This is a genomic window from Herbiconiux sp. FW305-C-125 (assembly GCF_058783455.1).
Genome location: NZ_JBYSYO010000004.1, coordinates 112,670 through 225,740 on the forward strand (window position 1 = coordinate 112,670; position 113,071 = coordinate 225,740).

General features: G+C 70.7%; 104 protein-coding genes (2 of these 104 cut by a window edge). 45 read left to right on the forward strand and 59 right to left on the reverse strand.

What is annotated here, in order from left to right:
• A protein-coding gene (locus AC3WLB_RS12450; protein WP_492506386.1) for a GNAT family N-acetyltransferase crosses the window boundary here: on the forward strand, positions 1-321 show its 3' portion. Its footprint begins 216 nt before the window's first position; only the last 321 of its 537 coding nucleotides appear in the window; its start codon lies off the left edge, out of view; its stop codon occupies positions 319-321.
• A gap of 21 nt (positions 322-342) precedes the next feature.
• On the opposite strand, the gene AC3WLB_RS12455 is transcribed toward AC3WLB_RS12450, so the two are convergent.
• Positions 343-1,104 (reverse strand): MerR family transcriptional regulator, encoded by a 762-nt coding sequence (locus AC3WLB_RS12455; protein ID WP_492506388.1) that lies wholly within the window; start codon positions 1,102-1,104, stop codon positions 343-345.
• A 110-nt stretch (positions 1,105-1,214) separates the two neighbouring features.
• Here AC3WLB_RS12455 and AC3WLB_RS12460 point away from each other — a divergent pair, with 110 nt between their 5' ends.
• Positions 1,215-2,174, forward strand: coding sequence for an aldo/keto reductase (locus tag AC3WLB_RS12460; RefSeq protein WP_492506390.1), 960 nt, complete (start codon positions 1,215-1,217; stop codon positions 2,172-2,174).
• Complete coding sequence (locus AC3WLB_RS12465) at positions 2,171-3,979, forward strand: alkaline phosphatase family protein (RefSeq protein ID WP_492506392.1); 1,809 nt, start codon at positions 2,171-2,173, stop codon at positions 3,977-3,979. Before AC3WLB_RS12460 ends, AC3WLB_RS12465 begins: the two co-directional genes overlap by 4 nt.
• A 36-nt stretch (positions 3,980-4,015) precedes the next feature.
• On the opposite strand, the gene AC3WLB_RS12470 is transcribed toward AC3WLB_RS12465, so the two are convergent.
• From AC3WLB_RS12470 to AC3WLB_RS12510, 9 genes are all read right to left on the reverse strand, one after another.
• Positions 4,016-5,275: a multidrug effflux MFS transporter gene (locus AC3WLB_RS12470; protein WP_492506394.1), complete on the reverse strand. Its 1,260-nt coding sequence runs from the start codon at positions 5,273-5,275 to the stop codon at positions 4,016-4,018.
• Positions 5,265-6,239 (reverse strand): aldo/keto reductase, encoded by a 975-nt coding sequence (locus AC3WLB_RS12475; RefSeq protein WP_492506396.1) that lies wholly within the window; start codon positions 6,237-6,239, stop codon positions 5,265-5,267. The genes AC3WLB_RS12470 and AC3WLB_RS12475 overlap by 11 nt, the downstream gene beginning before the upstream one ends.
• Positions 6,236-8,236: a beta-galactosidase gene (locus AC3WLB_RS12480; RefSeq protein ID WP_492506398.1), complete on the reverse strand. Its 2,001-nt coding sequence runs from the start codon at positions 8,234-8,236 to the stop codon at positions 6,236-6,238. The genes AC3WLB_RS12475 and AC3WLB_RS12480 overlap by 4 nt, the downstream gene beginning before the upstream one ends.
• Positions 8,233-9,255 (reverse strand): LacI family DNA-binding transcriptional regulator, encoded by a 1,023-nt coding sequence (locus tag AC3WLB_RS12485; protein ID WP_492506400.1) that lies wholly within the window; start codon positions 9,253-9,255, stop codon positions 8,233-8,235. Before AC3WLB_RS12485 ends, AC3WLB_RS12480 begins: the two co-directional genes overlap by 4 nt.
• On the reverse strand, positions 9,248-10,207 hold the full coding sequence (locus AC3WLB_RS12490; protein ID WP_492506402.1) for an aldo/keto reductase: 960 nt from the start codon (positions 10,205-10,207) through the stop codon (positions 9,248-9,250). The genes AC3WLB_RS12485 and AC3WLB_RS12490 overlap by 8 nt, the downstream gene beginning before the upstream one ends.
• Positions 10,204-11,217, reverse strand: a complete 1,014-nt coding sequence (locus AC3WLB_RS12495; protein ID WP_492506404.1) for an ABC transporter permease — start codon at positions 11,215-11,217, stop codon at positions 10,204-10,206. The genes AC3WLB_RS12490 and AC3WLB_RS12495 overlap by 4 nt, the downstream gene beginning before the upstream one ends.
• Complete coding sequence (locus AC3WLB_RS12500; protein ID WP_492506406.1) at positions 11,214-12,230, reverse strand: ABC transporter permease; 1,017 nt, start codon at positions 12,228-12,230, stop codon at positions 11,214-11,216. Before AC3WLB_RS12500 ends, AC3WLB_RS12495 begins: the two co-directional genes overlap by 4 nt.
• A 48-nt stretch (positions 12,231-12,278) precedes the next feature.
• Entirely contained in the window at positions 12,279-13,376 is a 1,098-nt protein-coding gene (locus AC3WLB_RS12505; RefSeq protein WP_022897543.1) for a substrate-binding domain-containing protein, read from the reverse strand.
• A gap of 73 nt (positions 13,377-13,449) precedes the next feature.
• Positions 13,450-14,265 (reverse strand): ATP-binding cassette domain-containing protein, encoded by an 816-nt coding sequence (locus tag AC3WLB_RS12510; protein WP_492506408.1) that lies wholly within the window; start codon positions 14,263-14,265, stop codon positions 13,450-13,452.
• Between the two features lie 120 nt (positions 14,266-14,385).
• Here AC3WLB_RS12510 and AC3WLB_RS12515 point away from each other — a divergent pair, with 120 nt between their 5' ends.
• A complete protein-coding gene (locus AC3WLB_RS12515) occupies positions 14,386-15,360 on the forward strand; it encodes an NAD-dependent epimerase/dehydratase family protein (protein WP_492506410.1) in 975 nt (324 codons plus the stop codon).
• 31 nt (positions 15,361-15,391) lie between these two features.
• On the opposite strand, the gene AC3WLB_RS12520 is transcribed toward AC3WLB_RS12515, so the two are convergent.
• Positions 15,392-16,774, reverse strand: coding sequence for a glycine--tRNA ligase (locus tag AC3WLB_RS12520; protein ID WP_492506412.1), 1,383 nt, complete (start codon positions 16,772-16,774; stop codon positions 15,392-15,394).
• 70 nt (positions 16,775-16,844) lie between these two features.
• On the opposite strand from AC3WLB_RS12520, the gene AC3WLB_RS12525 reads away from it, so the two are divergent.
• The 6 genes from AC3WLB_RS12525 (at position 16,845) to AC3WLB_RS12550 (ending at position 23,778) form a co-directional block, all read left to right on the forward strand.
• Positions 16,845-18,200 carry a hypothetical protein gene (locus AC3WLB_RS12525; protein WP_492506414.1) on the forward strand — a complete coding sequence of 452 codons (1,356 nt, stop codon included), beginning with the start codon at positions 16,845-16,847 and terminating at the stop codon, positions 18,198-18,200.
• Positions 18,197-19,516: an alpha/beta hydrolase-fold protein gene (locus tag AC3WLB_RS12530; RefSeq protein ID WP_492506416.1), complete on the forward strand. Its 1,320-nt coding sequence runs from the start codon at positions 18,197-18,199 to the stop codon at positions 19,514-19,516. The genes AC3WLB_RS12525 and AC3WLB_RS12530 overlap by 4 nt, the downstream gene beginning before the upstream one ends.
• Positions 19,517-19,565: 49 nt before the next feature.
• A complete protein-coding gene (locus tag AC3WLB_RS12535; protein WP_492506418.1) occupies positions 19,566-20,966 on the forward strand; it encodes a putative Ig domain-containing protein in 1,401 nt (466 codons plus the stop codon).
• A 93-nt stretch (positions 20,967-21,059) separates the two neighbouring features.
• On the forward strand, positions 21,060-22,838 hold the full coding sequence (locus AC3WLB_RS12540; protein WP_492506420.1) for a TIGR03767 family metallophosphoesterase: 1,779 nt from the start codon (positions 21,060-21,062) through the stop codon (positions 22,836-22,838).
• Positions 22,835-23,197, forward strand: a complete 363-nt coding sequence (locus AC3WLB_RS12545) for a hypothetical protein (protein WP_492506422.1) — start codon at positions 22,835-22,837, stop codon at positions 23,195-23,197. The genes AC3WLB_RS12540 and AC3WLB_RS12545 overlap by 4 nt, the downstream gene beginning before the upstream one ends.
• Positions 23,194-23,778 (forward strand): hypothetical protein, encoded by a 585-nt coding sequence (locus AC3WLB_RS12550; RefSeq protein ID WP_492506424.1) that lies wholly within the window; start codon positions 23,194-23,196, stop codon positions 23,776-23,778. Before AC3WLB_RS12545 ends, AC3WLB_RS12550 begins: the two co-directional genes overlap by 4 nt.
• Positions 23,779-23,785: 7 nt before the next feature.
• Here the strand turns inward: AC3WLB_RS12550 and ku are convergent, their stop codons facing one another.
• Positions 23,786-24,691: a non-homologous end joining protein Ku gene (gene ku, locus AC3WLB_RS12555; RefSeq protein WP_492506426.1), complete on the reverse strand. Its 906-nt coding sequence runs from the start codon at positions 24,689-24,691 to the stop codon at positions 23,786-23,788.
• 46 nt (positions 24,692-24,737) lie between these two features.
• On the opposite strand from ku, the gene AC3WLB_RS12560 reads away from it, so the two are divergent.
• The 4 genes from AC3WLB_RS12560 (at position 24,738) to AC3WLB_RS12575 (ending at position 29,999) form a co-directional block, all read left to right on the forward strand.
• A complete protein-coding gene (locus AC3WLB_RS12560; RefSeq protein ID WP_492506428.1) occupies positions 24,738-27,317 on the forward strand; it encodes an ATP-dependent DNA ligase in 2,580 nt (859 codons plus the stop codon).
• A gap of 111 nt (positions 27,318-27,428) precedes the next feature.
• A complete protein-coding gene (locus AC3WLB_RS12565) occupies positions 27,429-27,557 on the forward strand; it encodes a hypothetical protein (RefSeq protein ID WP_492506430.1) in 129 nt (42 codons plus the stop codon).
• A 109-nt stretch (positions 27,558-27,666) separates the two neighbouring features.
• Positions 27,667-29,700 carry an APC family permease gene (locus AC3WLB_RS12570; protein ID WP_492506432.1) on the forward strand — a complete coding sequence of 678 codons (2,034 nt, stop codon included), beginning with the start codon at positions 27,667-27,669 and terminating at the stop codon, positions 29,698-29,700.
• Positions 29,701-29,801: 101 nt separating this feature from the next.
• On the forward strand, positions 29,802-29,999 hold the full coding sequence (locus AC3WLB_RS12575) for a DUF3073 domain-containing protein (protein ID WP_022895278.1): 198 nt from the start codon (positions 29,802-29,804) through the stop codon (positions 29,997-29,999).
• 36 nt (positions 30,000-30,035) lie between these two features.
• On the opposite strand, the gene AC3WLB_RS12580 is transcribed toward AC3WLB_RS12575, so the two are convergent.
• Positions 30,036-30,542, reverse strand: a complete 507-nt coding sequence (locus AC3WLB_RS12580; protein ID WP_492506435.1) for a hypothetical protein — start codon at positions 30,540-30,542, stop codon at positions 30,036-30,038.
• A 90-nt stretch (positions 30,543-30,632) separates the two neighbouring features.
• Here AC3WLB_RS12580 and AC3WLB_RS12585 point away from each other — a divergent pair, with 90 nt between their 5' ends.
• Entirely contained in the window at positions 30,633-30,911 is a 279-nt protein-coding gene (locus tag AC3WLB_RS12585) for a type II toxin-antitoxin system Phd/YefM family antitoxin (RefSeq protein ID WP_492506437.1), read from the forward strand.
• Positions 30,908-31,171, forward strand: coding sequence for a type II toxin-antitoxin system RelE family toxin (locus AC3WLB_RS12590; RefSeq protein ID WP_492506440.1), 264 nt, complete (start codon positions 30,908-30,910; stop codon positions 31,169-31,171). Before AC3WLB_RS12585 ends, AC3WLB_RS12590 begins: the two co-directional genes overlap by 4 nt.
• Before the next feature lie 22 nt (positions 31,172-31,193).
• Here AC3WLB_RS12590 and AC3WLB_RS12595 read toward each other — a convergent pair whose 3' ends face one another.
• Together AC3WLB_RS12595 and AC3WLB_RS12600 are read right to left on the reverse strand one after the other, a co-directional pair.
• On the reverse strand, positions 31,194-31,568 hold the full coding sequence (locus AC3WLB_RS12595) for a sterol carrier family protein (protein ID WP_492506442.1): 375 nt from the start codon (positions 31,566-31,568) through the stop codon (positions 31,194-31,196).
• 167 nt (positions 31,569-31,735) lie between these two features.
• Positions 31,736-32,164 (reverse strand): GNAT family N-acetyltransferase, encoded by a 429-nt coding sequence (locus tag AC3WLB_RS12600; protein WP_492506444.1) that lies wholly within the window; start codon positions 32,162-32,164, stop codon positions 31,736-31,738.
• 41 nt (positions 32,165-32,205) lie between these two features.
• Here AC3WLB_RS12600 and purD point away from each other — a divergent pair, with 41 nt between their 5' ends.
• The 4 genes from purD (at position 32,206) to AC3WLB_RS12620 (ending at position 35,620) form a co-directional block, all read left to right on the forward strand.
• Positions 32,206-33,486 carry a phosphoribosylamine--glycine ligase gene (gene purD, locus AC3WLB_RS12605; RefSeq protein WP_492506447.1) on the forward strand — a complete coding sequence of 427 codons (1,281 nt, stop codon included), beginning with the start codon at positions 32,206-32,208 and terminating at the stop codon, positions 33,484-33,486.
• On the forward strand, positions 33,483-34,421 hold the full coding sequence (locus tag AC3WLB_RS12610; RefSeq protein ID WP_492506449.1) for a phosphoribosylaminoimidazolesuccinocarboxamide synthase: 939 nt from the start codon (positions 33,483-33,485) through the stop codon (positions 34,419-34,421). The genes purD and AC3WLB_RS12610 overlap by 4 nt, the downstream gene beginning before the upstream one ends.
• An 81-nt stretch (positions 34,422-34,502) precedes the next feature.
• Positions 34,503-35,228, forward strand: coding sequence for an alpha/beta fold hydrolase (locus tag AC3WLB_RS12615; protein WP_492506451.1), 726 nt, complete (start codon positions 34,503-34,505; stop codon positions 35,226-35,228).
• 92 nt (positions 35,229-35,320) lie between these two features.
• Complete coding sequence (locus tag AC3WLB_RS12620) at positions 35,321-35,620, forward strand: hypothetical protein (RefSeq protein WP_022895287.1); 300 nt, start codon at positions 35,321-35,323, stop codon at positions 35,618-35,620.
• 33 nt (positions 35,621-35,653) lie between these two features.
• On the opposite strand, the gene AC3WLB_RS12625 is transcribed toward AC3WLB_RS12620, so the two are convergent.
• From AC3WLB_RS12625 to AC3WLB_RS12635, 3 genes are read right to left on the reverse strand one after another with little or no spacing between them, the layout of a single operon-like run.
• Entirely contained in the window at positions 35,654-36,472 is an 819-nt protein-coding gene (locus AC3WLB_RS12625) for an alpha/beta fold hydrolase (protein ID WP_492506454.1), read from the reverse strand.
• Positions 36,473-36,494: 22 nt separating this feature from the next.
• Positions 36,495-36,719, reverse strand: a complete 225-nt coding sequence (locus AC3WLB_RS12630; RefSeq protein ID WP_492506456.1) for a response regulator — start codon at positions 36,717-36,719, stop codon at positions 36,495-36,497.
• A gap of 60 nt (positions 36,720-36,779) precedes the next feature.
• Positions 36,780-37,805: an aldo/keto reductase gene (locus AC3WLB_RS12635; protein ID WP_492506458.1), complete on the reverse strand. Its 1,026-nt coding sequence runs from the start codon at positions 37,803-37,805 to the stop codon at positions 36,780-36,782.
• Between the two features lie 134 nt (positions 37,806-37,939).
• On the opposite strand from AC3WLB_RS12635, the gene AC3WLB_RS12640 reads away from it, so the two are divergent.
• A complete protein-coding gene (locus tag AC3WLB_RS12640) occupies positions 37,940-38,509 on the forward strand; it encodes a TetR/AcrR family transcriptional regulator (protein ID WP_492506460.1) in 570 nt (189 codons plus the stop codon).
• Here AC3WLB_RS12640 and AC3WLB_RS12645 read toward each other — a convergent pair.
• The 4 genes from AC3WLB_RS12645 to AC3WLB_RS12660 all read right to left on the reverse strand — a co-directional run bounded on the left by AC3WLB_RS12645 (position 38,506) and on the right by AC3WLB_RS12660 (position 43,350).
• A complete protein-coding gene (locus AC3WLB_RS12645) occupies positions 38,506-38,856 on the reverse strand; it encodes a hypothetical protein (protein ID WP_022895725.1) in 351 nt (116 codons plus the stop codon). The genes AC3WLB_RS12640 and AC3WLB_RS12645 overlap by 4 nt on opposite strands.
• Before the next feature lie 27 nt (positions 38,857-38,883).
• Positions 38,884-39,987, reverse strand: coding sequence for a phosphoribosylformylglycinamidine cyclo-ligase (gene purM, locus AC3WLB_RS12650; protein ID WP_492506463.1), 1,104 nt, complete (start codon positions 39,985-39,987; stop codon positions 38,884-38,886).
• Between the two features lie 84 nt (positions 39,988-40,071).
• Positions 40,072-42,429: a cell wall-binding repeat-containing protein gene (locus AC3WLB_RS12655; protein WP_492506465.1), complete on the reverse strand. Its 2,358-nt coding sequence runs from the start codon at positions 42,427-42,429 to the stop codon at positions 40,072-40,074.
• Positions 42,430-42,555: 126 nt separating this feature from the next.
• On the reverse strand, positions 42,556-43,350 hold the full coding sequence (locus AC3WLB_RS12660; RefSeq protein WP_492506467.1) for an SDR family NAD(P)-dependent oxidoreductase: 795 nt from the start codon (positions 43,348-43,350) through the stop codon (positions 42,556-42,558).
• A 104-nt stretch (positions 43,351-43,454) separates the two neighbouring features.
• Here AC3WLB_RS12660 and AC3WLB_RS12665 point away from each other — a divergent pair, with 104 nt between their 5' ends.
• Both AC3WLB_RS12665 and AC3WLB_RS12670 read left to right on the forward strand, forming a co-directional pair.
• Positions 43,455-44,213, forward strand: coding sequence for a DUF3800 domain-containing protein (locus tag AC3WLB_RS12665; protein WP_492506469.1), 759 nt, complete (start codon positions 43,455-43,457; stop codon positions 44,211-44,213).
• Positions 44,214-44,395: 182 nt separating this feature from the next.
• Complete coding sequence (locus AC3WLB_RS12670; RefSeq protein WP_492506471.1) at positions 44,396-47,914, forward strand: ATP-binding protein; 3,519 nt, start codon at positions 44,396-44,398, stop codon at positions 47,912-47,914.
• Positions 47,915-47,994: 80 nt separating this feature from the next.
• Here AC3WLB_RS12670 and AC3WLB_RS12675 read toward each other — a convergent pair whose 3' ends face one another.
• Together AC3WLB_RS12675 and AC3WLB_RS12680 are read right to left on the reverse strand one after the other, a co-directional pair.
• Complete coding sequence (locus AC3WLB_RS12675; protein WP_492506473.1) at positions 47,995-49,380, reverse strand: FAD-binding oxidoreductase; 1,386 nt, start codon at positions 49,378-49,380, stop codon at positions 47,995-47,997.
• A 54-nt stretch (positions 49,381-49,434) separates the two neighbouring features.
• Positions 49,435-50,958: a S1C family serine protease gene (locus AC3WLB_RS12680; protein WP_492506475.1), complete on the reverse strand. Its 1,524-nt coding sequence runs from the start codon at positions 50,956-50,958 to the stop codon at positions 49,435-49,437.
• A gap of 133 nt (positions 50,959-51,091) precedes the next feature.
• Between AC3WLB_RS12680 and purF the strand changes: the two genes are divergently transcribed.
• The 5 genes from purF (at position 51,092) to AC3WLB_RS12705 (ending at position 56,750) form a co-directional block, all read left to right on the forward strand.
• Positions 51,092-52,549 carry an amidophosphoribosyltransferase gene (gene purF, locus AC3WLB_RS12685; RefSeq protein WP_492506477.1) on the forward strand — a complete coding sequence of 486 codons (1,458 nt, stop codon included), beginning with the start codon at positions 51,092-51,094 and terminating at the stop codon, positions 52,547-52,549.
• Between the two features lie 234 nt (positions 52,550-52,783).
• Positions 52,784-54,133 (forward strand): HNH endonuclease signature motif containing protein, encoded by a 1,350-nt coding sequence (locus AC3WLB_RS12690; protein WP_492506479.1) that lies wholly within the window; start codon positions 52,784-52,786, stop codon positions 54,131-54,133.
• Between the two features lie 371 nt (positions 54,134-54,504).
• Positions 54,505-54,972 (forward strand): NUDIX hydrolase, encoded by a 468-nt coding sequence (locus AC3WLB_RS12695; protein WP_492506481.1) that lies wholly within the window; start codon positions 54,505-54,507, stop codon positions 54,970-54,972.
• Between the two features lie 94 nt (positions 54,973-55,066).
• Positions 55,067-55,489, forward strand: a complete 423-nt coding sequence (locus AC3WLB_RS12700) for a YciI family protein (RefSeq protein WP_492506483.1) — start codon at positions 55,067-55,069, stop codon at positions 55,487-55,489.
• A gap of 34 nt (positions 55,490-55,523) precedes the next feature.
• Positions 55,524-56,750, forward strand: coding sequence for an RNA polymerase sigma factor (locus AC3WLB_RS12705; RefSeq protein ID WP_492506780.1), 1,227 nt, complete (start codon positions 55,524-55,526; stop codon positions 56,748-56,750).
• Positions 56,751-56,783: 33 nt separating this feature from the next.
• Here the strand turns inward: AC3WLB_RS12705 and AC3WLB_RS12710 are convergent, their stop codons facing one another.
• Positions 56,784-57,293 (reverse strand): mycothiol transferase, encoded by a 510-nt coding sequence (locus AC3WLB_RS12710; protein WP_492506485.1) that lies wholly within the window; start codon positions 57,291-57,293, stop codon positions 56,784-56,786.
• A gap of 107 nt (positions 57,294-57,400) precedes the next feature.
• Here AC3WLB_RS12710 and AC3WLB_RS12715 point away from each other — a divergent pair, with 107 nt between their 5' ends.
• Complete coding sequence (locus tag AC3WLB_RS12715) at positions 57,401-59,725, forward strand: transglycosylase domain-containing protein (RefSeq protein WP_492506488.1); 2,325 nt, start codon at positions 57,401-57,403, stop codon at positions 59,723-59,725.
• A gap of 38 nt (positions 59,726-59,763) precedes the next feature.
• Here the strand turns inward: AC3WLB_RS12715 and AC3WLB_RS12720 are convergent, their stop codons facing one another.
• The 15 genes from AC3WLB_RS12720 to AC3WLB_RS12790 form a co-directional block, all read right to left on the reverse strand.
• Positions 59,764-60,756 carry a LacI family DNA-binding transcriptional regulator gene (locus AC3WLB_RS12720; RefSeq protein ID WP_492506782.1) on the reverse strand — a complete coding sequence of 331 codons (993 nt, stop codon included), beginning with the start codon at positions 60,754-60,756 and terminating at the stop codon, positions 59,764-59,766.
• Positions 60,757-60,907: 151 nt separating this feature from the next.
• Positions 60,908-61,621, reverse strand: a complete 714-nt coding sequence (locus tag AC3WLB_RS12725) for a gluconate 2-dehydrogenase subunit 3 family protein (RefSeq protein ID WP_022895710.1) — start codon at positions 61,619-61,621, stop codon at positions 60,908-60,910.
• Between the two features lie 28 nt (positions 61,622-61,649).
• Positions 61,650-63,302 carry a GMC family oxidoreductase gene (locus AC3WLB_RS12730; RefSeq protein WP_492506490.1) on the reverse strand — a complete coding sequence of 551 codons (1,653 nt, stop codon included), beginning with the start codon at positions 63,300-63,302 and terminating at the stop codon, positions 61,650-61,652.
• 28 nt (positions 63,303-63,330) lie between these two features.
• A complete protein-coding gene (locus AC3WLB_RS12735; protein WP_492506492.1) occupies positions 63,331-64,281 on the reverse strand; it encodes an aldo/keto reductase in 951 nt (316 codons plus the stop codon).
• The gene (locus AC3WLB_RS12740) at positions 64,278-65,306 is read right to left on the reverse strand and encodes a LacI family DNA-binding transcriptional regulator (protein ID WP_035882756.1); all 1,029 of its coding nucleotides are present in this window, start codon (positions 65,304-65,306) and stop codon (positions 64,278-64,280) included. Before AC3WLB_RS12740 ends, AC3WLB_RS12735 begins: the two co-directional genes overlap by 4 nt.
• A gap of 52 nt (positions 65,307-65,358) precedes the next feature.
• A complete protein-coding gene (locus tag AC3WLB_RS12745; RefSeq protein WP_022896588.1) occupies positions 65,359-66,441 on the reverse strand; it encodes an ABC transporter permease in 1,083 nt (360 codons plus the stop codon).
• Between the two features lie 33 nt (positions 66,442-66,474).
• Positions 66,475-68,040 (reverse strand): sugar ABC transporter ATP-binding protein, encoded by a 1,566-nt coding sequence (locus AC3WLB_RS12750; protein WP_022896587.1) that lies wholly within the window; start codon positions 68,038-68,040, stop codon positions 66,475-66,477.
• Positions 68,037-69,134, reverse strand: a complete 1,098-nt coding sequence (locus AC3WLB_RS12755; protein WP_492506496.1) for a sugar ABC transporter substrate-binding protein — start codon at positions 69,132-69,134, stop codon at positions 68,037-68,039. Before AC3WLB_RS12755 ends, AC3WLB_RS12750 begins: the two co-directional genes overlap by 4 nt.
• A gap of 124 nt (positions 69,135-69,258) precedes the next feature.
• On the reverse strand, positions 69,259-70,344 hold the full coding sequence (locus tag AC3WLB_RS12760) for a nitrilase-related carbon-nitrogen hydrolase (protein ID WP_492506498.1): 1,086 nt from the start codon (positions 70,342-70,344) through the stop codon (positions 69,259-69,261).
• A gap of 359 nt (positions 70,345-70,703) precedes the next feature.
• Positions 70,704-72,050: an aminotransferase class III-fold pyridoxal phosphate-dependent enzyme gene (locus tag AC3WLB_RS12765; protein WP_022896279.1), complete on the reverse strand. Its 1,347-nt coding sequence runs from the start codon at positions 72,048-72,050 to the stop codon at positions 70,704-70,706.
• Between the two features lie 47 nt (positions 72,051-72,097).
• The gene (locus tag AC3WLB_RS12770) at positions 72,098-72,700 is read right to left on the reverse strand and encodes a DNA-3-methyladenine glycosylase I (RefSeq protein WP_492506500.1); all 603 of its coding nucleotides are present in this window, start codon (positions 72,698-72,700) and stop codon (positions 72,098-72,100) included.
• Between the two features lie 36 nt (positions 72,701-72,736).
• Positions 72,737-74,629, reverse strand: coding sequence for a cell wall-binding repeat-containing protein (locus AC3WLB_RS12775; protein WP_492506501.1), 1,893 nt, complete (start codon positions 74,627-74,629; stop codon positions 72,737-72,739).
• 108 nt (positions 74,630-74,737) lie between these two features.
• A complete protein-coding gene (locus AC3WLB_RS12780) occupies positions 74,738-75,319 on the reverse strand; it encodes a hypothetical protein (RefSeq protein ID WP_492506502.1) in 582 nt (193 codons plus the stop codon).
• Positions 75,316-76,542 (reverse strand): glutathionylspermidine synthase family protein, encoded by a 1,227-nt coding sequence (locus AC3WLB_RS12785; protein WP_492506504.1) that lies wholly within the window; start codon positions 76,540-76,542, stop codon positions 75,316-75,318. The genes AC3WLB_RS12780 and AC3WLB_RS12785 overlap by 4 nt, the downstream gene beginning before the upstream one ends.
• Before the next feature lie 210 nt (positions 76,543-76,752).
• Complete coding sequence (locus AC3WLB_RS12790; protein ID WP_492506506.1) at positions 76,753-77,616, reverse strand: aldo/keto reductase; 864 nt, start codon at positions 77,614-77,616, stop codon at positions 76,753-76,755.
• Positions 77,617-77,722: 106 nt separating this feature from the next.
• On the opposite strand from AC3WLB_RS12790, the gene AC3WLB_RS12795 reads away from it, so the two are divergent.
• On the forward strand, positions 77,723-78,109 hold the full coding sequence (locus AC3WLB_RS12795) for a DUF1622 domain-containing protein (RefSeq protein ID WP_492506508.1): 387 nt from the start codon (positions 77,723-77,725) through the stop codon (positions 78,107-78,109).
• 2 nt (positions 78,110-78,111) lie between these two features.
• On the opposite strand, the gene AC3WLB_RS12800 is transcribed toward AC3WLB_RS12795, so the two are convergent.
• The 3 genes from AC3WLB_RS12800 to lipB are packed head-to-tail and all read right to left on the reverse strand — an operon-like array spanning position 78,112 to position 80,298.
• Positions 78,112-78,573, reverse strand: coding sequence for a VOC family protein (locus AC3WLB_RS12800; protein WP_492506510.1), 462 nt, complete (start codon positions 78,571-78,573; stop codon positions 78,112-78,114).
• Positions 78,574-78,622: 49 nt separating this feature from the next.
• Positions 78,623-79,621: a lipoyl synthase gene (gene lipA, locus AC3WLB_RS12805; protein WP_492506513.1), complete on the reverse strand. Its 999-nt coding sequence runs from the start codon at positions 79,619-79,621 to the stop codon at positions 78,623-78,625.
• Positions 79,618-80,298 (reverse strand): lipoyl(octanoyl) transferase LipB, encoded by a 681-nt coding sequence (gene lipB / locus AC3WLB_RS12810; RefSeq protein ID WP_492506515.1) that lies wholly within the window; start codon positions 80,296-80,298, stop codon positions 79,618-79,620. The genes lipA and lipB overlap by 4 nt, the downstream gene beginning before the upstream one ends.
• A gap of 110 nt (positions 80,299-80,408) precedes the next feature.
• On the opposite strand from lipB, the gene AC3WLB_RS12815 reads away from it, so the two are divergent.
• From AC3WLB_RS12815 to AC3WLB_RS12825, 3 genes are all read left to right on the forward strand, one after another.
• On the forward strand, positions 80,409-80,666 hold the full coding sequence (locus AC3WLB_RS12815; RefSeq protein ID WP_492506517.1) for a type II toxin-antitoxin system Phd/YefM family antitoxin: 258 nt from the start codon (positions 80,409-80,411) through the stop codon (positions 80,664-80,666).
• An 8-nt stretch (positions 80,667-80,674) separates the two neighbouring features.
• The gene (locus AC3WLB_RS12820; protein ID WP_492506519.1) at positions 80,675-81,091 is read left to right on the forward strand and encodes a type II toxin-antitoxin system VapC family toxin; all 417 of its coding nucleotides are present in this window, start codon (positions 80,675-80,677) and stop codon (positions 81,089-81,091) included.
• Between the two features lie 99 nt (positions 81,092-81,190).
• Positions 81,191-82,153, forward strand: coding sequence for an acyl-CoA thioesterase (locus AC3WLB_RS12825; protein ID WP_492506521.1), 963 nt, complete (start codon positions 81,191-81,193; stop codon positions 82,151-82,153).
• A 4-nt stretch (positions 82,154-82,157) separates the two neighbouring features.
• On the opposite strand, the gene AC3WLB_RS12830 is transcribed toward AC3WLB_RS12825, so the two are convergent.
• The gene (locus AC3WLB_RS12830; protein ID WP_492506523.1) at positions 82,158-82,625 is read right to left on the reverse strand and encodes an NUDIX hydrolase; all 468 of its coding nucleotides are present in this window, start codon (positions 82,623-82,625) and stop codon (positions 82,158-82,160) included.
• 92 nt (positions 82,626-82,717) lie between these two features.
• Between AC3WLB_RS12830 and AC3WLB_RS12835 the strand changes: the two genes are divergently transcribed.
• Positions 82,718-83,698 (forward strand): DsbA family protein, encoded by a 981-nt coding sequence (locus tag AC3WLB_RS12835; protein WP_492506525.1) that lies wholly within the window; start codon positions 82,718-82,720, stop codon positions 83,696-83,698.
• A 33-nt stretch (positions 83,699-83,731) separates the two neighbouring features.
• Here AC3WLB_RS12835 and AC3WLB_RS12840 read toward each other — a convergent pair whose 3' ends face one another.
• Positions 83,732-85,330, reverse strand: coding sequence for a helix-turn-helix transcriptional regulator (locus AC3WLB_RS12840; RefSeq protein ID WP_492506527.1), 1,599 nt, complete (start codon positions 85,328-85,330; stop codon positions 83,732-83,734).
• Between the two features lie 117 nt (positions 85,331-85,447).
• Between AC3WLB_RS12840 and AC3WLB_RS12845 the strand changes: the two genes are divergently transcribed.
• The 6 genes from AC3WLB_RS12845 to AC3WLB_RS12870 all read left to right on the forward strand — a co-directional run bounded on the left by AC3WLB_RS12845 (position 85,448) and on the right by AC3WLB_RS12870 (position 95,111).
• Complete coding sequence (locus tag AC3WLB_RS12845; protein ID WP_492506529.1) at positions 85,448-86,575, forward strand: heme/hemin ABC transporter substrate-binding protein; 1,128 nt, start codon at positions 85,448-85,450, stop codon at positions 86,573-86,575.
• The gene (locus tag AC3WLB_RS12850) at positions 86,572-87,678 is read left to right on the forward strand and encodes a FecCD family ABC transporter permease (protein WP_492506531.1); all 1,107 of its coding nucleotides are present in this window, start codon (positions 86,572-86,574) and stop codon (positions 87,676-87,678) included. Before AC3WLB_RS12845 ends, AC3WLB_RS12850 begins: the two co-directional genes overlap by 4 nt.
• Positions 87,675-88,733: a heme ABC transporter ATP-binding protein gene (locus AC3WLB_RS12855; RefSeq protein ID WP_492506533.1), complete on the forward strand. Its 1,059-nt coding sequence runs from the start codon at positions 87,675-87,677 to the stop codon at positions 88,731-88,733. Before AC3WLB_RS12850 ends, AC3WLB_RS12855 begins: the two co-directional genes overlap by 4 nt.
• The gene (locus AC3WLB_RS12860; RefSeq protein ID WP_492506535.1) at positions 88,730-89,662 is read left to right on the forward strand and encodes a hypothetical protein; all 933 of its coding nucleotides are present in this window, start codon (positions 88,730-88,732) and stop codon (positions 89,660-89,662) included. Before AC3WLB_RS12855 ends, AC3WLB_RS12860 begins: the two co-directional genes overlap by 4 nt.
• Positions 89,663-89,679: 17 nt before the next feature.
• Positions 89,680-92,724: a fibronectin type III domain-containing protein gene (locus tag AC3WLB_RS12865; RefSeq protein WP_492506537.1), complete on the forward strand. Its 3,045-nt coding sequence runs from the start codon at positions 89,680-89,682 to the stop codon at positions 92,722-92,724.
• A 140-nt stretch (positions 92,725-92,864) separates the two neighbouring features.
• Complete coding sequence (locus tag AC3WLB_RS12870) at positions 92,865-95,111, forward strand: cell wall-binding repeat-containing protein (protein ID WP_492506539.1); 2,247 nt, start codon at positions 92,865-92,867, stop codon at positions 95,109-95,111.
• 73 nt (positions 95,112-95,184) lie between these two features.
• Here the strand turns inward: AC3WLB_RS12870 and nadE are convergent, their stop codons facing one another.
• A complete protein-coding gene (gene nadE, locus AC3WLB_RS12875; protein ID WP_492506541.1) occupies positions 95,185-96,003 on the reverse strand; it encodes an NAD(+) synthase in 819 nt (272 codons plus the stop codon).
• Positions 96,004-96,048: 45 nt separating this feature from the next.
• Entirely contained in the window at positions 96,049-96,564 is a 516-nt protein-coding gene (locus AC3WLB_RS12880; protein ID WP_492506543.1) for a TetR/AcrR family transcriptional regulator, read from the reverse strand.
• 145 nt (positions 96,565-96,709) lie between these two features.
• Here AC3WLB_RS12880 and AC3WLB_RS12885 point away from each other — a divergent pair, with 145 nt between their 5' ends.
• Positions 96,710-97,603 (forward strand): aldo/keto reductase, encoded by an 894-nt coding sequence (locus tag AC3WLB_RS12885; protein WP_492506545.1) that lies wholly within the window; start codon positions 96,710-96,712, stop codon positions 97,601-97,603.
• A gap of 118 nt (positions 97,604-97,721) precedes the next feature.
• On the opposite strand, the gene AC3WLB_RS12890 is transcribed toward AC3WLB_RS12885, so the two are convergent.
• The 3 genes from AC3WLB_RS12890 to AC3WLB_RS12900 all read right to left on the reverse strand — a co-directional run bounded on the left by AC3WLB_RS12890 (position 97,722) and on the right by AC3WLB_RS12900 (position 99,689).
• A complete protein-coding gene (locus AC3WLB_RS12890) occupies positions 97,722-98,375 on the reverse strand; it encodes a nucleotidyl transferase AbiEii/AbiGii toxin family protein (RefSeq protein WP_492506547.1) in 654 nt (217 codons plus the stop codon).
• A complete protein-coding gene (locus AC3WLB_RS12895) occupies positions 98,372-98,704 on the reverse strand; it encodes a transcriptional regulator (protein ID WP_492506549.1) in 333 nt (110 codons plus the stop codon). Before AC3WLB_RS12895 ends, AC3WLB_RS12890 begins: the two co-directional genes overlap by 4 nt.
• Positions 98,705-98,765: 61 nt before the next feature.
• Positions 98,766-99,689, reverse strand: a complete 924-nt coding sequence (locus AC3WLB_RS12900) for a LysR family transcriptional regulator (protein WP_492506551.1) — start codon at positions 99,687-99,689, stop codon at positions 98,766-98,768.
• A 77-nt stretch (positions 99,690-99,766) separates the two neighbouring features.
• Between AC3WLB_RS12900 and AC3WLB_RS12905 the strand changes: the two genes are divergently transcribed.
• Positions 99,767-101,500 (forward strand): FAD-dependent oxidoreductase, encoded by a 1,734-nt coding sequence (locus tag AC3WLB_RS12905; RefSeq protein ID WP_492506553.1) that lies wholly within the window; start codon positions 99,767-99,769, stop codon positions 101,498-101,500.
• Positions 101,501-101,514: 14 nt separating this feature from the next.
• Here the strand turns inward: AC3WLB_RS12905 and AC3WLB_RS12910 are convergent, their stop codons facing one another.
• A complete protein-coding gene (locus AC3WLB_RS12910) occupies positions 101,515-102,171 on the reverse strand; it encodes a TMEM175 family protein (RefSeq protein ID WP_492506555.1) in 657 nt (218 codons plus the stop codon).
• A gap of 82 nt (positions 102,172-102,253) precedes the next feature.
• On the reverse strand, positions 102,254-103,936 hold the full coding sequence (locus AC3WLB_RS12915; protein WP_492506557.1) for a thiamine pyrophosphate-dependent enzyme: 1,683 nt from the start codon (positions 103,934-103,936) through the stop codon (positions 102,254-102,256).
• A 150-nt stretch (positions 103,937-104,086) separates the two neighbouring features.
• On the opposite strand from AC3WLB_RS12915, the gene AC3WLB_RS12920 reads away from it, so the two are divergent.
• The gene (locus AC3WLB_RS12920) at positions 104,087-105,427 is read left to right on the forward strand and encodes an NAD(P)/FAD-dependent oxidoreductase (RefSeq protein WP_492506559.1); all 1,341 of its coding nucleotides are present in this window, start codon (positions 104,087-104,089) and stop codon (positions 105,425-105,427) included.
• Between the two features lie 18 nt (positions 105,428-105,445).
• On the opposite strand, the gene AC3WLB_RS12925 is transcribed toward AC3WLB_RS12920, so the two are convergent.
• The 7 genes from AC3WLB_RS12925 to AC3WLB_RS12955 all read right to left on the reverse strand — a co-directional run bounded on the left by AC3WLB_RS12925 (position 105,446) and on the right by AC3WLB_RS12955 (position 111,084).
• Positions 105,446-106,009, reverse strand: a complete 564-nt coding sequence (locus AC3WLB_RS12925) for a TetR/AcrR family transcriptional regulator (RefSeq protein WP_492506560.1) — start codon at positions 106,007-106,009, stop codon at positions 105,446-105,448.
• Positions 106,002-106,922, reverse strand: coding sequence for an alpha/beta fold hydrolase (locus tag AC3WLB_RS12930; RefSeq protein WP_492506562.1), 921 nt, complete (start codon positions 106,920-106,922; stop codon positions 106,002-106,004). The genes AC3WLB_RS12925 and AC3WLB_RS12930 overlap by 8 nt, the downstream gene beginning before the upstream one ends.
• A 46-nt stretch (positions 106,923-106,968) precedes the next feature.
• The gene (locus tag AC3WLB_RS12935; RefSeq protein ID WP_492506564.1) at positions 106,969-107,736 is read right to left on the reverse strand and encodes an SDR family NAD(P)-dependent oxidoreductase; all 768 of its coding nucleotides are present in this window, start codon (positions 107,734-107,736) and stop codon (positions 106,969-106,971) included.
• 26 nt (positions 107,737-107,762) lie between these two features.
• Positions 107,763-108,677, reverse strand: coding sequence for a LysR family transcriptional regulator (locus AC3WLB_RS12940; protein ID WP_492506566.1), 915 nt, complete (start codon positions 108,675-108,677; stop codon positions 107,763-107,765).
• Positions 108,678-108,741: 64 nt separating this feature from the next.
• Positions 108,742-109,524, reverse strand: coding sequence for an SDR family oxidoreductase (locus tag AC3WLB_RS12945; RefSeq protein ID WP_022896447.1), 783 nt, complete (start codon positions 109,522-109,524; stop codon positions 108,742-108,744).
• A gap of 44 nt (positions 109,525-109,568) precedes the next feature.
• Complete coding sequence (locus tag AC3WLB_RS12950; RefSeq protein WP_492506568.1) at positions 109,569-110,018, reverse strand: cupin domain-containing protein; 450 nt, start codon at positions 110,016-110,018, stop codon at positions 109,569-109,571.
• Between the two features lies 1 nt (position 110,019).
• On the reverse strand, positions 110,020-111,084 hold the full coding sequence (locus AC3WLB_RS12955; protein ID WP_492506570.1) for a zinc-dependent alcohol dehydrogenase: 1,065 nt from the start codon (positions 111,082-111,084) through the stop codon (positions 110,020-110,022).
• Positions 111,085-111,337: 253 nt separating this feature from the next.
• Between AC3WLB_RS12955 and AC3WLB_RS12960 the strand changes: the two genes are divergently transcribed.
• Together AC3WLB_RS12960 and AC3WLB_RS12965 are read left to right on the forward strand one after the other, a co-directional pair.
• On the forward strand, positions 111,338-112,507 hold the full coding sequence (locus AC3WLB_RS12960) for a sugar ABC transporter substrate-binding protein (RefSeq protein ID WP_492506572.1): 1,170 nt from the start codon (positions 111,338-111,340) through the stop codon (positions 112,505-112,507).
• Positions 112,500-113,071: the start of a sugar ABC transporter ATP-binding protein gene (locus AC3WLB_RS12965; protein ID WP_022898793.1), read on the forward strand. 985 nt of this gene lie beyond the right edge of the window; only the first 572 of its 1,557 coding nucleotides appear in the window; the start codon lies at positions 112,500-112,502; its stop codon lies beyond the right edge, outside the window. The genes AC3WLB_RS12960 and AC3WLB_RS12965 overlap by 8 nt, the downstream gene beginning before the upstream one ends.

Genomic DNA, 113,071 nt, shown 5'->3' on the forward strand with positions numbered 1-113,071 from the left:
GCCGCCATCACGGCGAGCGGCCGCTGGGTGGGCACCATGATGTCGAAGGTGCCGCACGGGGCGCCGGCGGCGTTCCTCTACGGCGTCTACGTCGCCCCCGATCACCGCGGGGCGGCGGCGGGGGTGACGGATGCGCTCCTCTCCCGCATCGAGGACTGGGCCAGCGACCGCGGCGACACGCTGAGCCTCGAGGTGAACGAGGCCAACCCACGTGCCGTCGCGGCCTACCGCAAGCGCGGCTTCGTCGAGACCGGCGTCACCCGCCCGTACCCCCTCGACCGCACCCTGCGCGAGCTGGAGATGCGCAAACCCCTCCGCTGACCCGCCTCGCGAGGGGCGGGGTCATTCGAGGTGGGCGGCCGCGTAGGCCGCCAGGGCGTCGCGCACAAAGGTGGCCCCGGATGCGCCGCCGTAGTTCGCGGCGAAGCGCTCGTCGGCCACGTACAGCTCGCCGAGTCCCGCGAAGTACTCCGCGGTCGGGCCGCCGGCGCCGTGACCGGGTGTGCCGGGCACCCCGGCCAGCCAGTCGAACTGGCGCTGTGCCAGCGCCTGCGCCTCCTCGCCGGCCGGGTCGAGGCCGCGCTCGGCCGCCTGGCGCCAGTCGGCGGCGAGCTGCGCCACGCGGGCCTGCCACGCCGCCTTCTCCTCCGCCGACATCGACCGCCACCAGCGGTCACCCGCCGCGTAGGCCGACGCGCCCCAGCGCTGCTCGACCTCCGCCTGGTACTGCGTGTGGTCGAATCCGTCGAACATGTTCTCTGCCATCAGTTGATCACCTCCCTCCATCGTCTCGATCGTCGCCCGCACGGATGCGATCTGCCGCTCCAGCCGCGACTGCTCGCTCTGCAGCCACGCGAGGTGACGGCGGAGCGCTGCCGGCGCATCCGTCTCGGCCCGCAGCACCTCCGCGATGGCGGGGAGCCCGAGCCCGAGCGCGCGCAGCAGGAGCACACGCTGCAGGGTCACCAGAGCGGCTTCGTCGTAGTAGCGGTAGCCGTTCGCGCCGACGCGACTCGGCTCGACCAGACCGAGCTGCGCGTAGTGCCGCAGCGTGCGGCTCGTCGTGCCGGCCAGCCGGGCGACCTCCTGGATGGGCCACTCCATCGCGATCCTCCTCCTCTCCGTGCGAACAGAACCGAGCGTACGAGTTGACGCTGCGTCAATGTCAAGCGCGGGGCCCGGCTGGTGTCACAGCCCCGTAGTAACGTCGGATCATGGCACGCATCGGCGACAGCGACCTCGACGTCTTCCCCCTCTCCCTCGGCGGCAACGTGTTCGGCTGGACGGCCGACCGCGAGACCTCGCTCGCCATCCTCGACGCCCATGCGGCCGGCGGCGGCGACTTCATCGACACCTCCGACTCCTACATGGCGAGCGTGCCGGGTAACGTCGGCGGCGAATCGGAGACCATCATCGGCGAGTGGTTCGCCAGCCGCGGGTCGCGTGACGCGACGGTGATCGCCACGAAAGTGTCGCGGCATCCAGAGTTCCGGGGCCTCGGCGGCGACACCATCCGCGCGGCGATCGACGCCTCCCTCGGCCGCCTGCAGACCGACCGGGTCGACCTCTACTACGCCCACTTCGAAGACCCCGACACCCCGCTGGAGGAGACGGCCGCCGCGTTCGACGAGGTCGTGCGTGGCGGAAAGGCACGATACATCGGGCTCTCGAACTTCGCGCCGGCCACCATCGAGGCGTACCTCGCCCTGTGCGACGAGAACGGATTCGCGCGCCCCGTCGCGCTGCAGCCGCACTACAACCTCGTGCACCGCAACGAGTTCGAAGAGACGCTCGCGCCCATCGCCGAGCGCGAGCACCTCGGTGTGATGCCCTACTACTCGCTGGCCAGCGGGTTCCTCACCGGCAAGTACCGGTCGACCGACGACAACGCGGGCACGGCGCGCGCGAAGGGGGCGGCGAAGTACGCGACCGAGCAGGGCCTCGCCGTGGTCGACGCGCTCGCGGAGATCGGGCGTGCCCATGACGCCTCCATCGCCACCACCGCTCTGGCCTGGTTGGTCGCCAAGCCCACCGTGGTCGCGCCGATCGCGAGCGCGTCGCGGGTGGAGCAGGTGGCCGACCTGCTCGATGTCGCCCGAGTGCGGCTCACCACCGAGGAGGTGGCCCGGCTGGACGCCGTGTCGGAGTGGAGTCCCGCGGGGGGTTCGGCGTGACTCCCGCGTTCCGCCGCAAGAGGCGTGCGCCCGGCGCACCGGAGTCGGCCGCGGCACCCGGCACCGCCGACGCCGTCGCGTCCCGCCGCGCCTTCCTCAAGGCGGCCGCCGTCGGCGCGGCGGGCGCCGCGGCCGGCGGCCTCGCGGGCGCCTCGATCGGCGTCGGCGTCTACGCCAACGAGACCGACATGGACTTCGCACCCGAGCAGAAGGTGGCCGAGCCCGGCTTCAAGCACCTCGTGGTGATGATGTACGAGAACCGCTCCTTCGACAACGTGCTCGGCTGGCTCTACCGCGACGACGAGCTCGACCCGGGGCAGAGTTTCGAGGGCCTGCACCAGGGCGACCACTCCAATCCGGTGCCGGGCACCGACGAGGTCGTCAAGGCGCACGGCTACACGGGCTCGACCGACGAGATCATGTCGAGCCCCAACCCCGACCCGGGCGAGGAGTATTCGCACGTCAACACGCAGCTGTTCGGCAAGGTCGACCCCGAGAGCAACCGCGACCTGTATGCCAACGGGCTGCAGTACCCGTACAACGCGCCCGGCCCGAACGAATCCCCCACGATGAAGGGCTTCATCGAGGACTACATCATCAACTACCGGCGCCTCACGAAGAACAAGAAGGAGCCCACCCGCAAGGAGTACGAGCTGGCGATGGGCGGATTCACGCCCGACATGCTGCCCGTGTTCTCCACGCTCGCGAAGAACTTCGCCGTCTTCGACCACTGGTTCGCCGCGGTGCCCTCGCAGACCTTCTGCAACCGTTCGTTCTTCCACGCCTCCACCTCGCACGGCTTCGTCACCAACAAGGGCGACGGCGGGTACGCCAAGTGGCTCGCCCCCGACGCCGACGCGCCGACCATCTTCAACCGCCTCGAAGACGCCGGGCTCTCCTGGCGGGTCTACTACGACTCCGCGCAGCTCATCTCGATGACCGGGGTGCTGCACGCACCCGTGCTCGAGAAGTACTGGAAGTCGAACTTCCGGGTGATGGAGCAGTTCTACGACGACGTGGCCACCGGCGACCTGCCCGATTACGCCTTCATCGAGCCGCGCATGATCTACAACCACAACGACATGCATCCGCCGTACGGCACCCTCCGCGAGTCCGACGATCCGGCGGTGGGCGACGTGGTGAACTCGGCGGTGTCGGATGCCCGGGCCGCCGACGCCCTGCTGCACGCCGTCTACTCGGCCATCCGTAAGAGCGATTCGGCGACCGGGTCGAACGCCATGAACACCATGCTCTTTGTCACCTTCGACGAGCACGGCGGCACCTACGACCACGTGCCGCCGCCCTCGGCGGTGCCCCCAGTGAACGGCGACGCCGGCGAGTTCGACTTCACCTTCGACCGGCTGGGCTGCCGGGTGCCGGCCATCGCGATCTCGGCCTACACGGCGAAGAACACGATCGTGACGGAGCAGCACGATCACGGTTCGGTCATCTCGACGCTCACCAAGCTGCACGGGCTGAGCCCGCTGACTCACCGGGACGTCGCATCCCGCCCGCTCTTCGACGCCATCAACCTGAAGAAGCCGCGCCCGGTCAGCGAGTGGCCGCAGACCCTGCCGCAGTACACTCCACCGAACCCCGAGGTCGACTTCGACGAGTCGGATGCCGAGCAGCGCGCCAAGCCCATCAGCAACCCGGCGCGCGGTCTGCTCGGCTTGATCCTCGCGAAGTACGGTGTGCCCGGTGCCCCTGAGCCCGACACCTACGCCGAGGCGTACGCCGTGCTGCAGGAGACCCAGAAGCTCAACGGGCAGCTCTTCGGCACCCTCGACGCCATCGACTCCTGACCCCCGCCTCCTCCTCGCGACCCGTCGATTCTGGCCCTAAAACCGCGCGGGAAGGGCCAAAAGTGACGGGTCGCGAGGAGGGGTGCGGAAGCCCACGAGCAGGACGAGGGCCGAGAGCGTGGCGCACGCGGTCATCAGCGCCGCGGCCGGGATGGGTGTCGCCACGCCGAACAGGCCGACGAGCGGTGCCGCCACCGCGCCCGACACCATGTTCGTGGCGCCGAGGAGCGACGCGGCGGCGCCCGCCCGCGTGCCGTGCCCACTGAGCGCCGTGCTCTGCAGGGTCGGCGACACGACGCCGAAGGTCGTCGTGAACGCGAACAGCGGCACCAGGAAGCCGAGGAGGCCGAGCTGCGGGGCGGCGACGAGCCCCAGGAGGAGCACGGCGGCGCAGCCGGTGAGCACGACGGTGCCGATGCGGGCGACGCGTGTCACGCGCATCCGCCCCGCCAGGCGAGCACTCAGCTGAGCGCCCCCGATCATGAGCAGGCCATGCCCGCCGAACACCAGCGCGTACTGCGTCGGGCTCAGCCCGTAGACCCCTTGGAACAGGAACGCCGACGACGCCATGTACGCCATCATCGCCGCCCACTGCAGCCCACCGGCGACGATCGCGGCGCGGTACCGGCCGTCGCGGGCGAGCGCCCGGTAGTCGTCGAGCAGCCGCGTGCCCGTGCGGAGCGCCCGCCGCTCGGGCGGGTTCGTCTCGTGCCGGGCGAGCACCGAGATCGCGGCGATGAGGATGACCGCACCGTACGCCACGAGCAGCGCGAACAGCCCGCGCCAATCCGTGACGAGCAGCAGCTGCGCCCCGAGGGCGGGTGACACCACCACGAACACGCCATTGATCAGCTGCAGCCGCGCAAGCAGCTTCACCATGAGCGGCCCCTCGGCGCGATCGCGCACGATGGCGAGGATGATCACCGCGGTGGCCGCCGCCCCCACCCCCTGCACCAGGCGTGACCCGACCAGCACCGCGATGGAGGGCGCGAGGGCGCAGCCGGCACTCGCGACGACGTACACGACGAGCGCGACGAGGAGCGGGCGGATGCGCCCCACCCGATCCGAGAGCGGCCCGGCCACGAGCTGGCCGGCCGCCATGCCCACGAACGCCCCGGTGAGGGTGAACTGCACGAGCGCGGGGCTGGCGGCGAGGTCGCGCTCGATCTGCGGGAAGGAGGGGAGGTAGAGGTCCATCGTGAGCGGCCACAGCGCCTGGATGAACCCGAGCGTCACGAAGAACAGTGCCGGCAGGCGACCGGCCGAGCCCGGTCGCCCAGGCCGCTCACCAGGCATAGGCCTCCGGAGCCTGCCCGCCGGGGCCCGGCCAGATGCGGTCGAGTTCGGCCAGCTGCTCGTCGTCGAGCACGATCTCGAGCGCCGCCAGCGCCCCGTTCAGCTGCTGCTCGGTGCGGGGGCCCACCACGGGCGCCGTCACCGCCGGCTGGTGCAACAGCCAGGCGATGCCGAGCTCGGCCGGGTCGAGCCCCTGCGCCGCGGCGAACGCCTCGTAGCGCTCGATCTGCGCCCGCCGCTCGCCGAGCGCCGACAGGTCGCTCGACCGGCTGCGGTCGCCCGCCGCCTTCCGCAGCACCCCGCCGAGCTGCCCGCTCGCGAGCGGCGACCAGGGCAGGATGCCCATGCCGTAGTGCTGAGCGGCGGGCACCACCTCGAGCTCCACCGTGCGCTGGGCGAGGTTGTAGACCGACTGCTCCGTCACGAGCGGCAGCTGCCGACGGGCCTCGGCGTGCTCGCGGTACTGCGCGATGTTCCAGCCCGCGAAGTTCGACGAGCCGAGGTAGAGGATCTTGCCCTGGTCGCGGAGCGTGGTGAACGCGTCGAGCACCTCGTCGACCGGCACCGCGCGCTCGATGTGGTGCATCTGATAGAGGTCGATGCGGTCGGTGCCGAGCCGGCGCAGCGACGCGTCGACGGCGGCCCGGATGTGAATGGCCGAGAGCCCCCGATCGTTGACGCCGGGCCCCATCGGCCCCTGTCCCTTGGTGGCCAGCACCAGATCGTCACGGTGTCCTCGAGCGCGCAGCCACTCGCCGAGGAGCTCCTCGGTCTGACCGGGATGGTCGCCCCAGCGGCCCCCGCCGTAGACGTCGGCGGTGTCGATGAACGTGATGCCGGCCGCCACCCCGAGGTCGAGGATGCGGAACGACTCCTCGGCTCCGATCACCGGCCCGAAGTTCATGGTGCCGAGGGCGATGCGGCTGACCTCGGCACCGGCGTGCCCGAGCCGGGTGTACTTCATGCCGTCACCCGCAGCATCGCCCAGCCGAACGGCTCGAGTTCGACGGCGTCGACGGATGCCCCGCTCAGCAGATCGGTGCCGCTCACGTCGACCCGTACCGACTCCGGCCCGTGGTTGATGACCGTGAGCACGTCGCCGCGCCGAGCGGCCTCCACCCACTCGCTGGGTGCCGCGAGCACCGGGCGCACCCCGGCGCGCTCGGCGGCGAACCGCGTGACGGCGAGCATGCCGGCGTCGTCGGGCACGGTGGCGAGGTAGTACGCCAGGCCGTCGCCCGACGCCCGGGCGGTGAGGGCGGGCCGGCCGGCCGAGCGCCCGTCGGTGAAGCGGCCGAGCACCTCGACGGCCGGCTCACCGGCCACGACCTGCAGCTCCTCGGCGAGGTACTCGCCGCGCACCGCCCCGAACGGCCCCGAGAAGGCGGCGTGCCGCTGACCGGGCCCGTCGGCGGTGGGCGGCACCAGCGCCCCGAAGTTCTCGACGGCGACGCCGAGCACCTCGCGGAGCCCGACCTGGTAGCCGCCCGCACGGAACGCATCCGACTCGTCGACCACGTCGCTGAACGCCGTCACCAGCAGGTGACCGCCGCCGCGCACGTAGGTGTCGAGGTTCGTGGCGCCCGCGTCGGCGAGGAGGTAGGCGTGCGGCAGCAGCACGAGGTCGTAGCCACCGAGGTCGCTCGTGGGCTGCACGAAGTCGAGCTGGATGTTCTGCCGGTGGAACGCCGAGTACCAGCGCTGCACGAGCTGCAGGTAGTCGAGCTCCACGGGGTGGTCGGGGTTCGACAGCGCCCACCAGTTCTCCCAGTCGAACACGACGGCGACGGATGCGCGGCCCGCCTCGGCCCCGGCCGGCAGCTCCGGCAGCCGGTCGAGCGAGGCCCCGAGCGCCGTGACCTCCCGCCAGGTGCGCGTGTCGAGCCCGGCCTGCGGCACCATCGCGGAGTGGAACTTCTCGCTGCCCCGCCGCGACTGCCGCCACTGGAAGAACAGGATGCCGTCGGCGCCGCGCCCCACCGCCTGCATCGACAGCGCCGCCATCTGGCCCGGCGCTTTCGGGGCGTTGCTCGGGCGCCAGTTCACCGCATCCGTCGCCTGCTCCATCAGCAGCCAGGGCGTGCCGGGCTTCAGCGACCGCATCAGGTCGCGCGTGAACGCGGCGGTGCGGAACGACTGCGGATCGTTCGGGTCGGCGTAGTTGTCGTCGCTCACGACATCGACCTCGGCGGCCCAGCGCCAGTAGTCCACCGACGGGAAGGCGCCCATGAAGTTCGTGGTGATCGGCTGCGTCGCCCCGGCGGCGCGGATGATGTCGCGTTCCATCGTGAACAGCTCGAGCAGGGCATCCGAGGTGTAGCGCTTGAAGTCGAGGGCGCCCGCGGGGTTGTGGCTGTACGGCGCCTTGCGGGGCGGCACGATCTGGTCGAACGAGCCGTAGCGCTGCGACCAGAAGGCGGTGCCCCAGGCGGCGTTCAGCGCGTCGATCGTGCCGTACTTGCGCTCGAGCCACGCCCGGAAGGCCACGGCCGCGTTGTCGGAGTAGTCGTACTGCACGTGGCAGCCGTACTCGTTGTTGACGTGCCAGAGCACGACGGCCGGATGCGCGGCGTACCGCTCGGCGATGGCCGTCACGAGGCGTGCCGCCAGCCGCCGGTAGTCGGGCGAGCTCGGCGCGTAGTGCTGACGGCTGCCCGGCCAGTAGGTGGCGCCGTTCTCGTCCTGCGGCAGGATGCCCGGGTAGTTCTGCACCGCCCAGGCCGGCGGCGAGGCGGTGGCCGTGGCGAGGTCGACCGCGATGCCATTGGCGTGCAGGAGGTCGATCACGGTGTCGAGCCAGGCGAAGTCGAAGGTGTTCTCGTCGGGCTGGATGCGCGACCACGCGAAGATGCCGAGGCTCACCATCGTGACCTTCGCCTCCCGCATCAGGCGCACGTCCTCCTGCCAGGTGGCTTCGTCCCACTGCTCGGGGTTGTAGTCGCCGCCGTAGTGCACGCTCATGGTCTCGTTTCGTGAAGGGAGTGGATGGTGGAGCCGCGCGGCACCAGCACGGGCTCGAAGCGGGTGCGGAGTGCCGCATCCACTTCTCCGCCGAGCTGCTCGAGCAGCAGACGGGCCGCGTGCGCGCCCATCTCGTGACTCGGTTGCCGCACCGAGGTGAGCGGCACCACGGCGGTGCCGGCGAAGTCGATGTCGTCGTAGCCCACGATCGAGACGTCCTGCGGCACCGAGATGCCGTTGGCGATCAGGCTCTGCAGGAGCCCGAGTGCGACGTGGTCGTTGGCGGCGAAGATGCCGTCGGGTCGCTCGCCGGCGGGCATGCCCGAGAGCCGCTCGCCGATCTCCCGGCCGATCTGAGGGTTGAGGGTGGGCGTCTCGAAGAACGAGAACCGGGCGCCGGATGCCCCGACCGTCGCCTGCGCCCCCTCGAAGCGTTCGCGCATCTGCGACACGCGCAGCGGACCGCCGACGAAGGCGATGTGCCGGCACCCGCCGGCCAGCAGATGGGCGGCGGCCATGGTGCCGCCCAGCACGTCGTCGAGCGAGATCGACGGGTACTCGCCCGCAGGGTCGACGCGGTCGACCAGCACCACGGGAACGTCGCGACGCCGGAAGCGGTCGAGCATGTCGAGCGAGTCGCCGACGGGCGCGATCAGCAGGCCGTCGAGGCGCTGCCGTTCGAACAAGTCGAGGTAACGGGTCTCGCGTGCGGTCGAGTCGTAGCTGTTGCCCACGATGACGGAGTAGCCGGCGACCTCCGCCACCTCCTCGGCGCCGAGCACGACGTCGGCGAAGAACGGGTTGGTGATGTTGAGCACGGCCATGCCGATGGCGTTGCTGCGCCCCGCGCGCAACTGCCGCGCGGCGACGTTCGGCACGTAGCCGAGGTGCTCGATCGCCTCCGCCACGGCGGCAGCGGCCTTGCGCGACACCAGTTCGGGGCGGTTCAGCGCGTTCGAGACGGTGCTCACCGAGACGCCGGCGCGCGCCGCCACGTCGCGGATGCCGACCTCAATCACGGAGCCAGGCCGATTCGTCGGGGCGGAGCGACTCGAGCTCCTGCCAGAGCGACTCGGGGATGTCGAGCTGCGCGTTCGCGACGGCCGCATCCAGCTGGGCCGGCGAGAGCACGCCGCAGAGCGTCGAGGCGATACGCGGGTCGCGCGTCGAGAACTGCAGGGCGGCCGCGGCGAGCGGCACGTCGTGACGCTCGCAAGCCGCACCCATGGCGTCGACCGCGGCCAGGAGGGCGCCCGGGGCCGCGGCGTAGTGGTAACGGTCACTGACGCGGGGCCATCGGCTGAGCACGCCACCACCGTAGACCGCGGCGTTCATCACGCCCACGCCGGCCGCGTGTGCCGCCGAGATGAGTTCGTCGGCCGTGCGGTCGACGAGCGTGAAGCGGTTGTGGGTGATCAGCGCATCGAAGAGGCCCGTCGCCACGAATCGCAGCAGCATCGAAGCCGGGCCGCCGGCGATGCCGACGTGGCCGGCGAAGCCCTCGTCGCGGAGGGCCAGCAGGGTCTCGACCGGGCCGCCGGCGGCCATCGCCGCCTCGAAGCCGATGTTCTCGGGATCGTGCAGGTAGAGCACGGGCAGCCGCGGCAGCCCGAGGCGCTGCAGGCTCTGCTCGAGCGAGCGGCGCATCCGGTCGGCGTCGAAGGAGCCCGTCTCCGGGTCGCGGTCGAGCTTGCTCTGCACCAGGAACCCCTCGGGCACACCGCCGGCCTGACGGATGGCGAGGCCGATGCGGCGCTCGCTCTCGCCGTCGCCGTAGTTGTTCGAGGTGTCGATCACCCGCACCGGGCCGCTGAAGGCCCGCAGCACGGTGTCGACGGCGTCGGCCTCGCTCACGGTCACCCCGTGCACGGGCGAGTGCGCACCCCACGCGCCGGTGCCCACACCGAGCGCCGAGACCCGCAGGCCCGTGCGGCCGAGCACCGCGCCGGCCAGGCTGGCAGTGCTCGTCATTCGAACGAGTCACCCCCGCGCAACCGGTCGACGAGCACGGCCGCCACCAGGATGATCGCGGTGATGAGGTCGAGGTAGTTCGGGTCGGTGAAGGTGACGTTGAGGATGTTCGTGATGCCCGCGATCACGAGGAGGCCGAGGAGGCCGCCGATCGGGTTGCCCACGCCGCCGCGGGTGATGGAGTAGCCGCCGATCATGAGCGCCGCGTAGATCTGGAACTCGAGGCCGGTGCCGAGCACGTTCGAGGCCGAGCCGAGCTGGCCGACGTAGAGGATGCCGCCCACGGCTGCACCCACGGCGCTCGCCACCAGGGCGATGACGCGCACCTTGGTCACCGAGATGCCGGCGCGTGCCGCCGCGCGGTCGTCGCCGCCGACCGCCTGCACCTTGCGGCCGATGCGGGTCTTCGACACGATGCCGGCCGCGATCAGGGTGACGCCGATGCCGATCAGCAGCAGCGTCGGGAAGCCCAGGATGGCGCCCTGCGTGACGTTGTAGAGCGGTTCGATGAGCGTCGACGGCGGCGCGTTGACGACGATGACCTGGCACAGCCCGCGGAGGAGGGTGAGCATGCCGAGGGTCACGGCGAGCGGCTCGGCACCGAAGCGCACGATCACGAAGGCGTTGGTGAGGCCGACGACGGCGCCCACCAGCACGGTGATCAGGGCGACGAGCCACGGGTTCAACCCCGCGGCCACGAGCTGGTTGAAGATGACGGCGCCGAAGCCCACCATCGAGCCGATCGAGAGGTCGACCACGCCGGCCAGCAGCGCGAACGAGGCCATCACACCGACGATCAGCGGAACGGCCACCGAGACGCCGACGATCTGGATGTTCGAGGGCGAGAAGAAGGCGGGCCCGACCCAGATCAGGCCGACGAGCAGGGTGGCCACCAGCATGAAGCCGATGCTGCCGACCGGGCCGCGGAGCGAGCCGGCGAAGCGGCGCAGCGGCGACTGTGCCGGGTCGTCGAAGATGCGGGGGGCGGGTGCGGGGTTCGCGGCGGTCATCGCGCCGTCCTTTTCAGTCGGTAGCCGTCGATGCCGACGGCGATGATGAGCAACGCGCCCTGGAACACGAGCGCCCAGGCAGGAGCGAGCCCGAAGAAGGCGATGGAGGTGGGGATGGTGGCGAGGAAGCCGACGCTCAGGAGGAGCACGAGCAGGTTGCCCTTGCCGCCGCCGAGGCTGATGCCGGCGAGGATGACGGCACCGATCACGATGAGCTGGAAGCTCGCGCCGGCGTTGGGGGTGAAGCTCGGGGTGACCGACGAGAACAGCACGCCGGCAAGGCCCGCGACCGCGCCGGCCCCGATGAAGGTGGCCAGGCGCATCCGTCGCAGGTTGATGCCGCGCGCCTTGGCGGCCTGGGCGTTGCCGCCCACCGCCACGAGGTGCCGGCCCCAGCGGGTGAAGGCGAGGGCGAGTCCGGCGAGCACGATCACGATCACCATCGGCCAGAACACGTTCGGGAGGCCCAGGAACCGGCCGAGGCCGTAGGCGCGGAGACCGGAGCCGGAGGGGATCTGCGCCGACTTGAAGAAGATGAGCATGATCGCCAGGCCGCCGAAACCCGTGGCGAGGGTGACGATGATGGGGTTGAGCTTGCCGAAGACCACGATCAAGCCGTTCAGGCCGCCCCACGCGGCACCGGTGACGATGCCCAGCAGGATGGCCAGGGCATCCGGAACCCCGTTGTTCAACGCGGTGACGGTGGCCCACGCGCTGATGATGAGTGCGACCGGGAGGCTCAGGTCGAGCAGGCCGCCCGAGATGACGATGAGCGCCTGCGCGACCGCCAGGATGCCCGAGATCGACATCGTGAAGGTGACGGCGAGCAGCGTCTGGGTGGAGAGGAAGTCGGGCCGCACGATGGTGGTCGCGATGATGAGCAGGGCCCAGACCCCCGCGATGCTCAGTGCATCGCGGAGGCCGGTGGTGCTCCGGGCGTCCGGGCGGCGTTGCTTGCCGCCCGGACGCTGGGGCGCGGCCGGATCGGCCGGGGTGATGAGAGTGGTTGTCATTGCCTACTACCGTGTCGGGCTGATCCGGATGCGGGATTCAACGGGTGATCAGGACTTGCAGAACAGGTCGTAGGCGGTGGTGCCCTCGGGAGCCGAGGCCAGCTCCTTGACGCGCTCCTCGATGTTCGGGATGGCGGCTGCCTGCTCGGCGGTGACCGGGCACGGCTTCACGCTGACCGCGGCGTCGTCACCGGTGTCCTTCACCGCCGGCGGGTTGCCCGCAGCGATCTGGTCGGCGATCTCGAACGCGAACGACGGGTAGCCCTCGAGGAAGTACATGACGCTGCCGACGAGGTTCGGGTCGACGTTCGGGCCCGTGATCAGGCCGCCGTCCTGGCCCCAGCCCATGATCGAGCCGTCGCGGCCGAGCTGCGTGGCGGCCTGGAGGGCGCCGACCACGGCCTGGTCGTTGAGGCCGACCACCAGGATGTTCTTCGCATCCGGGTGGGCCGCGAACACGCCGGGCGCGTTCGCGAGCGAGGTGGTGAGGTTGCCGTCGGCTTCGTACTTCACGTAGTTCTCGGCCGGGATGTCCGGGCAGACCTTGCCGATGGCGTCAGCGGCGTTGCCGGTGCGCCAGGTGTTGATCTGGCCGGCGGCGGTGCCTTCGGCCTCGATCACCAGGTCGACCTTGCAGTCCCACTTCTCCTTGGCCATGTTGCCGAGGGCGGTGCCGCCGTCGGTGCCCGCGGCGGCGTTGTCGACGCCCACGAAGTACCAACCGGGCTGGGCGATGTCGAAGGTGACGACCGGGATGCCGGCGTCGGCGTACTTCTTCGCGATCACCGGGTTCGCCGAGGGCTGGCCGTTGAACATCATGACCATGTCGACACCCTTCTGAATGAAGATGTCGGCGTTCTTCGTGGCGGTGGCCTCGCTGTTGTCGTTCGAGAGCTCGACGAAGTCCCAGCCGCGCTGCTCGGCGAGGCCCTTGGCCACATCGCCCTGCAGGTCCTGCCAGTCGGCGTCGGGCTGCCCGCCCACGGCGAAGCCGAGGGTGAAGGTGCCGTCACCCGCGGCGTCGGTGCTGTCGCCGCCGCCGGTCGACGAGCCGACCGTGCTACATCCGGCGAGCATCAGGCTGGCGGCGGCGATGCCGACCAGGCCCAGGCGGGCGAGGCGCCCGCGCATGGTGAGTTGCGTCATTGCAGTGTTCTCCTCAGGTTAGGGAAGGGGGTGGAACTGTGAGGGGGTGGTGGTGGGTGGTGGTGCCGCGCCGTCAGTGGACGACGGCCGCGGTGTCCTCGGGCGTCTCGACGTCCGCAGGAATGGCGCCGGTGATGAGACCGACGATGGCTTCGGGGGTGACGTCTTTCACGTCACGGGTGGCGATGGAGCGGCCGAGCCGCATCACGGTCACCCGGTCGGCGACGGTCACCAGCTGCTGCATGTTGTGGCTGACCAGGATGACGCTCACGCCGTGGTCGCGGAGCCGGCCGATGAGCTCGAGCACCTGGGCCGACTCCCGCACGCCGAGCGCAGCGGTCGGCTCGTCGAGGATGACGATCTGGCGGCCCCAGAGCAGGGCCCGGGCGATGGCGAGGCACTGTCGCTGGCCGCCCGACATGCCCTTCACCGACACGTTCACCGACTGGATGCCGACGCCCAGCTCGGCGAGCACCTCGCGTGAGCGCTTGCGCATGCCGCCGTCGTTCACGACGTTGAGCAGTCGCAGGAACGGGTTCTTCGACAGCTCCTCGCGGCCGAGGTAGACGTTCTGCACGGCCGACATCGTGTCGACCAGGGCGAGATCCTGGTAGACCGTTTCAATCCCGGCCTCCAGCGCATCCGACGGGCGGCGGAAGCTGACCGGCTCGCCCGCCACGCGGATGTCGCCCGAGTCGGGCACGACCGCGCCCGAGAGCACCTTGAGGAAGGTGGACTTGCCGGCGCCGTTGTCGCCGACCAGGCCCATCACTTCGCCCTTGCGCAGCGTCATCGACGCGTCGGCGAGTGCGACGACCGCACCGTACCGGCGGGTGATGTTGCGAGCGCTCAGCGCGATCTCGGGCGTGGCGGGTGCGGTGTCGGGCATCGGATCAACCTCGTTGTCGGAACGAATCTAAAACGTTCTAGGTAAAACGTTTCATTACGATAACTCCGATTCCCCCGTCGTGCAAGCGGAAAGATTTGGGGAGGGACTAGGGTGCTCGATATGTCTTCAGCAAAGGTGTTGTTCATCGGTGGCACAGGGATCATCTCCTCCGCAGCGAGCGCGCTCGCGGTCTCGCGCGGGATGGCGGTGACCCTGCTCAACCGTGGCGCGTCGCGCCGCCCGCAACCCGAGGGCGCGGAGGTGCTGACCGCCGATATCGAGGATGCCGCGGCCGTCGACGCCGCCCTCGGCGCACGCGAGTTCGACGTGGTCGTCGACATGATCGCGTTCACCCCGGATCAGGTGCAGCGCGACCTCGACCGCTTCGAGGGGCGCACCGGGCAGTACGTGTTCATCAGCTCCGCCTCCGCCTACCAGAAGCCGGTGAGCCGGCTGCCGATCACCGAGTCGACCCCGCTGCGCAACCCCTCCTGGCAGTACTCACGCGACAAGATCGCCTGCGAGAACCTGCTCGTCGAGGCGTATCGGCAGCGCGGCTTCCCCGCCACGATCGTGCGCCCCTCGCACACCTACGACAAGTGGACCCTGCCGTTCTTCGGCGGCTGGACCGTGGTCGACCGGATGCGCCGGGGCGACGAGGTGGTGGTGCACGGCGACGGCACCTCGCTCTGGACGCTGACGCACACCGACGATTTCGCTCGGGGCTTCGTCGGGTTGTTCGCGAATCCGCTGGCCTACGGCGACACCTTCCAGATCACCTCGGACTTCGTGTACACCTGGAACGAGATCTTCGGGATCATGGGGGCTGCCGCGGGGGCTGAGCCGCGCATCCGCTACGTCACGAGCCACGACATCGAGGCGGCCGCGCCCGAGACCGCGGGGCAGCACCTCGGCGACCGGGCCCACTCGGTGGTCTTCGACAACACGAAGATCCGCTCGCTCGTGCCCGACTTCGCGCCCGTCATCCCGTTCCACGAGGGAGCCCGCGAGATGCTCGCCTGGCACGACGCGCACCCCGACCTCCAGGTCGTCGACCCCTACTACGAGTCCCTCTTCACCCGCCTCCTGGCCTGACCCGATCCTCCTCGCGACCCGTCAGATGAGGTCAGGCGCCGATGAGGCGCTCGGCGAGGTAGGCGGGGAGGCGGTCGAGGGCGACGCGCTCCTGCGCCATCGAGTCGCGCTCGCGCACGGTGACGGCCTTGTCGTCCAGGCTGTCGAAGTCGACCGTGATGCAGAAGGGCGTGCCGATCTCGTCCTGCCGGCGGTAGCGGCGGCCGATCGCTCCGGCGTCGTCGAAGTCGACGTTCCAGCTCTTGCGCAAGTCGGCGGCGAGTTCACGGGCGAGCGGCGAGAGCGCCTCGTTCCGCGACAGCGGCAGCACGGCGGCCTTCACCGGCGCGAGCCGCGGGTCGAGCTTCAGCACGGTGCGCTTGTCGACGCCGCCCTTGGTGTTGGGCGCCTCGTCTTCGTGGAAGGCATCCACAAGGAACGCCATCAGCGAGCGGGTGAGACCGGCCGCCGGTTCGATGACGTAGGGCGTCCACCGCTCGCCGGTGGTCTGGTCGAAGTACGACAGATCGGTGCCCGAGGCCTTCGAGTGGGTGGAGAGGTCGAAGTCGGTGCGGTTCGCCACACCCTCGAGCTCACCGAACGCGCTGCCGGTGAAGCCGAACTTGTACTCGATGTCGACCGTGCGCTTGGAGTAGTGCGACAGCTTCTCCTGAGGGTGCTCGAACAGGCGCAGGTTCTCCGGGTCGATGCCGAGGTCGGTGTACCAGCGGAAGCGCTCGTCGATCCAGTACTGGTGCCACTCCTCGTCCTCCCCGGGCTTCACGAAGAACTCCATCTCCATCTGCTCGAACTCGCGGGTGCGGAAGATGAAGTTGCCGGGCGTGATCTCGTTACGGAAGCTCTTGCCGATCTGGCCGATGCCGAACGGCGGCTTCTGCCGGCTCGAGTTCAGCACGGCGTTGAAGTCGACGAAGATGCCCTGCGCGGTCTCGGGCCGCAGGTACGCCATCCCGCTCTCGTCGTCGACCGCGCCGAGGTACGTCTTCATGAGGCCCGAGAAGTTCTTCGGCTCGGTCCAGGCGCCGGGCTGGCCGGTGTCGGGGTCGCGGATGTCGGCGAGCCCGTTGACCGGCGGATGCCCGTGCTTCTCCTCGTACTGCTCGAGCAGGTGGTCGGCGCGGTAGCGCTTGTGAGTGTGCAGCGACTCCACCAGCGGGTCGGTGAACACCTCGACGTGCCCCGAGGCCTCCCACACCTGGCGGGGCAGGATGACGGCCGAGTCGAGGCCCACGACGTTGTCGCGGCCCTGCACCATGAACTTCCACCACTGGCGCTTGATGTTCTCTTTCAGCTCCACGCCGAGGGGCCCGTAGTCCCACGCCGAGCGGGTTCCGCCGTAGATCTCTCCCGTCGGGAAGACGAACCCTCGGCGCTTGGCCAAGGCGATGACAGAATCGAGACGGGATGCAGGCATGAAGTTGACTCCGGTATCTCCGCGCGGCCGGCTGCTCGCACTGGATCGACCACAATTCTAAGGGGGCGCGATGACCGCCGAGAGCGACCAGGATGCCCGTCGCGAAGCCGATCGCGCCGCCGAGCGCTGGCTGCGGCGCCGCGGGCTCCCCTATTTCGTGCCACCCGGCGCCTGGGCCGACCGGCTGTTCGCCCGGGTCGCTCCGTTCCTGGTATTCCTCGCGCTGGCCGACGTCCCGCTCTCGGGCCTCCTGCGCATCCGCTTCTCGGCCGACACCGATTCGCCGGCGCTGGCCCTTCTCATCGTGCTCCTCGTGCTCGTCGTCGGGGCCGCCGTCGTGGCGCTGCCCGTCGCGGCGGCGGTCGTCTCGGCGGCGCTCCTCCGGCGCTTTCCGGCCGCGAGCATCCCGGCCACCGTGGCGCTGCTCGCCCTCTGCCTGGCGGGCTCACCGGTCGCGGCCCGGCTGACCGGCTCGGGGCTCGACCCCGTCGCCGTGCTCCTCGTCAATGCGGGCGCGATCGCGCTCGCCTACCTCTTCACGTGGCTCGGGATCGGTGCGCTGCTCGCGTCGGCGGCGCGCATCGCACTGCGCCAGCTCGCGGCCATCGGCACCCTCACGACCCGGGCGCTGCCCATCCTGATGCTGGTGGTCGTGTTCGCCTTCTTCTCCCGGCCGCTGTGGGAGGTGACCAGCACCATGCAGCCCGCCCGACTGCTGGCGGTGGGAGTGTTCTTCGTGGTGCTGGGCCTGCTGTTCGCGGTGCCCCTCACCCGCGGCGAGATGCGGGCGCTCGACGAGAGCGTGTCGGCGAGCGATCGCGGCCGGCTGGTGCACGAAGCCGGGTTGCCGCAGCTCGAACCGCGCGCGAACCTCGCGGCGCCGCCCCTCAAGCCGATCGAGCACGGCAACCTCGAGTCGGTGTTCGTGCTGGCGCTCGGCTTCCAGGTGCTCGTGTTCGCGCTGCTCACCTGCCTCTTCCTGCTGGTGCTCGGCGCCCTCGCCTTCTCGGCCGAGGTGCTCGAGGAGTGGGTGGGCGGGCGCGCCACCACCGTCACGCTGTTCGGCGTCGACCTGCCGTTCACCTGGGCGCTGCTGAAGACCGCCATCTTCTTGAGCTGCGTGTCATCGCTCAACTTCCTGGTGTCGGTGACCACCAACAAGGGCTACCGGGCCACCTTCTACGACCCCCTGTTCCACCACGCCCGCGTCGCCCTCGCCGTGCGCGCCGCCTACCGCGGAGTTCTCCAGCCCAGCGGCGCACCGAGCCCCCAGGGCGGCGCCGAGGGCACGACGTTTGGCGAAGTCCACGCGCCGCGGGCGGGAGCGCGGCACGCGGCGCTGGAAGACGAGGACGAGGACGAGGTGCCCGGGCTCTTCGGGGTGCCGGAGCCCGGGATGGTCGAGCCGGGACGCGGGTCGGAGTGAACGGGGGCGCCTGGTTCCTGTCGATCCGCATCGTCGACGGGCCGTTCCTCTGGGGCACGTACCTCCTCGCAGCCGCGGTGTTCGTCTACCTGCTGCTGCGTCGGCCCACCCGCGTCTGGGTGCTGACGGCCGGGATCGCGCTGGCCGCGGGCATCCTGCTCGCCGTGCTCGCCACGGTCGTGGTGCAGGACGTGCTGAACCTGTTCAACTCACCAATGACCCTCGAGGCGCGGGCGTGGATCGCGTCGGCCGGCGGCGGCATCGCCCTCGCGGTGGTGAACCTCTGGCGCTCGCGCTGGTGGCGCAAGGCCGTCGCGGTGTGGGCAGTGCTGTTGTTCGCCTGGACGGCGACGCTCGGCATCTCGGCCGACTTCGGGGTGCTGAAGAACCTCGGCGACCTGCTCGACATCTCGATCGAGCGGCCGCTCGATGTGGCCGCGCTGGCTCCGCACTCGACGAATCCGCCCGGCCCGCTGTACGCATCCTGGTCGCCGCCGGCGTCGATGCCGGCGCACAGCAGCCACGGGGCGATCGCCATCCCCGCGTCCGACCCCGGGTTCACGCCCCGCGACGCGATCGTCTACCTCCCCCCGGCCGCACAACTGCCGCACGCCCCGGCGCTGCCGGTCGTCGTCTTCCTGAGCGGGCAGCCGGGCGCGCCCGACGTGGCCGACATCGGGGCGAGCCTCGACCGTTTCGCGGCCGAGCACGACGGCCTCGCGCCGATCGTGGTGTCGGTCGACCACCTGGGCGGGAGCTCCGGCAACAACCCGCTCTGCGTGGACGGCTACCAGGGCGATGCACTGACCTACGTCAACCGCGATGTACCGGCTTTCATCCGGTCGACCTTCAATGTGCTGCCCGGCCGGGAGTTCTGGACGATCGCGGGTTTCTCGAACGGGGGCGAGTGCGCCATCGCGTCGGCGGCGCGCTTCCCGCAGACCTGGGGCAACGTCATCGACATCTCCGGCGAGCTCGAGCCCGACCTCGGCGGCGAGCGCGAGACGCTCGAGGAGGGCTTCGCGGGAGACCAGGCGGCCTATGACGAAGCGAAGCCCCTGAACATCCTGGCCGCCGGTGCGGCCGACCCGGCGACCGCGGCGCTCTACGCCGACACGGTCGCGGTCTTCGACGACGGCACGGAGGACGAACCGTACCTCACCGCGTCGCGCACCCTCTCGGCGGCGGCCGCCGACGCGGGCATGGCCGCCCACCTCTTCATCTCTCCCGGCACCGGGCACGACTCGGCCACCATCGAGTACGGCTTCGACCACGCCTTCGCGGTGCTCTACCCGCGCTGGGGCCTCGCGCCCTGACGAGGGTTCTGAGCATTGCTCCTCGTGGCCCCGCATGCTATCGTGCCTCATGCATTCGAGCCATCCTCATGTTCTTGCCCGACGTTCTGCACTCATCGCCGCTGCAGGCGCCTCGCTCACGGCAGTCGCCCTCGCCATCGCGCCGCTCTCCGCGAGCGCGACCGTGTCACCTCGCGTCATCCCGCACGACTCCGCCCATGGCATCGGCCTCGCGCCGGCGGGAATCGCGATCGACTCGGTGCTGCACCGCGCCTTCGTCACCAACTCGGGCGACGACAGCGTCTCCGTGATCGACACGACGACGGATGCTGTGGTCGCGGTCATCCCGCCCGGCCCGATCGGCATCGGCGACGAGCCGACCGGCATCGCGCTCGACGAGGCGGCACATCATGCTTACGTGGCGAACCGGGCGAGCGGCACGGTCTCGGTGATCGACACGACGAGCCTCACGGTGACCTCGGTGATCGCGCACGACCCGCGCAGCGGAATCGGCAATCAGCCGCTCGGCGTAGCGGTCGACCCTGGGCGGCACCGGGCCTACGTGACCGAGTACGGTGACGGCCAGGTGGCGGTGCTCGACACCACCGTCGGTCACGAGAAGGTGCTGGACATCCTCGCCTTCGGCCTGATGCGCGGAATCGGTCACGGGCCGGCCGGCGCCGCCGTCGACACCGTGCTGAACCGCGCATTCGTGGCCAACTCCGGCGACGACACGGTCTCGGTCATCGACACTCGGACCTCGACAGTGACGTCGGTGCTGAATGATCTCAGCTCAGCGATCGGGCATGCGCCGCGCGGTGTCGCGATCGACGAGGTGACGCACCACGCCTTCATCACGAACTCCGGCGACGGCACCGTGAGCGTCGTGAACACCCGCACCTTCGCGGCCGACCGGCTGCTCACCGCGGCGTCGTCGATCGGCCGGGCGCCGTCGGCCGTGGCGGTCGACGAGGGCCTGCGCCGCGTGTACGTGGCCAACTCCGCCGACGGCACGGTCACCGTGCTCGACGCCGACAGCTTCGCGAGCCTCGCCGTCATCGGCACGAGGGACGACATCGGCGCAGCTCCCAGCGCCGTGGCGGTCGAGGAGGGCGGTGAGGCGGGCACCGTCTTCGTGGCGAACGCACCCGAGGGCACCGTCACGGTGGTGACCGGTCTGCCCGGCGTCGCGCCTGCCATCCTCACGCGCTCCCTGCCCGACGCCAATCAAGGGTCGCCCTACTCGGCTCGCATCGACACCGTCGGCATCCCGGCTCCGGAATTCGCGCTGACGGCGCCGACGGGCGAGTCCTTGCCGGCCGGACTCGTTCTCGATCCCGCGACCGGCATCCTGAGCGGCCCGATCACGGCGTCACCGGGTACCTATCACCTCGTCGTCACCGCTTCGCAAGCGGGCCGCGCTCTCGCGACGGCCACGTTCACGCTGCGCGTCCTCGACCCGGAGTTCTAGGGCGCGTTTCCTGGCGCCGTCACCCTCGCATTGGAGGTACTGGGGCCGTCGAGCCGAGCGCTACGCTCGGGGTACCCGACCCCGGAGGAGCCCGTGCCCGGACTTTCTCGCCGCCAATTCCTGCTGGCGGTCAGCGCCTTGAGCGCGGCCAGCGCCATCCCCCGCGAACTGCTGGGGCCGGCTCTGGCAGCACGTGCCGCACCCGCCGAGGCGCCGAGCACGTTGGGTCAGACCATCCTGCAGGGCGCGGTGCGATCGGGCTCCTACCGCACCCTCGTCTCCGGCCCGGGTGAACCGTACCTGCCGCGGCTCGACATCCTCGGCCGCGCCGCCTCCGCGTCGCGCGCGGCGAGCCGGCGCTCGCTGCTCTACCTCGGGCACCTCTCCGACCTGCACGTCATCGACGCGCAGTCCCCGGGCCGCATCGAGCCGATGATCGTGCAAGACCACAGCGCCTGGGGCTCGGCGTTCCACCCCCAGGACCCGCTCAGCCCGCACGTGACCGCGTCGATGGTGAAGGCCATGTCCGACCTCCGCTACAGCCCGCTCACCGGCGCGCCGATGAGCGCCGCGATCGTCACCGGAGACAGCGCCGACATGCACTCCCACCGCGAGCTGCGCTGGTACATCGACCTGCTCGACGGACTGAGCGTCGACCCCAGGACCAGCGACACCTTCGAGGGCGTTCAGGCGTGGGCGGATGCCGTCTGGGCCTACCGTCCCGGCGACCCCGCCGGCGGAGCCTTCGGCGCCTACGGCTTCCCGAAGCTGCCCGACCTGCTCGACCAGGCGATCGCCCAGCCGGTGCCCTCGGTCGGTCTGCCCGCACCGTGGTACACGGTGTACGGCAACCACGAGACCCTGCTGCTCGGCACCTTCGACCTCGACTCGCAGTTGCGCTCGCTCGCCATCGGCGGCCAGAAATCGTACACGCTCGAGGCCACGGCCACGATGGCCCTCGGCGGGTACGCCGCTCGCACCAGCGTCATCCAGCAGGCCCTGGATGCGTTCGGCATCGCATCCGGTCTCCGCCCCGGCTTCCGGGCCGTGCCGCCGAACCTCACCCGGGCCCTGTTCACGCACCAGGAGTTCATGGAGCAGCACTTCGAGACCGAGAAGGCGCCGGGCCCGGTCGGCCACGGCTTCACCAAGCACAACCTCGACACCGGGGAGACGTGGTGGAAGGCCGACCTCACCCCGCGCATCCGGGCGTTCGGTCTCGACACCTGCAACGCCGTCGCCGGGCCGGACGGCGCGGTGCCGGAGGTGCAGTTCCAGTGGTTGAAGAAGGAGCTCGAGCTCGCCCAGCAGCAGCAGAAGCTCGCCCTGGTGTTCAGTCACCACAACAGCGACACCCTCGAGAACCGTGCGCAGCGGCCCGGGCAGAACGAGGTGCTCATCGGCGCCGACGAATTCATCGCGATGCTGCTGCAGTACCCGGTGGTGGTCGGGTGGCTCAACGGGCACACCCACCTCAACCAGATCCTCGCGCATCGGGCCCCCTCGGGCGGCGGGTTCTGGGAGATCACGACGGCGTCGTGCATCGACTTCCCGCAACAGCAGCAGGTGGTCGAGCTCGTCGACAACCGCGACGGCACGCTCTCGCTCTTCACCACCGTGGTCGATCACGCCGCCGACGCCACCCCGGGCAGCGGCGGCGACTACCTCTCGCTCGCCTCGCGCAGTCGCGAACTCGCCTCGAACGACTGGGCAGAGACCCCTATGATGCGTCGCGGCTCGGCCCTCGATCGCAACACCGAGCTCCTCCTGCCCGCCCCGTTCGATCTCTCGGTGATCACCGACGCCGAGCTCGAAGCGCAGCACCTGACCGAGCGCACGCGCATCCTCACGCACGAGGCGGCCCTCTCGTGACGCGCGCCAGGGTCACGCGGATGGCCCTCGTCGGCACCGCCCTGGCCGGCGCGCTCGCGCTTGCCGGGTGCTCGCAGATCAGCGCACTCGCCCCCGTGGGTGGTGACGCCATCGCCGAGGTGCGCTTCGGCGCCATCGATGTGCTGCTGGCACACGACGTCGACGTGCTCGAGGCGCCGACCTGCAGCACGCCGGATGCCTCGACCACCGTCACCTGCTCCGGCAGCACCACGACGGGCGAGCCGATCACCGTGACATCCAGCACCGATGCGGATGCGCAGCTCGAGGTGATCGTCGGCGGCCGCTCGCTCTACGACGGGCCACTGCAGGAGGTCATCGATCAGGCGGCCCGCTCGTGAGCGCGCGCCGGATGCTGCGCCGCGGTCTCCTCCCCTTCACCGTCGTGGTCGTCAGCCACGCGGCCGTGCAGACCCTCCTCGTGGCGATCGGCCCGCGGGAGCCGTTCACGACCTGGTCGCTCCTCCTCTCAGCGCTCTCGGGCGCGGCGCTCCTCGCCGCGGTGTGTGCGCTCTGGCGCATCGCAGAACGCTCCGCCCGCCTCGGCCGCCGTCTGGGCCCGCTCGTCGTCCGCACCGTCGTGGTCGGAGTGGCGACCGCACTGGCCGCCGTGCTCCTCCCGCCCCTCGTCCCGGTGCTGGTGGCCGCCGGATGCGCAGTGCTGGCCGCCGGGGGCGTGGCGGCGGCGGGAGCGATGGCGGCGCGACATCCGCTTCGCTTCACGCTGCTCGCACTCGCGACGATCGTCGCGGTGCTGCTCGGCTGGGTGGCCGACCTGCTGCTGGGCCTGTTCGTGACCGGGGCACCGGCCGCGGCGGCGTCGTGGCTCGTAGTGGGAGCGGCAGCCGTGCCGCTGATCTGTCTGTGGCTCGCCACCGCGCTCCGGCCGGCGCGCATCCGGAGCGGCGCCCGAACGCCCTAGCGTCGGTTCAGGAGGCTTTCGTGGCCTTCTTGGCGGCGGGCTTCTTCGCCGGCGCCTTCTCGGCCGGCGCCTTCTTCCCGGGGGTCTTCTTCGCGGGAGCCTTGGTGCCGGTGCCCGACCCCGACCCCGAGCGGCTCTTGTCGACCGAGCGCCGCAGGGCCTCCATCAGGTCGAGCACCTCACCGCCCTCGTCCGCCCCCGGCTCGCGCCCGAAGGTCTCGTCGGTGTCGACCGAATCGCCCTGGGCGAGCTTCGCCTCGATCAGCGTGCGCAGTTGCTCCTGGTAGTCGTCGGTGAACTTCTCGGGCGCGAAGTCGGTGGCGAACTGGTCGACGAGTGACATCGCCATCTCGAGCTCCTGCGACGACACCCGGGTGGGCTCGTCGAGCGACGGGAACGCCGCCTCGCGCACCTCGTCGTCCCAGAGCAGCGACTGCAGCACCAGCACGTCGCCGCGCACCCTGAGCGCACCCAGCCGGGTCTTCTGGCGCAGCGCGAAGTGCACGATGGCGGTGCGGTCGGTGGTCTCGAGGGTCTTACGAAGCAGCGCGTAGGCCTTCGGCGACTTCGAGTCGGGCTCGAGGTAGTAGCTCTTGTCGAGCATGATCGGGTCGATCTGCTCGCTCGGCACGAACTCCACCACCTCGATCTCGCGGCTCTTCTCCTCCGGCAGCGAGGCCAAGTCGTCCTTCGTGAGGATGACGGTGCGCTCCCCGTCGTCGTAGGCCCGCGCGATGTCCTGGTAGTCGATGATCTTGCCGTCGATCTCGCACCGGCGCTGGTAGCGGATGCGCCCGCCGTCCTTCTCGTGCACCTGGTGCAGCGAGATGTCGTGGTCTTCGGTCGCGCTGTAGACCTTCACCGGCACGTTGACGAGCCCGAAGGTGATGGCGCCTTTCCAGATCGATCGCATACCCAATTAGACCCCGCACCGGCCCTTATTGGGTAGAGGATGGAGCATGGCCGCCGCAGCGAAGAACCGCGCCACCGAGCAGACCGTCAGCGTCGGAGGGCACCGGCTGCGCATCACGAACCTCGACAAGGTGCTGTACCCCGAGACCGGCACCACGAAGGCGGATGTCTTCCGCTACTACGCCGAGATTGCCCCATTCCTCATTCCGCATGCACGCAACAGGCCCGCCACCCGCAAACGTTGGGTGCACGGGGTCGGCGACGCCGAGCATCCGGGGCAGGTGTTCTTCCAGAAGAACCTCGACGAGGGGACGCCCGACTGGGTACGACGCGTGAGCATCCAGCACTCCGACCACGTGAACGTGTATCCCCTGGTCAACAACGCCGCCACGCTGGCCTGGTTCGCCCAGATCGCGGCCCTCGAGATCCACGTACCGCAGTGGCGGGTGGATGCGCACGGCCGGCAGAAGAACCCCGACCGCTTCGTGATCGACCTCGACCCCGGCGAGGGCACGGGCCTCCCGGAGTGCGTCGAGGTGGCGAAGCTGGCCCGGCGCATCCTGGTCGACATGGGGCTCGAGCCGGTGCCGGTGACGAGCGGGAGCAAGGGCATCCACCTGTACGCCGCGCTCGACGGAAAGCAGACCTCCGACGAGGTCTCGGCGGTGGCCCATGAACTGGCGCGGGCGCTGGAGGCCGACCACCCCGACCTCGTGGTCAGCGACATGAAGAAGGCGCTGCGGGTGGGCAAGGTGCTCGTGGACTGGAGCCAGAACAACGGCAACAAGACCACCGTGTGCCCCTATTCGCTGCGTGGCCGCTCGCGCCCGACGGTCGCCGTGCCCCGCACCTGGCGTGAGCTCGCGGGCTCCGGCCTCCGCCACCTCGAACTCGACGAGGTGCTCGACCGCATGAAGCGCCGCGCCGATCCGCTCGGCGAGAGCGCCGAGGCCCCGGGTTCGCTCGAGGCGCCGGGCGGCGAGTGGCACTCGAACCGCTCGGCCGATGACCAGCCGGATGCGCATCCGGAGCCCGGCGGCGCGCGGGACCGCCTCACGGTCTACCGGTCGAAGCGCGACCAGGCCAAGACACCCGAGCCCGTGCCGGCCGCGACCCCGGAATCGACGGATGGCCGTTCCTTCGTCATCCAGGAGCACCACGCCCGCCGCCTGCACTGGGACTTCCGCCTCGAGCACGACGGCGTGCTCGTGTCGTGGGCGCTGCCGAAAGGCGTTCCCGACGATCCGAAGGTCAACCACCTCGCGGTGCAGACCGAGGACCACCCGATGGAGTACGGCACCTTCGAGGGAAGTATTCCGTCCGGGGAATACGGCGCCGGAAACGTACTCATCTGGGACTTCGGCGAGTACGAGCTCGAGAAGTGGCGGGACGGCAAAGAGGTGATCGTGACGCTGCATGGCCAGCCGTCCGGCGGGTTGGGCGACGTGTGCAAAGTCGCCCTCATCCACACGGCCACCGGCAAGGACGGCAAGAACTGGCTCATCCATCGCATGGTGACGGATGAGGCGGCACCCGCGAAGAAATCCCCCCGCGCAGCTGCCGGCACCGCCGCCGCCCGGACTTCACGCACGAAGTCGGCCGCCGCGCCGGCCACGGATTCCGGACTCACGACCGCCGCCCGCACGGGCAAGCTCGGGGCGATGCTCGCCACGCTCGGCACCGAAGCCGACATCGGCGACGAGACCGAGTGGGCCTTCGAGATGAAGTGGGACGGCATCCGCGCCCTCATCACCATCGACGACGGCCTTGTGTCGCTCCGCACCCGCAACGGCAACGACGTGACGGCCGCATACCCGGAGCTGACGGATGCGCTGGCCCGCGTCTTCGCCGGCCGCTCCCTCGTGCTCGACGGCGAAGTGGTCGCCCTCGATTCGCGTGGCCGACCGAGCTTTGGCCGCCTGCAGCAGCGGATGGGCCTCAGCAAGCCGCGCGACGTCGAGGCGGCCCGGGCGACCGTGAAGGTCGACCTGATGCTCTTCGACCTCCTCGAGCTCGACGGCCGGTCGCTCGTGAAAGAGGAGTACACGGCTCGCGGAGCGGCTCTGAGCGAGCTGCTGCCCGAGAGCGACGGGCCGCTGCACGTTCCACCGGCCTTCGACGGCGACCTCGCGCACGCCCTGGACTCGAGTCGCACCCTCGGCCTCGAGGGCGTGATGGCGAAGCGCCGCGACAGCACCTATTCGCTCGGCCGCCGTTCGCGCGCATGGATCAAGCTGAAGCACCACCTGGCACAGGAGGTGGTGATCGGCGGCTGGCGCCCCGGCAAGGGCCGGCGTGCGTCGCAGGTCGGGTCGCTGCTGATGGGGGTTCCGGATGCCGACGGCACCCTCCACTACGTCGGTCGCGTCGGCACGGGGTTCAGCGAGCGCGACCTCGACGCCATCACCGCGCGCCTGGCGAAGCTCGCCCGCAAGACCTCCCCGTTCGCCGACGTGCCCGCGCTCGACGCCCGCGACGCGAACTGGGTGACTCCGAAGCTGGTGGGCGAGGTCGAGTTCGCCGAGTGGACGGGCTCCGGCGAGCCCGGTGCCGAGCGCCTGCGCCAGCCCTCCTGGCGCGGCTGGCGCCCCGACAAGTCCCCCACCGAGGTCCGCCGCGAGGGCTGACCGGCGGGTGCGCTGCCGAGCCGTGCACGGATGTGCGGGGAGGTAGTGCCGCGGGCGGGCGAGTGGTACCGTCGCGAACACGAGCGACGGCCCGACATCAAGGAGGATCTCATGACCGAGAAGAACGAGCGACGCGGCGAACGCGACGGCGAGTACACCGACACCGAGGCGGAGGACGTGAACGTTCCCGAGCCCGAAGCCGGCGAGTACACCGACAGCGAGATCCCGGGCGACGAGTAGCGCTCGAGACCCGTCGACCGCGGTCGCGGAAATCAGTGGAGAGGGGCGGGAATAAACCGCCCCTCTTTTCAATTTGACAGTGCCGCGCGCCGGAGTAGTGTTCTCACTCGTGGTTAATGAAACCCGCTCGGCGAAACGCTGGTTGATCGGAGATCCCCTCCCGAGCGACAAGCTCGAAGGTCAGCTCCTCCCCAAGCGTCTCGCCCTCCCGATCTTCGCCAGCGACCCCTTGTCATCGGTGGCGTACGCGCCGCAAGAACTCCTCATGATCCTCCTCATCGGAGGACTTTCTTTTTTGACCTTCGCGCCGTGGGTCGCCGCCGCCGTCGTGCTCCTGCTCGTGGTGGTGGTCGCCTCCTACCGGCAACTGGTGAAGGCCTACCCGTCGGGCGGCGGTGACTACGAGGTCGCCCACAAGAACCTGGGCGAGAAGGCGGGCCTCGTCGTCGCATCCGCTCTGCTCGTCGACTACGTGCTCACCGTCGCCGTGTCGGTGGCCTCGGGCGTCGACAACATCATCTCCGCCATCCCTCAGCTGAACCCGTGGCGGGTCGAGATCGCGGTCGGTTTCGTGGTGCTGCTCATGGCGGTGAACCTCCGCGGGGTGCGGGAGTCGAGCAAGGCGTTCGCCATCCCCACCTACGTCTTCGTGGGCAGCGTGGCCCTCATGATCGTGATCGGTCTCGTGCGCACCGCGTTCGGCGACGCCCCGATCTCCGAGTCGGCCGACTTCGGGGTGAAAGCCGAGCAGCTGACGCAGGCGGCCATGATCCTCCTGCTCCTACGTGCCTTCTCGAGCGGATGCTCGGCCCTCACCGGTGTCGAAGCGATCTCCAACGGGGTGCCCGCGTTCCGCACCCCCAAGATCAAGAACGCCCAGCGCACCCTGGTGCTCATGGGCGGCATCGCCATCTGCCTGTTCGCCGGCCTCACCGCGCTCGCCCTCATCTCCCAGGTGCACTACGCCGAAGACGCCTGCCACCTGATCGGCATGGCCGACTGCGCCACCACACCGCAGCGGAGCCTGATGGCGCAGGTCGCGGCATCCGTCTTCGGCAACAACAGCATCATGTTCTTCGTCATCCAGGCCGCCACCGCCGCGGTGCTGCTGCTGGCCGCGAACACCGCGTTCAACGGCTTCCCGCTGCTCGGCTCGGTGCTCGCGAAGGACTCCTACGCGCCGAAGGCCATGCTCACCCGCGGCGACCGCCTGGTGTTCTCGAACGGGATGATCGTGCTCGCGCTCGCGGCGACCGCCATCCTCGTGGTCTACCAGGCCAACCTGACGCAGCTCATCCAGCTGTACATCATCGGCGTCTTCGTCTCGTTCACACTCGGCCAGACCGGCATGGTGAAGCACTGGCTGCACGTGTTACGCGAGGGCACGCCGGAGCGCGGGGCGGTCATCCGTTCGCTCGCCATCAACGCCACCGGCGCGGTGTTCACCGCCGTGGTGCTGATCGTCGTGACCATCACCAAGTTCACCCACGGCGCCTGGCTCGTGTTCGCCATCATGCCGGTGCTGTTCCTGCTCATGATGGGCGTCAACCGCTACTACCGAGACGTGAACAAGGAGGTGGAGGTCGACCCCACCACCACCTTCGGCGCCAGCGGCGACCACGCGATCGTGCTGGTGGGGCGGATGCAGAAGCCCGTGCTCAAGGCACTCGACTACGCCATCGCGGCACGACACGACTCGATCGAGGCGGTTCACCTCTCGATCGACGACGAGCAGACCGCGCAGCTCGAAGCGGACTGGCAGGCGATGAACATCGAGGTGCCGCTCAACATCATCGAGTCGCCGTACCGTGATGTCGCCGAGCCGCTGTGCCAGTACATCGTGAAGCACCGCGCCGAGCACGGCTCCGAGGTGGTGACGGTGTACACGCCCATCTACATCGTGGGGCACTGGTGGGAGACGATCCTGCACAACCACAAGGCGCGGCGCATCCGCAAGAAGCTCATGCTGGTGCACGGCGTGACGCTCGCGCTCGTGCCGTGGCTGCTCGACTCGTCGGAGTTGCTCTACGGAAAACGGTCCCGTCCGCTGCCCGGGCAGGAGCGTCGCGGCGAACCGATGCGCCCCGTCGTACGGCGCCCGCACGCCGAAGCGGCGGCCGCACGCAAACGCGCCCGGGGCTGAGAGCCGTGTGACGGCTGCGTGCTAAACTGACCCAAGTTTTCGTAGTTATTCGTCTCATCCGGGTGGTCCGACCCCCGGCCCGAATCGTGAGGGGGTCTCGCATGGGGCGTGGCCGTCAAAAAGCTAAGCACACGAAGGTGGCTCGGGAGCTGAAGTACTTCAGCCCGGAGACGAACTACTCGGCGCTCGAGCGTGAACTCACGGCGAAGTCCGACGAGCCCGACTACTCGAAGTGGATCGACGAAGACGACGACGCCGACGACAGCTACGAGCCGAAAGACGAGCAGAAGCGCGCCTGAGGCTCCGCACGTCGCCGGGGCGCGGTAGCTCCCGGCTCAGTTCTTCGGTTCGCCGGGCTTCGGGTCGCCCGAGTCGGGCTCAGCAGGCGTCTCGTTCTGCGCATCCGCCGGCTCGGCGATCTGCACGAAGTCGGCGACCTCGATCGGGCCCGGTTCGTCGTGCTCCTGGATGCGCTCGGCCTCGACCGTGCGTGCCCGCTTGCGGCTCGACCGGTCGAGTGCGATCGCGATGAGTGCCCCGGCGGCCACGAAGAGCGCCACCACGAAGATGCCGACGAAGCCGAACACCTGCAGCCGGTTGAAGTCCTCCTGCTCGGGGAACGCGAAGGTCAGCACGATGGTGACGAGGAGCCCCAGCGCCAGGCCCACCGCCATGAACCGGTAGTACCGCGGCGCCCGCCGCACGGTGACCTGGTCGATCGATTCGGTGATGCGGGCGCTCGGCTGCTGTGCGCTCGGCTGGGGCACGGGCGGCTGCGGCGCGGGCGGCTGCTGTTCGCTCGGCTGCGATGCGCGGGAACTCGGCTCGGGATGGTCACTCACCCCTCCATTGTCCCGCATCCGCCTGCACCCCGCCTGCTTCGGCGTCCGGTTGCCCTCAACGATTGTACAAAGTCGCGGTACGATTGGTACATGTCTGTCCCACCCATGACCGTAAGCGTGAGCGAGGCTCGCCAGAGCCTCTCGGCCATGGTCGACCGTGCACGCACCCAACGTGCGCCCGTCTATCTCGAACGCCATGGTCGTCGGGTGGCCGCGATCGTCGATGCCGACGACCTCGAGTCACTCGTCGCGCTCGCTGAAGACATGGCCGACATTCGAGCCGCCGATGAGGCGCGCGCCGAGCTGAGCCGATCGGGCGCCCCCGGCATTCCCTGGGCCGAGGTCAAGCGCGACCTCGGGCTCGAGTGAGTTATCACATCGTCGTCGCCCCTACCGTCGTCAGAGAACTCCGAAAGCTCGATCCGCCGGCGCGCCGCCGCATCCAGGCGGCCATCGAATTACTGGCCGACCAACCGCGTCCGCCCGCAGCCACCCAGCTGGTCGGAGGCCGCGGCGAATGGCGGGTACGAACGGGCGATTACCGGATCATCTACGAGATCGACGATGGTGAGCTTCGCGTGCTGGTGCTGCGGGCGGGGCACCGGCGCGAGGTCTACCGCGACCGCTGATCGGCGCGCGCCGCGGGCGGGGTCAGGGGCGGCGGTAGCCGGCGAGGGGGACGTAGCCGGTGAGGTCGGCGCGCTGACCGGAGGCACGGATGCGCGCGGCCGCGACCCCGTCGGCCCAGGTGAGGGCGCCGGTGGCCAGGTCGAGCCAGGTTCGGGCATCCATCTCGACCACGTTCGGCGGGGTTCCGCGGGTATGACCCGGGCCGTCGATGCACTGCACCGCGCCGAAGGGCGGCACCCGCACCTCCACCGAGTTGCCGTGCGCCCGCTCGGCGAGCACCTGCAACAGGTACCGCACGGCGGTCGCCCGGGTGTCGCGCGACGCCGCGTCGAAGTCGGCGCCCACCGCATCCACGGCCGCATCCCCCTCGGCCGCCGGGATCTTCGCCTTGCCCATCCTCTTACGCTACCTCTCACGGCGCCGACGCCCACCCCCGATCCTGGACGGCCCCGTCAGTCGCAACGACGGAGAATCCGGGCGTTGCGCGCGAACGACGGATGCTCAGCGGCGCGTCGCGCCCGAACTCCGTCGTTGCCGACAGCACGCGGCGGGGGCGTGCCGCGTCAGAGGTCCCAGCTCACCACGACGGCTTGCTCGGGCGGCGCGCCGCCGGCAGCGCGGTAGGTCGCGAGTGCCGCCGCATTGCCGGGCTCGGTGGCCACCCACATCGCCCGGCAGCCGCGCTCCCGCGCCAGGTCGGCGAGCGCCCGCACCAGCGCGGCACCGATCCCCCGCCGCTGCGCGCCCTCCTCGACTCCGAGCTCGTTGAGGTACATCTCCGTACCCTTGTCCGGATGCGTGAGCTCCGCCCCCGAGATCATGCCCACCGGATGCGCCGGGCCGGCCAGCTCGTCGTCGTAGGCGAAGAGCAGGTGGTGCGTGGTGTCCGCGAGGAACGCCGCGGTGGCGGCCGGCCGGACCGGCTCGTCGAAGAGGTGCGCGCCACGGAGCACGGTCGCGGCATCCGTCGCCCGCTCGATCCGCAGCGTCATGACGCCACGGTACGCGCAGCACGACGCCCTAGGCTAGGAGGGTGAAAATCCTGGTCCTCGGCTCGGGCGCGCGTGAGCACGCCATCATCACCGCGCTGCTCCGCGAGGGCGACGCCCATGAGATCATCGCCGCCCCCGGGAACGCCGGCATCGCCGCCGACGTGCCGACCGTGCAGCTCGACGCGAACGACCCGCAGGCCGTGGCGAACTACGCCATCGCCGAGGACGTGCAGTTCGTGGTGATCGGTCCCGAGGCCCCACTGGTGGCGGGCGTCGCCGACGCCCTCCGCACGCGCGGCATCCCGGTGTTCGGGCCCGGCAAGGAGGCGGCAGCCCTGGAGGGGAGCAAAGCCTTCGCGAAGCACATCATGGCCGCCGCCGGGGTGCCGACCGGTCGAGCGGTGAGCGCCTCCACCCTGGCCGAGGCCGAGGCCGCCCTCGCGGAGTATGGGGCACCCTACGTGGTGAAGGCCGACGGTCTGGCGGCGGGCAAGGGCGTGCTCGTCACGGCCGACCTCGCCGAGGCCACGGCGCATGCGGCGCACTGGCTGCAGCACGGCGAGGTGCTGATCGAGGAGTTCCTCGAGGGCGAAGAGGTCTCCCTCTTCCTTCTGAGCGACGGACACTCGGTCGCCCCGCTGTCGCCCGCCCAGGACTACAAGCGCCTGCGCGACGGCGATGAAGGGCCGAACACCGGCGGCATGGGCGCCTACTCGCCGCTGCCCTGGCTCGCCGATCGTTTCGGCAGCGAGAAGGTGTTCGTCGACGAGGTGATCGAGACCATCGCGTTGCCCACCGTGCGCCGGCTCGCCGAGGAGGGCACGCCGTTCATCGGACTGCTCTACTGCGGTCTCATCCTCACGCCGAGGGGCATCCGGGTGATCGAGTTCAACGCCCGTTTCGGCGACCCCGAGACGCAGGTCGTGCTGCCGCGACTGCGCACACCGCTCAGCGGGTTGCTGTTCGCGGCCGCGACCGGCACCCTGGGCGATCACGCCCGACCCGAGTTCAGCGACGACGTGGCCGTCACGGTGGTGCTCGCGAGCGAGAACTATCCCGGCTCGCCGGTGACGGGCCGCGCCATCGCCGGGCTCGACGACTTCGGCCCCACGGGTCCGGGAGTGGAGGGCGTCACCGTGATGCACGCCGCCACCGACCGCGACGGCGACGTGCTGCGCGCCACCGGCGGCCGGGTGCTGAGCGTGGTGGCCACCGCCCCCGACTTCGCGCTCGCCCGCGACCGGGTCTACGGGGTGCTCGAGGGCATCCACCTCGAAGGGTCCCAGCACCGCACCGACATCGCGGCGAGGGTGGCACGATGACCGCGGATGCCGGGCCGCGCCCGGTGCCCGGCTGGCGGCACGTCTACAGCGGCAAGGTGCGCGACCTGTACGTGCCGGAGACGACGGATGCGCAGCAGGAGGTGCCAGCAGCGGGCGACGCCACCCTCGAGACCCGCCCGCCGGCGCTGCTCGTGGTGGCGAGCGACCGCGTGAGCGCATTCGACCACGTGCTGGAGCCTGGCATCCCCGGCAAGGGCGAACTGCTCACGACCCTCAGCCGCTGGTGGTTCGAGCAGCTCGCGGAGGTGCCCGATCACCTCATCGCCGACACCTCGGTCCTGCCGGCCGTTCCGGCTGAGCTCGCCGCACGCTCGATGGTGGTGCGCTCGCTCGACATGTTCCCGATCGAATGCGTGGTGCGCGGCTACCTCTCCGGCAGCGGCTGGAAGGAGTACCAGGCCAGCCAGAGCGTCTGCGGCATCGCGCTCCCGGCGGGCCTCCACGACGGCGACCGCCTGCCCGAGCCCATCTACACGCCGGCCTACAAGGCGCCGCTCGGCGAGCACGACGAGAACATCAGCTTCGAGCGCACGGTCGAGCTCGTGGGCGCCGACGACGCGACCGCGCTCCGCGACCTCTCGCTCAGCATCTACCGGCAGGCATCCGCCATTGCCGAGGCGCGGGGCGTCATCCTCGCCGACACCAAGTTCGAGTTCGGGCGCGACCCCGAGTCGGGTGAGATCACCCTTGCCGACGAAGTGCTGACGAGCGATTCGAGCCGCTACTGGGATGCGTCGGCCTACGACTCGGGCGAGCGCACGGCGAGCTTCGACAAGCAGATCGTTCGCAACTGGCTGGCCGCGCACTGGGATCAGACCGGCGCGCCGCCCGCGCTCCCGCCCGAGATCGTCGAGCAGACCGTGCAGCGCTACCGCGAGCTGCTCGAGCGGCTCACCGGGGCGCATCCGCTCTGAGCCTCCCGCTCCACCCGACACCGACGGCCGCCCTCGGTCGGCGTCGGCGCGATGTCGGTGGTGCCGCGTAGGGTCGGCGGCATGAACGTGGTTCTCATCGCAGGTTTCTGGCTCGGCGGCGACTCGTGGAGCGAGGTGGTGCCCCCGCTCGAAGCGGCGGGCCTCACCGTGCACACCCCCACGCTGGCAGGGCTCGCGTCGGTCGACGACGACCGGTCGGCGGTGACGCTGGCCTCGCAGACCGCCGAGGTGGTGGCGCTGATCGATGCGCTCGCCGCCGGTGCATCACCCGGCGAGGCGCCGGAGAAGGTGGTGCTGGTCGGCCATTCCGGTGGCGGGGCGATCATCCACGGGGTGGTCGACGCCCGGCCCGACCGGGTGGTCCGCGCCATCTACGTCGACAGCGGCCCGACACCGAACGGCGTGGCCATCAACCCGCAGCTCGAGGTGACGGGAACGGATGCACCGCTGCCACCGTGGGAAGACTTCGACGAGGTCGACCTCCGTGACCTGACCGAGGAGCAGCTGGCGCAGTTCCGGGAGCGTGCGGTGCCCGAGCCGGCGCGGGTCGCCCGCGACGAGCAGCAGCTGACGAACCCCGCACGGTACGAGGTGCCCATCACCGTGATCACCTGCACGTTCCAACGCTCCGAGATCGAGGAGGCGATCGCCGCCGGCGTGCCGTACTTCGCCGAATTGCCCTTGATGGCGCGGTCGACCATCGTCGAGCTCCCCACCGGGCATTGGCCTCAGTTCACCCGCCCACGCGAACTGGCCGAGCACATCGTCGCGGCGATCGGGGTGTGAACACGGTGACGAATCCCTGAGAGGTTTCTGGCCATCCCTTCACTCCCGGCGCAGACGCGGAAGGGTGGAAGGACGACAGGAAGGGGGCACCTGTGCCCGAGCTCATCGATCTCTTCCCGATACTGTTCGTCATCGTCGGGGCCGTCATCGCCATCGTCTTCGTGGTGGTCATCGTGCAGGTGGTCGCAAATGCACGTCGAGTGCGGGAGCGCGGTCACAATCCGCTCACCCTGCAGGCCGACCTCGCCACGCAGCTGCTCGAGAGCGACGCGCTGAGCCGCGCGCGCCCGACGGAGGAGCGACTCGCCGAACTCGACCGGCTGCACGACAACCACGTGATCTCAGCCGAGGAGTACCACACGGCCCGCGCGCGAGTGCTCGCCGATCGCTGAGCCGGAGCGTCCGCAGCCGCACGCTGCCGCCGGTCAGCCGATCGCCGTGGCGACCACCCGAGCCATCGGCTTACGGATCATGTGATCGCTGACGTTCACCACATGGGTGGTGACGTTGCGCATCTTCTCGATGATCGCCAGGTTCTCCGGAACCAGGAACTCGTCCAGGCGCCCGTAGACCAGTTCGACCGGCGCGTCGACCCGCGCGAGGTCGCTGATGACGGTCTGCGATTCGATGCAGTGCTCGAGCGACTTCACGAACGGCTCCCAGTTCTGCTCCGTGATCTCCATCACGTGGGCCACCGGCAGCAGCTTCGAGACCACCGCGGCGTGGGCGATGGTGAAGGCCTTGTTCTCGCGGAAGTACTGGTAGGCCTGCAGGTAGCCGCTCATCCGCAGGCGCACCCTGGGGTCGCCGATCTCAGCGGGCGACAGGTACACGGGCGGGCTCACCAGCACGAGCTTGGCGACATGCGATCGGTGCGTCGCCGCGTAACGGGCGGCGATGAGGCAGCCGAGCGAATGACCCACCAAGGTGAACGGTGCGTCGAGACGGAGCGAGCGGATCGTGTGGGCGACCGCTGCGACGTGCTCCTCGAGGGTGTACTCGGCGCCCTCGGGCTGTGGCGACTCGCCGAAGCCGAGCAGGTCGATGGCGATCACCCGGTGCTCGTCGAGGATGAGCGGGGTGACATAGAAGAAGGTGGCCGACGACGACGCGATGCCGTGGATCATCACCACGACGGGTCGCGGATCGTGACCGCCGCGCTTGTTGTCGGCGGCGACATGCAGCAGAGGGGCCCGCGGGTCGCGGAGCCCCTCCACCAGATCCTGGATCGTCGGCACGCCCATCCGCCGGCTCAGTCAGCGGTCGTCAGTGCTCGTCGTACTTGCCCTCGACGAGGATCTCGGAGACCTCGGTGAACCGGTACTGCGCGGTGGCCGGCCCCTCGGAGCCATCCAACTCCGATACGAGGCGGTAGACGAGCTGTCCTTCGCTGTACGGCAGGACGAGTTCTTCGGGAGCGCCGTCGTCGAGCGGGATGGTCTGGTCGTCGAGCGGTCCGCCCGACAGGTGCGCAAGAGCTGGAGTGGTCATTCCCCCAGGCTACCCGCCCGGCTCAACGCCGGAAAGCGCCCGGCGGGGACCTTGGTCCCGTCAGGCGGCGGAACGGTCCGCTGCTGGCCGCCGACGCAGCGCGGGATCGCCCACCTCCGGCCCGCGGTACACCATGTCCATCGACCCGATGCTCTCTCCCGGCGGCACGATGGCGTCGATCCGGTCGAGGATGTCGTCCGAGAGCGAGACCTCGGAACCGGCGAGCGTGTCCTCCAGCTGCGCCATGGTGCGAGGCCCCGCGATCGCCGAGGTCACGCCCGGATGCGCGATCGCGAACGCCATGGCCAGGTGGGACAGCTGCAGCCCGGACTCGTCCGCCAGTTCGATCAGCTGCTCGACCGCCGCGAGCCGACGCTCGTCGCGGAAGTGGTTCATGCCCGTGCGCGTCGCCCGGAACACGTCGTTCTCGCCGCCGGCACGGTACCGACCCGTGAGGGTCCCGCCCGCGAGCGGGCTGTAAACCAGGGTGCCCATGCCGTAACGCTCGGCCACGGGCAGGATCTCCCGCTCGATCTCCCGGTCGAGGATGGAGTAGTTCGGCTGTTCGGTGCGGAACCGTTCGAAGCCGCGCCGCTCCGACATCCACTGCGCCTCGACGATCTCCGAGCCCCGCATGGACGACGACCCGATCGCGCGCACCTTCCCCTGCCGCACCAGGTCGGTCAGCGCCGACAGGGTCTCTTCGATGTCGGTGTCGGGGTCGGGCCGGTGCAGCTGGTAGAGGTCGATGTAGTCGGTCTGCAGGTTGCGCAGCGAGCGTTCGACCGCCGCCATGATCCACCGGCGCGACGCCCCTCGGTGGTTGATGTCGTCGTCGACCGGCCCCCAGAACTTGGTGGCGAGCACGACATCGTCGCGCCGGCCTTTCAGCGCCTCGCCGACGACGTTCTCGGAGTCGCCGTAGCGATCGGCGGTGTCGATGAAGTTGATGCCCCCGTCGAGCGCGCGGTGGATGATGCGGACGGCCTCGGCGCGGTCGGAGTTGCCGAACTGCCCGAGCATCATGGCGCCGAGGGCGAACGGGGTGACCTTGATGCCGGTGCGGCCGAGAGTGCGGTACTGCATGGTGTCTCCTTCGGGAGATCGTCTAGGATGAGATGAACCGGAACACCATTCCGGAAAGTCTGACGGCTAACCGGAACACTGTTCCGCTATCTGTCACCATACACGGAACAGTGTTCCGGTTCAAGGATCGACCCATGAGCACGCCCCCCGACACCCGCGCCCCTCGCACGCGGCGCGCCGACGCCCGGCAGAACCTCGACGCGCTGGTGGAGGCCGCGAAGGCGGTGTTCGCCGAATCGGGCGTCGACGCCCCGATCCGGAGCATCGCCGAACGCGCCGGCGTCGGGGTGGGCACCCTCTACCGGCACTTCCCGCAGCGCTCCGACCTCATCTCGGCCGTCTTCCGGCGCGAGATGGATGCCTGCGTCGACGCCGCCGACGAGCTCGCGGCCGCGCATCCGCCCGGCGAAGCACTCGACCTCTGGGTGCTCCGCTACACCGAGTTCGTCGCCACGAAGCGCGGGCTGTCGGCGGCCCTGCACAGCGGCGATCCGGCCTACGAGCCGCTGGCCGGCTACTTCTCGACGCGCCTCGCGCCGGCGTTCAGCAACCTGCTGGAGGCGGCACGCGCCGCCGGCGAGCGCATCGCGCCGGTCGACCCCGAGGAGTTCCTCGGGGCGGTCGCCGATCTCTGCCACAGCCGCGCGGGCATGGATCGCGCCGAGCGCATGGTGCGCCTTCTGCTCGCGGGTCTCCGCGCCTAGCGCTTCGGCGCCTCCGCCGCGACGTGCATCAGCGCGCACTCCGCGAAGGGGAGCCACTGGTCGGCCTCGGCGAGCGGGATGCTCACCCAATCCTTGAAGGGCCGCCCCTTGCCCGAAGGGTCGAAGAGCTCGGCCCCCGGCACCCTCAGCGCCCCCTCGTGCTCAGCCGAGCCCGCGCCGAGCTTGAATCCGACGCTGTCGCCGTTCAGGCAGGCGAACATGGTTCCGGCGCGGGTGAGGATGGGCCGGCCCATCATGCGCGAACGCTCGATCGCCGGGTCACCGAGTTCGGCGATCAGCAGGTCCCAGCGTTCCAGCGCCTCTTGCGAGTTGCGTGGTGCGGCCATCCTTGCGTCCTCCCGCCTCGCGGCCGGTCAGCGGGCCGCGTACTCCCCCACGAGCCGCACGGCGCCGCCGTCGACTCCCTTGGCGCCCTGCTCGAAGCCCTCGAACGATCGCGCGGCGGTCGAGACCACGCCGACCGGCCAGGCCGGGATGCCCTCCGCCTCGATCGCGGCGGCCACCGCGCCCGCGGCCTCGGCGGCCACGACCGCGAAGAATCCGATCCCGAGGTTCCAGGTCGCCTCGCTGCTCTCCAGCGTCGACCCGGCGAGCGCCGACAGCACCCGGAACACGGGCGACGGCGACCAGGTCGAGCGGTCGACCTCCACCCACGAGCCGCGCGGCAGCACGCGCGCGAGGTTCGCCGCGATGCCGCCGCCCGTCACGTGCGAGAGGGAGTGGATGGCGCCGGCCAACGCGGGCTCGCCGAGCACGCGCACCAGCGGGCCGGTGTAGAGCCGGGTGGGCTCGAGCAGCACCTCGCCCACCACGCCGCCGAAGTCGGCCGCGTAGGACGAGTAGCCGAGTCCGGCATCGGCGAGGATCTTACGCACCAGCGAGAATCCGTTCGAATGGAGCCCGGAGGAGCCGAGCGCCAGCACCACGTCGCCCTCGCGCACCCGCTCGGCGCCGAGCACGGCGTCGGCCTCCACGGCCCCGACTGCGGCCCCCGCCACGTCGTAGTCGTCCGCGCCCATGAGTCCCGGGTGCTCCGCGGTCTCCCCGCCGACGAGCGCCGTGCCGGTCTCGGCGCAGGCCCGGGCGATGCCCGCGACGATCGTCGCGATGCGCTCGGGAACAACCCGTCCGCAGGCGATGTAGTCGGTCATGAACAGCGGCTTCGCGCCCACCACCACGATGTCGTCGACCACCATGCCCACGAGGTCCTGCCCGATGGTGTCGTGCTTGTCGAGCGCCTGCGCGATGGCGATCTTGGTGCCGACGCCGTCGGTCGACGTTGCGAGCAGCGGATGCCGGTACGCGGCCAGCGCCGACGCGTCGAACAGCCCCGCGAAGCCGCCCACCCCGCCCAGCACCTCGGGCCCGTGGGTGCGCTGCACCGCCGCCTTCATCAGCTCGACCGCGCGGTCGCCCGCCTCGGTGTCGACTCCGGCGGCGGCGTAACTGTTGCTCATGCGTCTATTGTCGCGGACGCGGGGCGGATGCGCCGACTCGGCCCACGCATCCGCCCCCCGTGCTATACACAGCAGGGCCCAGGGTCACCAGGCGCAGGGCGTCAGGTTCTCGACCGCCGGGTTCAGCGAGTTCGGGCCGCCGAGCAGCACCACGTTCGTGGCACCGAGCGACGTGACCGCCTTGAGCACCCCACGGGGGACGCACTCGGTGGGCACCACGTAGAGCGGAGCATCCGAGTTGCCGGCCAGCACACCGCCCGCGAGGGCGTCGGGGAAGTTGTAGCCCGTGGCCAGGTAGACCGTGTTCGCGCTGCTGAACGCCTGAGCGTTCAGGGCGATCGAGGCCTGGAACCGGTCGGCTCCGGCCACCCGGTCGACCGTGGCCGGGATGCCGGTGCGCAGCGAGTTCTCGACGGCGGCAGAAACCGAGTTCACGCCGCCGACGACGGTGAGCGACGAGGTGTCGAGCGCCTTGAACAGGTCGATCGTGGGCTTGTCGGCCGCGGGAGCGCCACCGTTCACGAGCACCACCGGCTGCAGCTTCGAGCCGGCCGCCCCGCCCGCCGAGAGGGCGTCGGGGAAGGTGCCGCCGGTGGCCACATAGGCGTGCGCGGCGTCACCGAAGGCGTAGTCGACGACGGCGCGGCTGGCCGAGTAGCGATCGGCGCCGGTGAGACGCAGCACCTCGGCGTCGGGCACCAGGCTCTGGAGACCGGCGAGCACCGAGTTGTTGATGGAGTTGGGGCCACCGACCACGACGATGCGCTCGGGCGAGAGCGACTGGATCTTCGCGGCCACCGCATCCGGGATGGCGTCGGTGAGGGTGAGCAGCAGCGGCCCGTCCTGCTTCACGGCGGCGGGGCCGGCGCTCAGGGCATCCGGGTAGTTGTAGCCGGTCGCCACGTAGACCACGGGCGCGGTGCCCGGGTAGAGCTGGTTCGCCACCTGCACAGCCACGTCGAAGCGGGTCGCGCCCGAGATGCGGGAGACGGCGGGAGCATCCGCCACCTGGAAGCTGCCCGAGACGGTGCCGGAGGTCTGGATGCCCGACCCGTAGCTGGCGTACATGCTGAAGCTGTGCGCGCCCTTGCCGAGACCGGCGGTGGCCGGAGCCGACCAGGTGCCGTTCGACGCGACGGGGAGCAGCGACTCCTCGCCGCCGTCGATGCTGAGGTGCACGGTGTAGCGCTTGCCCCCGCCGAGCACGGTGCCGGTCGCCGCGGTCCCGCTGTAGACGGGCACGCCGCCGAGCGAGGCGCTGTCCGGCTTCGCGACGGTCACGAGCGGCTCCCAGTCGGGGTGCACGTCGAGGGCGTCCTCCCAGGCCGAGTCGATCGGGAACAGGCCCGTGATCTGATTCTGCTCGCCGCAGCTGTTCTGGTAGCTGCCGAACGAGACCACGCCGAGGGCGTAGCTGCCCGAGATCACCGATCCGCCGCTGTCGCCGCCGAGGGCGCACATGTTGGAGACGAAGGAGTTGATGTTGTGACCGTCGACGGTGAAGGCCTCGTCGACCGCCTGCACCGAGCCGCAGGTCCAGCCCGTCGTGCGGCCGGACTTGCAGATGCTCTGCCCCACGATGGCGCGGGTGTAGTCACGCACCGCGACCGGGGTGCCGGAGGTCACCGAACCGTTGTTGTTGTTCCAGGTGCCGACGACGGGCTTCGGGGTGTTCGAGAGCTCGTTCCAGAACAGGCTGGTGTCGTAGTAGTTGCCGAAGTAGACCGAGCCGGGCGTCGGATGCCCGAGCGCTTCACCGGGCGCGCTCGGGTCCTGGTTCGGGCGCGACTGGTTGAGGAAGTAGGCCTCGCCGCCATCGAAGGTGCCCGGCTCCACGCAGTGGCCGGCCGTGAGGAACTGCGAGGAGTGCGACGAACGGTCGAGGCCGTTGAAGCCCACCGAGCAGTAGTAGAGCCACTGGCTGTCGTAGGTGTAGAAGCCCTGGCCGCCCACGAGGTCGCGGAGCGGACGCACGTCGTGGCTGTCGTCGGCGAGCCGGCGCTCGGCCGGAGCGAGCGACTCGCCACCCACCTCGGCGGTGGCGCCGACCGCTTCGACGGCCGCGACATCCGCATCCGTCGCCACGTTCACGACGAGCTCGGTGCCGTCGACGCGTGACGAGAGCACATCGACCCCGTCGGCCGTGAGCTCGTCGACGACGTCGACCGCGGTGGCCGCAGCATCCGCTTCGGCGTAGTACTGCTCGGGCGTGATGCCGAGGTCGTTCTGCAACGCGGCGGCGAGCTCGGGTGGCGTGGTGGCGGCCTGCTCGGCGTACAGCTCGACCGAGTAGTCGCCCATCACGACGCGGCCGTCGCCGGAGTCGGGGGTGGGCGTCTCCTCCGCGCCGGCGGAGAGCGGGGCGGCGAGCAGGGCGGCGACGACGAGGGCGACGGATGCGATTCCCGCGACGAGGCGGGAGGGGCGCAGGGGTAGGGACACGGGTGGCCTCTCGATCGGGTGACCGAGAGCGCGGGTGCCTCCCGAGAGTCGACGTCGGCTGCGACGCCGGAGTCCCCCCGGGCTCGGATCGCTACATCATAAGCACAACACCTGTCGAGGGAGCAATCACGGCACGATCGAGTCGACGTACCCGCCGTCGACGCGCAGCGCTCCGCCCGTGGTCGCGCTCGCGAACGGCGACGCGAGGTAGGTGACCAGGTTGGCGATCTCGGCGGGCTCGATCAGGCGCTGGATGAGTGACTGCGGCCGGTGCAGGCGCATGAACTCGCGCTGTGCCTGCTCCCACGGCAGCTCGCGGTCGACCAGCTGGTAGACGAACTCCTCCACCCCCTCGGTATGGGTGGGGCCGGCGATGACCGAGTTGACGGTGACGCCCGATCCGGCCGCGGCCTTGGCGAAGCCGCGGGAGACGCCGAGCAGTGCCGTCTTCGAGACGCCGTAGTGGATCATCTCGGCCGGCGTCACGATGGCCGAGTCGCTCGCGATGTACTGGATGCGCCCCCAGCCGCGCTCCATCATGCCCGGCAGGTAGGCGCGGGTCAGCCGCACCGCGCTCAGCACGTTGACCTCGAAGAAGCGCCGCCACTCCGCGTCATCGATCTCGAGCGCGGGCTGCGCGCCGAAGATGCCGAGGTTGTTCACCAGGATGTCGACGTGGGGCAGCGCTGCCACGAGGTGGGCGGTCTCGGTCTCGTCGGAGAGGTCACCCACCGCCCGCGTGATGCGGGACGTGGGATGCGCCTCAAGGATCGCGATGCGGGCGCGCTCGACGCTCTCGGCCGAACGCCCGTTCACCGCCACCTCCGCACCCGCGGCCGCGAGCTGTTTGGCGATGGCGAGGCCGATGCCCTGGGTCGATCCGGTGACGAGGGCCAGCTTGCCCGTGAGGTCGATCTGCATGCCCTCAGGCTAGGACGAGTGCCGCTCTGTCGCACGCGGGTGACTTGTCCACAGACCAGGCGAGGCCGATTGCGACGAATCATCATCTTCGGCAGTCTGCGGTGATGTATCTGTGTTACGTCGACGATTCGGGCGATCCCGCGAGAGGAGTGACTTTCTCAGCGCTGCTGATTGCTGAAGTTTCCTGGGCCGGAGTGCTCGAGAAATGGCTGGTAGCCCGGCGCGACCTCCAGCGGCAGTTCGGTGTCGACACGAAGCGTGAATTACACGCGAGCGAGTTGTTCAAGGGGCGAGGCAGGTACAGCGACACATCAGACGGAGAACCCGGGTTCGGATCGGCGCAGCGTGCCGCGACCGGGCGTATCGCCTTGACCGCGCTGGCCAGACATCCGGAACTCGTTGTGGTGACCATCGCAATGAGCGAGCGGTCCAAGCCGAAGGCGTACGGCGAGTTCATCACGTGGCTCGATCGCTGGGCGGAGCAGGAAGACACCTACGTGCTCGTCTTCTACGACGGGCAACAGGGCTTGGAACACCCGGGAATCACGCCAACGCCGGAACACCGGCAAGAGCTCTGGGAGTCGGCCGTGCGGGACTCCGCTCCCTACCGCGAAGTGCACCGCGCCCTGCCGATCTCGTCGAGGCGGATCATCGAGGACATCATCATGCAAGACAGTCGCTACAGCCAGCTCATCCAGGCTGCCGACCTGATCGCGTATGGCGCCTACCAACGTCATGTTCAGGATCACCCTGAGATCTGGGGACGCGACAAGAAGCCAGTCGCTGCGGCGATCCTCGCCTACATGAAGCTGAGGCAACACTGGCTCCCCGGGTCGGAGAACGGGATCTTCTGGCTGGGCTAACGCAAGAACCCCCAGCGCTGCCGGGGGTTCGCGTGGTGCAAGGCCCCTCGGATGCTCTCCAAGAGCACATGGGGTCTTGCTGCCACTATCGTACGCCTCCCCCAGGCGGGCCGGGACGGGCATCCGTCTCCCCCAGATTCTGGGGATTGGCGGGAGGGTGCGCGGGCCGCACAATGAGAGGCGTGCGGTACCGCCTGCTGGGCCCGCTCGAGGTGTCGAGCGGCGAGACGATGCTCGACCTCGGCGCGCCCAAGCAGCGCGCGGTGCTGGCCGTTCTGCTGGTGAACCGCGGCACGGTGGTGTCGGTGGATGCGCTGGTCGACGCTGTCTGGGGCGACGATCCGCCCTCGAGCGTGGCAGCCAGCCTGCAGGCCTACGTGTCGAACCTCCGGCGTGTGCTGCGCGACGAGACGACCGCCGCCTCGCCGATCGTGCGGCGGGCGCCGGGCTACGTGCTCGACGTCGACGCGGCGCAGGTCGACCGCGAGGAGTTCGGGCGCCTGCTGGCCACGGCGCGCGAGGCGGCCGCGGCGGGCTCGTGGCAGAAGACCGTGGAAGCCGCGAGGCAGGCGTCGGCCCTCTGGCGCGGGCCGGTGCTGGCCGACTTCACCGACGAGGCGTGGGCGCTGACCGAGCGCAACCGGCTCGAACTGCAGCGGGCGGAGTGCCGCGAACACCTGCTGACCGCACTGCTCGCGATCGGCCGGCCTGAGGCCGCGCTCTCCGTCGCCGATGAGCTGTTCCGCACCGACCCTCTCCGCGAACGCGGAGTCTGGCTGCTCATGCTCGCCCTCACGCGGGCCGGCCGGCCGGTGGATGCGCTGGAGCTGTACCGCAGCACGGCCGCGGCCCTCGACCACGAACTCGGACTGGTGCCCGGGGCCGCACTCCGCGAGCTGCACACCGCGGTGCTTCGCGACGAGGCGTGGGTCGCGACCTGGCCCGCCGCGGCGCCGGTGGCGGCGGGCGATGAGGCACGCGACCGGGCGGGCGGCATGCGTGCCGATCCGGCGCGGCCCGACGCTGAACGCTCCGCGCCGGTCGAGGCACCGCCGGCGGGTGGAGGGGAACCGGCATCCGTCGGCCCAGGTGGCGCTGCCTCGGCCGCAACCGCCGCCTCAGGCGCGACCGCTGCCTCCGGCGCAGCCGCGCAGCCGGCGGGTCGCGGCAGCGATTACGTGGGTCGCGAGACCGAACTGCACGCCATCGACGGCGTGCTCGGCTCGCTCACCTCGACGCGCTGGCTCGTGCTCACCGGCCCGGCCGGGATCGGCAAGACCCGGCTGGCCGAAGAGGCGGTGCGGGTGGGCTGGGGTGACCGCCCGGTGCTGCGCACCGCCTGCCCCGAAGACGCCGGGACCCCGCCGTGGTGGCCGGTGCGCGCCATCGTGCGCGGGCTCGGCGCCGACCCCGACGCCGTGCTCACCCCGCCCGCCGAGGTCGACGCCGACTCGGCGCGCTTCGCGGTCTACGAGCGGCTCGACCGGCTGCTGCGCGACTCCGCCCGCGGGGGGCTCGCGATCGTGCTCGACGACGTGCAGTGGGCCGACACCAGCACCTTCCGCTGGCTGACCCACCTGGCGTCGTCGGTACACGACCTGCCGCTCGTCCTGCTCTGCACGGTGCGCAGCGGAGTCGAGACGCCCGAACTCGACCTGCTCCTCGCCACTCTGGCCCGCCATCAGGGCGCGCGCCAGCTCACCGTGCCGCCGCTCGCCGTGGCCGAGATCGCCGCCCTCGCCGGCCGGGTGAGCGGGGATCGCGTCGACGCCAGCGAGGCGCTCGAGCTGGCCGGGCAGACCGGAGGCAACCCCTTCCTCGTCACCGAGTATGCGCGCGTCCCCCGCTCCGAGCGGTCGGCTGCCGGGGTGCCGGTCGCTGTGAGCTCGGTGCTGGGGCGACGGCTCGCCGCCATCGACGCCGACGTGCTGCAGGTTCTCCGCACCGCGGCCGTGGCGGGCGACGCACTCGACATCGATCTGCTCTGCGCCGTCGCCCGGCTCTCCCGCGACGAACTGGCCGACCTGCTCGACGAGGCCGCCGACGCGGAGCTCATCGTGCTCGCTCCCGGCACCACCACCTATATCTTCGCCCACGGCCTGCTGCGCGACGAGGTGCTCGCGGGCATCAGCGCCACCCGCCGGCAGCGGCTGCACGCCCGCATCGCCGAGGCGCTGCGGCAGCACGGCGGGGACGACTGGATCGCCCGGCGGGCGGTGAACCTGCTGGCCGCGCATCCGTTCGTCGACCCCGCCGACGTCGTGGCCGGCTGCCGCGACGCCGCCCTCGACGCCGAGGAGCGCTGGAACTCGGAGGCAGCGGCGGGCTGGTGGGGCGAAGCGCTCCGCGCCTGGGAGTGGCTGCCGGCGCTCCGGCGGGTGGAGTCGGAGCGGGACGACCTGCTCGTCTCCCGCGTCGCAGCACTCGCCCGCGCCGGACGCCGGCAGACAGTGCTCGACGTCGTCGACGCCGCGCTGCTCGACGCCGTGCGCGAGGGGCGCACGAACTCGGCGGGCCGGCTCGCGTCGACCCTGCTGCGCACCGCGGGGTCGTGGCCGTGGATCTACAGCGATCACCCCGACCGGCTGCTCGCCCGGTTGACCGCGATCGAGTCGCTCGTGGCGGCCGATCCCCGTGCCCACGTCAGTGTGCTCGCCGCGCTCGCGGTCGGCAGCTACTACGAGGCCGACGCCGGCGTGCCCGATCGGCTGAGCCGGCGCGCGATCGAGATCGCGGAGGCGCTCGGCGACGACGACGCGCTCGCCGATGCGCTGCTCGGCCGTGCGCTCGCCTTCACAGCGGTGCCGAGCCACCGCGAGGAGCAACTCGGCCTGATCGCACGCCTGCGCGCCCTGCCGCACTCCTCCGAGCGCATCGACGCCGTCATCTGCACGGCGCTGCTGCACCTCTGCTACGCCATGACGGGCGACCGCGAGCGGGTCGCGGAGCTGATCCGGGAGGGCACCGCGGGCAGCGACGCGTTGCGCCTGCCAGTCACCCGCATGCAGATGCGCTGGTCGGAGGGCGAGCTCGCGCTCTGGCAGGGCGAACTCGACCGGGCGGAGGCGCTGTACGACGTCGCCATCCAGCTGCAGACCGAGACCGAGATGTACACCACCGGCGTCTACGACATCGCCATGCTGCTGCTCCGCTGGGAGCAGGGCCGGCTCGACGAGTTCGACGCCGCGCCCATGGACAACGCCGAAGCGCTGCCCTGGGCCTCGGCCGCGTTGCGCTACCGCCACGACCCCGACGAGGGCGACCGGATGCTCGGAGCCGTGCTCGCCCGGCCCACCGGCGAATTCTGGACCACGCTCGGCGAGCAGGCCTTCCTGGCGCACCAGCTGGCCGACGCCGGGCGGCCCCGGCACGCCGCCGCACTGTTCGAACGAATGGAGCCGTTCGACGGGACAGTCGCCATCTTCGGGCAGATCGGCGGCGCGGGCCCGGTGAGCCTGGCCCTGGCTCGCCTGGATGCTCTGCTCGGCCGCCCGGCTGACGCGCGTCGCCGGGTGGCCGCCGCCCGGGCGTTGGCGGAGCGCCACGGCGGCCGGGGTGCGCTGCTGCGGTGCCGGCTGCTGGAGGCCGAGCTCGACGACGCGCCCGCCGCGGAGTGGACCGCCCTCGAGCGGGACGCCGTCGCCCTCGGCATGCACGGCGTCGCGCGTCGCGCCGCGGCCGGCGCCCGCGCCCGCGCATAACCCGCCCCACGCAGAGCACTGCCCCACCCCCGTCGTGCGGGAGTGGGGCAGTGGGGGCCCGCGGCGCGGCGGCGCGAGCGCTACTCCGCGGCCGCGAGCACCGGGCGACCCGCGGCGATCACGCCGCGCGGATCGAACGCCGCGATGAGCGTCGCGAGCCGGGTCAGGGTCGACTCGCCGTAGACGCGGCGGAGGTGCGCGGCATCGTCGGCCGGAGCGAAGTTCGGCAGCTGCCGCCCCGTCGCCCACGGGTTGAGCGCGGCGTGGATGGCCTGCCCGTCCGCGATCGACTCGGCCACCTCCGGTCCCGCGGCGATCCCGACCGTGAGCAGCGTGTAGGCGGCGTCGATCGGCCCGACGGCGCTCTCGTGCACGGCCGGCTCGGCGAGCGCGCCGCCCAGCAGACGCAGCTCGGTGATGATCTGCCGGCTCGGCGCATCCGCCCCTGCCACCGCGAGAAGGGCGTCGACCGCCTCACCGGGAAGCGCCCGCAGCAGACTGAACTCCTCGTGGCTCGGCATGGGGTCGACCGGGTCGGAGTGGATCATGCCGATCGCGGCATACGGCATGACGCCGACCCCGCCGAAGATGGGGGTGGCCACGCCCGCGATGCCGGCGACGGCCTGCTCCACCTCGGCCGGGTCGCCCGTCCACGCGAAGCGCACCGAGACGGTCTGCTTGCCGGCGATCGGCGCGGGGATGGTCGGCAGCTCGGGCAGCCGGTTGATGGCGAGAGAGGTGGTGGCTCGGCGGTCGAGGCCCGGGCACCACTCGGCCCAGGCGCGCACCACGCGCTCGGTGTCCTCGGCCGCGAAGAACAGGGCCCCGCCGTAGATCGTGGGCTGGCGCACCAGATCGATCTCCACGGCCGTCACGATGCCGAGGCTGCCCTTGCCACCGCGCAGCCCCCAGTAGAGCGACGGATTCTCGTCGGCACTGGCGCGGCGCAGCTCACCGTCGCCGGTCACCACCTCGAAGGCGCGCACGGTGTCCGACGCCAGGCCGTAGCTGCGGGCGACCGGGCCGAGACCCCCACCCGTGAGGTAGCCCACCGCCCCGACGTCGGGCGCGGAGCCCACGAGCGGCGCGAGGCCGAAGGGCGCCGCGGCGTCGAGCACGCGGTCCCATTTCACGCCGGCGCCGATGCGGGCCCAGCCCTCCGCGTGCACGGTGAGCTCATCGAGCCGGCCGGTGTGCACGAGGAGCTGGCCGTCGAGGTCGCCGGATGCGCCGTGCCCGGTGGCCCGCACCGCGACGGCGATGCCGGCCCGGTTGGCGAAGCGGACCGCGGCCACCACGTCGGCGGCGTGCGCCACCTCGGCCACGGCGGCGGCGCGAGCAGGAATCGACACGTTCCACGGGGTGGCGAGACGGGCGTGGTCGGGGGTTCCGGGCAGGTGCAGCGGGCCGGTGAGGCTCGCGGCGAGCTCGTCGAAGGTGCCTTCGGTGAGAACGGGGATGGTCATTGCTTTTCTCCTTGAGAGGGGATGTGTCCGGGTGATGGAGGGGTGCGTTACGGCTCAGAAGGCCGCGATGAAGCTGCCGACGATGCGGTCGATGGCGGCGAGGTCGGCGTCGGTGTTGGCCTGCACGTTGACGGTGATGACGTACGAACCGTCGTCGGCCAGGGCTGCGAGGGTCACGTACTTCGCGCCGACACCGCCGCAGCCGTCGAAGATCTCGTACCGGCCGGTGTGGTAGCCGTCGGCGTAGTCCTCGACGCCCTCGGCCGTGCAGCCCTGCGAGTTGAGGAAGTCGATCGAGGGCTGCATCAGACCCTCGACGGTCGAGGTGGCCACGGCGTCCTGCGACGCGGCGATCACGACGCCCGGGGTGCTCCAGCCGGTGTTGAAGGCGTTGACGTCGGGGCTCGCCACGATGGCGGCCCACTGCGCACCCGAGCCGTCGGTGAACGGCGCGCCGTCGACATCCGACCACGAACTCGGCACCTCCACCTGGATGATGTCGTTGTCGTCGGTGATGGTGGTGTAGTCGCCGTCGGCGGTCGAGCCGCCCTGGGCGATCTGCTGCACGGCCTCGAGCGGCGTGCCGTTCACCTGGCCGTCGTAATACACACCCTCGCTGGGCCGGAACACCTCGATGTCGATCGTGGCGTCGCTGCCCTGGGTGCGCAGCACGTCGCAGTAGTCCGACATGGTGCCATCGGTCGCGAGCGTCACCCCGGCCATCCGCGTGATGAGATCGCCGGGCTGGATGCCTGCCGCATCGGCCGGGGAACCGGCCACCACCGACGACGCCCAGACACCGAGCCCGTTGCCCTCGTCGTCGGTGAGCGCCTCGGCGTTCACCCCGATGCTGTCGTGGTCGACGCCCTGCTCGAGGTCGTCGAGCACGGCCAGCACCTGGTCGCGGTGGATGGCGAGGTTGGTGTCGTAGAGATCGTTGCCGGCGTAGTTCACGCCGAGCACACGCCCGGCGGAATCGACGAGCGGGCCGCCCGAGTTGCCGGGGCGGATGCGCGCGTCGTGTTCGATGACGCTGTCGATCGACGCCCACGGGGTCTCACCGGTGGTGGAGGACTTCGACACGATGCCCTTCGTCTCGGTGAAGGTGGGGTCGCCGAGCGGGAAGCCGGCGGCGTAGACATCCGTCGCCGTCTCGATCTCGCCCTCGCGCCAGTCGAAGTAGGGGTAGTCGCCCTGCTGCAGCTGGATGACCGCGAGGTCCATGCACTCCGACGACCCGAGCACCTTCGCGTTGAGGGTCTTCGCGGTGTCGCCGCCGAGCCACACCTTGAGGGTGCCGGCGCCCGCCACCACGTGGTTGTTGGTGACGACGAGTCCGTCGGGCGAGATGACGAAGCCCGAGCCGCGGCCGGCGGCCTCGTAGCCGCCCTCCTCGGGCGAGACGAAGGTGCCGACCGACTCGATCTGCACGGTGGCCGACTGCACCCCCTCGAAGTCGACGGCGCCCGAGGCGTCGGCGGGCGGCGTGCCCGGGAGGGAGAACGAGCAGCCCGTGAGCGCGAGCGCGCTGCCGAGGGCCAGAAGGGAAGCGGCGGCGGCCGCTGACCGGGTGGACATGGGAAAGACTCCTTGCTGAGACGGATGCGCCGCGATGGCGGCCGAGACCACGATTCCGGGAGACGGTTGGCGGGTTCTTGGCGCCGCTTGGCGACCGGCTTGGGAAGCGCTTGGGCACGGTAGAATCGATGCAATGTGCGGCATCGTGGGCATCGTCTCCTCAGACCCGGTCAACCAACTCGTCTACGACTCGCTTCTGCTGCTGCAGCACCGCGGCCAGGACTCGACCGGCATCGCGACCGCCGAGGGCAGCGTCTTCCACATCGTGAAGGCCAAGGGGCAGGTGCGCGAGGCGTTCCGCACGCGTGACATGCGCTCGCTGCTCGGCACGATGGGCCTCGGGCACGTGCGCTACGCCACCCAGGGTTCGGCGTCGCAGGAGCAGGAGGCGCAGCCGTTCTACGTGAACGCGCCCTACGGCATCATCCTCGTGCACAACGGCAATCTCACGAACACGCGCGAGCTGACGAACGAGCTCTACAACATCGACCGCCGGCACCTCAACACGAACTCCGACACCGAGGTGCTGCTGAACGTCTTCGCCAACGAGCTGCAGTCGCAGATCACCGGTCTCTCGCTCGACCCGGAGCAGATCTTCACCGCCGTCTCGGCGGTGCACGAACGCGTGGAGGGGTCGTATGCGGCGATCGCGATGATCGCCGGGCACGGCTTGCTCGCGTTCCGCGACCCGTTCGGCATCCGGCCGCTCACCATCGGCCAGCGGCTGCTCGAGAACGGGCAGATGGAGTACGTCGTCGCATCCGAGTCGCTCGTCATGGAGAGCCTCGGCTACGACGTGGTGCGCGACGTCGCGCCGGGCGAGGCCGTGTTCATCACGCTCGACGGCGAGCTCATCGCGAAGCAGTGCGCGCCGGAGCACCGGCTCGTGCCGTGCTCGTTCGAGTACGTCTACCTGGCTCGCCCCGACTCGGTGCTCTCGGGCATCTCGGTCTACGAGGCACGGCTGCGGCTCGGCAACTACCTGGCCGACACGGTGGCGCGCTACACGCCGATGGGCGACATCGACGTGGTGATGCCGATTCCGGATTCGTCACGGCCGGCCGCGATGCAGGTCGCGCAGAAGCTCGGGGTCGAGTACCGCGAGGGGTTCTACAAGAACCGCTACGTGGGGCGCACCTTCATCATGCCCGGGCAGGCAGCACGCAAGAAGTCGGTGCGGCAGAAGCTCAACGCGATGTCGACCGAGTTCAAGGGCAAGAACATCCTCATCGTCGACGACTCGATCGTGCGCGGCACGACCTCGAAGGAGATCGTCGACATGGCGCGGGCCGCCGGGGCGAACAAGGTCACGTTCGCGTCGGCCGCGCCGCCCGTCCGGTTCCCGCACGTGTACGGCATCAACATGCCGTCGCGGCACGAGCTGGTGGCGCACGACCGCAAGATCCCCGAGATCGCGGCGGCCATCGGCGCCGACCACCTCATCTACCAGGAGGTCGCCGACATGCAGGCGGCGATCACCCAAGGCTCGGACGTGACCGAGCTCGAGATGAGCTGCTTCACCGGCGAGTACGTGACGGGCACGGTCTCCCCCGAGTACCTCGCCTGGGTGGAGCGCAACCAGCTCTCGTAGCCGGGGCTGCCGCGCGAGCTGCGCTCGCTTGCCGAAGATGGATGCGAGACAGACACAGAAATAGCCGCTTCCGTCCCAGCCATCCGCGGCTGGTCCGCGGTGGTGACGGATGCACGGGACACGACCCGAACCGGACCACCAGTCCGACCCGACCGGAATTCCATCTTTGGCGCGCGCGAAGCGTGCGCCACCCGGGCAGCCTCAATGTCAGTGGCTCCTGATTGAATTATTCTCATGAAGGTTCGGTTCGGAGACCACGACACGACAGTCGAGACACTCGACACGCGTCTGGATGCCGTCATCGACCACGTCCTCGCCATCCGCCGCCATCAGGCAAGTCTGGATGCCGACATGGCCCGGGGTCTCGCTGAAGCCGCCCGCCTCGCCGACGACCGAGCAGCTGCCGACCGGGCCGCACTCGACCCCGAACCCGGCGGGCGCCTGGGCGCGGTGACCACGGCAGAGGCGAGGGCGAGGCACCGGCAACTCGTCGCCACCGAGATCGCCACCGCGACCCGCCAATCCGAACGCACCGTGGCGCGGATGATGAACGACGCCGAGTCCCTCGCTCACCACTACCCGGCCACGCTCACCGCACTCACCGAGGGGCAGGTGACGATGCAGCACGCCCGCCACCTGATCGGCCACGCCGACACGGTGCCCACCGAGGCGCGACCGGCGTTCGAAGCCCAACTGCTCGCGATCGCCCGCACCGAGACGGCATACCGCTTCGACGACAAAGCCCGCCGCCTCCGCGAAACCGCCCACCCCGAATCCATCACCCTCCGCACCGAGCAGGCCCGCGAACTGCGGGGCGTGTTCATGGCACCGGAATGCGACGGCATGGCCACTCTCACCGCCAACCTCCCCGCGGTCGAAGCGATCGCCATCGATGACCTCCTCGACAAGATCGCCCGCGCCGAACGCTCACCAGATGACCCACGCACCCACCAGCAACGCCGCGCCGACGCCCTCACCCGCATGATGCTCACCCCCGACAACCCCGCCAAACCCACGTCGATCACGGCATCCGTCATCATCACCGCTCCAGCAGCCACCATCGCAGGCGTGTCAGAGGAACCAGGCCAACTACACGGCTACGGCCCCATCGACCCCGACACCACCCGGCAGATCGCAGCAACCGCTCCCACATTCCTCCGCACCCTGACCCACCCGGTCACCGGACAACCGACCATGATCACCCGGCACTGGGGCCGCGCGGCCGCCGACAACCTCCACCCCCCAGCTCGCGACCGATACAGCGCCGCACCCGAACTACGGCTCGTCCTCGCCACCATCGACGAAACCTGCCGCTTCCCGAACTGCAACCGCCGCGCCAACAGGTGCGAACTCGACCACACACACGACTGGGCCCACGGCGGCGAAACCACCGCCGCGAACCTCGCCTACCTCTGCTCCCGCCACCACCACCTCAAACACGAAACCGGATGGACCGTCAAAACCCACCCCAACCAACCACGACACCTCAACTGGACCAGCCCCCACGGCCGCAAACACACCACCACACCACCCCACACCCCAACCCAACACCGCCCCCCACTCCCCGACGAACCACCCTTCTGACACTCCCCGGGCGACCTAGCGCGCCTGCGCAACCACAACCCCGCGTGCCAGCACTCGGCCGCGCCTAAGCTGCCAGGCGCGGGTTCGATGCCCATGAAGGAGGGGGGGAGGTGCGATGCCCGCGAAGGGGGCGGGCCACGGGTGCAGTGCCCGCGCAGCGCAGGTGACGAGGCGCGCGTGCGCGCTTCGCGAAGGAGGCGGGCGCGGGCGGCGCTCGCGGAGCTGGCGGGTGCAAGCTGCGCTCACGGAGGCGGTGGGGCGCCACGGCACCACCCGCAGAGGCCATCCGCGGCGCAAACGCACCACGGGAGCGGCCGACGACGACCCCGAGACACCCGCGGGTTCACGAGCGGGGCGGATAGGCTCGGGGCATGCCTACGCCTGAGTTCGTGCTGGAGTTGCGGGAGAAGATCGGGCACGCGCCTCTGTGGCTGACCGGCATCACCGCCGTCGTGACGCGCGGCGACGACCTGCTGCTCGTGCGCCGCAGCGACACCGGGGCGTGGACGCCCGTCACCGGCATCGTCGACCCCGGCGAGGAGCCCGCGGTGGCCGCAGCCCGCGAGGTGCTGGAGGAGGCCGACGTGGTGGCGCATCCGGTGCACCTCGCCTGGGTGCACACCATCCCCATGGTCACGTACCCCAACGGCGACCAGTCGCAGTACCTCGACCTCACCTTCCACCTGCGCTACGAGTCGGGCGAGCCGCACCCGGCCGACGGTGAGAACACCGCTGCGCGCTGGTTCGCACCCCACGAACTGCCGCCGATGTCGGACGACATGAGAGCGCGCATCCGCCACGCCCTCGACGAGGAGCGCGCCGCCCGCTTCGAATTCTGAAAATCTTCGGGGGCGATGTCGATCCAGGGCGCTCCCGTTCGACGCACAAGCAGAAGGGGCCATCGAGGGCCCCGTCGAACCGAGGAGAGACACCATGAAGTACATGCTCATCATGCGCACCACCGCCGAAGCCGTCGAGGCCAGCGCGTCGATGGACTTCGAGGAGATCATCAACGCGATGGGCGCCTACAACGAGTCGATGATCAAGGCCGGCGTGCTGATCGGCGGCGACGGGCTGACGGATGCGAAGGAGGGCTTCGTGGTCGACTTCAGCTCCCAGCCTCCCGTCGTCACCGACGGCCCCTACGGCGAGGTGCACGAGCTGTTCAACGGCTTCTGGATTCTCGAGGTCTCGTCGCGCGAAGAGGCTGCGGAGTGGGCAGGTCGGGCACCGCTCGGCCCCGGCTCGAAGCTCGAGGTGCGGCGCATCACCGACCAGAGCGACTTCGAGGACTTCGCCGACAACGAGTACATCAAGAAGGAGAAGGAGTGGCGGGGTGAGGGCGCCATCGGCTGACGCCGGCGCTGACGCTGACACCGGCGCCGACCGCATCCGCCGCACCGTCGACGCGGTCTGGCGCATCGAGAGCGCACGCATCGTCGCCACCCTCGCGAAGTCGACCGGAGACTTCTCCTGGGCCGAAGACCTCGCCCAGGAGGCCGTCGCCGACGCGCTCGTGCAGTGGGCCCGCGACGGTGTGCCGCAGAACCCGGGCGCGTGGCTCACCGCGGTCGCCAAGCGCAAGGCCATCGACGGCTGGCGACGGCGCGAACGCCTCGACGACCGCTACCGGGCGCTCGCCCATGACCTGACGGAGGCGGCGGCGACGGATGCCCGCAACCCCGACCTCCTCGACGACGACGTGCTTCGGCTCGTCTTCACCGCCTGCCACCCCGTGCTGAGCCGCGAGGCGCAGATCGCATTGACCCTGCGAGTGGTGGGCGGGCTCAGCACCGAGGAGATCGCGCGGTTGTTCCTCGTTCCGGTCGCCACCGTGCAGCAGCGGATCGTGCGGGCCAAGAAGACGCTGGCCGCCGCCAAGGCTCCGTTCGAGACACCCGACCCGAGCGAGTGGGCGGCGCGGCTGGGGTCGGTGTTGGGGGTGGTGTACCTCATCTTCACCGAGGGGTACGCCGCGACATCCGGCGACCGATGGATGCGCCCGGAGCTCGCGCAGGAAGCGCTGCGCCTGGGACGAGTGGTCGCAGGTCTCCTGCCGCGCGAAGCCGAGGCCCAGGCGCTGGTGGCGCTGATGGAGTTGCAGGCCTCGCGGTTCGGCGCTCGCACGGCATCCGACGGCAGCCCGGTGCTGCTCGCCGACCAGGATCGCGCCCGCTGGGATCGCGCCCAGATCGGGCGCGGCGTCGCCGCCCTGGCGCGGGCGGACGAGCTCGGCCGCGGGCGCGGTCCGTTCGCGCTGCAGGCGGCGATCGCCGAGTGTCATGCGGTGGCGCCCTCGGTCGAGGAGACCGATTGGGAACGCATCGTCGTGCTCTACGAGGCACTCGGGCGGCTCGCGCCGAACCCGGTGGTGGAGCTCAACCGGGCGGTGGCGGTGTCGATGGCGGTGGGGCCCGCATCAGGGCTGCGCATCGTCGACGAGCTGAGCGCATCCGGGGCGCTGCGCGGTTCGCACCTGGTGCCGAGCGTGCGCGGCGAGCTGCTCGCGCGCCTCGGCCGGAGCGACGAGGCCCGCGCGGAGCTGCTCACCGCGGCGCAGCTCACCGCCAACGCCCGCGAGCGCGACGTGCTGCTCGCGAAGGCCGCGCGCGCGTAGCCTCAGCCCGCAGCCCGGTGCGCCGAGCGTGCGTCAGAGCCCCAGGAGCCCTCGCACGTAGGAGGCCTGGCCGGCGTGCTGCAGGTCGTCGGAGATCACGCTGACCAGGCGCACCGCGAGGGTGACGGGCGGGTTCCAGTTCGTGTCGACCACTCGGTCGAGATCGGTGTCGTCGAGCGTGCGCAGGTAGGCGACCGTCGCGGCGTACACCGCCTCGTGGTACCCGACGAGCTGCTCGGCCGAGATGCCGGCCACCTGCCCGACCTCCGCCGGCGACTGTGCGTACCCCGTCGCATCCGCATCGAACGGCAGCCCGAATCGGTCGAACCAGCCGTCGCTCGTCCAGACCTGCTCGGTGCCCGCGACCTCGGCGACATGGTCGTCCTGCACCCGGGTGAGGTGCCACACCAGCCACGCGATCGAGTTCGCGTCCGGTCCCGGCCGCGCCGCCAGGTCGTCATCGCTCAGCCCCCGCACGGCTCGCCGCACGGTGTCCCGGATGCGCGTGAAGGCGTCTTCGAGGAGTTCACTCGTGGTGGTCATGCACTCGGTCTTACTCTTCGCTTCCGTGGCACGCAACCGAGGCGGTGCGCCTGGGATGCTCAGTCTCATACAGGCGCTTCCGATGCGAACGTCGTAATCTCAGGCATATGCCCGAACGTCTCACCCGCGTCACCGAGCGCTTCCAGCGCGTGGTCGACGGCACGAAACGCCCGGTCGGAATGATCGCCCTGCTCAGCGTGGTGGCGGCGGTGCTCGTCACCGTCATGGCCGTTCCCGCCATGGCCGTCACCGGCGTGTACGCCTCACGATCGGTCGACGTGCTCGACAGCCTGCCCGACTACATCCGCCCCGGCGAGCTCGCCCAGAAGTCCGAGATCTACTCCACGAACGCCGACGGGTCGAACACTCTGCTGGCCACCGTGTTCGACCAGAACCGCAAAGAGGTCGGCTGGGACGACGTGTCGCAGTACGTCAAGGACGCCGTGGTCTCCACCGAGGATCCGCGCTTCTACGACCACCACGGAGTCGACCTCGCCTCGACCCTGCGCGCCGCGGTGGGCAACGTCACCTCGGGCGGAGTGGAGAGCGGGGCATCCACCATCACCATGCAGTACGTGCGCAACATCCTCGTGCAGCAGGCCGAGATGATCGACGACCCGGCGAAGCGGGAGGCCGCCTACGAGGCCGCCACCACCGAGTCTCTCGACCGCAAGCTGCAGGAGATGCGGCTCGCGATCGCACTGGAGAAGCAGTACTCCAAGGACGAGATCCTGATGGGGTACCTCAACATCGCGAACTTCGGCGGCTCGGTGTACGGCATCGAAGCCGCGGCCGAGTACTACTTCGGGGTGAGCGCGCGCGACCTCTCCATCGCCCAGGCCGCCACTCTCGCGGCCACGGTCAACGAACCGAACGGGCTGCGCATCGACGAGCCCGAGAACATCGCCGACAACCAGGCACGCCGCGACAAAGACGTGCTGGCCTCCATGCTCAAGCAGAAGTCCATCACGCAGCAGCAGTACGACGAAGCGGTGGCGACGCCGGTCACCCCGAACATCACGCAGCCGACCACCGGATGCCAGGCGGCGGCGAACGGCGCGGCCTACTTCTGCGACTACGTGACCTGGATCGTGAAGAACGACCCCAGCTTCGGCGACACCGCCGACCAGCGCTGGTCGAACTTCAAGAAGGGCGGGTACAAGATCTACACCACCCTCAACACCGACCTGCAGGCGAACGCCAACGAGACGATGCAGGAATACATCCCGCCGGCCTACGACGGGGCCGACCTCGGCTCCACGATCGTGACCGTGCAGCCGGGCACCGGGCGCATCCTCGCCATGGCGCAGAACACGACCTTCGACGACGATCCCGACACCGCGGCGCCCGGCGCGACCGCCGTGAACTACAACACCGACATCGACTACGGCGGATCGTCGGGCTTCCAGGTCGGGTCGACCTACAAGGTCTTCGCACTGGCGCAGTGGCTGAAAGAGGGGCACACCCTCGCCGACCGGGTGAGCGGCAACGAGCGGGAGTGGGACATGTCGACCTTCCCGAACTCGTGCGAGGCCCTCGGCGGCCCGTGGGAGCCGGCGAACGACGGCAGCGCCCGGCCCGGCACCATGTCGGTGCAGAGCGCCCTCACCAACTCGGTGAACAACGCCTTCGTGGCGATGGCGCAGCAGATGGACCTCTGCGCCATCAAGGACACGGCAGCGTCGCTCGGCGTGCACCGTGCCGACGGGGCGGAACTCGACACGCAGCCCTCGTCGGTGCTCGGCACGAACGAGATCGCGCCGGTGACGATGGCCGCCTCCTACGCCGCCATCGCGGCGAACGGCCTGTTCTGCGCTCCGGTGGCGATCGACAAGATCGTCGACGGAGACGGCACCGAGATCACGCCGCCGCAGGCGAACTGCACGCAGGCGCTCGACCCGAACATCGCGGCGACGCTCGCCTACGCGATGCTTGGGCCGATCGAGAGCGGCACGGCCACCGCATCCGACCCCGACGACGGCATCACGCACATCGGCAAGACAGGCACCACCGACAACGAGAAGGACACCTGGATGGTGGGGGCCTCGACTGCTGCCGCCACCGCGGTCTGGGTGGGCAACGTGAACGGCAACGTCTCGATGACGGAGGTCGACCCGAACGGCTACGCGGGTTCGACCGTGCGGCACCGCATCTGGCGCTCGGTGATGACCGCCAACGACGACGTGCTCGGCGGCGGCGAGTTCCCCGACCCCGACCGGGCGCTGGTGAACGGATCGTCGTCGCGCTTCGACGACGGTGACTCGGACTCCGGCGACTCCGACTCGACGTCGACGCCCACGCCGACCCCGACGCCGAGCGCCACGGCCCCGACCCAGGCGCCGCCCGCCCCGCCGGCGCCCGTCGACCCGGCTCCGCCGGTCGACCCGATTCCGGGTCCCACCTCGACGGCGCCGGCCCAGCCGGCCGGCTGACGGCGCGGACGGGCCGGAGGGACGGGACGAGCAGCGGGTCAGCCCCGCGCGGGCGGCGGTGCCGTGCTGTCGCGCACCACAAGGGTCGGCTCGATCAGCGGGATGACGGCAGGCTCCTGCCCGCGCATGAGCGACAGGATGCTCGCCACGGCCGCCCGCCCGATCTCCTCGAAATCGAGCACCACCGTCGTGAGCGCGGGCTGGAAGTAGCGGGCCTCGGCCACGTCGTCGAAGCCGACCACGCTCACCTGTTCGGGCACCGCGATCCCGTGCTCGTCGAAGGCCTTCATCACGCCGAGCGCGAAGGGGTCGTTCGCCGCGAACACCGCGGTGACGCCGGGTGTCTCGGCGAGCTGCAGACCGGCGCGGTAGCCCGACTCGGCGCTCCAGTCGGCCGTGGTGACCACGGGCGGCGCCATCCGGCCCGCGGCGGACAGTTCGAGCATCCAGCCCCGCGTGCGGGCGTCACTCGCCATCCATCCCTCGGGGCCCTGCACGTGCCAGACCGTCTCGTGCCCGAGACCGAGCAGGTGCCGCACCACGCGCCGCGCGCCGTCGACCTCGTCGATCGAGACGCTCCGCGTCGACTCCGGCGAGCCCTGTTCGAAGGTGATGACCGGCACATCCGTCTCGATGCCGCGCAGCACCTCGATGGCCGCCCGCAGCGGCGCGAGCACGATGACGCCGTCCACCTCGTCGGAGGTCAGCTCCCGTAGGGCGGCGCGGATGCTGGAGTGGTCGAGCGACCCGATCGTGATGAGTCGCGTCGAGTACCCGTTGGTGCGTGCCTCCTCCGAGATGCCGAAGAGGGCCACCGACGGGCCGTGCACCGACAGCGCGTAGCTGACCACCCCGAGGTTCATGGTGCGGTTGCTCGCCAACGCGGCAGCGGCGGTGTTGCGCCGATAGCTCAGCTGCTCGATGGCCAGCTGCACGCGCGCCCGGATGTCGGGCGCCACGTTGGAGGCGCCGTTCACCACCCGGGAGACGGTCTGCTGCGACACGCCGGCGAGCCGGGCGACGTCGACCATGCGGGCACCCCGCGATTTCGAGGCCGTGCGGCTCATCGCTGCGCCACCGGAGCGCTGACCGGGGACGTTCGCTGAGGCATCCCCTCATTATGCCGCCTGGTCGGGCGCCGTCCGACGCGAGGCCGATGCCCGGCCGACGCCCGGCCGGCCCTCAGGGCCGCCGGTAGCGCAGCACCTCCGGGTGCCGCTCGTACGGCCACTCGGCATCGGGGATCATGTACTTGCGCGTCGTGTAGCTCCCGTCCATCGTCGAGGCGAGGGTAGGCGGCCCGTCGAAACCGATCACCGCCCAGCCCACCCGGTTCTCGTTGCCGCCGTACACCGGGTCGGCATAGAAGCCCTGCCGGGTGTTCAGCACGAGCAGCGGGAAGAAGGTGAGGAAGTCCTCATTCACCGGCTGGTTGCCGGCCGGCGCACCGCCCGCTCCCTCCTCCGCCGAGTCGAATGTGAACCGCTCGGGCTTCGGCTGGCCCGACAACTCCTCCAGCGCGACATCCTGCTGCTCGTCGTCGAGGTCGACGAATCGGGCGCCGAACCGCTCGCTCGCGATGCGGTCGAGTTCGACGATGCCGTCGCGGTAAAGCGTCTGACGCAGCTCGATGCGCTCGCGCCACGCCTCTTCTTCGCGCCCCTCCATGCGCAGCCAGCCGACGCCGTCGGCGGCGGGGAAGACGAATTGCGTGCCGGCGAGCATCCGGTCGATGAACCGCACCACCTTCGCCTCACGCGCTCCCGGGTGATGATCGGTGGGGATGATGCGTGCCGTCGCCGCCTCGACCGTGTTCCACTCCTCCTCGGTGAAGAACAGCGGTCCGTCGCCGTCTCTGGTCGAGATCGGGACGGTGCTCCATTCTGCCTGACCCATGTCGGTGTCCTCTCTGCCTCGGGCGTGCTCAGTCGGTGGTCCACCCGTGGCGGTCGACCTGCAGGATGCGGTCGGCGCAGCGCCAGGCGTTCGCCATGATGGTCAGCGCCGGGTTGATACCCGTCGCGGTGGGGAAGAAGCTCGCGTCGAAGACGTAGAGGTTCGGCACGTCGTGCGTGCGGCACCAGCGGTCGACGACCGAGGTCGCCGGGTCGTCGCCCATGCGGGTGGTGCCGAGTTCGTGCGAGGTGTTGCCCGTGATGCGCTCCATGTTCACCGGCACGACCTTCCGCGCGCCGGCCGCCTCGAGGATCTCGCCGTTCTTCGCCGTCTGCCAGCGCTCTTGTGCGAAGTCGTTCGGATGCGGCGTGTGCGTGATGCGCGCAACCGGCAGCCCCCAGGCGTCCTTGACGGTGGGGTCGAGGTCGACGCGGTTCGCCTCGACCGGAAGGTCGTGCAGCAGGATGCCGATCTTCATCGTGTGGTTGAACAGCTCCCGGTCGGCGTCCTTCGCCGCCTGACCCCAGGTGGGGCGGCCTGGGAAGCTCCAGTTCACCGGGTGCCCGATCATCGAGGGGAAGATCAATGAGCCGAGGATGTGCCCGCGCGAGGTGTCCGTCTCGTAGAAGTCGAAGGAGCACAGGCTCATGTAGTGCCCGGCCCAGCCGTAGAGCGGGTCGCTCACCTCGCGGTCGAACAGGCCCACCGCGAACGAGTACTGGTGGAAGGTGGCGTTGCGCCCCACCTGCCCGCTCGAGTTGGCGAGGCCGTCGGGGAACTGCGCCGACTTCGACATGAGCAGCAGGCGCGGCGTCTCGATACCGCCGCCGCAGACGATGACCGCCTTCGCGTGCTGCACGAACTCGTCACCGTCCTCGTCGGTGTAGCGCACGCCGGTCGCCTTGCCGTCCTTACCCACCAGGATCTCGCTGACGTAGCAATCCGAGCGCAGGTCGTAGAGGCCGGTGTTCACGGCATCCGGGATGAAGCTGATCAGCACCGAGGACTTGCCGGTGCCCGGGTCGGGGTACTGCTGCCAGAACCCGTTCTCGCTGAACGGCTGCCGGCCGCGGTAGGGCTCGGTGACCATGCCCTGGGGCATCGGGAAGGTGCTGTGCCCGAGCTTGTCCATCGCGGTGGCGAAGGTGCGGCCGATCTGGCTGAGCGGCGAGGGCTTCGTGGGGTAGCCGCGGCTGCGGCGGCCCTCCCAGCGGTTCGCTCCGGCGAGGCCCGAGGTGCCGAACTCCCACTCGACCCGGGTGTAGTACGGCTCGAGCTCGTCGTAGCTGATGGGCCAGTCGACAAGGCTCGCGCCCTCGACGTCACCGTGCAGCGAGCGCAGCTTGAAGTCGCTCTCGGTCATCCGCGGCACCATGCCGCCCCAGTGCGTGGTGCCACCGCCGACCACCTGCGGGGTGGCCGAGAAGTTGGTGATCACGGCCTCCTCGTTCTCGTTCTGGCGGTAGGTGCGCGGCTTCAGCTTCGGGTCCTGCCAGATGAAGTTGCGGTTGAGGTACTTCAGCTCGTCGCCGGAGGCGTGCTCGGGCTTCAGCCACGGGCCGCGCTCGAGGCCGACCACCCGGAGGCCGGCCTCGGTGAGCACCTTCGCGGCGGTCGCGCCGCCGGCGCCCGCGCCCACGATGACGACGTCGACGGGCTCAGGGTTCTTGCGTGATTTCATGGGGTCCTCCTCAAGACGGATGCGCGGCTCAGGCCGACTGCAGTTCGATGCCGTGACGGCCCACTCGGGCCAGCGGCTCGAGCTCGTCCCAGAGCTCGGCCGGGATCTCCTGCGCCAGGAGGTCGACGGTCTGCTGGATGCGCGACGGCTCGGACATGCCGACGATGGTCGAGGTCACCCGCGGGTCGCGGGTGGAGAACTGCAGGGCGGCCGCAGCCAGCGGCACGCCGAAGCGGGCGCAGGCGGCCTCCATCTGCCGCACCCGGTCGAGGGTGGCCTCGCCGACGGGGGCGTAGCAGTAGCGGGGCACCGCATCCGGGCCCTTCACGAGCATCCCGCCGCCGAACGGAGCCGCGTTCACGAAGGCGACGCCGCGGAGGGTCGCCTCGTCGAGCAGGGGCTCGGCGGTCTGCTCCACGAGCGTGTAGCGGTTGTGGCTGATCACCGCGTCGAAGGCGTCGGTCGCGAGGTACTGCAGCTCGAGATCGATCGGGCCGCCAGCCACACCGAGGTAGCGGATCACACCCGCGGCCTTCAGCTCGAGCAGCGCCTCGAGCGGGCCGCCGGGCGCAGTGGCCTCCTCGAAGGTGATCTTCTCGGGGTCGTGCAGGTAGACCAGCGGCAGCACGTCGAGGCCGAGGCGCTCGCGGCTCTCCTCCACCGAGCGCCGCACGCGCTCGCCCGAGAAGTCGCTGGTGCCCGGCAGGGGGTCGACCTTCGTGGCGACCACGACGCCCTCGGGCACCCCGCCCGCAGCAGCGATCGCGCGGCCGATGCGGCGTTCGCTGTCTCCGCCGCCGTACTCGTTCGAGGTGTCGATGAAGGTGAACGGGCCCTCGAAGACCCGGGCGATGGTCGCGACGGCGGCCTCGTCGGACACCTCGTAGCCGTATTGAGCGGGGAAGCTGCCGAGCGCGCTCGTGCCGACGCAGATCTCCGAGACCCGGAGGTCGGTGCGGCCGAAGGGTCGGATGGTCATGATGTTCTCCTCTGAACGGAGAGCGCGGAACGGCTCTCAGGGGCGGGCGGGGGTACAGCGGTGCTGCGGCGCACCACGAGTTCGGGGTCGATGCGGGGGATCGGGTCGGCGACGGCGCCGCCCATCAGCTCCAGGATGCGGTCGACGGCCAGCCGCCCCACCTCGGCGAAGTCGATGCGCACGGTGGTGAGGGCGGGGATGTAGTACCGGGACTCGGGCACGTCGTCGAAGCCCACGACGCTGATCACGTCGGGCACCGCGACGCCTTCGTCGCTCAGCGCCTTGAGCACGCCGAGCGCCATCTGGTCGTTGGCCACGAAGACGGCGGTGACGACCGGGTCGGCGGCGATGGCGAGGCCGGCACGGTAGCCCGAGTCGGTGGTCCAGTCACCGCGGAACGGCTCGGGAGCCGGAACCCCGGCAGCCGCGAGTTCAGCTCGCCAGCCAGCCAGCCGAGCCTCGGTGCCGAGCCAGCCGGGCGGCCCCGACACCTGGTGCACGGTCGTGTGACCGAGGGCGAGCAGGTGGCGGGTGGCCAGGCGCGCGCCGGTCACCTCATCCGTCGCCACGTTCGAGGTGCCCTCCTCGCCACCGGGCTCGAAGACCACGAGCGGTACCCCCGCATCCAGGCCGTCGATCGCGTGCACGGCGGCCTCGATCGGCGCGAGCACCACGATGCCGTCGACCGAGTCGGCGAGCAGGTGGTCGAGCGCGGCCCGCATGCTGGCTCGGTCGACACTCGCGAGCGTCACCAGGTTGGTGGCGTAGCCGGCGCGCCGGGCCTCGTCGGCGATGCCGGTGAGCGCGACCGAGGGGCCGTACTGGGCGAGGCCGAAGCTCACGATGCCGATGTTCATGGTGCGGCTGGTGGCCAGCGCGCGAGCGGCCGGGTTGCGGCGGTAGCGGAGACGAGCGATGGCGAGCTCCACGCGCTCCCGCACGTCCGGGGCCACGTTGGTCTGGTTGTTGACCACGCGCGACACCGTCTGCTGCGAGACGCCGGCGAGCCGGGCGACGTCGATCATGCGCGCACCTCTCGTACCGTTCTGCGGTTCGCGGGACATCTCGGGCACCGGATCAGCGGAGCGCGGGCGCGCGCCGCCGGCCGAACTTCTGGAAGAAGGCGGAGATGCGCTGCACTCCCCCGGCGCTGGAGAGGAAGACCGCGATCACGATCACGGCACCCTTGATCACGAGCTGCGGCTCCGAGGAGATGCCCACCAGGTTCATGATGTTGATGATCGTGGCGAGCACGAACACGCCGATCACGGCACTGATCGGGTCGCCCTTGCCGCCCATCAGCGACGCACCGCCGACCACGACGGCCGCGATCGCATCCAGCTCGTAGCCGACGCCGATCAGCGAACTGCCCTGCTGCAGTTGGGCCGCGGCGATGAGCCCCGCAAGGCCGGCGAGCAGACCCGACAGCGTGTAGGTGATGAGGAGGTTGCGGGCCACAGGGAGCCCGGAGAGCCGGGCCGCCTCGGGGTTGCCGCCGATGGCGTAGAGCGAGCGCCCGAAGGTGCTGAACTTCGCCACCAGGGCGGCCACGATCATCACCACGAGGAAGATCAGCACGGGGTTCCGGATGCCGAGGGTCGTGCCGCGCGAGAAGGCGTCGATGAACGAGGTGTTCAGGATCTGGATGAGGCTGGTCGACTGGATGATGTAGCTGAAGCCCTTGATCGCACTCATCATCGCGAGCGTCGCGATGAATGGTGGGATGCGGAGCCAGACGACCAGCATGCCGTTGATGAACCCGGCCACCGCGCAGCTGCCGAGGGTGAGCGCGACCGAGAGGCCCGCATCCATTCCGGTCTGGAGGGTCAGCGCCACGATCACGGTCGACATGGCCATCGTGGAGCCCACCGAGAGGTCGATGCCGCCGGTGAGGATCACGAAGAACTGGCCGACCGCGAGCACGGCCACGATCGAAGCCGCCGCGATGACGTTCTCGGCGTTGCGCACGGTGAGGAAGTCCTCGGAGACGTAGTAGCCCACGATCACGATGGCGATCAGCACCAGGATGAGGTAGCTCTTGGGCAGCAGGCGGCGCACGGCGGCGCCGAGGCGGCTCCCGCCATTCGCGGGCGGCTGCGGGGGGCGGTGCTTGGGCGCCGGCGCGGTGGTGACGGGGTCGGCGAGGGAGTTGTTGGTCATTTCTCAGTCCATCGGTTGCGGATGATGCCTTGATCAGGCGAAGCGGGAGACGAGCGTGGCCCCCGAGGGGTCGATCTCGTCGTGGTCGAACTCGGCGACCACCCGGCCGCGGGCGAGCACGAGTACGCGGTCGCACATCATCGCCTCGGTGATCTCCGAGCTCGAGATGATGACCGTGCCACCGCCGCGGGCGAACTCGCGCAGCAGCTCGTACATGTCTTCCTTGGCGCCCACGTCGACGCCGCGGGTGGGCTCGTCGCAGATCAGGAGTTGCGAGGAACGCGCGAGCCAGCGGGCGAGGATGCCCTTCTGCTGCGTTCCCCCGCTCAGCGTCTTCATCGGCTGGTTGACGCTCGACACCTTCATGCCGAGCCGGGCCACCATCTCGGTGGCGACCCGGCGCTCCTTCGCGCCGTCGATGATGCTCAGCCGGCTGAACATCGGCAGGCTCGCCAGGGTGATGTTGCCGGCCACGCCCATCTCGGGAATGAACCCCTGCGCCTTGCGGTCCTGCGGCAGGAGGCCGATGCCGCGGCGGATGGCGTCGCGCGGCGCGGCCAGCGACACGTCGCGCCCGGCCAGACGGATGCGTCCGGCGGTCTTGCGGCGCGCCCCGGCGAGCAGACCGGCGAGTTCGGACTGCCCGCTGCCGATCAGCCCCGAGATGCCGAGCACCTCGCCGCGGCGGAGCTCGAAGGAGACGTCGTCGACGAAGCCCTCCTCGGAGAGCCCCGAGACCGACATCAGCACCTCGTCGCTCGGCCCGGCACCCAGCCGTGGGCTGCGCTCCCCGCGGAGCGCCGCATCCGCGATCGAGCCCTCGAGACTCTTGCCCACCATCGCGGTCACGACGTCGGAGGGCTTCGTGTCGGCGGTGGCCAGGTCGGCCGTGTTGCGGCCGTCCCGGAGCACCGTGACCGAGTCGCAGAGCGAGTACAGCTCGTCCATGCGGTGCGAGATGTACAGCAGGGTGACGCCCTGCTCGGCGAGGGACCGGAGCACCGTGAAGAGCTTCTCCACGTCGGGCTGCGGCAGCGTGGAGGTGGGTTCGTCCAGCAGCAGCACGCGGGCATCCTTGTGCAGTGCTTTGGCGAGTTCCACCGCCTGCTGCTCGGCCACCGAGAACGAGGCCACCGGGCGGCGCACGTCGAGGTCGAAGCCGACCCGGGCGAGCGCCTCCCGCGCCTCCACCTGCATCTGCCGCCAGTCGACCACCGTGCGGCCCGCCTTCGGCAGTTGCCCGAGGAAGATGTTCTCGGCCACCGAGAGCGAGGGCACGAGGCTGAGCTCCTGGTAGATGGTGTGGATGCCGGCGTGCTGCGCATCCGTCGGTTCCCGGAAGCGGACGCGCTGGCCGCCGAGGTGGATCTCCCCGCCGTCGGGCGTCTCGGCCCCGGAGAGGATCTTCACCAGCGTCGACTTGCCGGCTCCGTTCTGCCCGGCCAGAGCGTGGATACTGCCGCGCTTCACCGTGAAGCTGACGCCCTTCAGCGCCTGCACGCCGAGGTAGGACTTCGTGATGCCGTCGAGGCGGAGCTCGTCGGGCGCATCCGGGATGCGGCGCACCTGCTCGGCCTGGCCGGGAGCGGGCAGAGTCACTGGTCTTCCTTGGCCCGCACGTAGGTGTCGCCCTCGACGTAATAGTCCTTCGCGTTGTCGGGTGTCACCACGCTGGTGTCGATGTAGAGGGTCTTGTCGGGGCAGGCCGTGGTGTCGTCGTTGTAGGCGGCGAGCGCCATCTTGACCGCGGTCGCACCCTGGTCCCAGGGCTGGTTCGAGGCGGTCGCCTGCAGCGGACCGGTCGGGTCGTCGATCATCTCCTTCACCGAGACCATGCCGCCGTCGTAGCTGGAGAGGATGATGCCGTCGCCCCAGAGACCGGCCTGCTGGAGGCCCTGCACCACGCCGCCGTTCATCACGTCGCTCATGCTGTAGACGACCTTGAGGTCGGGGTTCGCGGTGGCGACGTCGCGGATGGGCCCGAGCGCCTTGTCGGGCTTCCACTCGCCGTACTTCGTGTCGAGCTTGTTCACGGTGACGCCGGGGTGATCCTTCGTGACGCTCTCGAAGCCCTCCATGAAGCCGTTGAAGCGGAGGTCGCTCAGCACGTCGCCCGGGAACCCGCCGATTCCCACGATCTTGATCTCGCCCGAGGCGCCGAACTTCTCGATGGCCTTCTTCGCGGCCACCTCCCCGGCCAGCGATCCGGTGTACTCCTGGTCTTCGGCGACGTAGCAGAAGGTGTCGGGCACGAGGCTCGCGTCGAGGTTCGAGTTGACCGTGACGAGGGGGATGCCGGCCGCCTTCAGGGCGGCGACCGAAGGGCCGACGCCGATCGGGTCGTTGGCGTTCATGATGACGACGTCGACGCCCTTGGCGATGAGGGTCTGGACATCGGAGTTCTGGCGCACGGTGTCGCCGTTCGCGTCGAGCAACTCGATGCGGGCGCCCACCTTGTCGGCCTCGGCCTGGCCGCCCTCGACGAGGGTCTTCCACCAGTCGCTGCCGCTGATGCCGCGCTGGCTCCAGCCGATGACGAGTCCGTCGCCGCTGGCCTTGTCTTCGGGGGTGCTGTCGGCGCTGGATGCGCGGCAGCCGCTCAGTACGAGGGCTGCGGTGGCGAGGGTGGCCGCGCCGAGGGCGATGCGGGCGGCGACTGTGCGCCGACCGGACGGGTTTCGGGGAACGATCATGATTCCACTCCTTTGTGACAGTGCTGATCTGGTGGTGCTGGGGTGACGCGAGGGTGATGCGGGGTGGCGCCTGGCCGGGCCGGGACCGCATCGGTGCGATCCCGGCCTGACCCGGCGCGGTGACTCAGTCGAGCGGGGTGAAGACCCCGCGCTCGGTGAGCAGCTCGATGTTCTTCGCGCGGGTGGCGCGCTCGCGCGCGAGCCAGCCTTCGCCGGGAGGAGCATCCAGGTACTGGTTCTTCGGGTAGATCGGCTTCTCGTAGATCGCCGCGTACTGCTCGGTGCGGAGGTCTTTGAAGCCGTTGAACACGCCGTTGGCTTGGCGGTCGCGGCGCAGCGCGTCGATGTCGATCGTGGTCGACACGAAGGTGTCACCGGCGGTGATGCCGGGGGTCTCGGTGATGATCTTGCCCCGCTGGTTCACGATCATCGAGCGGCCGCCGAAGAGATCGTTGATCACGCCGTCGGGACCGAGTTCGGGCCCGAGGTTCGGGGCCACCACGATCGCGTTGTTGAACAGGGCGTGCGCCTTGTTCTGCACCTCCCACATGCCCTGCGAGGTCTGCGGCTCGATGAGGGTGGCACGGATGATGACCTCGGCCCCGTTCATCGCGAGTCCGCGGGCGATCTCGGGGTAGGCGCCCTCGTGGCAGATGACGTAGCCGATGTTGCCGATGTCCGGCGTCTTCGCGACCGGGTAGATCGCATCCATCACGTTGCCGTTGCCCTTCTTCACGATCCACTCGTCCCAGAGGTCGTGCGGGTTCGTGGTGCCGAGGGTGCCGCCCTCGAAGCCGTCGCTGGTCGCCTTGGCGCGGCGGTAGATGACCTCGCCGTTCGGGTCGATCATGAACGCGCAGTTGAAGTAGCGGTCGGGGAAGTCGTCGTCGGCGACGAGGTAGAGCTCGCCGGCGATGTAGGTGTTCAGTTCACGAGCCGCTTTGGCCAGCTCGTCGGTCTCGGGCCCCGGGATCGTGCGGGCGAACTTCTTCTCGGCCTCACGGTTGCCGGCGGTGAACGCCATGTGCATGCCCTGGATCGCCATCTCGGGGATCACCACGAGCTTGACCGGGTAGCCCTCGGTGGCGGCGACGCCGACCGCGGTCTTCATGAAGCGGATGATGCGCTGGGTGTTGGTGAGCGCATCCTCCGGTTCGACGATCGGGATCTGCAGGGGCGAGAGGGCCACGACGGTGTACGGCTCAGTCACGTCAACTCCTTCGTTGTTGGTTCGTGAGAGCTATGTTAGCGCACTATCAAATCGCGTCAACAGTTAAATCGTTGTATTTACAGGCACCAGGACGCCTATGGATATCGGATGAGTGATCGCTAACTCATCAGTTGTACAACAGCGAGGAGGCACACGTGGCCGGTGGGCCCGACGACTGCCCGGGGGGGCACGCGATTGTCGCCGGCGCGCAGAGCTCAGCTCGACGCGGCGCCGGGCACTGACGCGCCCAAGCGCGGGATCGATGACATCACCAGCCGGTGCGCGTGCGGGGCATCACTGTTCTCGACAGTGCAGCGTCGCTCGCTCCCCCGGTCGGATGGCTGACGAGGTGGCGAGCGTCAGGCGGAGAGTTCGGCCAGCTTCTGCTCGATGACCGTGGCGGCGTCGTCGATGAGGGCCTCGCTGATGACGACGCTGGGGAGGAAGCGGAGCACGCTGTCCCAGCTGCCCGAGTCGAGCACGATGACGCCGTTCGCCGCGGCGTGCTTGATGACCGCGGTGAGCGCCTCGGGGTTAGGCTTCTTGGTGCCCGGATGCACGAGCTCGACCCCGAACATGGCGCCCTTGCCGCGCACCTCGCCGACCACCGAGAACTTCTCGGCCCAGTCGCCGATGCGGGCGAAGAACGCACGCTCCACCCGCTGCGCCTCGGCGATGAGGTTCTCGCGCTCGATCAGGTCGAAGACGGCGAGGGCCGCCGCGGTGGAGACCGGGTTGCCGCCGAAGGTGCCGCCGATGCCGCCGGGCTGCACCGCATCCATGATCTCGGCGCGGCCCGTGACCGCGGCGAGCGGGAAGCCGCCCGCGATGCCCTTTGCGCTCGTGACCAGGTCGGGCACCACGCCGTGGTGCTCGATGGAGTACCAGGCGCCCGAGCGGGCGATGCCGGCCTGGATCTCGTCGGCCACGAACACGATGCCGTTCTCGGTGCAGAACTCGCTCAGCCGCTTGAAGAAGCCGGGCGCGGGGATGATGATGCCGCCGTCGCCCTGGATCGGCTCGACGAAGAGGGCGGCCAGCTCGGTGGCACCGATGTGGGTGGTGATGTAGTCGATGGTGCGCTCGGCCGCCTCTTCGCCCGTCATGCCCTCGGGGTCGCGGAAGGGGTAGCTGATCGGCACCGAGTAGATGTCACCGGGCATCGGGCCCATGCCTGCCCGCTCGGGCCACGGGCGGTAGGTCATGGCCATGGTGAGGTTGGTGCGGCCGTGGAAGGCGTGATCGAGCGCAGCGATGACCCGGCGGCCGGTGTACTTGCGCGCGATCTTCACCGCGTTCTCGACGGCCTCGGCGCCCGAGTTCACGAGGATGGAGCGCTTCTCGAAGTCGCCGGGCGTGATCTCGGCGAGCTTCTCGGCGACCTTGAGGTAGTTCTCGTACGGGGTGACCGTGAACAGGGTGTGGGTGAGCTTGCCGGCCTGCGCGGCTGCGGCGGCCGCGACATCCGGATGCGCGTGGCCGATGGTGGTGACGCCGATTCCGCAGCCGAGATCGATGATCTGGTTGCCGTCGACATCGACGAGGATGGCGCCCGCACCGTGGTCCATGTAGATGTCGGCGAGGGTGCCCGCGCCGCGGCTCACCGTCTTGCGCCGCCGCTCGTGCATGGCCCGGGAGTTCGGCCCGGGCAGCTCGGTGACGAGCTTGCGCTGCTGAGGAACGGAGAACGCGGTGTCGGAAGCCATGCTCCGAGCCTAACCGCTCGCGTGTTTCCCGCCCGTTTCGGCGGCGTTCACCGCGGCTTGCGCGGGCAGGAGTCGACGTGGTCGTCGACGACTCCGACCGATTGGAGGTAGGCGTAGACGATGGTTGAGCCCACGAAGGTGAAGCCGCGCTTCTTCAGGTCTTTGCTGAGCCGGTCGGAGAGCTCCGTGGTCGCCGGTAGGTCGCCGAGCCCGCGGGGATGATTGACGACCGGCACCCCGTCGACCCAGCCCCAGAGGTAGTCGGCGAAACTGCCGAACTCCTGCTGCACCCGGATGAACGCCTCGGCGTTCTTGCGGGTGCCATAGATCTTGAGGCGGTTGCGGATGATGCCCTCGTCGCCCATCAGCGCTCCGAGCTCCTCGTCGCTCATCGCCGCGACGGCCTCGACGTCGAAGTCGTGGAACGCCTTCGCGTAGCCGGCCCGGCGGTTGAGGATGGTCGACCACGAGAGCCCCGCCTGAGCACCCTCGAGCGTCAGCATTTCGAACAGGTGCCGGTCGTCGTGACTCGGCACCCCCCACTCGGCGTCGTGGTAGGCGCGCATGGTGGGCGACCCCGTCGCCCAGCCGCAGGTGCCGTCGTGCGGGTCGGGCACGGACTCGGGTGCGGTGACGGATGCTTCGCTCATGCCCCGATCATGCCAGTCACCCCCGACATCCGTACGTCATCCCGCCAGGTGCTCCTTCAGCGCTGCGACCACCGCATCGGAGACCGTGTTGGGCCCGCCGAGCACAACGATCTGCGTCGGCTTCAACCGGTCGAGTTCGGCAGCAACCTGCCCCGGCACCCCGGTCGCGGTGACAAGCAGCACGGGCGCCGTGGAGGCGATGGCTGCCGCGGAGCCGGACAGCGCATCCGGAAACACGGCACCCGACGCGACGTAGGCCACGTGCGCGCCCGCCGGGAAGGTGCTCGCCGACACGTTGGCCGACACCTCGAAGCGGTCGGCGCCGCCGATCCGAGCGGCCGGTGCGATGGCGCCGAGGGTGGCCAGAACCTCGCCCGACACGGTGTTCGGACCGCCCAGCACCACGATCCGATTCGGTTTCAAACGCGTGAGTTCGGCGGACGCATCCGCCGGCACGCTCTCGCGCGTGACGAGCAGCACCGGTCCGCCGAGGCGACCGGCGGCAGCCGAACCGGAGAGCGCGTCGGGGAAGGTCTCACCCGAGGCGACGTACGCCACCGAAGCCGTCGAGAAGGCCTCGCGGGAGACCCGAGCGGCCACCGCGTAGCGATCTGCGCCGTCGTACCGCAGCACGGTCGCGGAGAACACCTTCGCGGCCTCTTGCACCTGCGGACTCACACTCACCGGGCCGCCCAGGATGACGATCTTCGCCGGCCTCAGTCGGCGCAGCTCAGCGGCGACTGCGTCGGGGATGCCGTCCCGGGCGGTGAGCAGGACCGGCCCGTGCTGGGCACCCGCTGCCGCCGACCCCGCAAGCGCGTCGGCGAATCCGGCCCCCGAGGCGAGGTAGGCCACGCCGACGCCTGGCGCGAAGGTGCGGGCCGAGACCGCAGCGGACACCGCGAAGCGGTCGGCACCGCCGACGCGGCGCACCACGGGGTGCACGTCGATCGACACCGTCGCGATTCCCGAGAGGCACGGCGGCGTGTTCGCGGCCGCGGTCACGCAGTACTGGAAGCTGTCGACACCCGCGGCGTCCCCGGCCGGCCGATAGGCGAACGCACCGCCGGGGCCGACACCCGTGAGCACCCCGTGAGCCGGATCGGTGACGATACGGAGGTTGTCGGTCGCCGCCACTCCGGTGTCGTTCGCGAACAGTCCGTCGGTGGCGAGCCGGACGATGGCGGAATCGACGTCGACCTCGTAGTGGTCGTCGGCGACTGTCAGTAGGCCGGGCTGCACGCGGACGGTGACGGTTGCGGTGTTCGACAGGCAGGTGGTCTCGGTCGACCGGGCGGTGATGCAGTAGGTGAAGCTGTCGGTGCCATGGAAGCCGGCCGCCGGCGTGTACACGAACCCACCCCCGTCGCGGGCAGCGACCGTTCCGTGGGCGGGCGCGCCCATCAGCGCCGCCATCGCGGGCAGTGTGCCGTGGTCGTTGCCGAGCACACCGGGCGCGGAGACCGAGAGGGTCGTGTTCGAGGGCGTCGAGTAGCCGTCGTCGACCGCCTGGATGGCCTCGGTGTCGAGGAAGACGGTCGCCGTGCCCGACAGACACGAGGCGGGGGCGGAGACATCGACGATGCAGTAGCCGAACGAATCCGATGCACGTGTCTCGGCGAACGGCTCGTAGCGGAACTGGCCGGCAGTCGTCACAGCGACCGTGCCGAGGGCGGGCATCGTGACGATGCGGATCGTCATGACATCGGTCTGGACATTCTTGTCGTTCGCGAACACGCCTGGTGCCGGTGACTCGAACGCATCGCCCATGGTCACGAAGTGGTCGTCGACCGCGACCGGCCCGGCCGCGTGCGCGGCCAAGGGCAGCGCCAGCACGGAGCCGGCCACCACCGAACCGGCCACGAGGACGCCGGCGAGCGCACCCAGAGTATGGGACATGGAGCGGGGCAGCGCGAGTACTCCGGACATCCGGAGCGCGCCGCCGTGGCGGAGGGACCGAGGGCGCGGAGTGACGTGGTGATGCATGCTGACATCCGATCGACGGGTTCCCGACCCGCGATGAGTTTACCTCATCAATCAGCCGCCTGCCGACGAGCCGAAGCCCGACTTGCCCGACGAGCCGAAGCCGCCCTTGAGTGGGGCGCGGTCGCCCGTCTTCGCGCCGGCGGGCGCCGGCGACACGACGTCGGACTGCACGGGCGCACCCGGCGCCGCGAACCCGCCCGAGCCGACCGGCGCCCATCCGGAGACCCGCGGCGACGCCCACCGCGACCCCGCGAACAGCAGCGGCCCGAGCCACAGCCCGGAGTAGTGCGCGTGCGGGTAGTTCGACGACGGCTCGCAGAGCGATTCCGGGGTGTCGACGATGTCTTCGCCCTGCCGTTCCAGCACGGCGATCTGCTCCGTCACATCCGCGATGCAGTCCTCCTTCGAGGCGTACATCGGGCGCTCCGCGTTCTGCGGCACCACGTACTTCTGGCCGTCGGCACCCTCGAGCACCACGCCCTCCTCGGTGGGCGCGCAGCCCGAGAGTGCGAGCACGGCCCCCGCGATCGACGCCACCGCGACGCCACGCTGCACCGCTGCTCGCGTGACGGCGGGCCGCGCTCGGCCGGCCAGCCCCGAAAGATTCAGCTGGCTGGATCGAGCCGATCTCATAGCGCCCCCTCGATGTAGTGCGGCACGAACTCGGCGAGGTCGCCCGTGATCGGGCCGCTCGTCTCGCGCAGGTCGATACCGGCCGGGGTCTCGCCCACGATCCAGCTGCCGATGACGGCGGTCTTGCCCGGGATCGGCGCGAACCGCGCCCGCTCCTGGTAGACGAACCCCTCCTCGCCGTACGGCCCGTCGGCCTCGGCGAGCACCGTGCCGTCGGCCGCGAGGATGCTCACGTTCGCACCCTCCCGGCCCAGCCGGGGCTTCCGCACGACGTCCCGGTCGCCGGGGCGGAACGCATCCGTTCCGGCGAACGCCGGCAAGAGATTCGGATGCCCGGGGAACAGCTCCCAGAGCACCACGAGCAGCTGCTTGTTGCTGAGCAGCAGCTTCCAGGCGGGTTCCACCCACTGGGTCGCGCCGCGGCTGCCCGGCAGGAAGCCGCCGAACTGCTCGACGATCATCCACTCCCACGGGTAGAGCTTGAAGATGCGCCGGATCGGCTCGTCGTCGCCGTCGAGGAACACGCCCTCGTCGACGCTCCAGCGAACATCCTCCATGAAGACGAGCTTCGGGTCGAAGCCGGCGGCGGCCGCCGTCTCGGCCATGTAGGCCGCGGTGTCGAAGTCCTCGACGATGAGCTCGCCGTCACCCGTGTCGTGCAGCGACGCGAGGTGCAGGCGCGCGCCGGGCGCGAGCCCCCACCGGGCCGTGCGGATGTGCTCCCACTGCTCGATCAGCAGCTCGTGCAGGCCGTTGAACTGGTCGGCTCCGGCCGGAAGGGTCCCGTCGGCGATGTGCTCCTGCAGCCACTGCCATTGCGCCGCGGCCGTCTCGACGAGCGACGTGGGAGTGTCGGCATTGAACTCGAGCAGCTTGACCGAGCCCGGCTCGCCCGTGCCGTCGTAGGCGAGGTCGAAGCGGCCGTACACCGTGGGGTAGTCCTCGTCCCACGACGCCCGCACCAGCTCGTGGAACCGCTCCGGGATGCCGAACTCGTCGAACCGGCCCTGCCGCACCACGAACTCGACCGCGTCCATGCAACGGGCGAAGAGCTCGGCGGTGGCCTGCTCGAGCAGCTCGATCTCGGGCATCCGGAAGACGTAGGCCGCGCCCTCGCGCCAGTAGGGGCGGCCGCCTTCGGACTCGAGGTCGTAGAAGCTGAAGCCGACGGCGTCGCAGCGCGCCCGCCAGTCCGGGCGCGGGGTGATCTCGGTGCGGCGCATGGTGCTCCGAGCCTAGCCCGGCCGCCGCCGCAGCAGCGGCGTGGCGGGTAACTCTGCAAATGAGGAGGACCGACGCCGTATACGGGGTCGGTGGCCTTCATTTGCAGAGTTACCGGCCATCCCGTGACGAGTTACTACCGAAATGAGCGAAACCGACCTCGTATACGGGGCCAGTCCCGCGCAAATCGGTAGTTACTCGGCGCAGACCGGTCAGTCGAGCGCGTCGAGCTCCTCCGGCGAGAGGCGGATGCCCGCCGCGGCCACGTTCTCCTCGAGGTGCGCCACCGACGAGGTGCCCGGGATCGGCAGCATGACGGGCGACTTGTGCAGCAGCCAGGCGAGCGCGAGCTGCGACCGCGTGGAACCGTGCGCCTCGGCGAGCGTCGCAAGCGGCGACCCCTGGCCGGCGAGCGCGCCGGTCGCGAGCGGGAACCACGGGATGAACGCGATGCCCTCGGCGGCCGAGTACTCGAGCAGCGCCGACGCACGCCGGTTGGACAGGTTGTAGAGATTCTGCACCGACACGATCGGAGCGACGGCACGTGCCGCGACCACCTCGTCGACGCTCACCTCGGAGAGCCCGATGTGCCGCACCTTCCCCTCGCTCTGCAACGCGGCGAGCTCGCCGATCTGCTCCTCCAGCGGAACCTTCGGGTCGATGCGGTGCAGCTGCAGCAGATCGATGCGCTCGACGCCGAGGTGGCGGAGGTTCAGCTCGGTCTGCTGCCGGAGGTACTCGGGTCGCCCAACCGGCGTCCATCGATTCGGCCCCTGCCGTGTGAAGCCGACCTTCGTCGCGATCGCGACCCCGTCGGCGTACGGGTGCAGGGCCTCGCGGATGAGGGCGTCGGTCACGAACGGACCGTACGCATCCGCGGTGTCGATGAGGTTCACGCCGAGCCCCACCGCGCGGCGCAGCACCGCGATTGCGGCGGAACGGTCGGCGGGTTCACCCCAGACGCCGGGCCCGGTGAGCTGCATCGTGCCGAAGCCGAGGCGGTTGACGGGGAGGTCACCGCCGATGGCGAAGGTTCCGGATGCTGCGGCAGAAGTGGTGGTGTCGTTCGACGTCATGACGTGCCCAACGGCATGCGACACCCCCGAATTCCGCCGACCCCGCGCGGGTCGCGGATTGCGCGGCGGGCGAACGCGCATACTGGGCCCGACGAGGGAGCGCGGCATGGACTTCTACGGGGTCATCGAAGTGGTGGGCAAGGTGATCGACGCCGCGGGCGTGGCCGCGATCGTCGTGGGCGCGTTGTACGCGGCGGTGAACGCGCTGGTGCGGGGGCTGCGGCGGGAGCATCCGGTGTACACGCAGTTCCGGCGCATCCTCGGGCGGGCGATCCTGCTCGGGCTGGAGCTGCTGGTGGCGGCCGACATCATCCGCACCGTCGCGGTGACGCCGACGCTCGAGAGCGTGGCGGTGCTGGGCGCGATCGTGCTCATCCGCACCTTCCTCAGCTTCTCGCTCGAGCTCGAGATCACGGGCCGGTGGCCCTGGCAGAAGGCGCCGGCGGCCGCCACCCCCGACGACGCGGCGCCGGCGCCCGCGCCCGCCGACTGACGTCATTCCGCGGGTTGGAGCCGCACCGAGCCGTCCGCCCCCACGCTCCAGCCCGGGTTGTGCGCCACCTCCCAGACGACGCCGTTCGGGTCGTCGACATGGGCGTGGTAGCCGCCGAACGCGGCCTGCTGCGGAGACTTGCGGATGCGGCCGCCGGCACCGCGCATCCGCTCGACCACCGCGTCGACCTCGGCGGGTGACCCAACGTTGTGCGAGAGCGTGATGCCAGTCGGCCCCGCCGCCCGGCCCACCGGCACGGGCCCACCGCCCGCAGCGTCGACGAGGTCGCCCGCGAACGCCGCCGCGTCGTACAACCCGAGCACGAGACCGGGCCCCACCTGGAAGAACAGGATCTCGCCGGGCACGTCGAGCAGCGGCACCCAGCCCAGCCCCTCGCGGTAGAAGCGCCGGGCGGCGTCGAGATCGGGCGTGGCGAGCGTGATGAAGTCGAGGCGCTGGTCCATGCCGCACAGGCTACGCCGAGGCTCGAGGCCACGCCGAGCGGATGCCCGCCTACACCGCCTGGGCGAACGCGGCCGGCCCGGCTGCCGCCTCGGCGAGCGGGGCGAGCGCGGGCGGGATCGGCCACCCCTTGCGGCGCATCGACTGCGCCCAGAGCCGGCCGGCGCGGTAGGAGGAACGCACCAGCGGCCCCGCGAGCACCCCGAGGAAGCCGATCTCCTCGGCTTCGGCCTTGATCTCCACGAACTCCTCGGGCCGCACCCACGAGGCCACCGGGAGGTGCCGGGGCGAGGGCCGGAGGTACTGCGTGACCGTGATGATGTCGCAGCCGGCGTCGTGCAGGTCGCGGAGCGCCGCCGACACCTCGGCCCGCGTCTCGCCCATGCCGAGGATGAGGTTCGACTTCGTGATGAGCTGCGCGGCCCTGGCCTGGGTCAGCACGTCGAGCGAGCGCTCGTAACGGAAGGCGGGGCGGATGCGCTTGAAGATGCGCGGTACCGTCTCGACGTTGTGGGCGAACACCTCGGGCCGCGAAGCGAACACGACCTCCAAGAGCGACGGATCGCCCGAGAAGTCGGTGGCGAGGATCTCGACCCCGGTGCCCGGGTTCAGCTCGTGGATGCGCCGCACCGTCTCGGCGTGCAGCCACGCCCCCTCGTCGGGCAGGTCGTCGCGGGCGACGCCGGTCACGGTGGCGTAGCGCAGCGCCATCGACCGCACCGACTCGGCGACCCGGCGCGGCTCATCGGTGTCGTAGTCGGCGGGCTTGCCGGTGTCGATCTGGCAGAAGTCGCAGCGGCGGGTGCACTGCGAGCCGCCGATGAGGAAGGTCGCCTCGCGGTCCTCCCAGCACTCGAAGATGTTCGGGCAGCCGGCCTCCTGGCAGACCGTGTGCAACTCCTGGTCTTTCACGAGCCCCTGCAGCTCCCGGTATTCGGGGCCGAACTTCGCCTTCGTCTTGATCCACTCGGGTTTGCGCTCGATCGGCGTCTCGGCGTTGCGCACCTCGAGGCGCAGGAGCTTCCGGCCTGCGGCCTCGGGCGCGGTCACCGGGCACCCGCCGCGACGGTTTCGTGTCCGACGCGGACGAGGTCGCGCATCCGATCGCCCGGCGATTCGAAGCGCGCCATCACCGCGTCGACGAGGTCGACCGGGTCGACCCGTCGGCCCACCACCTCGCTGATCGTGGTGACACCGGCGTCGCGGATGCCGCACGCCACGATGCGCTCGTAGGGCTCGAGGCTGTTGCTGCAGTTGAGCGCGAAGCCGTGCGTGGTCACCCCGCCCGCCACCCGGATGCCGATGGCGCCGAGCTTGGCGGTGGTGCCGGCGACCGTCGTCCAGATGCCGGAGCGGCCCTCGACGCGGTGGGCGACGACGCCGAAGCCGATCACGACGTCGAGCAGCATGGCTTCGAGCGAGCGCACGTAGGCGACCACGTCGATGGGGTCGGGCAGGCGGAGGATGGGGTAGCCGACGAGCTGGCCGGGACCGTGCCAGGTGATCTTTCCGCCGCGGTCGACGTCAACAACGGGGGTGCCGTCGACCGGACGCTCGTCGGGCTCGGTGCGCTTGCCCGCGGTGTACACGGGCTCGTGCTCGAGCAGGATGACGGTGTCGGGCGCGTCGCCCGTGAGCACGCGGTCGTGCAGGCGCGCCTGCAACTCGAGCCCTTCGGCGTAGGGGACGAACCGCCGCCCCACGCCCTCGACGACGAAGTCGGTCATGACGTCACATTACATTAATTGGACGCAGTACAACAATTCGTTAATTGATCTGAGGAAGTTGTGTGAGGCATGAGATGCTACGGCAGGCTACGGTCGGCTACACTGTCGCCATGACTGCTGTCCCCGTGCGCGAACTCCGCAACCACACCGCCGAGGTGGTGCGCCGGGTGCAGGGCGGCGAAGACATCACCATCACGGCAAACGGAGTCGCAGTGGCTTCTCTCCTTCCCGTGCGCGCCGGAAGGCGCACCTGGATCGGCCCGGTCGATCTCATCGCCGCACTCGACCACCGCGCCGACCCTGCTCTGCGAGATGACCTGGCCGTTCTGGCGGGCGACACGACCGACGACCTCGATCCACTCAGCTGAGTCAGCCGATGGCCTCCGAGTCCGACCGCCCCGCCACGGGCCTGCTCGACACCAGCGTGTTCATCGCGTCCGAATCCGGTCGGCCCCTCGACCACGCCCGCCTTCCCTCGCGGTCGTATGTGTCGGTGGTGACGCTGGCCGAACTCCGCGCCGGCGTTCTCGCGGCGCGCGACACCGACACCCGCTCCCGGCGACTGGCGACCTTGGAGAGCATCGGCGACGTCGAAGCGCTGCCGGTCGACGACCGAGCGGCCACCCACTGGGCGCGCCTGCGGTTCCGGCTGCACGAGGTGGGGCGGCGGGCGAACGTGAACGACCTGTGGATCGCATCCGTCGCCCTGGCACACGATCTGCCCGTGGTGACGCAAGGCGCCGATTACGACGTGCTGGCCGATCTCGGTGGGCCCGAGGTGCTCCGCGTCTGAGCAGTATCTCGGATACGCGACTTGCCGTGATCGAAAGATGGGCGGTTCTTCGCGGGCCGCGACGGTGAAAGCACGCCAGGAGGCTGCCATCCTGTCATCATGGACGACAGGATCACCCTCCGCTTCATGGCCGCACCGCAGGATGCGGCGGCCGGCGGGGTTTCCGTGGCCGCCGGCCGCGTGCTCGAGTGGATCGACAAGGCAGGCTACGCCTGCGCCGTCGGCTGGAGCTCCTCTTACTGCGTCACCGCCTACGTGGGCAACGTGCATTTCACCAGGCCCATCGCCTCGGGCCAGATCATCGAGGCGCACGCCCGCATCATCCACACCGGCCGAACCAGCATGCAGGTTCTGGTCACCGTCGAGTCGGCGGATGTGCGCAGCCGCGATTTCACCCCGGCCACGCACTGCATCCTGGTGTTCGTGGCCGTCGACGACGAGGGGCGGCCGCGCGAGGTGCCGCCCTGGTCGCCGGCATCGGAGAGCGACCGGATGCTCAATGCCCGCGCCGAGGAGCGGCTCGCCCCGCGCCGCACCATCCGCGACGCCATGCAGCAGCAGACGTACTCGGCCGCAGGCACCACACCGCAGACCGTGTTCCGCTTCCTCGCCGCCCCGGCCGACGCGAACTGGGGTGGCAACGCCCACGGCGGAACGGTGATGCGCTGGATCGACGAGGCCGCCTTCGCGTGCGCTGCCGGCTGGACGTCGACCTCGGCGGTCGCCGTGTACTCGGGCGGCATCCACTTCTACCGGCCGATCCGCATCGGGCACATCGTGGAGGTCGCGGCCCGGCTCATCCACACCGGCCCGCAGAGCATGCACATCGCCATCCACGTGCGCTCGGGGTCGCCCGCGACGCCGGGGATGCTGGAACTGACGACACAGTGCATGAGCGTGTTCGTCGACCTCGACGCCGCCACCGGGCGGGCCCGGCCGGTGCCGGCCCTGCCGCTCGTCTCTGACGAGGACCGGCGCCTCGACGCGCACGCGTTCGATCTCATCCGCCTCCGGGCGAGCCTCGAAGCGCTCCCGCTGCCCTCGTCGCGCGTGCCCGCGTAGGGCGCTATTCGTCGGCGCGGGCGAGCCGCTCCAGGGCGTCGAGCGCGGGGCGCTGGCCGGCGAGGAGCTTGTCGTGCGCCTCGGCGAGCGAGAACCAGCGGGCGTCGTCGATCTCCGGGAACGACTGACGGCGCCCCGAGCGCGGCGGCCACTCGAGCTCGAAGGTGTTGCTCACCACCGTCGCCGGCACCGCCGACGACTCCACCGCGAACACCGCGACGACCTTGCGCGACGGCTGCCGGAACTCGCCCAGCAGCAGGTACTCGCCCTCCGGCGCCGGCGCTCCCGTCTCCTCTGCGAACTCGCGTCGGGCGGCGGCGAGCGCATCCTCGTCCGGGCCGTACTCGCCCTTCACCACCGACCACGAGCCTGCGTCCTTGCGCGCCCAGAACGGTCCGCCCATGTGGGCGATCCACACCTCGACGTCGTCGCCCACCCGTCGCCAGGGCAGGATGCCCGCACTCAGCACCATGTGGGCCATTTTCCCACCGAATCCATAGCGACCTCATAGACTGCCTCCCTAGCGTCTATCGGCAGCCAGTACGAGCAAGGAGCATCCGCGGCATGAGCCCAGCGAAGTCCGACAAGAGCATGTACGACGGGCTCTCGAAGAAGGACCGGCAGGCGCTCGCCCGCGAGATCGCACGCATCCAGCGCGAAGAGGAGCGGCGCCGCAAGAAGCGCAACCGCGTCATCCTCATCACGAGCCTGGTCACCGTCGGAGTGCTCGCGCTGGCCGGCACCGGCTGGGCGGTCTACAGCGGCATCCGTGCCACCTTCGTGGGCCCGCTCAACATGCTGAGCGACGGCATCCTGTTCACCGGCGACCCGTCGGCCGCCACGGCGCAGAGCGAGACACCTCCGCCCCCCGTCGCGACGCGCACCGCGGCGCTCCAGCCCGGCGACCAACCGGTCGCCTCCGACCTCGACACCGCTCAGGTGCTCCGCATCACCGAGTACGTCGACTACGCGAGCCCCGACGTCGCGAAGTTCGAGACCGCGAACGGTTCGGCGCTGCAGTCCTACGTCTCGGCCGGGTACGCCTCGATCGAGCTGCACCCGGTGGCCTTGGAGGGCGACGGCAGCTACAGCGCCCGAGCCGCGAACGCCCTCGCCTGCGTGGCGAACACCACGCCCGACGCCGCTCTCGCCGTGCACAACTCGCTCGTTCAGGCGCAGCCCACACTGCCCGACGGCGGCTTGAGCAACGACGACCTGGTGGCGCTCGTGCAGAAGGCGGGCGCGACGGATGCGGCGATCGCCTCGTGCATCACCGGCAACGACTTCAGCGACTGGGTCGCCGACGCCACCGCCCGGGCGCAGCAGAACGTGCCGAACTCCGACGTCACCACGCTCAGCACGGTGCCGCTCGTCGTCATCGACGGCACCGCCTACACCGGCGCGCTCGACGACACCGAGGCCCTCAACACCTTCATCACCGATGTGTTCACGAAGGCCACGTCGGGCGCCGACGGTTCGACGCCCGACGACGGATCGGACGCCCCGGCGACCGACGCCCCCGCGACCGACGCTCCGGCTCAGTAGAACGACCCCCTCGCGGGCACCGGCACCGCCCCGTCAGTCGAGCAACCCCAGCCGCGCCACCGCCTGCTCGGCCTCGGCACGATTCGCGACCCCGAGCTTGCGGTAGGCGCTGCGCAGCTGCGACTTCACCGTGTTCTGGCTCACGAACAGCCGCGTCGCGATCTCGGCGACGGATGCCCCCGACACCAGCTCGGCCAGCACCGACCGCTCCCGGGGTGACAGCGGCACCGTGGCGGCCATATCGGGCAGGAAGTTGCCGCGCGACCGCACCCGTTCGAGCACCCGAACCACACCGGCCCCGAGTTCGGCAGGGGTCACGAGCTCGACCAGTGTGTCGAAGTCGGCGCGCCGGATGACGGTGAGCGCCGAGTACAGTTGCGCCGACTCGATCAGCGCCAGCGCCTGACCGAACGCCTCGGCCGCCTCACGCTCCCACCCGCCGCGCAATCGCGCCACCGCGTTCAGCACGAGCGCCTCGGCGATCACCCGCTGCGCCGAGGTCGCCACCGTGAGCAGTGGTTCGACCGTACGGGCCACGGCTGCGAGGTCGCCGCTCAGCAGGTCGACCTTCGCGCGTTCCAGCTGCAGGTAGTAGATCGAGGGCGGGGTGGCCCGCTGCCCGGCGAGCGCCTGCCGGGCTCGGGCGGGCAGCTCGAGCTCGATGTAGAGCTCCGCGCGTGCGACCGCGACGAAGTGCGCACCGATGCCGTTGCTGCTGAGTTCGGGCGGCCGGCTCTGCACCGCGGAGTCGATCTCGGTGAGCACCCGCCAGGCGTCGTTCGTGTGCCGGGCGAGCCGCGCCCGGAGGTAGAGCATGACCGCCCAGTACTCGGGCGCCTTGGCCACGTCGGCGTACACGTCGAGCACCTCGGCGGCCTCGTCGAACTCGAGCCGGTCGATGTGCCGGAGCGCGCGGCTGAGGTGCGCGGTGACACCGTAGCGCTTCGAGGTCCAGTCCGGCACGGCGTCGGGCGGGTCGCCGCGCGGCACCCGGTCGAGCCATGCGGCGGCTTCGGCATTCTGCCCCGCGATGGTGTGCAGCCACGCCAGGCTGCCGGCCGCACTCTCGGCGATGAGCTCGTTGCCGGTGACCGCGGCGAGGTCATGGGCATCCTGGTATTCCCGGAACGCCTCGGTGCTCTGCCCCGCCGCCTCCCGCACCTTGCCCCACTGGCTGTGCAGGTCGGGCAATGAGTACCGCAGCTCGACGACGGCCTCATCGGTGGCGTCGCCCAGGGCCTCTCGCGCCTCGTCGACCCAGCGCACCGCGCGGTCTATCCGCCCGGAAACCCGCGCCGCCGCCGCCCGGCTGGTCAGCTCCACCAGCACGTCGATCAGCGCACTCGACACCCCGGGCGGCGCCGTGTCGCGAAAGCGCAGGGGGCGCGGGCCGTCACCGACGGGCAGGTAGCTGAGGTAGTTCTGCGCCGAAACCCAGCGCGGGTTGGCGGCCAGCACGTCGTCGGGCAACGCGGCGACGGCGTCGCGGATGACGGCGGGGTCGGCGATGATGAGCGCCGACCAGTTGCGCTCGACGAGGGTCTGCACCGCGTCCCAGTCGCCGCGGGAGACCGCATCCTGCAGCCGGCGCCCGGGGTCGGACGATGCAGGGTCCCCTCCAGGTACGCCCACGCAACGAGTGTAGCGCCCGTCTGCCCTGGGGCGCGTAGATTGACTAGGTTAGCCTAACCTAACTAGCATGGGCAGCGTCGCCCGACGGCTTCCCGCTCCCTCACCGATAACGGACTGATGACCCTCCCCAGCCCCCTGCACCGCCGCGCACTGGCGCTCGTGCTCGCCGTCGCGACCACCCTCGCGCTCGCCGCCTGCTCCTCCTCGGCGACCGGAACCGACGCCGGCTCCGCGTGCCTCTCCTCCGACGTCGCGCTCACCGACCTGCCGCTCGCGCCCGACCCGAAGACCCATCAGGGGGAGTCCACCGCCTGCCTCGACGACACCGGCATCACGCCCGTGACGACGGATGCGCGGCAGAGCCTGCCCGCGACCGTCACCGACAATCAGGGCACCGAGGTCACGGTCACCGACACCAGCCGCATCCTGGCCCTCGACATCTACGGCTCGCTCGCCGCCACCGTGTTCGGCCTCGGGCTCGGCGACAGCGTCGTCGGCCGTGACACGAGCACGAGCTTCGCCGGGGCCGCCGACCTGCCGGTCGTCACGCAGAACGGGCACGAGCTGAACGCCGAGGCCATCCTCGAGCTGAATCCGAGCGTCGTCATCACCGACTCCTCGATCGGGCCGTGGGATGTGGTGCTGCAGGTGCGTGAAGCGGGCATCCCGGTGGTCGTCACCACGCCCGAGCGCAACCTCGACAACGTGGGCGAGCTCGTCGGTCTCGTCGCGGCCGCCCTCGGCGTGCCGGCCGCGGGCGACGCGCTGACCGAGCGCGTGACGAGCGAGATCGCGGCCGAGGTGGCGGCGATCGCCGAGGTGACGCCGGCCGACCCGGCCGATCGGCCGCGCATCCTCTTTCTCTACGTGCGCGGCAACGCCGGGGTGTACTACATCTTCGGCGAGGAGTCGGGGGCGGATGCCCTCATCCGCGCCCTCGGCGGAGTCGACGTGGCGGGCGAGATCGGCTGGCAGGGCATGCGGCCGATGACCGCCGAGGCGCTCGTGAAGGCGCAGCCCGACATCCTGCTCATGATGACCAAGGGGCTGGAGTCGGTGGGCGGGGTCGACGGGCTGCTCGAGCGCATCCCCGCCGTCGCCGAGACGCCGGCCGGCGCGAACCGGCGGATCGTCGACATGAGCGACTACGAGATCCTGAGCTTCGGGCCGCGGTCGGCGGCGGTGCTGGATGCTCTTGCCCGCGCGATCTACGCCCCCGACGCCTCGGGCGCGGTGCCGCGATGACCCGCGTCGCCACCCGCGCGGCCGACGCCGGCCTCGAGGCGAGCGTCGATCCGCTGCCGCGACGGGTGGGGGTCGGGCGCAAAACGGTGCTGTTCGTGGTGCTCGGCGTCGCCCTCATCGTGGTGTCGCTCGTCGCCGCCGGTACGGGGCAACTGCAAGTCGCCCCCGACGAGGTGCTCGGCTCGATCATGCACCGGCTGGGCGTGACGCTGTGGCCGCTGCCCGCGCATCCGAACGGCGACAGCGCGCTCTGGACCATCCGCTTCCCGCGCGTGGCGATGGCGATCCTCGTGGGTGCAGCGCTCGCGGCGGCCGGCATGATCATGCAGGCCATCTTCGGCAACCCGCTCGCCGAGCCGGGCGTCGTGGGCGTGAGTTCGGGTGCCGCGCTCGGGGCGGCCGCCACCATCGTGCTGAACCTCACCTTTTTCGGCGACTGGACCATCGCGTTCGCCGCCTTCGTGGCGGGCCTCGCGGCGACCCTGCTGGTCTACGGCGTCTCTCGCGCGAACGGCAAGACCGAGGTGGTGACGCTGGTGCTCACGGGCATCGCGGTCAACGCGTTCGCGGGCGCAGGGCTCGCCCTGTTCATGTTCCTGGCCGATACGCAGTCGCGTGAGGCGATCGTGTTCTGGCAGCTCGGCAGCCTCAACGGCTCGCGCTGGCAGGACGTGCTCGTCGTGCTGCCGGTCGTCGTGGTGGGGGTGGCCGTGGCGCTCGTGCTGTCGCGGCGGTTCGACCTGCTCTCGCTCGGCGAGAAAGCGGCCCGACACCTCGGCGTGAACGTGGAGGCGCTGCGGATCGTGTCGATCGTGCTGGTGGCGCTGCTCGTGGGCGGGGCGGTGGCGTTCGTGGGCATCATCGCGTTCGTCGGGCTCGTCATCCCGCATCTCATGCGCATGATCATCGGGCCGGCGCACCTGCCGTTGCTCATCGCATCCACCCTCGGCGGATCGGTGCTGCTCGTCACCGCCGACCTCGTGGCGCGCACCGCCATCCCGATGGCCGACCTGCCCATCGGGCTCCTCACCTCGCTCATCGGCGGTCCGTTCTTCTTCTGGCTGCTGCGCCGCACCCGCAAGAAGTCGGGGGGCTGGGGATGAGCCCGTTCGCGCGTCGGCCGACGCCCATGCCCGCTTCCGCCGGCACCCCCACCCCCACCCTCACCCCCACTCCCGCTTCCGGCAGCACCCCCACCCCCGCCGACCCGTCAGTTGTGGTGGGTATGAGGGGGTCCATACCCACCACAACTGACGGGTCGGCGATGGATGCGCGGGGTGCGGCCACCGCGGCCGCCCTCCGCGTGCGGGGGGCGCGCGTCGAGATCGGAGGGACACGCATCCTCGACGACGTCTCGTTCGAGGCGGCCGCGGGCGAGGTCGTGGCGCTGATCGGGCCGAACGGGGCGGGCAAGTCGACGTTGCTCTCGGTGGTGACCGGCGACCAGTCGGTGACGGCCGGGACGGTGGAGATCGCGGGGCGGCCCCTCGGCGCGTGGAGCCTGCGCGAACTCGGGCGGCGACGGGCGGTGCTGCTGCAGCAGAACGGCGTCTTCTTCCCGTTCACGGTGCGCGAGGTCGTCGAGATGGGGCGGGCGCCCTGGCAGGGCACTCCGCGCGACGCCGACGACGACCGCGTGGTCGACGAGTCGATCGCGCTCACCGAGCTCACCCGGTTCAGCGGGCGACCGCTGCCGTCGCTCTCGGGGGGTGAGCGGGCGCGGGCGTCGCTGGCGCGAATCCTGGCGCAGGAGACGGGCATCCTGCTGCTCGACGAACCGACCGCCGCGCTCGACCTGCGCCACCAGGAGGACGTGCTGCGCATCGCGCGCGACCGCGCCCGCGCGGGCGACTGCGTGGTGATCGTGCTGCACGACCTCAGCCTCGCGGCGGCCTACGCCGACCGCATCGTGCTCGTGGCGAACGGCAGCGTGGTCGCCGACGGACCACCGGATGCGGTGCTCACGCCGGCCCTGCTCCGCGCGGTGTACGAGGTGGAGGTCGACGTGCTGCGGCATCCGGTCACCGGCACCGCGATCGTGCTCCCGCGCCGGGCGCCGGCGGAGCCCGCGGAGACCACCGCGACCACCGCACCCCACACGCTTGCCGAGCCTGCCAAGCCCGACACGCTTACCGAGCCCATCGAGGAGAACGCATGAACCGCATCCGCACGACCCTCGCCGCAGCCGGCCTCGCCCTGGCGGCGGTGCTCGGCTCGGCCGTGGCAGGCGCCGCGGCACCCGCGCAGGCGGCCGGATCGGTGAGCGTGGTGGTGGCCGACCGGCCCGAGCTGGTCGCGGTGGCCGACCCGAACTACCTCACCGAGGTGACGGTGTCGGGCAGCGGGTTCCAGTCGATCCCGAACGGGTTCGGCGGCCTCTACGTGTTCTTCGGCTGGGTCGACGGGGGCGCCTGGGCACCGAGCCAGGGGGGCGCCACAGGGTCGACCTACCGCTACGTCTACGACGACGAGTCGAATCCGGTGGGCTACCAGCTCTTCGTGAGCTTTCCCGGTTCGTCGACCGAGTACGCCGCGAACGGCGGCGAGCTCGCGGCCGACGGCACCTGGTCGGGCACGATGAAGATCCCGGGATCGTCGTTCGAGTCCTACGACCGCAACGGCGACGTGACCACCGTCGACTGCCTGCAGGTGCAGTGCGGCATCATCACGATCGGTGCGCACGGTGTGGTGAATCCGAGCAACGAGACGTTCACGCCCATTTCCTTCCAGGACCTCTACTCCGGCGACGCCGCAGCGGCCGCGGCCGCAGAAGCGGAGAAGGCGGCAGCGGATGCGGCAGCCGCGCAGGCGGCAGCAGCCGGATCGGCGACCTCTCTCGAAACCGATGCCCCCGCCCCCGTGTCGACCACGATCATCGCGGCGCCGGTGGCGGCCGACGACAGCGCCCTCGTGCCGATCCTGCTCGGCGCGGTCGGCGGCGTCGGCCTCCTCGCGATCGCCGCCATCGTCTTCCTCGTGTGGGCCGTGCTCTCCTCCCGCAAGCGCGCGGCAACGCCCGCCGCCGCCACGCCCGCCGCCGCTCCGCAGGCCACGACCCAGCCGGCCGACCCCGGAAAGCAGGCCTGACCCCGATGGCCCGACGGATGCGTCCCACCTGGCCGCGAATCCCCGGTGCCGGCGCGGTGACCGTCGCGCTCATCCTCGGCCTGCTCGCGCCGACGGCGGCGGCCTCCGCTGCGACGGCCTCCGCGGGGGCTGTGGGCGCGACGACCATCACGGGGCCGAGCGCACGCGATTCCGCTGCCCGCGCGGGCGTGGCGATCGACGGGCCCGGGGATGCTGCGGACTCGAGTGCCGGCGCCGCAACGACGACCGGCACCGCCCCGCCGGCCGCCGACGGCGACGCGGACACGGCGAGCGCGCCGCCCACCGACGCGCCGACCGGAGAACCCGCCGGCGCCGGACCCTCCGGTGGCGACGGTGACGCATCCACCGCACCCGACACCGGCACCGGCGCATCCACGGCACCCTCGGACCAAGCCCCTTCGGCCGGCGACGCCGAGGCCCCGCCGGCGCCCGCGGACGACCCGATCGCCGACACCGCACCCGCCCAGCCTCCGACTCCCCTCGCGCCGACGCCCGCAGCCGACCCCGCGCTCGGCGTCACTACTGTCGACCCACCGCCGCTGCCGGCGTCGGAGTGGATCGCGTCCGCCGCCCCAGCGACCGGGCAGGTGCTGGTGCAGAGCGACCCGGCGGGTATCGACTACGCGGTCGACGTGTCGTGGGCGGCACCCGCCGATGCGGCGACGGCCGTGCGCGGCTACCGCATCGAACTCTTCGCCGGACGAACGGTCGCGAACACCAGCACGCTCATCGCCCGCACCGAGGTGGCCGCCGACACCACCAGCTACCGCGTGGAGGGCGTCGCGTTCGGCGCCGCCACCGTCACCGCCCGCGTCACCCTGCTCGACGGCGCCGCGGCCCTGCCGAACCCCCTCGTCAGCGACCCGCTGACCCTCCCCGCGTCGAGCGGCGGCATCCTCTCCGACGCCCGGGCCGGCACCCCGACCCTCTCGGCCCCCACCGACGACGGCGTGACCGTCAGCTGGGAGCCCGCCCCGAGCGACCCTGCCCCCTCTCCCACCGGCTACGTCGTGCGCCTGCTCGAGCGCCGCCACGACCTCGCCGCCACCAGCGCCAACTTCTACCTGGTGGCGAACTACGACGCCGGCGCCGCGACCAGCGCCGTGCTCACCGGCCTCCAGGGCTCCAGCCGCTACCTCGCGGGCGTCGTCGCCTACGACCTGGTCGACGGCGTCAAGCGCTTCCGTCCCTCCTCGGGCACGAGCACCGTGCCCGCGTGGTCGAGCGACTACCCAGCCCAAACCCTCGGCGCCCGCACGCCGCTCACCGAGTGGTCGAACCCGCCCGCGGCCCCGGCCGCCGACACAGCGCGCTCCCTCACCTGGACCGGGGCCCCCACGACCGGTCGCCTCACCGGCGGCTCCCCGATCACCGGCTACCACGTCGAGCTCCACCAGTCCGGCGTGGGCCTCGTCGCCGAGACGGATATCGCGGTCGCCGACCCCGCCGCGCCGCCCAGCACCGCCTTCCGCGGCCTCACCGCCGGCGCCGGCTATTCCGTGCGCGTCGCCGCGGCGAACGCGGAGGGCACGGGCGAGCTCTCCGACTTCAGCCCGCTCACCGCGACCCCCGCCGGCTCCGCCCCCGGCAGCCGCCCGCCGGCCTATGCCGACCGCGCCGCGCTCGACGCCGCGATCAGCACCGGGAAGGTCGCCGTGCACGAGCCCACCACCGCGATCACGGCGGTGCAGGGGGCGGACGCGACCGTCGAGGTGCCCTGGACCACCGCACAGTCGGGCGAGGCCTGGTGGTACGGCAGCGCCACCTTCGCCGCCACCGCGACCACCACGGGAAGCGGCACCGGTCCCGCGCATCCGTCGCTCACCGTCTCCACCGCCGGCCTCCCCGTCGGCACCCACTGGCTCCTGTTCGTCACCGATGCCGAACTCGACGGCGAGCCCGCCCCGGCCGGTGGCCGCGCCACCGCCGTGCGGGTGGAGATCACCGCCGCCGCCGACGGGGTACTCACCCTCGACAACGCCGTGCTCCGCTGGGGCTTGAACGACGAGACGAACAACGGCGCCTACTTCGGTGGATGCAACTACCTCTCCGCCGGTCGAACGCCCGATCCGGGCGGCTCGGTCATCTTCACCTCCGCCCAGTACGCGGCGAGCGCCGGCACCGTCTCCATCGAGAAGCCGGATGCGTCGGGCCGCTTCGTGCCCGCCAGCTGGGAGACGAAGTGCCTCGACCGCACCGGCGCCCCGCTCAGCTCGGGCACGACCACGCCGTACGGCGGCAACCAGTTCGTGATGACGAGCGGCACCGGCGAGGTCGACCGCGCAACGGGCAGTGCGAGCATCCGCTGGGCCGGCGACGTCACCGTGGCCTACTACGGCGGCATGGCGTTCTGGTACTTGAGCGACCCCGTGCTCACCGTCGAGAACGGCGCGGGCACACTCACCGCGACCGTCGGCGGCTTCGGCACCGACATGGACGACCTCAGCAAATGGCAGCCGCTCGCCGACCGCACCGTGACGGTGGCGACCTTCAGCGGTGTGCAGGTGGGGCCGGACGGCTTCACCGCGACGCCCGACTACCGCGGAGTGGCCGTGAGCCTGCCCGCCGGCCAGACGGCCCAGACCCGATCGGGAGCGGATTGGGGCTCGTTCCCGCAGAGCTTCATCGACTTCCAGGTCGAGAGCGGATCGGCCGCCTACTGGTACTCCAGCGGCGGACTCGCGGATGCGGCGAAACCGGCCCAGCCCATCGTGATCGGCTACGACGCGGCCACCTTCGCCCCTCCCACTGCGCCCGCGGCGGACACCGGCAAGGCGAGCGCGCGAGCACCGGTCGCGAAGCTCCCTCCCGCCAAGATCCCCGCCGCGTTCCTGCTGCCCGCGGCGCCGGATGCGTCGGCGGCGTCGGCCAGCGCACCGGCGGCTTCGTCGGTGGTGATCGTGGAGACGCCCACCCGCGCGGGCCTGGCCGACGAGGTGCTGATGCTGCTCATCGCGCTCGTGGCCCTGCTCGGCCTCATCATCGTGGTCGCCGCTCTCGGCGGTGGCGTCCTCGTGCTCAGCACGCCCCCGCGCCGCTGAGCACTCGCGCTGTGACGCAGGGGCTCTGAACCGCTCCGAAAGTTAATTAGGTATGCCTTACCTAGTTAAGGATAGGCTTGCCTAAATTGACCGACTCGCGTGCTGCGCAGCGGCGCGCCCGTATTCGACTCGGAGTCTTCGTGAACCAACCCCGCAGCAGCAGGCGCTCCGGCGCCCTGGCGGCCGGCGTCACCGCCGCGCTCGCCCTTTCCGCGCTGGCCGCCGCGCCCGCATCCGCCGCCCCGGCACCGGCCGCAGCGCCCGCCGAGACCTCCACCGGCACGAGCATCTCCGGTGCCGTGTTCGCCTGGGGGCTGAGCGACGAGACCGGCAGCAAGGCCTTCGGCCCCGGCTACAACTTGCTGAGCGCCGGAAAGGTCGCGAAGACGGATGCCGGCGACCTCCTCACCCAGGGCGAGTGGCTCGCCAGCGCGGGCAACACCACGATCCAGAAGAAGCAGGCCGACGGCAGCTACGCCACCGCCACCTGGGCCGGGCTCTCGACCGACACCGCCGGCGCGGCCCTCACCGTCGGCGGCGCTTCGAGCGGCAACCGCGTCGCGATCGGCTCCGGCACCGGCACCGTGGATGCGACCGCCGACGACGCCGACATCACCTGGACCGGCGACTTCACGGTCGCGTTCTACAGCGGGCTGACGCAGTTCTCGGTCAGCAACCCGCACCTGGTGCTCGACGGCGGCGCCGGTTCGGTCACCGCGACCCTGAGCGGCTACGGCACCGACATGGACGATTCGACGAAATTCATCGTGCTGCCAGACACCCAGGACACCCTGGCCACCCTGTCCGGCGTCGACGTGGAGGCTGCCGGCTTCTCGGTCGACCCCGATTACCTGGGCGTCGCGGTCACGGTTCCTGCCGGCGCCACGCCGCAACTGACGACCGGCGACCACTGGGGCTCCTTCCCGCAGAGCTTCGTCGACTTCCAGGGCCTCACGGGCCAGTCGTCCTACTGGTACTCCAGCGGCGGGTCGGCGGATGCGGGCAAGGTCGCACTGCCGGTCGACGTCACGATCCCGGATGCGCCCACGGTCACCGTCTCCACGACCACGGGCCTGAACCCGGAGGGTGACACCGTCACCGTGACCGGAACCGGATTCCTGCCGAACCCCCCGGCCACCACCGGGACCCGCCCGCCACTCGCCGGCAAGTTCACCGGCGTCTACGTCGCGTTCGGCACCTTCCTCGACACCTGGAAGGCCTCCGAAGGCGCGACCAGCGCCGCTCGTAAGACAGCGTCGGTCAAGTGGGTGATGAACGCCGACGACGTCAACTCCGTCGGCGGAGCCGCGGCGGGCGCGGTCGCGATCGGCCCCGACGGCTCGTTCAGCATCGACTTCACCGTGCAGAAGGGCTTCACCGGCGCCCTGGCCGACGGCAACTACGGCATCTACACCTACCCGGCCGGTGGCGCGACCTACACTCCCTTCGAGACCTACACGCCCCTCAGCTTCGAGCTCCCCGACGCCACCCGCATCGAGGGCGCCGACCGCTACGACGTCGCCGTGCAGATCGCGCAGACCTCGCATCCTGAATCCGCCGACACCGTGTACATCGCCAACGGCGCCGTCTTCTCCGACGCCCTGAGCGCCGCGCCCGCCGCTGCGAGCGAGAACGCACCACTGCTGCTCACTCCCGCCGATCGGCTGCTGCCGGCCGTCGCCGACGAGATCGAGCGGCTCGCCCCGAAGAAGATCGTGGTCACCGGCGGACCGAACTCCGTCTCCCCCGCCGTGTTCGACAGCCTCACGGCGCTGGCCTCCGACGACGCCGTGCGCATCGGCGGCGCCGACCGCTTCGAGGTGTCGCGCAACGTGATCGACTACGCGTTCGGCGAGTCGGGAGCCACCGTCGCCTACGTCGCCACCGGCTCGAACTTCCCTGACGCGCTCTCCGCGAGCGCGGCCGGCGGATCGTTCGGCGCCCCGGTGCTGCTGGTGAACGGCGGCGCGGCCGAAGCGGATGCCGCCACCAAAGCCACGCTCACCGACCTCGGCGTGACGAAGCTGAAGATCGCGGGCGGCCCCGCCTCGGTCTCTCCCGGCATCGAGTCGTCGCTCGGGTCGGTCGCTCCGGTGACCCGCCTGTCGGGCGCCGACCGCTTCGAGGCCTCGATCGCCATCAACCACGACGCGTTCACGCACGCCCAGGACGTCTTCATCGCGACTGGGCTGAACTTCCCCGACGCGCTGGCGGGCGCCGCCCTGGCCGCCTCGTCGACCGCTCCGCTGTACGTGGTGCCGAGCACCTGTCTTCCGCAGGCAGCCCTGGCCGACATCGCCGCGCTCAACCCCGACCGGGTCACCCTGCTGGGCGGCCCGGACTCGCTGAGCCCCGCGGTGCAGCAGCTCACCGCCTGCGCGCCGTAGCACCCATCAGCGCGAACGGCCCTTCCTACACGGGAAGGGCCGTTCGTCGTTCAGGGAAGCGAGCGGATGCCCGTCACCACCAGGTGTCGAAGGGCGTCGCCGGGGTGTGCCGCTTGTGCTGGGTGGCGAGGTACCGCTGCTCGATGGCTTCGGCGACCTCGTCGGACACGTCGCGCCCCTCGAGGAAGTCGTCGATGTCGGCGTAGGTCAGGCCGAGGTTCGCCTCGTCGGTCTGGCCCGGATTGTGGTCGAGCAGGTCGGCCGTCGGCGCCTTCTCGTAGAGTCGGGCGGGCGCCCCGAGGTGCTGGAGCAGTGCCTTGCCCTGGCGCTTCGTGAGGCCGGTGAGCGGCGTGATGTCGACACCGCCGTCGCCGTACTTCGTGAAGAACCCGGTCACCGCCTCGGCGGCGTGGTCGGTGCCCACCACCAGCAACCCGCGTTCGCCGGCGATCGCGTACTGGGCGACCATGCGCATCCGGGCTTTCGCATTGCCCTTGACGAAGTCGGAGAGGTCGGTGCCGGTCGCCTCGCGGTAGTCCTGGGTCACGCCGTCGACGCCGTTCTGGATGTTCACCACCAGGCCGGGGTCGGCGTCGATGAAGCGCAGGGCGAGCTGCGCATCCTCTTCGTCGGCCTGCACCCGGTAGGGCATGCGAACCGTCACGAACTCGACCGGGCGGCCCTCCTCGGCCAGGCGCAGCTGCGCGAGGCGGCAGAGGCGCCCGGTGAGCGTGGAGTCCTGCCCGCCGCTGACGGCGAGCACGAAGCCGTTGGCACCGGTCTTGGTGAGGTAGTCGACGAGAAAGCCGACACGTCGCTCGATCTGCGCGGCGGGGTCGATGTCGGGTTCGACATCGAGGTCATCGATGATGCTCTGCTGAAGTGGACGCATGCCTCTATTCTCGTCGCATCGGCGCGCATCCGATCGCACGCGGGCTCAGCGGGCGCGGAGGCCGTCGACGAGGAGGTCGAGCAGCCGCGACACCTGCTCGCGACTCGTCGCCGCGAAGAACACGCCGACCAGGGCGGCGGCGGCGTCATCCCCCGTGATGTCGGCCCGCAGCAGCCCCTGTTCGGCACCGGCGCCGAGGAAGCGCTCGAGCACCTCGCGCACGCGTTCCCGGGTGTGCGGGGCCGCGACCGTGCCCGAGGCCCAGCCCGCGCGGAGGGTGTCGAGCATGCCGCGTTTGGTGGCGAAGAAGCGGGCGTAGTCGTCGAGCCACATCCGCAGGCCGGTGTCGGCCGCGTGCCCGGCAAGGAGCTCGTCGGCCGCCGCAATCGCCTCGTCGAGCTCGGCGGCGTAGACGGCCTCGACGAGGGCCTCGCGGGTCGGGAAGTTCCGGTAGAGCGTGCCGATGCCCACTCCGGCGGCGCGTGCGATGGCCTCGAGCGCGGGCGCCGAGCCGGAGTCCGCACCGGCCTCGGCGTACGCCGCGCGGGCGGCGTCGAGCACGCGCTCACGATTGCGGCGCGCGTCGGCGCGAGTGCTCGCCGCGGTGCGTGGTGGTGTGGACGTCAAAACGGAGGCACCTCCATTTCGTGCTAGTCTGCGAATACGGAGGTTCCTCCGTTTCATCAGTCTAGCGAAAGGAACGATCATGTCGGCGAATGGAGAAGGGCGCGCGGCAGGAGGCCTCGGGGCGCTCGGCGACGTGATGGTCTCGCGCGTCGGCTACGGCGCCATGCAACTCGAGCACCTGCGGCAGGACCCGGCCGCCGCGATCGCGCTGCTCGGCGAGGTGGCCGCATCCGGAGTCACGCACATCGACACGGCTCAGTTCTACGGCGACGGCTTCGCCAACGAGATGCTGCGACGCGCGGCCGATGCTCTCGAGGGGGTCACTGTGGTGACGAAGATCGGCGCCGACTCGAACCCGGGCGGCGACGTGCCGCTGCAGCTCGCCCAACGACCCGAGGAGTTGCGGCGCAGCATCGACGACAACCGGCGCGCGCTCGGCGTCGAACGGCTCGACGTGGTGAATCTGCGCCGAGCGGATGCGGGGCCGGGCATCCAGGCATCCGGTGACCAGATCGTGCCGATCGACGACCAGCTCGCGCTCCTCACCGAACTGCGCGACGAGGGCGTCATCGGCGCCATCGGGCTGAGCGCCGTCGACCTCGAGGGACTCCGCGCGGCACTACCGGCCGGCATCGTCTGCGTGCAGAACTCCTACAGCCTGTTGCAGCGCGACTTCGAGGACGTGCTGCAGCTGTGCGAGGCCGAGTCCGTCGCGTGGGTGCCGTTCTTCCCGCTCGGCAGCGGCTTCCCCGGCTTCCCCAAGGTCGGCGAGCATCCGGTGGTGCGGCAGTGGGCGGATGCGCTCGGCGCGACCCCCGCGCAGGTCGGCCTCGCCTGGCTGCTGCAGCACTCCCCCGCGACACTCCTCATCCCGGGCACGTCGAGCACCGAGCACCTCCGCGAGAACGCGGCCGCCGGCGACCTGGTGCTGCCCCCGGAGGCGATGGCCGCCCTCGACGCGGCGGCCGCCTGACCGCGCGGCGGGGCCGATGCCTGTTGCCGCCTGACCGCCGTTGCCCCGCCCCGCCGCCGACTGATCGTCCGACCGCCACCGCCGAGGCCCGCTGCCAGCCCACGCGTGGTCACGCCGCTCATACGTCGGCGCGCAACTCCGCCGCCCACCGCGCGAACCGCTCCTTGATCCCCGCCACCTGCGCCGCATCCACCCCGTACTCCGCGAAACGCCGCAGTTCGATGCGTTCGATCAGGTCGAGCTGCCGGGCGAACATCGCCTCTTCGAAGCCCGGATCCCGCTCCCGCGCGGCGCGGATCAGGTCCGCGTCAGTGAGCCGTCCGGATGCCCGAATGGCATCCACGTCGATGTAGTCGCGAGCTTCCGTGCGCGAATAGAGCGCGCTCACCTTATTTCCCACGGCGTCTTCGATGCTAAGCACGGGGCCCACGGCGAGGGTCACAGGGTCGTGTTCGCGCCAGTCGACGGCAAGGTCCATTTCGACGGTTCGACCATCGGCGGCCATGGTGTGCAGCTGCGCGAACCGGACGGACCGCCTGACCACGTCGACGGTGAACCCTGCTCGCCGGAGCTCAGCCATCAGATGGTCCACTGCGCCCTCGAATGCCGCAGCATCGAGATTGTTGGTGAAGAGATCGACGTCATGGGTGAGCCGATCGACCATGCCGTGTTCACGAATCGCTCCGGACCCGGCGAGGGCGAAGCCCCGACCGCTGAGAGCGGCGAGCGCACGCGAGGTCAGCTCGCGCTGCAGCTGCTCATCGCTATTCACGCGGCGTCCGACAACTCCGGGAAGCGGCTCTGCCAGAGATCGCGCACCCGGACGGGCAACAGCAGTTCTGGCCAGAGTTCGACCAGCAGTTCGCGGTTCAGGAGCGCCACCTGATCGGCAACGCGACCCTCGCGAAGCGCCGCCTGGTATGCCTTCACCGCGTCGCTGCGAATGTCGAGGTCGACCACCGACCACGGTCCCCAGTAGACATTCGCCGGCAACGTCATGCGCCCTTGCCGCGGACCGCGGAGGTCGTCGAGTCGAACAGGCACGTCATACGGCTTGATGTCGCGATAGAACACACGACCGCTCCGCGCCAGGTCCGCCATGCTGTGATTCTACCGATCAGGCCCGAGAAGCCGTGGGGGCAGATTCGGAAGAGACCACGGGTCAGGCGGGGCGCATGGTGGGGGCGGAGCGGGCGGCGAAGGCGGCTGCGGTCGCCGTGACGGTGCGCTGCATCACGGCGACCGCGGGGGTGGGCGCGACGTCGGCGGGGCGTGCGAGGCTGATGGCGCGGGTGAGGGTCGGCTGCGTCAGCCGCACCGAGCGGAGGCCCGGCCGGTCGATCAGCACCATCGCCGGCACGATCGCCACGCCGAGTCCGCGCTCGACGAACCGCAGCACCGCATCCATCTCCGCCCCCTCGAGCACCACCTCAGGCGCGAGACCAGCTGCGGCGAAGGCGGCGTCGGTGGCGCCGCGCAGGTCGTAGCTGCGGCTGAACACGATCTGCGGCAGCCGGGCGACCTCCACCAGCGCGATACTGCGCCGCCGGGTGACCGCGGGCGCGGCGGCCGCCGAGATGAGCACGAGTTCCTCGACGAGCAGCGGGCTCACCACGAAACGATCGGCGGCGGCCTCGCCCGTCGTGGTGATGAGGGCCAGGTCGAGCTCGCCGCCCGCCAGTTCGTCGAGCAGCCGGCGCGACCCGTGCTCCGACAGGTGCAACTCGATGCCCGGATGCGCGGCATGGAACGCGCTCAGCACCTCCGTCACGAGACTGATGCAGAGCGTCGGCGTCGCACCCAGGCGCACCCGGCCACGCTTCAGACCGGCGAGTTCGGCGAGCTCGCGGCGCACCGAGTCGGCGTCGGCGAGCATCCGCTTCGCCAGGGGCAGAAGTGATTCGCCCGCGGTCGTGAGCGTGCTGCCGCCGCGCGCGCGGTGGAAGAGTTCGGCACCCAGATCGCGCTCGAGCGCCGCGATCTGGCGGCTCAGCGAGGGCTGCGCGAGATGAAGGGTCTCGGCGGCGCTCGTGAAGTTGCCCACGCGAGCGACTTCGACGAAGCTCTGCAGCTGTTCGAGATTCATGTCGATAGCCTATGCGCATCGTGACGAGCAGATAAATGCATTGGAGTAATGGCATCCGCGAATCTAGCGTGGACGACATGACCCCCTCAGAACGACAGATCTCCACCACCGTGCTCGTCATCGGCACGGGGGGCTCGGGCCTCCGCGCCGCCATCGAGCTCGCCGAAGCGGGCGTCGACGTGCTCGCGGTCGGCAAGCGGCCGAAAGCGGATGCTCACACTTCCCTCGCCGCCGGTGGCATCAACGCCGCCCTCGCCACGATGGACCCCGACGACAGCTGGCAGCAGCACGCCGCCGACACCCTCAAGGAGTCGTACCTCCTGGCCAACCCCCACACCGTCCAGATCGTCACCGAGGGTGCCGAGCGGGGCATCCGCGACCTCGAGCGCTACGGCATGCCGTTCGCCCGCGAGGACGACGGGCGCATCTCGCAGCGCTTCTTCGGCGCGCACACCTACCGCCGCACGGCGTTCGCGGGCGACTACACGGGGCTCGAGATCCAGCGCACCCTCATCAACCGGGCCGTGCAGCTCGAGGTGCCGATCCTCGACACGGTGTACGTCACGCGCATCCTGGTGAACGACGACGGCGCGGTATTCGGCGCCTACGGCTTCGACCTCGACGACGGCACGCGCTACCTCATCCACGCGGATGCCGTCATCCTCGCCGCCGGCGGCCACAACCGCATCTGGCGGCGCACCTCGAGCCGGCGCGACGAGAACACCGGCGACTCGTTCCGGCTCGCGGTCGAGGCGGGCGGACGCCTCCGCGACCCGGAGCTCGTGCAGTTCCACCCGAGCGGCATCATCGAGCCCGAGAACGCCGCCGGCACCCTCATCTCGGAGGCGGCACGCGGCGAGGGCGGCATCCTCACCAACTCCCTCGGCGAGCGCTTCATGGCCCGGTACGACCCCGAGCGGATGGAGCTCTCCACCCGCGACCGCGTGGCGCTGGCCTGCTACACCGAGATCAAGGAGGGCCGCGGCACGCCGAACGGCGGCGTGTGGCTGGATGTCTCGCACCTGCCGCGCGAGACCATCTTGACGCGGCTCCCCCGCGTCTACCAGACCATGCTCGAACTGCAGATGCTCGACATCACGAAGCAGCCGATCGAGATCGCACCGACCGCGCACTACTCGATGGGCGGCGTCTGGGTGCGGCCGGAGGACCACGGCACCGACGTGCCCGGCCTCTACGCGATCGGCGAGGCGTCGAGCGGGCTGCACGGCGCGAACCGGCTGGGCGGCAACTCGCTGATCGAGCTCCTCGTGTTCGGGCGCATCGTCGGGCAGGCCGCGGCCGCGTACTCGGCAGCACTGCCGGCGCAGAAGCGTTCGGCGGCCGCGGTCGCGGTGGCGCGCGACGAGATCGCGGCGCTGCTCGCGACCGACGGTTCCGAGAACGTGCGCGCGCTGCAGCGCGCCATCCGCAACACCATGACCGAGCACGCCGGCGTGGTGCGCGACGAGGCGGGCCTCCGCCAGGGCCTCGCCGAGCTCGACGCGATCGAGGCGCGGATCGCGGAGGTGGGCATCCATCCCGACATCGCCGGGTTCCAGGATCTCGCGCACGCCTTCGACCTCAAGTCGGCCGCCCTGGCGGCCCGCGCCACGCTGCTCGCCGCCCTCGAACGGCGCGAGACCCGCGGCTGCCACAACCGCAGCGACTACCCCTCGCTCGACCCGGAGCTGCAGGTGAACCTGGTGTGGAGCCCCGCGACCGGGGTGACCCGCGAGGCGATCCCGCCCGTCCCCGACGAGATCGCCGCCCTCATGCGCGAGGTCTCGACGGTCGGCAAGCTCCAGGAGTAGCTCCGCGCACCCGCTCAGGGGCGGCGCGGGCGGGGGCGGGGGCGACTGATGCCCGGGATGCGGTCCGCGATCGGGTTCAGGATGAAGGCCACGAACGCCCAGGGCCCGAGCCACGGCGAGAGCGCGACCGTGATGACCGACGCGACCACCGCGACGGCCGCCCCGTTGCGCGACGAACGGATGCCCGCCTCCGACAACCCCGCGGTCAGGTGCCGCCCCGGCCGGGTGGCGTAGTGCCACTCGATCAGGCCGATCAGTGTGACGAACAAGAAGTTGAGCGGCAGCAGCAGGCGGCCGGCCAACAACTCGGGGTAGTTGCTCGACAGGCTCGTCGTGAACGGGATGAGCACGATGCCGAGCAGCCGCAGCGTGTTGAGCGTAGTGATGGTGCGCGACACTCGCTCGATGTGCTCGAACTCCCACACGTGCACCGCCCAGAGCATGCCGAGCAGCAGGAAGCTGATGACGAAGCTCACGAACGCGTGCGACTGGCCGAGCAGTGCGTTCCACAGGTCGGCGTCGACCGAGATGGCGGGCCCGAGCTTGTTCACGCTGAGGTCGAGCACGAGCAGCGTGGCCGCGATGGCGAACACCCCGTCGGTGAACGCTTCGAGCCGCCGCGTCGAGACGTATTCGAGCTCGTCGTTCTCGCCGTGGGCATCCGGGCTCATACCCGCATCGTAGAGCGGATGCCCGCGACGGGCGACATCTGTGAGCCTGCTCGCGCGTCGCTCCGCGGATGCGCGGCCGCGCTCAGTAGGCCTGGCGGCGCTGCTCCACCACCACGTGCAGCAGCGCGAGCTGCCCGGCGCGGGTCGCCGCGAGCGCCTCGGCGACGGCGGGCGCGACCTGGTGCTCGCGGTCGACGCGGCGGCCGAAACCGCCGAAGGACTGCGCCATGAGCGCGAAGTCGGGGTTCACCAGCTGGGTGCCCGCGATGCGGCCGGGGTGGTGCCGCTCCTGGTGGGTGCGGATGGTGCCGTACTCCTGGTTGTCCATCACGATCACGAGCGGCGCCAAGCCGTACTGGCGGGCGGTGGCCAGCTCGAAACCGTTCATCATGAACTCGCCGTCACCCGCGATGGTGACGATCTGGCGGCCCGGGAAGTGCAGGCCGGCCGTGACGGCGGCCGGCACCGAGTAGCCCATGGAGCCGTTGCCCGAGCTCAGCATCGACGGGAAGGTGCGAGTGGGGAAGTAGCGGTGCGCCCAGTTGGTGTGCTCGCCGGCGCCGAAGGTGACCAGCGCATCCGGTTCGAGCTGGGGCACCAGGGCGGCCATCACCGAGTCCATGGTGGCGGCACCTCGACCGGCGCCCGGGGTGGGGAGCCGGGCGAAGTCGGTCTGCTGGCCCCGCATCTTGGCGGTCCAGGCGGCCCAGTCAGGGCGGGGGGCGACGTCGAGGCCCACCAGGTCGCGCACGAACCCGCGGGGCTTCGCCACGATCTGGTACGACACGGCGCCCGAGCGGCCGCGCAGTGAGGGGTCGATGGAGACGAGCACGTTGGTGCGGCTCCAGTCCTGCCGGGCGAGGAATCCGTTGGTCAGCACGTCGCCGGGGAGGGTGCCCACGAACACGAGCAGGTCGGTCTCCTCGAGCAGATCATAGGTGGGGCGAGGGCGGCCGTAGCCGATCGGCCCGACGTAGCTCGGGGAGTCGAAGCCCACGACACCCTGTGTGCGCCACTCGGCGGCGGCGGCGATGCCGGTGCGTTCGAGCCAGCGGGTGAGCGCGGCGGCGCTCTCGGTGTCCCAGTCGTTGCCGCCCGTCACGAACAGCGGCTTGCTCGACGCGGCGAGCGCGTCGCGCAGCAGCCCCGCATCCGCTCCCGTCATCCCGCCGAGCGCGCGGGGAATGGGCGGATGCGCGACCACCGGCACCGACTGCCGCAGCACGTCTTCGGGCACCCCGACCACGACGGGCCCCGGGCGGCCCGAGCTCGCGGCGAAGATCGCCTCCGAGACGATCTCGGCGGCACGTTCGGCCGAGTCGAGGATGAGCACGCGCTTCGCGCCCGAGTTGAACCAGGCGCGGATGTCGAACTCCTGGAACGCCTCGCGGTCGCGGTGGTTGAGCGGGATGAGCCCGACGAAGAGCACGAGCGGCGTCGAATCCTGCCATGCGGTGTGCACTCCCACGTGCGCGTTCGCAGCGCCCGGGCCCCGGGTGACCATGGCGATGCCGGGCAGCTCGCCGAGCTTGCCCTCGGCCTCGGCCATGTACGTGGCACCGCCCTCGTGCCGGCACACGATGGTGTCGATCGACGAGTCGTGCAGCCCGTCGAGGATCTCGAGGTAGCTCTCGCCGGGCACCACGTAGGCGCGCGGGATGCCGTGCTCCTCGAGGGCACGCACGATGGCGTGGCCGGCGGTCTCGGTCGCGGACTCGCGGGTGAGCAGGGTGGTTGCGCTGGGGTCAGGTTCGAAGTACGACATCGAAACCCACTTTGCGGCAAGAATGGCAGGCCTGACGACGGCCAATGCCGGAAAGATCGGCGTTTCTTGCCGCGAGCAGAAATTGCCTGCCGTCGCCTCACAGAAGTGCACCCCGCGTCGTCCTGATGAGTGACAAGCAAGGAGGTCATCATGCGCACGATCCTCATCGTCGGCGGCGGATACGCCGGCTTCTACACCGCCTGGCGACTGGAGAAGAAGCTCCGGCGCGGCGAGGCGGAGGTGATCCTCGTCGATCCGCGGTCGTACATGACCTATCAGCCCTTCCTGCCGGAGGTGACGGCGGGCTCCGTCGAGGCACGCCACGTCGCGGTCTCACTACGGCGGCACCTGCGTCGCACGAGGGTGGTCGCGGGGAGCGTGGTGCAGATCCGGCACGCCGAGAAGACCGCGATCATCCGCCCGCTCGAAGGCGACGACTACGCCCAGGGGTACGACGTCGTGGTGGTGACGGCGGGCGCGGTCACCCGCACCTTCCCGATTCCCGGCGTCGCCGAGGAGGCCATCGGCCTGAAGCAGGTGGAGGAGGCGGTCGCGGTACGCGATCAGTTGCTCACGGCCTTCGAGCGGGCCTCCACCCTCCCGCCCGGGCCGGAGCGTCGGCGATTGCTCACCGTGACCGTCGTGGGCGGCGGCTTCACCGGCGTGGAGGTGTTCGGCGAGCTGCTGTCGCTCGCCACCGCCCTGCTGAAGCGCTACCCGATGCTGAGCTTCGGCGAACTCGGCTTCCATCTCGTGGAGGCGACGGATCGCATCCTCCCCGAGGTCACCGACGCACCCGGCCGTTGGGTGGTCGACCACCTGCGAGGGCGCGGCGCCCACGTGCACCTCGGCACACGCCTCACGTCGGCGGCCGGCGGGCACATCGTGCTCTCCTCAGGCGAGGAGTACGACACCGAGGTGCTCATCTGGGCGGCGGGCAACGCCGCGAACCCGGTGGTCGCGAAGCACACCGATCTGCCGGTCGATGACCGGGGGCTGCTGATCGTGCGCCCCGACCTCCGCGTGGGGACGGCGTCGTCACCGGTGGCCGATGCCTGGGCCGCCGGCGACAACGCGGCCGTGCCCGATCTGGCAGCGGGCGGACTGGGAGCGCGCACTGTGCCGAATGCGCAGCACGCCGTGCGCCAGGGCAGACGGCTGGCCGCGAACCTCGTGTCGACCCTCCGCGGTGGCCGCACGCGCGACTACGTGCACCACAGCCTGGGCGTGGTGGCGACACTGGGCCTCGGTCGGGGCATCTTCCAGTACCGCGGGCTCGTCATCACCGGTTTCGTCGGCTGGCTGATGCACCGCGGATATCACGTGCTCGCCGTGCCGACGTGGGAACGCAAGGTGCGGGTGGCGCTGGTATGGCTGAGCGCGCTGTTCTTCGGTCGCGACATCGTGACCCTCGAGTCGGTGCAGACGCCGCGCGAAGCCTTCACCTCGGGCGGCGCGCCACGCCCGTCGATCCCCGTCGGCCGCCGCTGACCCGCCTGCTCGGCACGCTCAGTACGCGGGGAGGGAGCGGATGTAGGCGGCGAGCAGGCGGTCGAAGCTGCGGTCGACGTCGGCGGGCAGGCCGAAGCCGCCGGCGGTTTCGAGGGCCACGAAGCCGTGCAGCACGGCGCGGAGCCCGCGCGTAGCATCGACCGCGTCGTCGCCCGCCAGGCCGAAGCCGGCCAGCACGTCGAAGATCACCGCCACCGCACCCTCCGCGGCCTGGACCTCGCTCGGGGTGGCGGTCACCGACGGCGCCGCGACGGTGGCGGCGTAGCGGCCCGGATGCTCGCGCGCCCAGTCGCGCAGGGCGTGCGCCAGCGCCGAGACCGCGTCGGGGCCGGCCCTGCCGACCGTCGCCCGCACCATCACCTCGGTGAGCTCGCGGGTGGCCCGCCCCCCCACGGTCGCCCGCAGTCCGCCGAGCGAGTCGATGTGCTTGTAGAGACTCGGCAGCTTGATGCCGAGCCGCGCCGCCACCGCCGCGAGGGTGACCGACTCGAGCCCGACCTCGTCGGCGAGCTGCTCGGCCTGCTCGGCCACCCGCTCGGCGGTGACGCCGGCCCTAGGCACGCTCGCCGCCCGCCGCGGGCCCCGCGGCCGGACCGGTCGCCGGGCCGCTCGCCGGCGCGAATGCGCCGTCCGCCCCGAGCGGCAGCCGCGCCACGAAGTCCAGCACAGCCGGGGTCACGAGCTCCGGGCGCTGCGCGTGGGGGTAGTGACCCGCATCCGGAACCAGCAGCACCTCGGCGCCGCCCCGGCCCGACCCGGCGAGTCGAGCGGCGATCCAGCGCGCCTCTGCCGCAGGGTCACGGAAGTCGGGGTCGCCCTCGCCCATCACCACGAGCGCGGGTGCGACGACGTCGGCCAGCCGCTGCTCCGACTCGGCGTGACTCGTGCGCGTGGTGCGCGAGAAGGCGGCCGCGCGGCCGGGCCTGCGGAGGGCGTCGCGCACGGCGGAGCGGTACTCCGCGAAGTCGGCCGGCTTCTGCCCGGCGTAGAGGCTCGGCAGGTACGCGTTCCACATCGCGGCCGCCCACGGCCGGGCCATCAGCACGCGGAACAGCCCGGCCAGCAACGGGTTCATCGGCGGGTTGCGCACGAACGGGCCGGTGAGCACGAGCCCGGCCACGAGATCGGGCCGTCGCGCCGCGACGAGTACGGCGGAACCCGCGCTCATCGAGTTGCCGACGACGACCGCGGGGCCGCCGAGTTCTTCGATGAGGGCGATGAGGTCGTCGGCCGTCTCGGAGTCGCCGTAGCCGGAGAAGGTCGCGTCGCTGTCGCCGTGCCCGCGGAGTTCGGCCTCGGCGACCCGGAACCCGGCCGTCACGAGCTGCGGTGCGAGCGCACGGAAGCTGGAGCGGAGCTCGCCCATGCCGGGCGAGGTGACGACGAGCGGCCCGGTGCCGGCGAGCCCGTAGGCGAGCCGCCCCTCACCGCGGTCGAGGAGGTGCAGTGTGGTGGTGTGGTCGGTGGCGTTCATAAAAGCTACTATAGCTAGCTTTAAAGCTAGTTGCAATAGCCTGGCGTCACTGAGCCGTGTAACCACCATCCACCTGGAGGTTCGCTCCGGTGACGAAGGAGGCGTCGTCGCTCAGCAGGAAGCACATCGCCGCCGCGATCTCGCCGGGCTCGGCCAGCCGCCCGATCGGATGCGCGCCCTCGAGCGTGGCCCGCGCCGATCCCGGGTCGGACTGCCCGGAGAGGTACGCCTCGAGCACGGGCGTCATGACCGATCCGGGCCCGACACTGTTGCAGCGGATGCCCGCATGCGAGAAGTCCACCGCGATCTGCTTCGTCAGGAGCGCCACCGCCCCCTTCGACGCACAGTACGCGGCCTGCTCCGGCAGACCCACCTGCGCCGAGATCGACCCGGTGTTGACGATGCTGCCGCCACCGCCGGCCTCGAGGAAGTGCGCGACGGCGTACTTGCTGCCGAGGAAGACGCCACGCGCGTTCACCGCCATGGTGCGGTCCCACTCCTCGACGCTCGTGTCGACGACCGACTTCGCCACGAGCATCCCGGCGTTGTTGACGATGCCGTGCACGCGGCCCCACTCCGCGACCACCGCGTCGAACACCGCACGGATGTCGGCCTCGGCCGAGACGTCGGCCCGCAGGGCGACGGCAGAGCCGCCGGCCTCACCGATGGCGGCCGCGGTGCGCGTCGCCGCCGCGAGGTCGAGGTCGACGCAGGCCACCCGCGCGCCGCGCTCCGCGGCGAGCTGGGCGGCGGCGGCACCGATACCCGATCCGGCGCCGGTGATGATGATGTTCTTCGACTGCAAGGTCGACATGCTGTTTCCTTCGATGCGGGGCCGCCTCAGAGCCGGAAGGCGTCGCTGAGGTCGGCCGATGAGGTCGGGCGGGGTGCGGCGGGCGACGCCCGGAGCTCCTCGATGAAACTGCGCGCCAGGGTCGACATGCCCGAGCGCGCGTAGACCGTGAGCTCGCGGAGGATGGGGCGCACCGCCGAGCGGATGACGAGATCGCGATCGGTGTCGATGGCGTTCGCCGGGATGAGCGCCGGCCCGAGACCGGCCGCCGCGAGGCGCGCCGCCGTTGTCACCTGACTGGTGCGGGCGGCGACCTTCGGGGTGAAGCCGGCGTGCGCGCACACCCGGTTCACGATCTCGGTGAGGCCGTGGTCGGGCGCGAAGAGCACCCAGGAGCGCTCGGCGAGATCGGCGGGATCGATGCGCTCCCGCCCACCCAGCGGATCGCTCGAGGGCAGCACGAAGACGAACTCCTCGAGGCCGAGGCTCACGAGGCTTCCCGTGTCGTGCTTCGGCGCCGGGCCGATGGCCAGATCGACGTCGCCGGCCGCCAGTGCCTCCTCGAGGGCATCCGCGTGCAGGAACTCGCTGAGGTGCAGCGCGACGTTCGGATGCGTCGCGTGCCAGGCCCCCGCCGCATCCGGGATCAGCCGCACCGCGAGCGAGGTCACCGTGCCGAGCCGCAGCTCGCCCTGGAAGCCCGACGACACGGCGCGCACCGTGGCCTTCGCGCGGCCGACCGCGGCGAGCACCCGCCGGCTCTCGGCGAGGAACGCCCGCCCCTCCGTGGTGAGCTGCAGCCCCCGCGGCATCCGCTCGAACAGCTTGCAGCCGAGCTCCTCCTCGAGGGTGCTGATCTGGTGCGAGAGCGAGGGCTGCGCGATGAAGACCGTCGCGGCGGCCTTCGTGAGCGAGCCCGCTTCGGCCACGGCCACGAAGTACTCCAGCTGTCTCAGTCTCACGGGGCGCTCCTCATCGAGATCGCGGCGGTCACGTCACCCCCAATCTAGGCGGGACGCGGTTCCGTCAGGCGGCGACGTAGCTCCCGCCGTTCACGGTGTACTCGGCGCCCGTGACCTGCCGGCTGATGTCGGAGGCGAGGTAGACGATCGCCGCGGCGACGTCTTCGGGCGCCCCGATGTGCCCCACCGGGAGCTTCCGGACCTCCTTCGCGAAGTGCACGATCGCCGCCTCCTTGTCGAGCCCGTACTCGTTGGCGAGGCTCTCGGCGAAGCCGCCCGGCTTGTCCCACGACGCGGTGCGGGTGGGGCCGGGCGACACCACGTTGCTGCGGATGCCCGCCGCCCCGTACTCGTTGGCCAGCGACTTCGAGAGGTTCAGCACCATCGCCTTCGTCACCGAGTAGTCGATGAAGAACACGTCGGGCTGCCGGCCGCACTCGCTGGCCACCGAGACGATCGACCCGGAACGCTTGTCGAGCATGTGCGGCAGCACGAGCTGGGTCAGCCGCACCATCGAGAGGAAGTTGATGTCGATGGTGCGCTGCCAGTCGTCGATCGTGGTGGAGAGGAAGCCGTCGCGGTAGGGGAAGACGCCCACGTTGTTGACGAGGATGTCGACGGTGCCGTAGGCCTCGATCGCCGCGTCGACGAGCGCCCGCGTGCCCTCGTCGGTGGACAGGTCGGCCTCGACCGCGACGACGCCGTCGAGCTTCGCGAGCGGAGACACGTCGAGGTCTCCGCCGACGACGTAGGCGCCCTCGTTGCGCAGCAGCCGCGCCGTCTGGTAGCCGATGCCGAGCGCCGCGCCGCTGACGACGGCGACTTTGCCGGTGAGATGCAGATCCATGGTTTGTCCTTCGTTGCTGATTCAGATGGGTGACGACGCGGGGGTCAGAGTTCGAGCGGCGCGTTGGCGCTGTCGAGGAACTCGACGGTCGAGAACACGAGTTCACTCTCGCCGATGTTCTGCAGGTCGTGCAGCAGGTATTCACCCGCGGCGAAGGTGTAGTGGCGGGTCTCGCCCGCTTCGTAGCTCACCTCGCGCGTGGTGCCGTCGAAGGTGTGCTGGCGGCTGTGGCCCGCGTTCACGGCGGTCCAGAAGTAGTCGAGCACGTGCCGGTGGGCGTGCACCCGTTCGCCGGGCGCGAGACGGATCTCCCAGACCCGCACGCGGTCGGATTCGCTGAGCAGCCGCGTGCCCACCTCGCCGCTCGTGGCGTTCGCCTCGAAATCGGCCTTGAGCTCGTCGCTCCAGCCCGCGAAGTCGGTGCCGACCAATTCGCCGGCCAGCGGCAGGGCGGTGAGGTACTTGGGCGTGGTCGCCGTTGTCGCCGCGTTCATTTCACTTGTCTCCTTGGATCGATGATGTGGTTGAGGTCGATGATGTGGTTGACGAGAAGAGGATCTTGCAGGTCTCGGGGTCGGTGGACAGGTCGTCCATCGCGGCCGGCGCATCCGCCCAGTCGCGCACCGAGGTGACCAGCGCCCGGGTCGACAGCCGGCCGTCGGCCAGCAGCGACAGACCGGTGGCCATCGCCCAACGGGAGGCGAAGCCGCCCCGCACGTCGAGCTCCTTGCTCGCGACGGCGTTGGTGTCGATCGCCACCGGTTCGCCGCCGCCGAGACCGGCGAGCACGAGACGGGAGCCCGGGGCAGCGAGGTCGACCGCCTGGGCGATCGCCCGCGGCGACCCGGTGACCTCGACGATCACGTCGAAGCCGAGACCGCGGGTGAGTTCGTCGACGACCCCGGGCAGATCTTCGGCGGTCGGGTCGACGGTCACGTCGGCACCGGCGGCCCGGGCCCGGTCGCGACGGGAGTCGAGCGGTTCGGACACGACGATCAGTCCTGCGCCCGCCCCTTTCGCGACGGCGGCGCAGAGCACGCCGATCGGCCCGGCGCCGAGCACCAGAATGCTCTCACCCGCCGAGAGGCCGCCGCGGTGCAGCACGAAGTTGACCGCGCAGGCGAGGGGTTCGGCGAGCGCCGCGTCGAGGCTGCTCACGGCATCCGGCAGCGGCGTCACCCGGCCGGCGGGCACGGCGACGTAATCCGCCCAGCAGCCGTCCCGCGTGATGCCGAGGTGCTCCCAGCGGTAGCAGAGGTTGGGGCGGCCACGCAGGCATTGCCGGCAGCTACCGCACGGGAGCAGCGGTTCCACTGCCACCCGCGCGCCGACCGCGACATCCGTGCCGTTGGCATCGACGACCGTGCCCACGAACTCGTGGCCGAGCACCAGCGGGAGCTCGTCGCCGGCGAGCATCGCGCCCTGCCGGAAGACGTGCACATCCGTTCCGCAGACGCCCGAGTAGTCCGGCGCGAGCACGATCTCGCCGACTCGGGGGGTGGCGTCGGCGACCGTTTCTCGGGCGCCTCGACCGACCTCGGTCATCACGAATGCCTGCACGGATGCCATCTCCTTCGATGTGGTTCGCGCCGGGTGGCGCCTTTCCAACCTCGCCGCAGCGGGCGCCGCGCACAAATATCGAAAAGGGCATCCGGGTATAGTCACCGGCTATGCCTCGACGGATGTAGCCATAGTTTTCTTCGATGGGTGCGTGCGATTTTCGGTAGTCGTGGTGCGCCGGAGCGACGGGTAGACAGGTGGCACCCCACGAAGCAGTGGGCCGGGCAGAGCTGCCCGTAGCGCTGGGAGAATCATGAACGACTCGAACCCCGAATCCACGCCGGCCGCCCCGGCCGGTGGCAGTCCGTCCCACGGCGATCCGTCCCTCATCAACGACGCGGCGCACCAGGCCCGCTACGCGGAGGCCACCGCCGAGGCGCGCGAGATGATCAACGCCCACAAGGGCGTCGACCGCCGCCAGCTGATCAAACGCGTCGGCCTCGGCGCCGTCGCCGTCGCCGTGGGCGGCGGCTTCCTCGCCAACTACAGCCCGGAGAGCCCGGCGGATGTCGCGAACGCCCTCGACGGCGCCGGCAAGGGCCTCAAGATGCTCGGCACCAACGGCGCGCTCACCGTCTCCTGGTACTCGCAGGGGCGCGACACCATGCAGCACTGGTGCGACATCTTCGGTGTCGACCTCACCTGGATCGACGGTCAGGGCGACGGCAACAAGCAGCGCGCGTCGCTCGACTCCGCCGCCAACAAGACCTGGGACATCGCCGGCGTCACCGCCTCGACCGCGGGCACCATCGTCGAGCCGGTGAACAAGATCGCCGCGAGCGGCACCGGGGTGTTCGAGATGACCTCCAACATCGGCGGCCCCGACGACAAGGTCGACGTGCTCACCTCCATCCAGCAGAGCTCCTACGACATGGGCTACCAGGTCGCGAAGATCCTGTTCGACAAGGCGGGCGGCTCCGGAACGGTCATCAACACGCGCGGGGTGCCGGGCGGCTCCGACGAGGCCGGGCGCTACGACGGCTTCCACGCCGCCCTCGCCGAGTACCCGAACATGCAACTGCTCACCGAGGACTTCGCGCGCTGGGACCGCGCCCGCAGCCAGGAGCTCTGGCAGAGCTATCTCAACCGCTACCCCGACATCACGGTCGCGTACTGCCAGAACGACGACATGGCGTTCGGGGCGCTCACCGCCATCGAGGCCGCAGGTCGGTCGGGCATCCTGATCGGCGGAGCCGACGGCATGCCGGATGCGGTCGACGCCGTCATCGCGGGCAAGATCGTGTCGACCGCCCGGCACTCGTCGGCGCAGATCCACTCCCTCCCGGTCATCCTCGGGGTGGCCTGGAAGCTCGGCGCCATCCCGGAGTTCCCGAAGCTCGTGCCCGTCGTCGCGCCGGTGGTCACCACCGACAACGCCGACGCGGTGAAGTTCATGCAGTCGACGGGCGTGCTCTATGCCTGAGTCGACGGCCACGGCGCCGGTGCTCGACGCGCCGGCCACCGCGCCCACCGAGACCACCGGCGCGGCGCCGGTGCTCGAGCTCCGCGGCATCAGCAAGCGCTTCGCCGCCATCTCCGCCCTGTCGGGAGTGAACCTCACGGTCGGCCGCGGCGAGGTGCACGCCCTCTTCGGCCACAACGGCGCCGGCAAGTCCACGCTCATCAAGACCCTCGCGGGTGCGGAGACGCCCGACGACGGACAGGTGCTCGTGAACGGTGTGCGCATCGACGTCTCGAATCCGCGCGGGGCGCTGGATGCGGGCATCCGCGTCGTCTATCAGGAGCTCTCGCTCTTCGGCAGCCTGACCGTGGCCGAGAACCTCGTGGGCAGCCGCAGCGCCTCGACCTTCGTCGACCGCGCCGGCATGATGCGGGTGGCGAAGGAGCACCTGGCCACCATGGGGCTCGAGATCGACCCGGCCACCACGGTCGAGCAGCTGCCGCTCGGCGAGCAGCAGATGATCGAGATCGGCCGGGCCCTGTTCTCGGGCGGGCGCATCATCGTGCTCGACGAGCCCACGAGCGC

Coding starts and splice junctions, on each gene's coding strand:
- AC3WLB_RS12610 (WP_492506449.1), top strand. CDS start 33,483: ATGACCGCGGATGCCGGGCCGCGCCCGGTGCCCGGCTGGCGGCACGTC.
- AC3WLB_RS12500 (WP_492506406.1), bottom strand. CDS start 12,230: ATGACAACCACTCTCATCACCCCGGCCGATCCGGCCGCGCCCCAGCGT.
- AC3WLB_RS12735 (WP_492506492.1), bottom strand. CDS start 64,281: ATGACCATCCGACCCTTCGGCCGCACCGACCTCCGGGTCTCGGAGATC.
- AC3WLB_RS12495 (WP_492506404.1), bottom strand. CDS start 11,217: ATGACCGCCGCGAACCCCGCACCCGCCCCCCGCATCTTCGACGACCCG.
- AC3WLB_RS12675 (WP_492506473.1), bottom strand. CDS start 49,380: ATGACCATCCCCGTTCTCACCGAAGGCACCTTCGACGAGCTCGCCGCG.
- AC3WLB_RS12700 (WP_492506483.1), top strand. CDS start 55,067: ATGAAGTACATGCTCATCATGCGCACCACCGCCGAAGCCGTCGAGGCC.
- AC3WLB_RS12800 (WP_492506510.1), bottom strand. CDS start 78,573: ATGGACCAGCGCCTCGACTTCATCACGCTCGCCACGCCCGATCTCGAC.
- AC3WLB_RS12525 (WP_492506414.1), top strand. CDS start 16,845: ATGACCGCCGAGAGCGACCAGGATGCCCGTCGCGAAGCCGATCGCGCC.
- AC3WLB_RS12690 (WP_492506479.1), top strand. CDS start 52,784: ATGAAGGTTCGGTTCGGAGACCACGACACGACAGTCGAGACACTCGAC.
- AC3WLB_RS12770 (WP_492506500.1), bottom strand. CDS start 72,700: ATGAGCGAAGCATCCGTCACCGCACCCGAGTCCGTGCCCGACCCGCAC.
- AC3WLB_RS12730 (WP_492506490.1), bottom strand. CDS start 63,302: ATGAAATCACGCAAGAACCCTGAGCCCGTCGACGTCGTCATCGTGGGC.
- ku (WP_492506426.1), bottom strand. CDS start 24,691: ATGCGATCGATCTGGAAAGGCGCCATCACCTTCGGGCTCGTCAACGTG.
- AC3WLB_RS12815 (WP_492506517.1), top strand. CDS start 80,409: ATGACTGCTGTCCCCGTGCGCGAACTCCGCAACCACACCGCCGAGGTG.
- AC3WLB_RS12900 (WP_492506551.1), bottom strand. CDS start 99,689: ATGAATCTCGAACAGCTGCAGAGCTTCGTCGAAGTCGCTCGCGTGGGC.
- AC3WLB_RS12600 (WP_492506444.1), bottom strand. CDS start 32,164: ATGACGCTGCGGATCGAGCGGGCGACGGATGCCGCGACCGTGCTCCGT.
- AC3WLB_RS12865 (WP_492506537.1), top strand. CDS start 89,680: ATGCGTCCCACCTGGCCGCGAATCCCCGGTGCCGGCGCGGTGACCGTC.
- AC3WLB_RS12680 (WP_492506475.1), bottom strand. CDS start 50,958: ATGTCCACCCGGTCAGCGGCCGCCGCCGCTTCCCTTCTGGCCCTCGGC.
- AC3WLB_RS12490 (WP_492506402.1), bottom strand. CDS start 10,207: ATGACGAGCACTGCCAGCCTGGCCGGCGCGGTGCTCGGCCGCACGGGC.
- AC3WLB_RS12855 (WP_492506533.1), top strand. CDS start 87,675: ATGAGCCCGTTCGCGCGTCGGCCGACGCCCATGCCCGCTTCCGCCGGC.
- AC3WLB_RS12460 (WP_492506390.1), top strand. CDS start 1,215: ATGGCACGCATCGGCGACAGCGACCTCGACGTCTTCCCCCTCTCCCTC.
- AC3WLB_RS12720 (WP_492506782.1), bottom strand. CDS start 60,756: ATGGTCGACGTCGCCCGGCTCGCCGGCGTGTCGCAGCAGACCGTCTCC.
- AC3WLB_RS12935 (WP_492506564.1), bottom strand. CDS start 107,736: ATGTCGACCTTGCAGTCGAAGAACATCATCATCACCGGCGCCGGATCG.
- AC3WLB_RS12920 (WP_492506559.1), top strand. CDS start 104,087: ATGCGCACGATCCTCATCGTCGGCGGCGGATACGCCGGCTTCTACACC.
- AC3WLB_RS12820 (WP_492506519.1), top strand. CDS start 80,675: ATGGCCTCCGAGTCCGACCGCCCCGCCACGGGCCTGCTCGACACCAGC.
- AC3WLB_RS12775 (WP_492506501.1), bottom strand. CDS start 74,629: ATGTCCGGAGTACTCGCGCTGCCCCGCTCCATGTCCCATACTCTGGGT.
- AC3WLB_RS12630 (WP_492506456.1), bottom strand. CDS start 36,719: ATGACCACTCCAGCTCTTGCGCACCTGTCGGGCGGACCGCTCGACGAC.
- AC3WLB_RS12795 (WP_492506508.1), top strand. CDS start 77,723: ATGGACTTCTACGGGGTCATCGAAGTGGTGGGCAAGGTGATCGACGCC.
- AC3WLB_RS12885 (WP_492506545.1), top strand. CDS start 96,710: ATGTCGGCGAATGGAGAAGGGCGCGCGGCAGGAGGCCTCGGGGCGCTC.
- AC3WLB_RS12860 (WP_492506535.1), top strand. CDS start 88,730: ATGAACCGCATCCGCACGACCCTCGCCGCAGCCGGCCTCGCCCTGGCG.
- AC3WLB_RS12915 (WP_492506557.1), bottom strand. CDS start 103,936: ATGTCGTACTTCGAACCTGACCCCAGCGCAACCACCCTGCTCACCCGC.
- nadE (WP_492506541.1), bottom strand. CDS start 96,003: ATGCGTCCACTTCAGCAGAGCATCATCGATGACCTCGATGTCGAACCC.
- AC3WLB_RS12910 (WP_492506555.1), bottom strand. CDS start 102,171: ATGAGCCCGGATGCCCACGGCGAGAACGACGAGCTCGAATACGTCTCG.
- AC3WLB_RS12470 (WP_492506394.1), bottom strand. CDS start 5,275: ATGCCTGGTGAGCGGCCTGGGCGACCGGGCTCGGCCGGTCGCCTGCCG.
- AC3WLB_RS12520 (WP_492506412.1), bottom strand. CDS start 16,774: ATGCCTGCATCCCGTCTCGATTCTGTCATCGCCTTGGCCAAGCGCCGA.
- AC3WLB_RS12595 (WP_492506442.1), bottom strand. CDS start 31,568: ATGGGCAAGGCGAAGATCCCGGCGGCCGAGGGGGATGCGGCCGTGGAT.
- AC3WLB_RS12755 (WP_492506496.1), bottom strand. CDS start 69,134: ATGATCGTTCCCCGAAACCCGTCCGGTCGGCGCACAGTCGCCGCCCGC.
- AC3WLB_RS12780 (WP_492506502.1), bottom strand. CDS start 75,319: ATGAGATCGGCTCGATCCAGCCAGCTGAATCTTTCGGGGCTGGCCGGC.
- AC3WLB_RS12785 (WP_492506504.1), bottom strand. CDS start 76,542: ATGCGCCGCACCGAGATCACCCCGCGCCCGGACTGGCGGGCGCGCTGC.
- AC3WLB_RS12475 (WP_492506396.1), bottom strand. CDS start 6,239: ATGAAGTACACCCGGCTCGGGCACGCCGGTGCCGAGGTCAGCCGCATC.
- AC3WLB_RS12660 (WP_492506467.1), bottom strand. CDS start 43,350: ATGCAGATCGACCTCACGGGCAAGCTGGCCCTCGTCACCGGATCGACC.
- AC3WLB_RS12665 (WP_492506469.1), top strand. CDS start 43,455: ATGTATCTGTGTTACGTCGACGATTCGGGCGATCCCGCGAGAGGAGTG.
- AC3WLB_RS12830 (WP_492506523.1), bottom strand. CDS start 82,625: ATGGTGCTGAGTGCGGGCATCCTGCCCTGGCGACGGGTGGGCGACGAC.
- AC3WLB_RS12480 (WP_492506398.1), bottom strand. CDS start 8,236: ATGAGCGTGCACTACGGCGGCGACTACAACCCCGAGCAGTGGGACGAA.
- AC3WLB_RS12845 (WP_492506529.1), top strand. CDS start 85,448: ATGACCCTCCCCAGCCCCCTGCACCGCCGCGCACTGGCGCTCGTGCTC.
- AC3WLB_RS12615 (WP_492506451.1), top strand. CDS start 34,503: ATGAACGTGGTTCTCATCGCAGGTTTCTGGCTCGGCGGCGACTCGTGG.
- AC3WLB_RS12510 (WP_492506408.1), bottom strand. CDS start 14,265: ATGCCCGACACCGCACCCGCCACGCCCGAGATCGCGCTGAGCGCTCGC.
- AC3WLB_RS12715 (WP_492506488.1), top strand. CDS start 57,401: ATGCCCGAACGTCTCACCCGCGTCACCGAGCGCTTCCAGCGCGTGGTC.
- AC3WLB_RS12945 (WP_022896447.1), bottom strand. CDS start 109,524: ATGGATCTGCATCTCACCGGCAAAGTCGCCGTCGTCAGCGGCGCGGCG.
- AC3WLB_RS12710 (WP_492506485.1), bottom strand. CDS start 57,293: ATGACCACCACGAGTGAACTCCTCGAAGACGCCTTCACGCGCATCCGG.
- AC3WLB_RS12895 (WP_492506549.1), bottom strand. CDS start 98,704: ATGGCGGACCTGGCGCGGAGCGGTCGTGTGTTCTATCGCGACATCAAG.
- AC3WLB_RS12695 (WP_492506481.1), top strand. CDS start 54,505: ATGCCTACGCCTGAGTTCGTGCTGGAGTTGCGGGAGAAGATCGGGCAC.
- purM (WP_492506463.1), bottom strand. CDS start 39,987: ATGAGCAACAGTTACGCCGCCGCCGGAGTCGACACCGAGGCGGGCGAC.
- AC3WLB_RS12850 (WP_492506531.1), top strand. CDS start 86,572: ATGACCCGCGTCGCCACCCGCGCGGCCGACGCCGGCCTCGAGGCGAGC.
- AC3WLB_RS12790 (WP_492506506.1), bottom strand. CDS start 77,616: ATGACGTCGAACGACACCACCACTTCTGCCGCAGCATCCGGAACCTTC.
- AC3WLB_RS12950 (WP_492506568.1), bottom strand. CDS start 110,018: ATGAACGCGGCGACAACGGCGACCACGCCCAAGTACCTCACCGCCCTG.
- AC3WLB_RS12740 (WP_035882756.1), bottom strand. CDS start 65,306: ATGATCGACGTCGCCCGGCTCGCCGGCGTCTCGCAGCAGACGGTGTCG.
- lipB (WP_492506515.1), bottom strand. CDS start 80,298: ATGACCGACTTCGTCGTCGAGGGCGTGGGGCGGCGGTTCGTCCCCTAC.
- AC3WLB_RS12455 (WP_492506388.1), bottom strand. CDS start 1,104: ATGGAGTGGCCCATCCAGGAGGTCGCCCGGCTGGCCGGCACGACGAGC.
- AC3WLB_RS12575 (WP_022895278.1), top strand. CDS start 29,802: ATGGGGCGTGGCCGTCAAAAAGCTAAGCACACGAAGGTGGCTCGGGAG.
- AC3WLB_RS12635 (WP_492506458.1), bottom strand. CDS start 37,805: ATGCAGTACCGCACTCTCGGCCGCACCGGCATCAAGGTCACCCCGTTC.
- AC3WLB_RS12930 (WP_492506562.1), bottom strand. CDS start 106,922: ATGAACGCCACCGACCACACCACCACACTGCACCTCCTCGACCGCGGT.
- AC3WLB_RS12535 (WP_492506418.1), top strand. CDS start 19,566: ATGCATTCGAGCCATCCTCATGTTCTTGCCCGACGTTCTGCACTCATC.
- AC3WLB_RS12640 (WP_492506460.1), top strand. CDS start 37,940: ATGAGCACGCCCCCCGACACCCGCGCCCCTCGCACGCGGCGCGCCGAC.
- AC3WLB_RS12585 (WP_492506437.1), top strand. CDS start 30,633: ATGTCTGTCCCACCCATGACCGTAAGCGTGAGCGAGGCTCGCCAGAGC.
- purF (WP_492506477.1), top strand. CDS start 51,092: ATGTGCGGCATCGTGGGCATCGTCTCCTCAGACCCGGTCAACCAACTC.
- AC3WLB_RS12505 (WP_022897543.1), bottom strand. CDS start 13,376: ATGACGCAACTCACCATGCGCGGGCGCCTCGCCCGCCTGGGCCTGGTC.
- AC3WLB_RS12905 (WP_492506553.1), top strand. CDS start 99,767: ATGACCCCCTCAGAACGACAGATCTCCACCACCGTGCTCGTCATCGGC.
- AC3WLB_RS12835 (WP_492506525.1), top strand. CDS start 82,718: ATGAGCCCAGCGAAGTCCGACAAGAGCATGTACGACGGGCTCTCGAAG.
- AC3WLB_RS12645 (WP_022895725.1), bottom strand. CDS start 38,856: ATGGCCGCACCACGCAACTCGCAAGAGGCGCTGGAACGCTGGGACCTG.
- AC3WLB_RS12825 (WP_492506521.1), top strand. CDS start 81,191: ATGGACGACAGGATCACCCTCCGCTTCATGGCCGCACCGCAGGATGCG.
- AC3WLB_RS12565 (WP_492506430.1), top strand. CDS start 27,429: ATGACCGAGAAGAACGAGCGACGCGGCGAACGCGACGGCGAGTACACC.
- AC3WLB_RS12725 (WP_022895710.1), bottom strand. CDS start 61,621: ATGGGTCAGGCAGAATGGAGCACCGTCCCGATCTCGACCAGAGACGGC.
- AC3WLB_RS12515 (WP_492506410.1), top strand. CDS start 14,386: ATGTCTTCAGCAAAGGTGTTGTTCATCGGTGGCACAGGGATCATCTCC.
- AC3WLB_RS12960 (WP_492506572.1), top strand. CDS start 111,338: ATGAACGACTCGAACCCCGAATCCACGCCGGCCGCCCCGGCCGGTGGC.
- AC3WLB_RS12625 (WP_492506454.1), bottom strand. CDS start 36,472: ATGGGCGTGCCGACGATCCAGGATCTGGTGGAGGGGCTCCGCGACCCG.
- AC3WLB_RS12745 (WP_022896588.1), bottom strand. CDS start 66,441: ATGACCAACAACTCCCTCGCCGACCCCGTCACCACCGCGCCGGCGCCC.
- AC3WLB_RS12765 (WP_022896279.1), bottom strand. CDS start 72,050: ATGGCTTCCGACACCGCGTTCTCCGTTCCTCAGCAGCGCAAGCTCGTC.
- AC3WLB_RS12560 (WP_492506428.1), top strand. CDS start 24,738: ATGGCCGCCGCAGCGAAGAACCGCGCCACCGAGCAGACCGTCAGCGTC.